Annotated in this window: 81 protein-coding genes, 2 tRNA genes and 2 pseudogenes; 35 read left to right on the top strand and 50 right to left on the bottom strand. The window is 59.2% G+C overall.

Annotated elements, in window-relative coordinates; translation table 11 throughout:
- Positions 1-127: 127 nt before the first annotated feature.
- On the top strand, positions 128-1,609 hold the full coding sequence (locus DSM100238_RS05645) for an ATP-binding protein (RefSeq protein WP_152355719.1): 1,482 nt from the start codon (positions 128-130) through the stop codon (positions 1,607-1,609).
- 114 nt (positions 1,610-1,723) lie between these two features.
- Here the strand turns inward: DSM100238_RS05645 and DSM100238_RS05650 are convergent, their stop codons facing one another.
- From DSM100238_RS05650 to DSM100238_RS05660, 3 genes are all read right to left on the bottom strand, one after another.
- Entirely contained in the window at positions 1,724-4,189 is a 2,466-nt protein-coding gene (locus DSM100238_RS05650) for a DEAD/DEAH box helicase (protein WP_152355720.1), read from the bottom strand.
- A gap of 101 nt (positions 4,190-4,290) precedes the next feature.
- Complete coding sequence (locus DSM100238_RS05655) at positions 4,291-5,808, bottom strand: ATP-binding protein (protein WP_240812371.1); 1,518 nt, start codon at positions 5,806-5,808, stop codon at positions 4,291-4,293.
- Positions 5,809-5,919: 111 nt separating this feature from the next.
- On the bottom strand, positions 5,920-8,364 hold the full coding sequence (locus DSM100238_RS05660; RefSeq protein ID WP_152355721.1) for a TerB N-terminal domain-containing protein: 2,445 nt from the start codon (positions 8,362-8,364) through the stop codon (positions 5,920-5,922).
- 79 nt (positions 8,365-8,443) lie between these two features.
- Here DSM100238_RS05660 and DSM100238_RS05665 point away from each other — a divergent pair, with 79 nt between their 5' ends.
- On the top strand, positions 8,444-9,253 hold the full coding sequence (locus tag DSM100238_RS05665; RefSeq protein WP_152355722.1) for a carbon-nitrogen hydrolase family protein: 810 nt from the start codon (positions 8,444-8,446) through the stop codon (positions 9,251-9,253).
- 73 nt (positions 9,254-9,326) lie between these two features.
- On the opposite strand, the gene DSM100238_RS05670 is transcribed toward DSM100238_RS05665, so the two are convergent.
- The 5 genes from DSM100238_RS05670 to DSM100238_RS05690 form a co-directional block, all read right to left on the bottom strand.
- Complete coding sequence (locus DSM100238_RS05670; RefSeq protein WP_152355723.1) at positions 9,327-9,737, bottom strand: arsenate reductase ArsC; 411 nt, start codon at positions 9,735-9,737, stop codon at positions 9,327-9,329.
- A gap of 98 nt (positions 9,738-9,835) precedes the next feature.
- Positions 9,836-10,435 (bottom strand): GNAT family N-acetyltransferase, encoded by a 600-nt coding sequence (locus DSM100238_RS05675; RefSeq protein ID WP_205730694.1) that lies wholly within the window; start codon positions 10,433-10,435, stop codon positions 9,836-9,838.
- 23 nt (positions 10,436-10,458) lie between these two features.
- Complete coding sequence (locus tag DSM100238_RS05680) at positions 10,459-11,742, bottom strand: ABC transporter permease (protein ID WP_152355724.1); 1,284 nt, start codon at positions 11,740-11,742, stop codon at positions 10,459-10,461.
- Complete coding sequence (locus DSM100238_RS05685) at positions 11,729-12,979, bottom strand: ABC transporter permease (RefSeq protein ID WP_152355725.1); 1,251 nt, start codon at positions 12,977-12,979, stop codon at positions 11,729-11,731. Before DSM100238_RS05685 ends, DSM100238_RS05680 begins: the two co-directional genes overlap by 14 nt.
- A gap of 10 nt (positions 12,980-12,989) precedes the next feature.
- Complete coding sequence (locus tag DSM100238_RS05690; RefSeq protein WP_152355726.1) at positions 12,990-13,940, bottom strand: ABC transporter ATP-binding protein; 951 nt, start codon at positions 13,938-13,940, stop codon at positions 12,990-12,992.
- Positions 13,941-14,128: 188 nt separating this feature from the next.
- Between DSM100238_RS05690 and DSM100238_RS05695 the strand changes: the two are divergent.
- A pseudogene (locus DSM100238_RS05695) lies at positions 14,129-14,677 on the top strand (DNA-3-methyladenine glycosylase); the annotation flags it as partial.
- Positions 14,678-14,851: 174 nt separating this feature from the next.
- Positions 14,852-15,295, top strand: a complete 444-nt coding sequence (locus tag DSM100238_RS05700) for a DUF488 domain-containing protein (protein ID WP_167511070.1) — start codon at positions 14,852-14,854, stop codon at positions 15,293-15,295.
- A 361-nt stretch (positions 15,296-15,656) separates the two neighbouring features.
- Here the strand turns inward: DSM100238_RS05700 and DSM100238_RS05705 are convergent, their stop codons facing one another.
- The 3 genes from DSM100238_RS05705 to DSM100238_RS05715 are packed head-to-tail and all read right to left on the bottom strand — an operon-like array spanning position 15,657 to position 18,631.
- Positions 15,657-15,968: a hypothetical protein gene (locus DSM100238_RS05705; RefSeq protein WP_152355727.1), complete on the bottom strand. Its 312-nt coding sequence runs from the start codon at positions 15,966-15,968 to the stop codon at positions 15,657-15,659.
- A 12-nt stretch (positions 15,969-15,980) separates the two neighbouring features.
- Positions 15,981-18,248: a ferrous iron transport protein B gene (gene feoB, locus DSM100238_RS05710; protein ID WP_240812372.1), complete on the bottom strand. Its 2,268-nt coding sequence runs from the start codon at positions 18,246-18,248 to the stop codon at positions 15,981-15,983.
- A complete protein-coding gene (locus DSM100238_RS05715; RefSeq protein WP_240812373.1) occupies positions 18,245-18,631 on the bottom strand; it encodes a FeoA family protein in 387 nt (128 codons plus the stop codon). The genes feoB and DSM100238_RS05715 overlap by 4 nt, the downstream gene beginning before the upstream one ends.
- Before the next feature lie 384 nt (positions 18,632-19,015).
- Between DSM100238_RS05715 and DSM100238_RS05720 the strand changes: the two genes are divergently transcribed.
- Complete coding sequence (locus DSM100238_RS05720; RefSeq protein ID WP_152355728.1) at positions 19,016-20,476, top strand: MFS transporter; 1,461 nt, start codon at positions 19,016-19,018, stop codon at positions 20,474-20,476.
- 353 nt (positions 20,477-20,829) lie between these two features.
- On the opposite strand, the gene DSM100238_RS05725 is transcribed toward DSM100238_RS05720, so the two are convergent.
- The 3 genes from DSM100238_RS05725 to DSM100238_RS05740 form a co-directional block, all read right to left on the bottom strand.
- Entirely contained in the window at positions 20,830-22,650 is a 1,821-nt protein-coding gene (locus DSM100238_RS05725; RefSeq protein ID WP_240812374.1) for an ATP-binding cassette domain-containing protein, read from the bottom strand.
- Positions 22,651-23,010: 360 nt separating this feature from the next.
- Entirely contained in the window at positions 23,011-23,484 is a 474-nt protein-coding gene (locus tag DSM100238_RS05735; RefSeq protein WP_152355729.1) for a type II toxin-antitoxin system death-on-curing family toxin, read from the bottom strand.
- A 32-nt stretch (positions 23,485-23,516) separates the two neighbouring features.
- On the bottom strand, positions 23,517-24,029 hold the full coding sequence (locus DSM100238_RS05740; protein WP_152355730.1) for a Panacea domain-containing protein: 513 nt from the start codon (positions 24,027-24,029) through the stop codon (positions 23,517-23,519).
- 535 nt (positions 24,030-24,564) lie between these two features.
- Here DSM100238_RS05740 and DSM100238_RS05745 point away from each other — a divergent pair.
- Together DSM100238_RS05745 and DSM100238_RS05750 are read left to right on the top strand one after the other, a co-directional pair.
- Positions 24,565-26,274, top strand: coding sequence for a DUF262 domain-containing protein (locus DSM100238_RS05745; protein WP_152355731.1), 1,710 nt, complete (start codon positions 24,565-24,567; stop codon positions 26,272-26,274).
- 168 nt (positions 26,275-26,442) lie between these two features.
- Positions 26,443-26,688 (top strand): hypothetical protein, encoded by a 246-nt coding sequence (locus tag DSM100238_RS05750; RefSeq protein WP_152355732.1) that lies wholly within the window; start codon positions 26,443-26,445, stop codon positions 26,686-26,688.
- A gap of 139 nt (positions 26,689-26,827) precedes the next feature.
- Here the strand turns inward: DSM100238_RS05750 and DSM100238_RS05755 are convergent, their stop codons facing one another.
- The 4 genes from DSM100238_RS05755 to DSM100238_RS05770 all read right to left on the bottom strand — a co-directional run bounded on the left by DSM100238_RS05755 (position 26,828) and on the right by DSM100238_RS05770 (position 36,385).
- Positions 26,828-30,265 carry a DEAD/DEAH box helicase family protein gene (locus tag DSM100238_RS05755; RefSeq protein ID WP_152355733.1) on the bottom strand — a complete coding sequence of 1,146 codons (3,438 nt, stop codon included), beginning with the start codon at positions 30,263-30,265 and terminating at the stop codon, positions 26,828-26,830.
- A 2-nt stretch (positions 30,266-30,267) separates the two neighbouring features.
- Complete coding sequence (locus DSM100238_RS05760) at positions 30,268-32,238, bottom strand: Eco57I restriction-modification methylase domain-containing protein (RefSeq protein WP_205730695.1); 1,971 nt, start codon at positions 32,236-32,238, stop codon at positions 30,268-30,270.
- Between the two features lie 870 nt (positions 32,239-33,108).
- Positions 33,109-34,803 (bottom strand): UvrD-helicase domain-containing protein, encoded by a 1,695-nt coding sequence (locus tag DSM100238_RS05765; protein ID WP_152355734.1) that lies wholly within the window; start codon positions 34,801-34,803, stop codon positions 33,109-33,111.
- On the bottom strand, positions 34,790-36,385 hold the full coding sequence (locus DSM100238_RS05770; RefSeq protein WP_152355735.1) for an ATP-dependent nuclease: 1,596 nt from the start codon (positions 36,383-36,385) through the stop codon (positions 34,790-34,792). The genes DSM100238_RS05765 and DSM100238_RS05770 overlap by 14 nt, the downstream gene beginning before the upstream one ends.
- 177 nt (positions 36,386-36,562) lie before the next feature.
- Here DSM100238_RS05770 and DSM100238_RS09700 point away from each other — a divergent pair, with 177 nt between their 5' ends.
- The 3 genes from DSM100238_RS09700 to DSM100238_RS05785 all read left to right on the top strand — a co-directional run bounded on the left by DSM100238_RS09700 (position 36,563) and on the right by DSM100238_RS05785 (position 39,101).
- Complete coding sequence (locus tag DSM100238_RS09700) at positions 36,563-36,667, top strand: helix-turn-helix domain-containing protein (RefSeq protein ID WP_412160368.1); 105 nt, start codon at positions 36,563-36,565, stop codon at positions 36,665-36,667.
- Between the two features lie 98 nt (positions 36,668-36,765).
- Positions 36,766-38,169 carry a methyltransferase gene (locus DSM100238_RS05780; RefSeq protein WP_152355737.1) on the top strand — a complete coding sequence of 468 codons (1,404 nt, stop codon included), beginning with the start codon at positions 36,766-36,768 and terminating at the stop codon, positions 38,167-38,169.
- On the top strand, positions 38,151-39,101 hold the full coding sequence (locus tag DSM100238_RS05785) for a BsuBI/PstI family type II restriction endonuclease (RefSeq protein ID WP_152355738.1): 951 nt from the start codon (positions 38,151-38,153) through the stop codon (positions 39,099-39,101). The genes DSM100238_RS05780 and DSM100238_RS05785 overlap by 19 nt, the downstream gene beginning before the upstream one ends.
- A 629-nt stretch (positions 39,102-39,730) precedes the next feature.
- On the opposite strand, the gene DSM100238_RS05790 is transcribed toward DSM100238_RS05785, so the two are convergent.
- The 3 genes from DSM100238_RS05790 to guaA all read right to left on the bottom strand — a co-directional run bounded on the left by DSM100238_RS05790 (position 39,731) and on the right by guaA (position 44,125).
- Positions 39,731-40,633: a tetratricopeptide repeat protein gene (locus DSM100238_RS05790; protein ID WP_152355739.1), complete on the bottom strand. Its 903-nt coding sequence runs from the start codon at positions 40,631-40,633 to the stop codon at positions 39,731-39,733.
- Between the two features lie 318 nt (positions 40,634-40,951).
- Positions 40,952-42,238, bottom strand: coding sequence for an amidase family protein (locus DSM100238_RS05795; RefSeq protein WP_240812375.1), 1,287 nt, complete (start codon positions 42,236-42,238; stop codon positions 40,952-40,954).
- 324 nt (positions 42,239-42,562) lie between these two features.
- Complete coding sequence (gene guaA, locus DSM100238_RS05800; RefSeq protein WP_152355740.1) at positions 42,563-44,125, bottom strand: glutamine-hydrolyzing GMP synthase; 1,563 nt, start codon at positions 44,123-44,125, stop codon at positions 42,563-42,565.
- A gap of 568 nt (positions 44,126-44,693) precedes the next feature.
- Between guaA and DSM100238_RS05805 the strand changes: the two genes are divergently transcribed.
- From DSM100238_RS05805 to DSM100238_RS05815, 3 genes are all read left to right on the top strand, one after another.
- Positions 44,694-47,171: a phosphoketolase gene (locus DSM100238_RS05805; RefSeq protein ID WP_152355741.1), complete on the top strand. Its 2,478-nt coding sequence runs from the start codon at positions 44,694-44,696 to the stop codon at positions 47,169-47,171.
- Between the two features lie 236 nt (positions 47,172-47,407).
- Positions 47,408-49,093, top strand: coding sequence for a phosphate acetyltransferase (gene pta, locus DSM100238_RS05810; RefSeq protein ID WP_152355742.1), 1,686 nt, complete (start codon positions 47,408-47,410; stop codon positions 49,091-49,093).
- 328 nt (positions 49,094-49,421) lie between these two features.
- Complete coding sequence (locus DSM100238_RS05815) at positions 49,422-50,651, top strand: acetate/propionate family kinase (protein ID WP_152355743.1); 1,230 nt, start codon at positions 49,422-49,424, stop codon at positions 50,649-50,651.
- A 374-nt stretch (positions 50,652-51,025) separates the two neighbouring features.
- Here DSM100238_RS05815 and aroA read toward each other — a convergent pair whose 3' ends face one another.
- Entirely contained in the window at positions 51,026-52,423 is a 1,398-nt protein-coding gene (aroA, locus tag DSM100238_RS05820) for a 3-phosphoshikimate 1-carboxyvinyltransferase (RefSeq protein WP_152355744.1), read from the bottom strand.
- Between the two features lie 138 nt (positions 52,424-52,561).
- On the opposite strand from aroA, the gene DSM100238_RS05825 reads away from it, so the two are divergent.
- Both DSM100238_RS05825 and DSM100238_RS05830 read left to right on the top strand, forming a co-directional pair.
- Positions 52,562-52,635 (top strand) — tRNA-Pro (locus tag DSM100238_RS05825).
- Between the two features lie 423 nt (positions 52,636-53,058).
- Positions 53,059-54,444: an ABC transporter permease gene (locus tag DSM100238_RS05830; protein WP_152355745.1), complete on the top strand. Its 1,386-nt coding sequence runs from the start codon at positions 53,059-53,061 to the stop codon at positions 54,442-54,444.
- A gap of 263 nt (positions 54,445-54,707) precedes the next feature.
- On the opposite strand, the gene glgX is transcribed toward DSM100238_RS05830, so the two are convergent.
- The 5 genes from glgX to DSM100238_RS05855 form a co-directional block, all read right to left on the bottom strand.
- Positions 54,708-56,828 (bottom strand): glycogen debranching protein GlgX, encoded by a 2,121-nt coding sequence (gene glgX, locus DSM100238_RS05835; protein ID WP_167511071.1) that lies wholly within the window; start codon positions 56,826-56,828, stop codon positions 54,708-54,710.
- Positions 56,829-56,951: 123 nt separating this feature from the next.
- Positions 56,952-57,521: an NUDIX hydrolase gene (locus DSM100238_RS05840; protein ID WP_167511072.1), complete on the bottom strand. Its 570-nt coding sequence runs from the start codon at positions 57,519-57,521 to the stop codon at positions 56,952-56,954.
- A 307-nt stretch (positions 57,522-57,828) separates the two neighbouring features.
- Positions 57,829-58,716 carry a Nif3-like dinuclear metal center hexameric protein gene (locus DSM100238_RS05845; RefSeq protein WP_152355748.1) on the bottom strand — a complete coding sequence of 296 codons (888 nt, stop codon included), beginning with the start codon at positions 58,714-58,716 and terminating at the stop codon, positions 57,829-57,831.
- Between the two features lie 69 nt (positions 58,717-58,785).
- Positions 58,786-61,833, bottom strand: a complete 3,048-nt coding sequence (polA, locus tag DSM100238_RS05850; RefSeq protein ID WP_152355749.1) for a DNA polymerase I — start codon at positions 61,831-61,833, stop codon at positions 58,786-58,788.
- Positions 61,823-62,623, bottom strand: coding sequence for an ANTAR domain-containing response regulator (locus DSM100238_RS05855; RefSeq protein ID WP_152355750.1), 801 nt, complete (start codon positions 62,621-62,623; stop codon positions 61,823-61,825). The genes polA and DSM100238_RS05855 overlap by 11 nt, the downstream gene beginning before the upstream one ends.
- A gap of 323 nt (positions 62,624-62,946) precedes the next feature.
- Here DSM100238_RS05855 and DSM100238_RS05860 point away from each other — a divergent pair.
- Positions 62,947-63,020: transfer RNA gene (locus DSM100238_RS05860), tRNA-Leu, on the top strand.
- A gap of 63 nt (positions 63,021-63,083) precedes the next feature.
- On the opposite strand, the gene DSM100238_RS05865 is transcribed toward DSM100238_RS05860, so the two are convergent.
- Positions 63,084-64,262 carry an IS1249 family transposase gene (locus DSM100238_RS05865; protein WP_152355751.1) on the bottom strand — a complete coding sequence of 393 codons (1,179 nt, stop codon included), beginning with the start codon at positions 64,260-64,262 and terminating at the stop codon, positions 63,084-63,086.
- Positions 64,263-65,007: 745 nt separating this feature from the next.
- Between DSM100238_RS05865 and DSM100238_RS05870 the strand changes: the two genes are divergently transcribed.
- From DSM100238_RS05870 to DSM100238_RS05890, 5 genes are all read left to right on the top strand, one after another.
- Entirely contained in the window at positions 65,008-66,162 is a 1,155-nt protein-coding gene (locus DSM100238_RS05870; protein ID WP_152355752.1) for an ABC transporter substrate-binding protein, read from the top strand.
- A 119-nt stretch (positions 66,163-66,281) separates the two neighbouring features.
- Entirely contained in the window at positions 66,282-67,226 is a 945-nt protein-coding gene (locus DSM100238_RS05875) for an ABC transporter permease (RefSeq protein WP_205730696.1), read from the top strand.
- Between the two features lie 56 nt (positions 67,227-67,282).
- The gene (locus DSM100238_RS05880; protein WP_152355792.1) at positions 67,283-68,116 is read left to right on the top strand and encodes an ABC transporter permease; all 834 of its coding nucleotides are present in this window, start codon (positions 67,283-67,285) and stop codon (positions 68,114-68,116) included.
- 25 nt (positions 68,117-68,141) lie between these two features.
- A complete protein-coding gene (locus DSM100238_RS05885; RefSeq protein WP_240812380.1) occupies positions 68,142-69,314 on the top strand; it encodes an ABC transporter ATP-binding protein in 1,173 nt (390 codons plus the stop codon).
- A gap of 316 nt (positions 69,315-69,630) precedes the next feature.
- Positions 69,631-70,296 (top strand): NUDIX domain-containing protein, encoded by a 666-nt coding sequence (locus DSM100238_RS05890; RefSeq protein ID WP_152355754.1) that lies wholly within the window; start codon positions 69,631-69,633, stop codon positions 70,294-70,296.
- Positions 70,297-70,446: 150 nt separating this feature from the next.
- Here DSM100238_RS05890 and pyk read toward each other — a convergent pair whose 3' ends face one another.
- The 6 genes from pyk to DSM100238_RS05920 form a co-directional block, all read right to left on the bottom strand.
- Positions 70,447-71,889 (bottom strand): pyruvate kinase, encoded by a 1,443-nt coding sequence (gene pyk, locus DSM100238_RS05895; RefSeq protein ID WP_152355755.1) that lies wholly within the window; start codon positions 71,887-71,889, stop codon positions 70,447-70,449.
- Between the two features lie 226 nt (positions 71,890-72,115).
- A complete protein-coding gene (locus DSM100238_RS05900; RefSeq protein ID WP_152355756.1) occupies positions 72,116-73,129 on the bottom strand; it encodes a TerC family protein in 1,014 nt (337 codons plus the stop codon).
- Positions 73,130-73,327: 198 nt separating this feature from the next.
- Entirely contained in the window at positions 73,328-75,439 is a 2,112-nt protein-coding gene (gene uvrB / locus DSM100238_RS05905) for an excinuclease ABC subunit UvrB (protein ID WP_152355757.1), read from the bottom strand.
- A gap of 129 nt (positions 75,440-75,568) precedes the next feature.
- On the bottom strand, positions 75,569-76,195 hold the full coding sequence (gene coaE / locus DSM100238_RS05910) for a dephospho-CoA kinase (protein ID WP_152355758.1): 627 nt from the start codon (positions 76,193-76,195) through the stop codon (positions 75,569-75,571).
- Between the two features lie 125 nt (positions 76,196-76,320).
- Complete coding sequence (rpsA, locus tag DSM100238_RS05915; RefSeq protein WP_152355759.1) at positions 76,321-77,799, bottom strand: 30S ribosomal protein S1; 1,479 nt, start codon at positions 77,797-77,799, stop codon at positions 76,321-76,323.
- A gap of 172 nt (positions 77,800-77,971) precedes the next feature.
- Positions 77,972-78,853 (bottom strand): bifunctional methylenetetrahydrofolate dehydrogenase/methenyltetrahydrofolate cyclohydrolase, encoded by an 882-nt coding sequence (locus tag DSM100238_RS05920; RefSeq protein WP_152355760.1) that lies wholly within the window; start codon positions 78,851-78,853, stop codon positions 77,972-77,974.
- Between the two features lie 195 nt (positions 78,854-79,048).
- Here DSM100238_RS05920 and DSM100238_RS05925 point away from each other — a divergent pair, with 195 nt between their 5' ends.
- The 3 genes and pseudogenes from DSM100238_RS05925 to DSM100238_RS05935 all read left to right on the top strand — a co-directional run bounded on the left by DSM100238_RS05925 (position 79,049) and on the right by DSM100238_RS05935 (position 82,087).
- On the top strand, positions 79,049-80,116 hold the full coding sequence (locus tag DSM100238_RS05925; protein WP_240812376.1) for a metal ABC transporter solute-binding protein, Zn/Mn family: 1,068 nt from the start codon (positions 79,049-79,051) through the stop codon (positions 80,114-80,116).
- A gap of 166 nt (positions 80,117-80,282) precedes the next feature.
- Positions 80,283-80,882: pseudogene (locus DSM100238_RS09760) on the top strand (ATP-binding cassette domain-containing protein); the annotation flags it as partial.
- A 362-nt stretch (positions 80,883-81,244) separates the two neighbouring features.
- On the top strand, positions 81,245-82,087 hold the full coding sequence (locus DSM100238_RS05935) for a metal ABC transporter permease (protein WP_152355762.1): 843 nt from the start codon (positions 81,245-81,247) through the stop codon (positions 82,085-82,087).
- A gap of 153 nt (positions 82,088-82,240) precedes the next feature.
- Here the strand turns inward: DSM100238_RS05935 and ispF are convergent, their stop codons facing one another.
- Positions 82,241-82,741, bottom strand: coding sequence for a 2-C-methyl-D-erythritol 2,4-cyclodiphosphate synthase (gene ispF / locus DSM100238_RS05940; protein ID WP_152355794.1), 501 nt, complete (start codon positions 82,739-82,741; stop codon positions 82,241-82,243).
- 38 nt (positions 82,742-82,779) lie between these two features.
- Positions 82,780-83,382 carry a CarD family transcriptional regulator gene (locus tag DSM100238_RS05945; protein WP_152355763.1) on the bottom strand — a complete coding sequence of 201 codons (603 nt, stop codon included), beginning with the start codon at positions 83,380-83,382 and terminating at the stop codon, positions 82,780-82,782.
- Between the two features lie 190 nt (positions 83,383-83,572).
- Between DSM100238_RS05945 and glgB the strand changes: the two genes are divergently transcribed.
- The 5 genes from glgB (at position 83,573) to DSM100238_RS05970 (ending at position 89,812) form a co-directional block, all read left to right on the top strand.
- Positions 83,573-85,840 (top strand): 1,4-alpha-glucan branching protein GlgB, encoded by a 2,268-nt coding sequence (gene glgB / locus DSM100238_RS05950; protein ID WP_167511067.1) that lies wholly within the window; start codon positions 83,573-83,575, stop codon positions 85,838-85,840.
- A 13-nt stretch (positions 85,841-85,853) separates the two neighbouring features.
- The gene (locus DSM100238_RS05955) at positions 85,854-86,609 is read left to right on the top strand and encodes a response regulator transcription factor (RefSeq protein ID WP_152355765.1); all 756 of its coding nucleotides are present in this window, start codon (positions 85,854-85,856) and stop codon (positions 86,607-86,609) included.
- Positions 86,609-87,739, top strand: coding sequence for a sensor histidine kinase (locus DSM100238_RS05960; RefSeq protein WP_240812377.1), 1,131 nt, complete (start codon positions 86,609-86,611; stop codon positions 87,737-87,739). Before DSM100238_RS05955 ends, DSM100238_RS05960 begins: the two co-directional genes overlap by 1 nt.
- Before the next feature lie 95 nt (positions 87,740-87,834).
- Entirely contained in the window at positions 87,835-88,485 is a 651-nt protein-coding gene (locus tag DSM100238_RS05965; protein WP_240812378.1) for a LexA family protein, read from the top strand.
- A complete protein-coding gene (locus DSM100238_RS05970) occupies positions 88,478-89,812 on the top strand; it encodes a Y-family DNA polymerase (protein ID WP_152355766.1) in 1,335 nt (444 codons plus the stop codon). The genes DSM100238_RS05965 and DSM100238_RS05970 overlap by 8 nt, the downstream gene beginning before the upstream one ends.
- Positions 89,813-89,901: 89 nt before the next feature.
- Here DSM100238_RS05970 and DSM100238_RS05975 read toward each other — a convergent pair whose 3' ends face one another.
- Positions 89,902-90,225, bottom strand: a complete 324-nt coding sequence (locus DSM100238_RS05975; protein WP_152355767.1) for a ComF family protein — start codon at positions 90,223-90,225, stop codon at positions 89,902-89,904.
- A 656-nt stretch (positions 90,226-90,881) separates the two neighbouring features.
- Positions 90,882-91,694: an HAD-IIB family hydrolase gene (locus DSM100238_RS05980; RefSeq protein WP_152355768.1), complete on the bottom strand. Its 813-nt coding sequence runs from the start codon at positions 91,692-91,694 to the stop codon at positions 90,882-90,884.
- A gap of 68 nt (positions 91,695-91,762) precedes the next feature.
- On the opposite strand from DSM100238_RS05980, the gene DSM100238_RS05985 reads away from it, so the two are divergent.
- Positions 91,763-92,194 (top strand): metallopeptidase family protein, encoded by a 432-nt coding sequence (locus DSM100238_RS05985; RefSeq protein ID WP_152355769.1) that lies wholly within the window; start codon positions 91,763-91,765, stop codon positions 92,192-92,194.
- A gap of 100 nt (positions 92,195-92,294) precedes the next feature.
- Here the strand turns inward: DSM100238_RS05985 and DSM100238_RS05990 are convergent, their stop codons facing one another.
- The 3 genes from DSM100238_RS05990 to DSM100238_RS06000 are packed head-to-tail and all read right to left on the bottom strand — an operon-like array spanning position 92,295 to position 97,343.
- Complete coding sequence (locus DSM100238_RS05990) at positions 92,295-93,854, bottom strand: DUF5719 family protein (RefSeq protein WP_152355770.1); 1,560 nt, start codon at positions 93,852-93,854, stop codon at positions 92,295-92,297.
- Positions 93,851-96,997 (bottom strand): glycosyltransferase family 2 protein, encoded by a 3,147-nt coding sequence (locus tag DSM100238_RS05995; protein ID WP_152355771.1) that lies wholly within the window; start codon positions 96,995-96,997, stop codon positions 93,851-93,853. The genes DSM100238_RS05990 and DSM100238_RS05995 overlap by 4 nt, the downstream gene beginning before the upstream one ends.
- Before the next feature lie 31 nt (positions 96,998-97,028).
- Positions 97,029-97,343 carry a WhiB family transcriptional regulator gene (locus DSM100238_RS06000; RefSeq protein WP_152355772.1) on the bottom strand — a complete coding sequence of 105 codons (315 nt, stop codon included), beginning with the start codon at positions 97,341-97,343 and terminating at the stop codon, positions 97,029-97,031.
- Between the two features lie 295 nt (positions 97,344-97,638).
- Between DSM100238_RS06000 and DSM100238_RS06005 the strand changes: the two genes are divergently transcribed.
- The 4 genes from DSM100238_RS06005 (at position 97,639) to DSM100238_RS06020 (ending at position 102,870) form a co-directional block, all read left to right on the top strand.
- Positions 97,639-99,048, top strand: a complete 1,410-nt coding sequence (locus tag DSM100238_RS06005; protein WP_152355773.1) for an LCP family protein — start codon at positions 97,639-97,641, stop codon at positions 99,046-99,048.
- 64 nt (positions 99,049-99,112) lie between these two features.
- On the top strand, positions 99,113-100,411 hold the full coding sequence (locus DSM100238_RS06010) for an LCP family protein (RefSeq protein WP_167511068.1): 1,299 nt from the start codon (positions 99,113-99,115) through the stop codon (positions 100,409-100,411).
- Positions 100,412-100,761: 350 nt separating this feature from the next.
- Positions 100,762-102,525: an FtsK/SpoIIIE domain-containing protein gene (locus DSM100238_RS06015; RefSeq protein ID WP_167511069.1), complete on the top strand. Its 1,764-nt coding sequence runs from the start codon at positions 100,762-100,764 to the stop codon at positions 102,523-102,525.
- 66 nt (positions 102,526-102,591) lie between these two features.
- Positions 102,592-102,870 (top strand): WhiB family transcriptional regulator, encoded by a 279-nt coding sequence (locus DSM100238_RS06020; RefSeq protein ID WP_015450379.1) that lies wholly within the window; start codon positions 102,592-102,594, stop codon positions 102,868-102,870.
- A gap of 413 nt (positions 102,871-103,283) precedes the next feature.
- On the opposite strand, the gene DSM100238_RS06025 is transcribed toward DSM100238_RS06020, so the two are convergent.
- Positions 103,284-104,777: a sensor histidine kinase gene (locus tag DSM100238_RS06025; protein ID WP_152355775.1), complete on the bottom strand. Its 1,494-nt coding sequence runs from the start codon at positions 104,775-104,777 to the stop codon at positions 103,284-103,286.
- A gap of 103 nt (positions 104,778-104,880) precedes the next feature.
- Between DSM100238_RS06025 and trhA the strand changes: the two genes are divergently transcribed.
- Entirely contained in the window at positions 104,881-105,777 is an 897-nt protein-coding gene (gene trhA / locus DSM100238_RS06030) for a PAQR family membrane homeostasis protein TrhA (protein ID WP_152355776.1), read from the top strand.
- A gap of 237 nt (positions 105,778-106,014) precedes the next feature.
- Here the strand turns inward: trhA and DSM100238_RS06035 are convergent, their stop codons facing one another.
- The 8 genes from DSM100238_RS06035 to DSM100238_RS06070 all read right to left on the bottom strand — a co-directional run bounded on the left by DSM100238_RS06035 (position 106,015) and on the right by DSM100238_RS06070 (position 111,139).
- A complete protein-coding gene (locus tag DSM100238_RS06035) occupies positions 106,015-106,500 on the bottom strand; it encodes a GreA/GreB family elongation factor (protein ID WP_152355777.1) in 486 nt (161 codons plus the stop codon).
- A gap of 107 nt (positions 106,501-106,607) precedes the next feature.
- On the bottom strand, positions 106,608-107,015 hold the full coding sequence (locus tag DSM100238_RS06040; protein WP_152355778.1) for an FKBP-type peptidyl-prolyl cis-trans isomerase: 408 nt from the start codon (positions 107,013-107,015) through the stop codon (positions 106,608-106,610).
- Between the two features lie 151 nt (positions 107,016-107,166).
- Entirely contained in the window at positions 107,167-108,627 is a 1,461-nt protein-coding gene (locus tag DSM100238_RS06045; protein WP_152355798.1) for an L-serine ammonia-lyase, read from the bottom strand.
- Positions 108,628-108,767: 140 nt separating this feature from the next.
- Positions 108,768-109,334 (bottom strand): hypothetical protein, encoded by a 567-nt coding sequence (locus DSM100238_RS06050; protein ID WP_152355779.1) that lies wholly within the window; start codon positions 109,332-109,334, stop codon positions 108,768-108,770.
- Between the two features lie 56 nt (positions 109,335-109,390).
- On the bottom strand, positions 109,391-109,726 hold the full coding sequence (locus tag DSM100238_RS06055; protein WP_152355780.1) for a hypothetical protein: 336 nt from the start codon (positions 109,724-109,726) through the stop codon (positions 109,391-109,393).
- 69 nt (positions 109,727-109,795) lie between these two features.
- Complete coding sequence (locus DSM100238_RS06060; RefSeq protein WP_240812379.1) at positions 109,796-110,200, bottom strand: RDD family protein; 405 nt, start codon at positions 110,198-110,200, stop codon at positions 109,796-109,798.
- Positions 110,201-110,288: 88 nt separating this feature from the next.
- Positions 110,289-110,483, bottom strand: a complete 195-nt coding sequence (locus tag DSM100238_RS06065; RefSeq protein ID WP_152355781.1) for a single stranded DNA-binding domain-containing protein — start codon at positions 110,481-110,483, stop codon at positions 110,289-110,291.
- Positions 110,484-110,509: 26 nt separating this feature from the next.
- Positions 110,510-111,139 carry a hypothetical protein gene (locus tag DSM100238_RS06070; protein WP_152355782.1) on the bottom strand — a complete coding sequence of 210 codons (630 nt, stop codon included), beginning with the start codon at positions 111,137-111,139 and terminating at the stop codon, positions 110,510-110,512.
- Positions 111,140-111,313 lie beyond the last annotated feature (174 nt).

Genomic DNA, 111,313 nt, shown 5'->3' on the forward strand with positions numbered 1-111,313 from the left:
GATGCGTCCGTTGTGTTTGACTTTGAATGTGCTTGCCATGCTTTTATTGTAGCATCCATGTTTAGCATCCATTTAATTTTGTGTTTGGTTGCTTATCCCTTGTAATCATTACCTTTATTAAGAACTTATGGACCGTTACACGAGCACGATGACCGAGCTCATCGGTCTGATGCGCATCATCGGCAATGACACCCAGCAGTGCGAGGTCAAGGAATGCAAGCGCAAAATGTCCTCGACCATCACCGAAACGCTGTCCGCGTTCTCGAACGGTTCCGGCGGCTGGATTATTCTCGGCTTGTCGGAGAAGAACGGGTTCACACCGGTCGAGGGGTTCAACGCGCGCGCCATGCAGGAGGCGCTCAGCCAGGCGTGTGAGCGGCTCACCCCGGTGGTGCGTCCGGTAATCGTCACCTGCCCGTTCGAGGGAACCAACTTGGTGTTCGCGCGGGTAGATGAGATGCAGCCGCGACTCAAACCGTGTTTCATCACCGCGCTCGGCCCGCATGACGGGTCGTTCATCCGTACAGGTGACGGGGACCGGCATATGACCGCCTATGAGGTCGACCGGCTTATCGAGGAGCACAACCAGCCCACGTATGATCTCGATCTTGTTCCGCGAGCGACTATCGATGACCTCGATCCGGCCTTGGTCCAAGCGGTGACCGGCAATGCGAGCGAACGGCACCCGCATGTGTTCGCCGGCCGCAGTGACGAACAGGTGCTGTGCGATCTGCAGGCGTTACGCCACGACGACAGTGACGACTCCAAGGTCGGCGGCGTGCTGCGCCCCACACTCGCCGGTTTGCTCGCGCTCGGCAGGTACCCGCAGAAATACTATCCGCGGCTCGGCGTGTCCGTCGCGGTGTTCCCCGGCACGAACGCCGATGACGTGTTCCGCGGGAATGAATCACTAATTGCGACCCAGCATGTGGTCGGATCCATCCCGGTGATGATCGAGGACACCACGGAATCGCTGATGCGTTGGATCGGCGGGCGTAAGCCCGAATACCCGCCAGCGGCGCTGCGCGAGGCGATCGCGAACGCGCTCATCCACCGCGACTACTCCCCTGACGCGCAAGGCACGCCCGTCCGCGTGAGCGTGTTCACCGACCGTATTACCATCACGAATCCCGGCGGATTGTATGGCACCGTCACGCAGGAGGTGCTGTCCAAACACCCGCAGGATGACGGGCCGACGATGACATCGACCCGCAACCAGTTCCTGTTCACGCTGCTTGAACTCACCCCTTCGCCGCACGGCGGCACGGTCGTCACCTCTGGGGGTGACGGGTTCCGGCAGATCCTCTCCCAGTTGCGCGAATCCGGCATTGAACCGGCGGAAGCGCGCAACGAGCATGGCATGTTCACCATGACGTTCACGAAACGCAAACTTCATGCCGTCAATTCGCCGTCCGAGGTTTCCCAAGCGATTCTTGGCCTGTTGGAACGTCATTCGGCGATGAGCGCGAAGGAAATCATCCGCGAACTGCATTTGACGCCGCTCGCCGTGGCGTCCGGCCTGCGTGAGCTTGTCCGCGCCGGAGAGATCGCGCAGGCGCACCCGGCAGCCGAGGACGGAACGAAACGCTACCGGCTGCGCGGGCGGTGACGCGGCAGGCGATACCCGCGCAGTACCGCGATGGTGACGGCTTGGGCGTCCGCGGTCGTCATCGCGTATTTCAGCGCGATCGCAACCGTGCGCAAGATTGCAGGCACCGAAATGTCAGGGTTTGCTGACGAATCGTTCCCATTCGCGCACGCGAGCGCACATGCCGTCGATATCAAGTACGCCGCATGCGAATCCCTTACGCACCAGTTGGGGTGGCAGGAATTGGTCGTACTTGTTGAAATCCGGCACTTCGTCCGGGTACATCAGTGTCAAGGGGTCGTCGAGGTCGTGTACGGCTTCGGCAACGGTGCGGTAGAACGTGGCGGCGTCCGCTTCCATGCGGAAGGTCATATAGTACGGTGAGCACGCTTCCATGCCTTTGAGCCCAAGCACCGGCGCGCACCGAAGCAGCAACAGCCGTTTGAGCGCCAGGAACGCATACGTGCCCAACCACGGGAACAGCGCCCACATATTGCCGCCCAAATGGCGCAGCGGCCGGTCGGCAAGGCCCATCACCGCCGCGTCGACCCTTGTCTGCCGCAACCGGGCCACGGCGTTATGCATGAGATAGGGGTAGATGGTCTCTGGCGGTTCGATAAGGACCTGACGCATCCGCTCGAGGATCACCGTGTTGATGTCTCCGGGGACGTCTCCGAAATATGCGGGGACTTTGCCTTTGACCATGGTGCAGTAGACGATGTGGCGTTTGCGATCGACCTCGTCGACTACCCATACGTGCCCGGCGATGGCGATTTTCTCACCCGCCGGGGGTGGTGCGACGAGTGTGCCGATTTCTTGTGATTCGCTGCGTACGCTGTACTCTTCGTTCTCTTGGAACACCGCGTAGAACTTGAAGTTGCTGGTGATCCGCTCCCCTGCTACGCCGACGATCAGGCCGCCGCGCTCGGTGGTTTCGATATGGTCGATATCGAGCAGATGCCGCAAGAGGATTCGGTAGTCGTCCTCCGTGACGTGGCGGAATACGGCGAGCGACAGCACCTGCGACGCCAGTTGCGCCGGTGTCATCTCCCCACCCGAGGCGAGTGTGCTCATGGTCTGGTGGTACAGGAGGCTGTACGGAAGCCCGTCAAGCCGGGGAGGCTCCACCCATCGGCGTTCCACATACAGCTGGATCAACGCGATACCCTGAATGAGCTTCCATGGGATGATATCCGGCGCCATGTCCCTGGATTGTGGCGGGTCTTCCCGCATGACGAACCACATTTCCTGCGGTTGGTCGCGTCTGCCGGTGCGTCCCATGCGTTGGAGGAACGAGGATACGGTGAAGGGCGCATCGATCTGGAACGCGCGTTCGAGCCGTCCGATATCGATGCCCAGTTCGAGGGTCGCCGTTGTGACGGTGGTCATGCAGCTGTTCTCGTCCTTCATGTCTTCTTCGGCGCTCTGCCTGATGGGCGCGGAGAGGTTGCCGTGATGGATGAGGAATCGATCCGCCTCATGCTTGACTTCGCAATACTGGCGCAGGGTGGTGGTCACGGCTTCGGCTTCTTCGCGGGAATTGCAGAATACGAGGCATTTGCGGCCGCGTGTATGGTCGAAGATGTATCCGATGCCCGGATCGGCCATTTCAGGTGCCGAATCGGTGGCAGGCTCCGGTACCGCCGCCGTGGGGTTGGAGTCGGTGGCGGTGTGCCGTTGGGCGCCGTCGAGAGCGGCTCCGGGAGTCTGCGGCCAGGCGCTGTTGTCCGCCTCGGCATCCAATGCAGCGGGCACGCCAGCTTCGGCGGCTATACCAGTACCGTGTGTGCCATTCGGCAGTGCCGGATTCCGCTCGATCAGCGGTAGGCCATTACCGTCGACCGCATGCGGATTCGCGGCGTATGCCGGCGTGCGCAGCCCCTTGTCTGAGGCTTGCGGTCCGGCGTTGAAGAAATGTTCCATCGACAGTCGCCAGGTCTGTCCCGCCGACTCGATCCGTGGGACGACCGTCCTTTTCCCGGTGCCGGCACTGAGGAATTCCGCTGCCTGCTGCGGGTCGCCGATCGTCGCCGACAAGCCGATGCGCCGGGGATTGACACCCGCCATACGCGAGAGCCGTTCGATCAGGCACAGGGTTTGTCCGCCACGGTCGCCGCGCATCAACGCGTGCAGCTCATCGATAACGATGAATCGCAGGTCGCCGAACAGCGCGGAGATGGCGGCATGACGGTGCAGCAGCATGGCTTCGAGTGATTCCGGCGTGATCTGCAATATTCCGGAAGGGTGCTTCATGAGCTTGCGTTTGTGGGTTTGCGAGACGTCCCCATGCCAGTGCCATACCGGGATGCCGCCTTCTGCGCACACGTCGTTGAGGCGGTCGAATTGGTCGTTGATCAGCGCTTTGAGCGGCGCGATGTACAGGGCGCCGACCGATGCCGGCGGGTCTTCCGCCATCAGAGTGAGGATCGGGAAGAATGCGGCTTCGGTTTTGCCAGAGGCGGTGGACGCACTCAGCAGCACGTTCTGGTCGGTGCCGAAAATCGCCTCGCCCGCCGCGACTTGGACGCCGCGTAAGGACTGCCAGCCGTGTTCATAGATGGCGTCCTGGATGAATGGAGCATACCGATTGAAGACATCCATGCGCGTCCGTCCTTTCCTGATGGTCGTATCGCCGACAACCTACTGTTTATCTGTACTACACAACAGCTATACACCCGTCGGCACCGAGGTGGGTTCGACATTCAAATCGTGAACTGAGCGTACTGTCCGCCCGCCTGAGGATTCATCCCGTCGGACGGATCGCCCTGTGCATAGGAGAATTCGTCGGAGGCCAGCAAATCGGCGGGTTTCTTGCCCGGATGCTGGTAGAGGATGTCGAGCAGCTCGATGAAATCACGGATGACCTCGCGCGGCGTGATATGGGAATCCGCGCCGACCCGCTGGTATTCGATGCGGATGAACGAAGCCAGATCCTCGTCGCTCAAGGTCTGCTCATAGCCGTACAGCCGTGCATGGATATCGGCCAGCTTACCCGCCAGCACAAGCATCTCCTCCGGTCCGAGCGGATCAAGATGGATCACCGGGGCCAGCAGATCGCGCGTCCCCTCGGATGAGAACCGACCGTCCGCCAGACGGCTGCGCAACGCCTCATAGCTGTAAATGCCACGGTGCCGGTCCTCGACACACTGCGGGGTGCCGCACATGATGATGCCGATATGATGCGCCTTGCCTTGCATCGTATCGTTGTACATCGTGAGCATCTTCTCATAGTTGTTCTGCCGGGTGATCGCGTTGGGGATCTTGTAGATGTTCACCAGTTCGTCCAGCATCACGATCAGTCCGCGATAGCCCGCTTTGACCAGGAATCCGGCGAACAGCTTGAGATAGTCATACCAGTTGTCATCGGCGATGATGACGCCGACGCCCAGTTCCCCGCGTGCTTCGGTCTTGGTGGCGTATTCGCCGCGGAACCATTTGAGCACGCGCCCCGCGGTCTCGTCGTCGCCTTGTCGTCTGGCATGGTAGTACATGGTGAGCAGTCGGGCGAAATCGAAGCCATGGACCATGTCCTGCATCGAAGCGATAACCTCGCTGATGGTCTGATCGACGCGAACCGCATACTCAGGGTCGTCCGGCGAGGGCATGACGCCTGTGCTTTCGGCGAGCGCCCGTGCGGTGTCTGTTTGCACTTGGCTGATCCACCGGTCGAGGATGAGCGGGAGCGCCCCGCCTTCTGGCCGTGTTTTGGTGGACATGTTGCGCATGAGTTCGCGGTAGGTGGCCAGTCCTTGCCCTTTGGTGCCTTGGAGTCTGCGTTCGGGTGACAGGTCGGCGTCGACGACGACGAAGCCGCGGTCCATGACGTGGGTGCGGACGGCTTGCAGGAGGAAGCTTTTGCCGCTGCCGTAGCGTCCTTCGATGAAGCGGAAGGCGGCGCCCCCGTCTTCGATGATGTCGACGTCGTGGAGGATCGCTTCGATTTCGCGGCGGCGTCCTACGGTGATGTAGGGCAGGCCGATGCGGGGTACGACACCGCCTTTGAGGGAGTTGATGATGACGCCGGCGATGCGTTTGGGCACTTGTCGGCGTGGCGGCACGCTTGCCGGTTGTGTGGTCGGTGTGCCTTGGGACGTCGTGTCTGGGGTCGTCGTGGTTGTTGGGTGCGCCGGGGTGGATGGGGTGTGGACGTCACCGATGCCGGAGGTTGCATCTTGGGCGGTGTCGCCTGTGCTGGTTGGTGTGGTGCGGTCCATGTCCATATGTCGTCTGTCCTTCTCGTCGTATCCGTGGTGCCGGGGTGCCTGCCCCTGCCGTTGCTGTGTTGTTGCTCTGCGTGCAGGCGTGTTGTGCCGGGCTAGCGTGTCAGCATGTCAACGTGTCAGCCATTGTCGCAGGTCGTCTTCGTAGTCTTCGATGATAACGGGTCGGTCGCCGTCGAATTCGATGACGGTGTCGCCGATTTCGTCCATCATGCGTTCGTTGATCCGGTCTACCAGCATACTCACGCTTTCGTGGCGGCGGTGTAGCTCGTCCTCGTATGGTTCGTGGTTGAGCAGTGAGCGAACAAGGAAGTGTTCCGGGTCTGTTGTCGTGCCGTCGTGTGGGGTTGTCGGCGCGGGCGTGGGTGCGGAAGCCGGCGCGGCTGTCGGGGCTGGCGCGGGGGTGTCGGCGGGGATCGCTGCGGGCGCCGGTGTTGGTGTTGATTGCGGTGTGGGGGCCGTATCCGGTTCGGTTGGCGGTTCTTGAGCCTGTTCCGCCTGCCGGAGGACGGCAGGTTCAACCGCAGGCTCGATGATGCGTTCCGGCGCTGATTCGGCCGGGGTGTCGTGGTCGTCGACGATCAGGGCGTCTCTGGTGATGTCGGCGTCGTGGCGGATGCGGGCGAGCTCGTGCATGTCGATGGTGATGTGCGGGCGGCTGGCGATGAGGCGCGCGCGTTCGATCTCGTCGATGGCCTGGTCGATGACGGGGATGAGCGCATGGGCGAGCCCGCCTGATGGCGGTGCTTTCATGTCATGCCCGAAGTGGTGGTGCCGGCGTAATTGCCGGTCGCATACCCGCATGATATCGCCGAATACGCGGCCGGCAAGGTCGGTGGCGTATGTGGTCAGGTGCCAATGGCCATCGGTGGTCCACTGATAGGAGCGGATCGGGTCGATGCTGACGGTTTGCGGTTCGTTGACGACGCGTTTCATCATCCCGTAGTCGGCTTGCGGCCGGTACCGTTGGGTGTCGAGGTAGACGGCGTCCGGGAACAGTCGGACGGCATCGATTGTTGTGGGTTGTCCGAAGCAGACGTCCGCGAGGCTGGTATGCCGTTGTTCGCGCAGATACCGGTCGACGGCTTGGCAGATGCGCCTAAGGGAGTATTGCACGATGTCACGGTGATGCCTGGTGAACGCCGACGTGTCCAGATGATAGGCGGAGATGCTTATCGCCGCGTCGAGGTACTCTTCATCGGTCGTTTCCGCCGGATTGGTGAGGATCGTGATCATACGGTCGCGGATGGTTTCAGTAAACAGGTCGCCGGTGATATGCGTGGTGAGGTCGCGGTCGATGATGTATCCGCGGATCCATTGGGCCAGGGATGCGGCGAAGCGCGTGTCCTGCCAGGCGTAGTCCTTGGCGATACGGGTGAGCTCTTGGAAGCCCTGTTCGGGATCGGGGATGATGCCGCAGATGATTTCATAGACGCGGACTTTGGCGAAGGCGACGCAGGTGTCGTACCAGGCGTCGTCGGGCGTCTCGGCGGCGGTCGCACTCTGGACGGCTGGAGCGTGGTCTTGGCTGTCGGTGTGCTCGAGGAAGCGGGTGCGCCAGGCGAAGTAGCCGCGCAGCTGGGCGTTGTCCATATCGCGGTATGTGGGGTGTTGCCAGCGGAAGATTCCATGCCATGCGCTGGTGTCACGGTAGTCGGCGACGCTCGCGCCTTGCAGGTAGAAGTCGAGCGCGCGCCCGAAGGCGACGTTGCGGAAGGTGTAGTGGGCGCGGATGCTGCGCATATGCCGCAAACGTGCAGGCAGCTGGGGGCGTGCCGGCCTTGGTCGGCTGTCGTGCGACGCGTGTGGGATCCGCTGGCCGATGGCGTTCGCCGGCATATCGATCAGCGGCAGCATGCCGTCATTGCCGTGGCGCGTGTCTGCGAATGACTGTCTGAGCGTGCGTTCCCCATCTCGCGGGGCGTCCGGCGAGAGGTCCGGCAAGGCTTCCGGCAACATGACCGGATCGGCGGCGGGCTGCGCATCATGAGCAGAGCGGAAGCCGCGCCGAGCAGCCGGTGCAACGGTATGGCGAGCGTCGTCATCCTCGACATGACCGTACACCCCGCGTACAGCCGGCCGGCGGTGTGACGTACCGGCCCTCGCGGGAATGGCCACATCCGTGTACACACGGGATTCGGCTGAGGGTTGTGTCCCGCCCGGCGCCGCAGCCGTGCCGCGCGCATCCGAGGTGTCAGCGGCAGCGGGGTCGGGCGCAGACATGCCGGCGCGCTCAGACGAAACGTTCAAATACTCGACAATCGTGGAAACATCAACGCTGCCGTCAAGCTTGACGGACACCCACGAGTCGTGGTCGGTATGCATGCTCGCCGCGACACCCGGCGTGAGGGACGGGTGCGCGGCCTGTTGCGGCGTGCAGCGGACAAGCAGATCACGCCCATCAATGAGGATGGCGATGATCCTACCGGTGGTCCGATGCCGGAAGGTCAGGCCGTTTCTGCCCCGTCTGCCGGGCTCAAGCACTGCGGACAGGTTCTGTACGGCGTAACGCGTCACCGCGTCCGCCATGTCGTTGAACCCATCCCTCATATCCATATCATCGAGTCTAGCGCGAGCAGACCGGCGATTGAAATGCGCCTTGCCTGAGGATTGCCGGCACAGCTATCATGCTGCCATGAGAATCGCGCTTGCACAGATGAGTATGGGTACCGCCATCGCCGGCAATGTGGACACCAGTGTCGCCCTGATCGCCCAGGCGGCGGACCGTCATGCCGATATGATCGTGTTCCCTGAAATCCAATACTCGCCGTTCTTCCCGCAATACCCGGCGTCGGACACTCCCCTGGACGCCGCCGGATACGCGATGCACATCGACGACCCTGCGATCCAGGCGATACGCGAGGCGTGCAAGGCGAATCGGATCATGGCGTGCCCGAACGTCTATCTCGAACACGATGACGGCAGACGCTATGACACCACCTTGGTCATTGACGCCCAAGGCAGGGTGCTCGGCATGCAGGGCATGGTGCATATCGCGCAAGCGGAGCGCTTCTACGAGCGGGATTATTACACGCCTGACGATGCGATCCGCGTGATCGGGACGCCGTTCGGCGACATCGGAGTGTGCGTATGCTTCGATCGGCATTACCCCGAGACCATTCGCACGCTCGCCTTGCGGGGCGCCGATCTGGTGATCATCCCGACGGCGAACACCAGCGCCGAACCCGAGGAGATGTTCCTCCAGGAAGTGCGCGTGCAAGCGTTCCAGAACAGTGTGAATATCGCGATGTGCAACCGTGTGGGCGTTGAGGATGCGATGCGGTTCGACGGTCGCAGCGTAGTCGTCGGGCCTGACGGTCAGGTGATCGCGATGGCTGGCGAAGAGCCTGAACTGCTGGTCGCCGACCTTGATCTGGCCGCCGCCAAGGCGATGCGGGACGCCAAGCCGTATACGAGGCTGCGCCGACCGGAATTGTACGTTTGACCGTCCGTTTGATTGTTTTCTGCAACGCCAGGCAGGCCTGGACGCGTATGGGACGACCCGGTTCACCCGGGTGTCACACCTGATGGTTGAGGAGCCTGCTGCGCAGATCGCGGATATCGCGTTCGATGTCGCGGATGGTGGCGGTGAATGCCGCATCGTCTTTGCCGGTGGGATCCTCCAGCCCCCAGTCCTCCCGCAGTCGGGCGGGTATCACCGGGCAGGCGACGCCGCAGCCCATGGTGACAACCACGTCGATGTGGGGCAGCTGGTCGAGTGTTTTGGGGTGCTGCCCGTTCGCCGGCATGTCGATGCCGTACAGGCTGCGCATCAGCCGGACGGCGTCCGGATTGATGGCGGATTTGATGGTGGTGCCGGCTGAATATGACGTGAACGCGTCCGAAGCCAACGCCCGTCCGAGCGCTTCGGCGATTTGGCTGCGGCAGGAGTTGTGTGTGCATATGAACGCGACGGTGGGCAATGTCATCGGTACCTCGGCTTTCCACAGGTGATTCCCGTGATTGTTTCGATTTTGATTGGGGGCGTCATCGGGCGCGTGCTGCGCGTATCGCCGGTGCGTCCGGGTCAGAAGGTCAGACGCATCTCATGCCACGGCACTCCCCCATGCGTCGAGGCGGACATGCCTTCGTCGCGGAAACCGAAGGACGCGTAGAAGTGCACCAGCCGATCCTTGCAGGTCAGGACCACGCCACGGCGATGTTCCGCGCGCGCCGTGTCGATCGCATGGCGCAATACGCGTCCCGCGTACCCGTGCCGCCGGTAGTCCGGGTGGGTGTCCACGCCGAAAATCATCTGCCATGCGCCGTGCGGGTCATGCATCTCGGCATGGTCGTACATGTCGTCAAGCAGATGCGGCTGGTCGGTGACCATGCCGTTGACGAAACTCAGCAACAGGCCGGCATCGGTACTGCCGGCGCCATCGATACGGTCGCCGGCATCGGCACGCTCCCCATGCTCGTCATGGTCGCCGGTATCGGGGTTGCGAGGGGCTTCCAACAGCCAGAAATGGTCGGGGAACACCGCCAGCCGGCTGCTGATCGACGTGCGACTGGCCGCTTCCGCCGGCGGGAAGCACGCGCGTTCGAGGCTATCGATGGCATCGAGATCTTGTGCTGTGGCTGTGCGGATCGGCAGCAGGGCAAGCTGTGGTGTCGGTGTGGTCATGATGCCATGGTACCGCGCGTCAATCATGTGCGTCGTGAGACGAACCGTGAGACGAACCGTGAGACGACCAGCCCCGCGGCGATGAACGCGATTGCGTACAGTGCCATCAGACCGGTCGAACCCGCCCATCGGCCCATGTCGGGCACGCCGGTCATCGCCGCGCCTTGCCCGCCGAACGCGTCATAGACGCCGCCGACATACCACCAGCCGGGCAGCAGTCGTGCAAACGTGCGCAATGATGCCGGCATCAACCATTGCGGCAGCCATGCGCCGGACAGGAACGCGGAAGCGAGCGCGACCGTGTTGACGATGCCGTTCATCGCGGCGGACGACATGCGGAACTGCCCGATGAAGAATCCCAGTGACGCCACCATCAGGGAGAACACGAACGTGCCGCACAGCGTCAACAGCAGCGGACGAGTCCCGATGCCCGTAATCCCGCCTTGGCAAGTGGACGCGCAGATGAGGGTGACGGCGGTGCAACACAGCCATATCAGGATGGATGCGACGCAGCAGACGAGCAGCACCTGCATCCATACGCTTCTGCCTGGTATCGCGGATACGCCGACCCTGCGCATGGTCGCCGGCTGGTTGAACGCGTTGATGATGACGATCACGATGAACGCGATGCTGAGCATCAGCGGGTAGAGCATGATGGCGAATGTCGATGCGCATACGCGTGCGCTCGCCGGAAGCGTCGGCGTGGTGCCGGAAGCCTGTTCGACCCGGATGGATTCGTGCGAGGCGATGCCATTGTCCGCTGAGGCGTTGACGACCTTGGCGGCGGCTTGAGACAGGTTTGCGGTGTCGTCGGCGAGCATGACGGAACGCAGTGAACCGAGGAACCCGTTGATGTTGAGCGTCAGCATCTGGACGCTTGCCGAATCCGTGGATTCCGAGCCGCTCGCACCGGCAAGACCGAGCGAAGGCAAGGTGCCGCCGTCACGCGCGGCACGGGTGAAGGAATCCGCATACCCTTGGGGAACGATGACGATCAGGTTGACATACTGTGTGGCGATAGCGTCTTGGATCGCCTGGGTGTCGTCCGTCACCTCGACGATGTCGGCGGTTGCGGACAGGTAGCTTCGCAACGCGGCGCCTGTGGCATGCGCGCCGGCGCTGTCCCGGTCGATGATCGCCAAAGTTGCGGTAGGCGGATCATACGTGTTCGTCTGATCGTCGCTGCCTGCATTTTCGCCGACCCCGATGCCGAGCAGCGCCGCCATCACCACGGTTGTCAGCAGATAGACCAGCAGTTGGAATATGTTCGCACGCAGGACAAGCCAAGCGACCTTACAGGTGTTCATATTGCATCTTCCTGAGTTCGAATGCCGCAAGCGCGAGCGCGAGGGCTGCCGTCAAAGCGAGCACGCCGACGGTGCGCGCGAACGGTGCGAGACTGTCATAAGCGAGCAGGTCGTAGAACAGGTTGCACATTTGTTTGGCGGGGTTGAGGTATTGCAGCGCCGGCACGGCCCGCTGGATGCTGTCGGCGAATGACATATTGCCGTACAACCCGGTGAAAATCGACAGCGTCAGGGAGATGGCGACGCTCAGGCCGCTTTTCGTGCCGAGTGACAGTGTGGGGATTGCGCCTAGGGCGAGTCCAAGACAGGTGGCGGTGCCGGATCCGAGCGCGATGGCGAGCACCGCCAGCCCTTCACGCCCGGGGATGGATGCGTGCAGGACGATCCGCATGTACGCGTAGACGACGAGCATGCACAGGAAGGTCACCAGCCATGAGGCCAGCAGGACTGCGAAGATCCGCGCCCGACGCGACAGCGGGGAGACGCTGACCCGAGCGCCCAGGTGTGACAGGTTGGCTTGCAGCGTGGTGAGCATGCTGCACGCGGTGGACATCGCCATCAGCATGCTCATCGCAAGAATCGCGAAATGGTATCGGGCCATGGTATCGGCGTGCCTGATGCCGGGCACCGGTTTGGTCAACGTGTCCATATTCACGTCCGCCTGTCGGGCGATCCATGCCGTATCCGCCAATTTCCCGGGATCCTTCGCCGCCGCCTGTCGGACGGCATCGGCGATGATCGATGAGCGCTCATTGTACTGCTCGACCATGGTGCCGAGCGTGATCAACGACCATGCCCGCCCGTCGGAACCGCCTGATTTCACTTGTGCGATATCCGCGGCCGCGGCTTGCGAGAGGGTGAGGGTCAGCTGGCCTGAATCGTGCGCCGATACGTAGGCGAGCGCCTTGCCGGAATGCATCAGCGCCTGTGCTTCGGCTTCATCGTCGGTATCCACCCGGGTGAACAGGGCGGTGCCGCCGTTCGTCGCCGCCGTAGCGAACTTGCCGTCGGATGATGCGAACATGCTGATGAACAGGTCGGCGCCTCGGTTAGCGGTCCATGTTTCATCGGCGACGACCGCCACAGGCGCCGGTTCAAGGGTGACTTCGCCGGAGGCGATGCCGCCGAAGACGCCTTGGATGAGCGTGGACAGCATGATGGGGAACGCGATCATCCAGAACAGGACGGCCGGTGTGCGCAGTGAGCTTTTCAGCTTGATGACGAAGGTATGCCACATGACGGTCCCCCTAGTCGCGCAATGCCGTGCCGGTCAGGTCGAGGAACACGTCGTTGAGGGTCGGCGGCTGTGATGTGACACGCCCCGGATGGATGCCGTCGCGTTTCAGCACGTCGAGTACATCGACCAGATTGTGTTCCCCGTGCGTGCAGCGGATGTCCAGCGTGTCATCGGTGACGTCCGCCTGAAGCACGAACGGCAGACTGCGGATGCCGTCAGGCACGCGTCCGGCCAAGCCTGCCGCTTCAATGGTGATGCGCTCGCCGGTGCCGATGTTCGCTTTCAGTTCGTCCGCTGTGCCGAGCGCCAGGTGCTTGCCGTGATCCATGATCAGGATGCGGTCGCAAATGAGTTCGACTTCTTCCATGTAGTGGCTGGTGTACACGATGGTGGCGCCGTTGCGGTTGAGCCGCTTGATGCCTTCGAGGATCGCATTGCGGCTTTGCGGATCGACTGCGACGGTCGGCTCGTCGAAGAAGATGAGTTCCGGCTGATGGGCGATGCCGCAGGCGATATTGAGCCGCCGAAGCAAACCGCCGGAGAGCTTTTTGGGTCGGTATCGCCGGAATTGGGAAAGCCCGACGAATGCGATCGCCTCATCGACCAGCTGGCAGCGTTGCTTGCGGTCGTTCACGTACAGCGAGCAGAAGTAGTCGATGTTCTCCTCCACATTGAGCTCTTCGAACACGGCGACTTCCTGCGGTACGATGCCGATCCGGCGGCGCAACGCGTACGCCGATGGGGTCATCCTCCCTCCCAGCACGCGGATGTCCCCCTCGTCGAAGGTCAGCAATCCCAGGATGCAGCTGATCGCCGTGGTCTTGCCCGACCCGTTCGGTCCGAGCAGTCCGAAAATCTCGCCGCGACGGACGTCAAGATCGAAGCCGTCGAGTGCAAGCATGTCGCCGTACCGTTTGACCAGGTGTCTGACGCTGACAGCGGTCCCGTTTATGTTGTCCATGATTTCATTGTGTCATATGCTGCAACGAGCGTGGCATGGGCGAGAACGATTTACGAACATGTCAACTTCCGTCCATATCCGGGGTGACGATGGTGGCAGTCGACGCGCCCGCGCCGGACGGGAGGAAACACATGGCACAGTACAACGACAAAAACGGCGGCCGGGACAACACAGGGCACGGCGTCCCCATGGATCTGCTCATCCACGGCGCCGACGAGGCGGCGGCGGGGCTGCTCGGCTGCCTGCTGGTTCGCGACTGGCCGGACGGCACCCATAGCGTGGTACGCATCGTGGAAACGGAAGCCTACGACCAGAACGACCCGGCGAGCCACACGTATCATGGCCGCAGTGAACGCAATCGGGCGATGTTCGGCCCAGCGGGCCATGCGTACGTGTATTTCACCTACGGTATGCACTACTGCGTCAACGTGACCGCAGGCGCGGACGGCTTCGGATGCGGGGTGCTGATCCGGGCGGGCGAACCTGTCGAAGGAATCGACCGTATGCGCGCATTGCGCGGCGGGCGCACCGGGGTCGAACTGACCAACGGGCCGGCGAAACTCTGCCAGGCGCTCGCCATTGACAAATCCCTGTACGGCCATGATTTGAACACTACGCCGCTGCGCCTGGTGCGCGCATCGCTGCGCGAGGGGGAACGGATCGCGTGCACGCCGCGTATCGGCATCAGCAAGGCGGCGGACCGGCCCCGGCGGCTGATTATCATGGGCAATCCGTTCGTGTCGAAAAGCCCGTTGAATGCGAAAGCCGTACCGTTGGACGCAGCCGAAGGGGCGCACGGCGTGCCAACGGTTGCAGGCGACAGCGCAGCTAACCCGGCTTCGCAGCAATCGGCAGTACCGCAATCCACCGCACCGCGACACACTCACGCCGTCCGCATGTCGGAACCCAATATGGACGTCAACGCCGACCTCTGCCCCGTCACCGGCAAGGGCACCGGCAACGGCACCGATGTGAGGATCCGCCGCGTGTATGAGGATGCGTCCGCGGATGACGGTTTGCGCGTCCTGGTCGACCGGCTGTGGCCGCGCGGCAAATCCAAGCAGAACGCGCATATCGACATGTGGCTCAAGGACATCGCCCCGTCGAAAGCGCTGAGAAGCTGGTTCGGGCATATCCCTGAACGGTTCGACGAGTTCGCGTCACGCTACCGCCGTGAGCTTGACACCAATACGGAAGCGGTCAACCGCCTGCGCGAGCTGATCGCCGGCCATCCCCGTGTCACCCTGCTGTATGGCGCCAAGGACAGCGAACACAACAATGCCGTCGTCCTGCGTAAGTATCTGCTCGACGCGCAGGTATCACAACAGGAAGAGAACACAAAGAAGTCAGCGTAACCGCTGACGGCGCCGGCCAACGACACCACAAGCATCACCCCAACCACCGACGCTCCCCCACAAACTAGCTACGCTAACCACCCCGCCAGCGTAACCAGTTTGGGGCGAATACACAAACTGGTTACGCCGGGCAGGCTGATTGCGCAACCAGTCTGTATAGTTCCACAAACCAGCTACGCTCAGCATCCCGTTACCGTAACCAGTTTGGGGTGAATACACAAACTGGCTACGCTAACTGCCTCGTAAGCGTAGCCAGTTTGCACCCGCCCATAACTGGTTACGCTCAGCGCCACGTTAGCGTAGACAGTTTGTGGAGAGGGGTGGGTGCCGCATCGGTTTTGTGGGGTCGCTGCGGGTTTCGCTATGCCTTGGCGCGTCTTTTTCTGCGCAGTTGGACCGGTTTCAGCGGACACCCTGCGCAGAGCGGGGAATCCGGATCCGGCACGCATCCGCCCGTAGCGCAACCATGCGAGCCGCGCCACGTGACCAGATCGATCACCCCCTCGCGTTCCAGGCTTTCGGCGATCTGAACGATGAAATCCACCGGCATGCCAAGTGCGCGAGCGCACGCCGCGATATCAAGCCCCTGCCGAATCATCACCGCAACCCTGCCGCGGACGCCGGTAGGCATGCGGCGAACGGTGTGTTTGGCGTTTTCCGCGGCAGTGTCCATACCAGCACTCATTCACATCACCAGCTTGAGCAGCTGGAACGCCACAACCGCAAGGATATAGGCGACCACGAGCCCCAACGCGACACTGCCGGCGGCCACACGCCGGCCGAACTGGCGTTTGAGTTCCGCGACCGTCGCCAGACACGGGGTGTAGGCGAGCACGAACAGCAGGAACGCAATCGCCGCGGCACGCCCATGGCCGTGTGAGGAACGGTCGAAGGATTCACGCAGCTTCTGTCCCAAAGCCCCCTGCCCCTGCTGCTGCTCGGACTGGTCGTCCGTACCGGAGATACTGTACGACTGGGACATCGACCCGACCACCACTTCCTTTGCGACGAACCCGGTGATCAAAGCCGCTGACGCATGCCAATCGCCGAATCCGGCGGGCATGAACACGGGCGCCACCGCGTCGGCGACCACGCCATACGCCGAATCATGCACGTTCTCGACATCGCCGAAACTTCCCGCACCCGCCGTCGCCGGAATCGACGCGAGAAGCCACAGCACGATGATGACGCTGATGATGATCGAGCTCGCCCCGCGCAGGAATCCCCACAGCCGGATCAGCACGGAACGCACCAACGCCACGACTTTCGGCCATTGATACGCCGGCAGCGCCATCGCGAAGGGTTCAGGTTCCAGGTCGCGGAACACCGTATGCCGCAACAGCACACCGATCGCGAGAATCAGCACGATCGAGACGACATACATCCCGAACACCACCACGCCCGCCGTGGACCGGAAGAACGCGTACGCCAACACCAGGTATACGGACAGGCGTGCCGAACAGGAGGCGAACGGGATCAGCATGCCGACCATGACACGCTGGCGGGAATCCGTCAATGTGCGGGTCGCGGCGAGCCCGGGCAGATTGCAGCCGAATCCGACGACGATCGGGAGGAACGCGCGCCCATCCAGCCCCAGAGCGCGCATCACCCGGTCCATCACGAAGGCGGCTCGGGCAAGATACCCGCAATCTTCAAGCAGCGAAAGCATGAGGAACATGATGCCCATCGGAGGGATGAAGGTAGCGACCGTGATCACACCGTCCAGCAGGCCGTCCACCATCAACCCGTGGACCCAACCGCCGGTCGCCGCCGGCTCGAACAACGCGAAGACGGCATCAATGCCGTCGGTCAGCCAACCGCGCACCGTCACGTCGAACCAGTCCTGCATGGGGCCGGCGAGTGTGGTCGTCGCCTGGAATACGAGATACATGACCGCAAGGAACACCGGCACGCCAAGCCACGGGTTGAGCAGCACGCGGTCGATGCGGTCGGAACCGGTGTCATGCCCGGCGCCGGACAAGCCGATTCGGTCGATGATGCCGGCCGCCCAGTCAAATCGCCGGTCAGCCCCGTCACGCACCATCTGGTCAAGCTCGGCATCGCTGCCGACATGGGCGTGACGCAACCCGTGCGGCAGCGGAGTGCCGCCGAATGAGGATGCGATGGTAGCAATCAGCAGGTCCGTTCCCTCGCCGGTACGCGGGTCAATCGGCACCACGGGAACACCGTCAAGCGCCCGGGACAATGCCTCGGGGTCGATGGCATCGCCCTGGCGACGCGCCAAATCGTTCATCGACAAGGCGACGACCACGGGACGGCCGAGCTCCACAATCCCGGCGAGGAAATACAGGGATCGGACCAGATTCGTGGCATCCAGCACGGCGACCAGCGCATCCGGGACCGGCATGCCGTCGAGTCCGGCAGCCGCTTGTGCAGCGACCTGCTCATCCGGCGATTGGGGCATCAACGAGTATGTGCCGGGCGTGTCGATGATATCCCAGATGCCGGCTGACGTTTCGGGAACGCCCGGTCTGCCGGTCGTATCGAGCCTGCCGCGTTCGACGAGGACGGTGGTGCCCGGAGCGTTCATCACCCGTGCGCTCGCCCCCAGCAATACGTTGAACAATGTGGATTTGCCGACGTTGGGGTTGCCGACGAACACCACTCGACGGCTGGTTTGACCGACCGGTTCCTTCCCGTGCGTCGTGCCGGTATGGCAGTCCGCGTCCTGTGAGGATTGTGAGGGCATCTTGCCGAAGCGGAGGGTGTCGAAGATACGTTCCAGCCTGCCGCGGTGCGACGGAGTGTCAGAGGCGCATGCGCAATGCTGATTCGTGGTGTGCATGGCGCCTTTGCCAGCCGCCACTGCACTGCCGGCCATGGCGTGGTTGCCGTCTTCGCTTCCCATAGCGTCAACGGCGTGCGCGGCGCCCTCGCAACATGATGGCGTGGCGCCCGTTTTGGCTTGTTTGGTGTCGTGATCCGTGGTCATCGGTTGTCTCCATGCGTTTCGTGAGCGGCTTGAGCGGCTGGTATCGGCGTGACGAGAATCGAGCGCGCGGTCGCCCCGTCAATGGCGATTCTTCCGGTGCCGACGGCGAGCACGCGTCCGCCGAAATTCGAGCGTTGGGTGACCTGCGTCACCGCCCCGACGCGAATGCCCAGCTCGAGCATACGCAGCCGGTGTCGCGCGTCCATGCGGATTTCCGTGATTGTCATATCCTGCCGGACCGGGCAGGTTTCCGCCGTCAACGCTTCGGGTTCCCGTTCCGGGCCATGCGGCGTATGATGCGCCGTCTGCTCTGCAGGACCGGTCTCGTGGCGATCATGCGCCGGATTCGCCACGTCGTTCGTTCGTTCCTCTTGTTCCATCATGCTCTGACAATAGCCGAGCCCCTTGCCGAAGGACGGATTCGCGGGATTTCCCCGTTTCCATCCTTGAAATCTTCGATTCCGCTTCCCTTTCATCACGACAATTCTCGACCCTTCCATCTCGTAATCCCCATCTTGGATGCTTCGTCGCAGGACTTTCCGTCCCGCACATCGCAGGTTTGACGTGAACGACCGGAAAGTCCGCGCCAATGGCTATCATATGATGGTCTTCCTGAGCTGGATGGGTCCGCCCATGGGATCGGCAGTGGAGACTCATACCATGTATTCCGCGCATTGCGCAGACAACCGTCACGCGAACAGCAAGCAGATGTGTCGTGTCGTCCGGATGCGTGAAACCACGAAACAGGAACGATTCTAAGGAGCATCATGCCTCAGAGCGTGCAACACACACCAGACCCGACCGCACAGCGGCACGACATTCCCCTGCCCGACCCGAAACCGGTCCCCTGGTGCACGCGCATCTCCATCGCCGCGATCGGCATGCTCTCATTCGTGGGCATTCTCACCGAAACTTCGATGAACGTGACCTTCCCCACCCTGATCGCCAGCATGCACGTGACGTTGGCGACCGTCCAGTGGTTGACCACCGGCTACCTGCTGCTCGTCACCATTGTCATGAGCAGCACCGCGTATGTGCTCAAACGCTTCAACCCGCGCACCCTGTTCTTCTTCGCGTTGGCTATGAGCGCGCTCGGCGCGCTGACATGCCTTGTGGCGCCCAGTTTCATCCCGTTGCTGATCGGAAGGATGCTGCAGGCGGTCGCCACCGGCATCGCCACCCCGCTGATGTTCCAGACGATTTTCACGCATATCCCGGTGTACAAGCTCGGCGTGTACACCGGTTTCGCCGCGGTCATCATCTCCCTGGCGCCCGCTTTGGGGCCGACCTACGGTGGTGTGCTGACCAGTGTGTGGTCGTGGCGCGCGATTTTCGTGGGCGTGCTGCCGCTGCTCGCGCTGATCGGCATTGCCGGTGCGTACAGCGTAAGCGGTACGGCGCCGGGAACCGCAGGCCGCCGCTTTGACATGCTGGGACTGGCGATTTTGTCCTGCGTGTTCCTTGGATTGCTGTTGACCTTCAACCAGGCTGGCGTGCACGGCTGGGTGTCATGGCAGTTCGGCGTGGGTCTGCTGGTCTGCTTCGCCCTGGTTGCGCTGATGGTGTGGCACGCTCGGCATGGGGCGCGGGCACTGTTCGATTATTCGATTCTGGGCGATCGGCTGATCCGCCTGCGGTTGTTCTCGTATTTCGGTATGCAGTTCATCAATATCGGCATGTCGTTCATTCTGCCGCTTTATGTGCAGGATGTGCTCGGCGGGTCGGCGATGGCGGCGGGCATCATGCTGCTTCCGGGCGCTTTGATCGGCGCGGTCGCGTCTCCTATCGCCGGACAGGCGTATGACCGTTCCGGCTTGCGCAAACCGATTACGGTCAGTGTCACGATGATGGTGCTCGCTTTGGCGTTGCTCGCCGGGTTCGCCGGGTCGCTCACCGTTGTGCTGATGGGCGTGTTCTATGCCTTGTTGCGGATCGGTTTCAATATTGGTTTCGGCATCACCATGTCCGATGCGAGCACGTTTGTCGCCCCGCGGCAGAAGTCCGATCAGAATTCCATGTTCTCGATGATGCAGCAGTTCGCCGGATCGTTCGGCACTGCCGTGATGAGCGCGGTAATCGCCGCGCAGACGTTGCGCATGCCGATCAGTGAGGCGACGGTCAGCGGCAGTCGCATCGATTTCTTCATCCTGCTGGTGCTGGCGTTGGCGATCGGGGCGTGTGTCGCCGCATCATTCCGGGTGCAACGGCGCGCGCAGGCTCGCGGCTGACGCGTGCGCGGTTGATGCCCGCGGTTGTGGTGCCCGCCTGCGGTTGATGTCCGCCCGCGTATCTGGGTGAGATTTGGAGTGAAATCTGGCTGAAGGCCGGAGATTCTCCTTCTTCTGCCGGCCGGTATTGCGTCACCGTGCGACCGGCACGTTACATTGCGGACTGATTTACCCGCACATGCCCTGCCACTGGCAGGCATCTTGCTGTGGTGCGACCCGCACGTCACACCACACGCCGATTACCCTGCGACTGCATCCCCGCCCATGAATTCCCGCCGGTGTGTGAGCCAATCCTCACACACCTGACTCGGCAAGCGCACCCATCTGCAATACACCGACCGGCTGTCAGGCACCTATGCGCGTACCGCCCACAATTGCGTGACCGCTTCCCGCAGGAACGGCATATCATGGCTGACCACAATCACAGCCCCGCGATACGCGGCAAGCGCGCGGGCAAGTGCTTGCCGTGAGTGCAGATCGAGATGGTTGGTCGGCTCATCCATGACGATGAGATGCGGCATGTTGCGAATGCCTAGGCACAACAGCAGTTTGCGCAGTTCGCCGGGTGATGGTTCGCTGGAGGCGGCGAGCATACGGTCTGGGTCGGCGTTGAGTTGCGCCATGGCGGAGAGTACGTCGCCGCGTTCGGCGGGGTTGAGCTGCGCGAGTTGGCTGAGCGCCGCCTGCGCATCGTCGCTGGTGGTGTTCTGCCTGATGACGAGCCGCGGCACGTCGGATGGTTGCGCGTCGAGCCGTGCGAGCAGCGCGTTGAGGATGGTGGTTTTGCCGGCGCCATTCTGCCCGATGATGCCGATATGGTCGTTCGCTCCGACGCTGAGTGTCGGGATGCGTACACCGTCGGGGGTGTGCCAAGCGTGAGCGGTGATGGGGATATCCGGCGCCGGTTCAATGACTTCTGCCGCCTGCGCTGCAGTTGCAGGTTCCGTCATTCCCACGTGCCTTGCTGATTTCACCGTACCGTGATTGCCGGTAGTACCGTCGGCCGCCCCGCCGGCAACCATGCCGCTGGATTCCGCTCGCGTCTGCACGGTCGAGGATCCGAACGGGATCACGCCCGCTTCGAGCCGAACGAGTTCCACCGCGTGACTGGGTTCGATTTGCGCGAATGCGGTCAGGTCCCCGTCGTAGCGTTTGGCGGCGACGGCGATGGAATCCGCCGCGAGCTGCGCGGCGTGGACGCGCGCGTCCAATCGCGCCTGCGCCGAGCCTGCCGACCCGTCGACGCTGGTCATCTTCGCCAGCTTGGCGGCGTTGCGGGCGTCATGATCTTTGCGGTCGATGGTGCGGTTCGCCCGCCATGATGTCGCGGCGAGTGCCGCATCATGCCGGCGTGACGCGCTTTCGCGTTGCAATCGCGCGGCTTCTTTGTTGGCCTGATTGAGGGCGTGGCGCTCCCCTGCCTGTTGGGCGGTCGCGTCGGCGAGCGCAGCCGTGTAGTTGCCGGGACGCATGGTGACAACGGTGATGTTGCTGTGCTCGACGTGACGGCGTTCGAAGCAGGCGCATCGCATGGCTACCTGGTCGATGAGTTCGATGTCATGGCTGACGACGATGCCGACGCGTCCCCGGCGGGGTGCGGGCAGCGTGGCGGTTCCCTTACCGTTGCCCTTTTCGTGATGTTGCCCGTTCGCGGCGGGCACGGCGGTGGTTGCCAGGGCATGGCGTTGCCCGGTGAAATCGAGCATGGCTTGGGCGATGGCGTTCCGGGTCGGCGCGTCAACGTGGTTGGTCGGTTCGTCGAGAATCAGGACGTCGGGGTGTGCTGCGAGCGCGCACGCGATCTGCAATCGTTTGCGTTCCCCGCCTGAGAGCGTGTCGTACCGGTATGGCCAGTCGTCCGCGATGCCGAGCGTGTCACGGATTGCTATGGTTCCCGGACTCCAGTCGCCAGCAAAATCATCCAAATTGGCAGGTACGACGGCGACATCCTGCGGGCAGAAGGCGATAACCGCGTCGGACGGGCTGACTTGCCCGCGTTCCGGTGTGAGTGCGCCGCGTGCGATGTGCATGAGCGTGGATTTGCCGATGCCGTTGTCGCCGAGTACGGCGGTCCAACCAGGCGCGAATGTGACGGTGATGTCATTGAGTATAGGCTCCGGCGATCCAGAATACGTGTAGGTGATATGTGACAGATTCAATGCGGCGATAGACATGCTGTGGTCGATACTGACAGAGACGCTGGACGGGGCATCGGCGCTGGCGTGCGACTCCGCAGTCGCAACGCGGCGAGATAGCGATCGGGATGACCGTACCATGGTCGCTATCGGCCCGCCGTGCGATCACGCAGTCGCACCACAGCCAGATAACCGACGCCATGACCTCACTACGGAAGCTATCTGCCCGCTGTGCGACACCAGAATCACACCGCAAGCCAGATACCTGCAGTGAAAGTCCCCGCGAGTGGCTTTACCAAGTCACCGTGCGACACCAGAGTCGTATATCAACATAACACGCAAGCGTACAGGGAATTAACTGGCGGAACCTCCTGATTCTTGATGATGGCTCCAACCGCATCACTCTCTCTTGAATTCCTCCGTTGAAGCCATTTTCTGCGAATGCGTACGCAGGAAGTCACTGAAATCCTTCTCTCCTGTTTCTCCGGTGACCAGCTGTTGTATGTATATATACACCTCATTCTCTCGTGCCTCAACAGCATCTTGCGTTGTTATCTCAATATGTTCAGACTTCAATATTGAGAAGCACGAGATCATCGTCGTTCGCTTATTGCCATCTGCAAAAATGTGCCCCTTGGCCATGTGGTAGGCAAAATGAGCCATTTGCTCAAAAATATCGCTGAACCGATCAGCGGGTGTAGTCCCAAAATGGTCACCGAAAGATGAGAGAATAACCGACTCTATTCTGCCTTCAATCTGGGTACGCACGACATCGGGAATCCGCGCTCCTAAGCTGAATCCGCGCTCTTTTACTACTTCCCGGTGGATATCCATGAGTGATGAGACCAACATGGAAATTTCCTCATCACTCATGGAAATCGGAGCATACCCCCGAGAACTGGTAGTCACGTGTTCTCCAACAATCGTAACGTGTTCTTATATTTTTTGGTGACATGCTTAATTGCCCCAACCAGAGTGAACTCAGGATCAAAGCCCTTGATATCCGCAGAATGCAGAATCAAATCATCGTCAATCCGAACATCCATATCTTTCCGATATACCTTTGACCATGCACCTCCCGGCTGATGCGACAGACGAACGAGATCATATCCCGAAAGCCAACCGTAATCACGCCACAATGCCTCAAGAACGGACTGCTCACGATCCGTAAGACTTGGCGGTTCGCCCGGATATTGTCGAACAGGCTGCCTGCCGAACCTCTTGTATTCGTGGTACACGTTTGGGCATACCGGCCCGTACTCCCAAGCTTCGATAGCGTCACTGAACAGCGCCAACCCGTCGCGCTTCAACGATTCGACTTGGGCATAGAAACACAGCTTGTTCAGTACCAGATTGGACAGCTCAGCGTCATTGCCATGATGCGAAATTAGCCATGCGGCGACATCTTTCGACTGCATGTTCACCACCCTCTTCACTATCGAATCCTAGAATATTGTTCATCAAATCATAGCATGGCATAAGTATGAAAACCTGTATCCTCGCTAAGCGATAACCCAATGTTCATGCGCGGGCAAAGACAATGGCTTTGTCTTCGCGGATAGGATGCAGTCCATGCGACACCAGAGGTGCACTGCAAACAGATAGCCATCGGGGCGGCCACACCGAGCACCACTATCAAGTCGTCGTGCGACACCGTAGTCACATCGAAGCAAGATAGCTTCAGAAATACCTGCATAGCAGATGTAACCGAACCACCGTGCAACATCGCAGTCGCACCACAGCGAAATATCCGCCACGCGACTCTCATTTATCGGGCTATCTCGCCGCCGTGTGACAACATCGTCGCACTCCAGCGAGTTTCTTCCCCAGGCAATCCACGAACTCCCGGCAACCCATAAACCACACCCCACCAGTCACCAACCACACCCCACACCAATCACCCCACCCCGAAATGCCATAGAGGAAAGGCATCACCGAAGAAGGAGACCAACCATGCGGGCGACACAAGCAAGATTCCTTGATCTGCTCGGGGCGGACAGAACCCAGTTCATCATCCCTGTGTATCAGCGCGAGTATTCCTGGCAGCGCCCGCAACTGGAGGACTTATGGAACGACGTGACGCTGGCGGGTGAGGATGGCATGACCCATTTCATCGGCTCGTTCCTGTATATCCCCGAAGAGGACAGCACTGCGACGAGCATCCACCGCAAGCTCCTCATCGACGGCCAGCAGCGCATGACCACGCTGTCCTTGCTCCTCGCCGCACTGCTCGATTATTTGGATGAGGATGATTCCCACGCGCAATTCCTCACGGACCTCTCCCCCAAATCCTTGCGAAAAAGCTACCTGTTCAACGATGACTACCGCGGTGAATCACGGTACAAGCTTGTTCTGTCAATGGACGACAAGGCGACCATGCATTCCTTGGTCGACGGCAGCCCCCTGCCGGAGCACCCGATCCGTCTTCTTGTGGACGCCAAATCATTCTTCTCTAAAAGAATCCGCGAAGGACAAACCTCCCCCGAGACATTGTGGAACGGCCTAAACAAGCTGGTGATCATCGACACGGAGCTCAATCCCAATGAAGACAACGCCCAACTCATCTTCGAGTCGATGAATTCCAAAGGCAAGCCCCTCACCCCAATCGACCTCGTGCGCAACTTCATTCTCCTGTCACTGCCAGCCGGCCGGCAGAAGGAGCTCTACGACCAGTATTGGAGCCATATCGAACACCTGTTCGGACAGGATGCCGAGTACGAATTCAACGCATTTCTCTGGTATTGGCTGTATTTGAAGATCCCCGAGCGCAACCCTAAGCAGGATAACGCCTACCACGATTTCAAGTACTACGTCCAAAACCATGACCTCGACCGGGAGCCGGAAACCATACTGTCCGAACTGCTCGCGTACGCGACACGATATGCACGCCTGTTCCTTGGGCAGGAGCCCGACCCCAGTCTCAAACGCAGGTTCGACCGGATCAACACTCTGGATGTCAGACCCGCACGTCCGCTGCTGATGTGCCTGTACACGCTGATGGACGAGCACAAACTCACCAAAGACGAGTTCGGCAGGATGTGCGACATGGTTGAATCCTTCCTGTTCCGCCGCATGACGGTAGGCAACTCCACGCAAGGGCTGAACAAAATGTTCGCCGGCATGTACCGCAGACTCGATGACGCCGATAATCCTCAAGAGTGTCTGACTGCACTGTTGCTCGCACCCGAGAAGGATTCCACCGGTTACTTCCCCGATGACGGCGAGTTCGCCGAGGCGCTCACAACACGCGACATTTACAACGGACTCAAGAAAGGCAAGCAGTATCTACTGGAACGCACGGAGGACTCGTACCATCCGAAGGAGCCTGTCAATACCGGCATGTACCAGATCGAGCATGTCATGCCGCAGACCATCGATGATTCCGCCCCATGGCAGACCATGCTCGGCTCGGACTGGCAAACCACTCACGACACGTTGTGCCACACACTCGGCAATCTCACACTCACCGGTTACAACCAGGAATATTCGAACAAGTCGTTCCCGGAAAAGCAGAGCCTCCAGCCTGGAGGGTACAAGTACAGTCCGCTTAGCTTGAACCGGTATATCGTCGATTGCGGCGTATGGAACACGGAAACCATCCGCCGACGTGCCGAGATGCTCGCCGATAGAGCTTGCACGATATGGCCGCGCCCCACGTTGTAAGAGAACATCATCGACCAATACCGACCAAGACCGAGAACGACATCCCGTTCCGGCAGCTGGACAATCGAAACCTCACAACCGGAACTCGCACCCGGCGGCAAATGCCGCGAGCTCTTCGAGCTGCTCCAGCAAGCGATACGAGAAGCGCAGCCCAACTGGACGCTCGGCGTGAAAAAGAACTACGTGGGCTATTACACCGATAGCGGGAAGGCACTGCACATTGTCATCAAGGCACTTCCCAGCTCCACTAGCCTCGGCATTGGCCTCAACGCAACTATGGACGACCTTGACGATCCGAACGGCTACGCGCAGGACAAGCGACCGCACGGATTCGAGGCGGGATGCCTGACACGGGTGGATCTGCGAAGCGCAGAAGATATTCCTCAGGTGATGAGGTTGATTAATCAGTGCTGATTGAAGGTTGTGCTACGACAGCAAGCAACCTGCCGTAGCACAACCGACTTCGCCCAGTTTCATCCCCTCATTCTCGACGCCTGAGGATTAGCAGGAAAACATCCCTCCTCCTCTACTCCCCAGACGCCAGCAAACACCATCACTGCCCGAACTTCTCGTCCACGAGCTCCTGCAGCGTCCCGTTCTTCGAGGCTTCCGCGGCATCCGCCTGCACAAAATGCGTGGTGGATGCCTTGAGCTGGTCATTGAACCCGAGGATGTAATTGGTTGCAATCAAATAGATGATGCGCGTCGGCGCCATGCCATACACCTGATGTTCGAAGATGTGTCTGATGCGTTCGCCGCCGTCCGGGAACAGCTGCTTCATGCGCTCGCTGCGGTACAAACGCTTTACGATCTCGGCGATGTACATGCCCGATTTCATATACAAGTCGGCGAATGTGGCGTCGGGGTTGTCGAAGCAGCCGGGATTTTCTTGCTCCAGCTCGTCGACCATCTTTTCAACCACCCACCGCGGCGTGAAGATCTGGTTAGTCTTCTGTGGCGGAATGTAGTCGAAGATGTCTTCGGTCTGGGAATCATCGAAGTAGTTGGCGAGCTGTTCCTTCTTGTTGAGGAACTCCTGGATGGCGTCGTTGAACACGGTTTCATCGAAAACGTGCCCGTCGTAGTGCTTCTTCTCTCCGGTAACTTCATCCCGGTAATCGCCACCATCACGCAGCAAACGGAATTCCTCTTCAGTAATGCCGGTCACTTCATGGAATACGTCGTCTTCGGTATAGTCATCGAAATTGCTCAGCCTGAGATCACGGTCACCGTACGCCATGACAAAGCTCGGGATGGTCCGAGTGAAGCCGCGCAGATGAGCGCGCATGATGTCTTCATCATTTTTCTTCTCATGTTCAGCCTTTATCGTCTGTGCTTGCCTACTGACGTTCTTGATTTCTTTGTCTGTAATCTCGTTGATCTGGCTGACTATGTCTTTCATCATAGTTTCAGCATCTTTGGCGAGTTTGACCGCATTATCCTTCAACATCTGCATGCGCTCGTCCGGGTCTTCGGATTGCTCGAGATTCTCCGTGTACGCCTGCCTGAGCTCCTCCTGCTTCTGGTTGAAAGCATCGCGTTGTTGCTCAACCACTGCATCGAAGGCATGGTTGACATTTTCGGCGAGTTTCTTGCTGTCGCGTGCGTTGAGGTTATGCTTCTGCACAATCGGGGCGATAACCTTCTCACGGAACTGCTCTTTGGCTTGTTTCGCCAAGAGGTTGGTATCCGTGGTCATATCCACGTGTGACAGATAACCGGTGTCGGGATCCTGGCTCTGCTCAATCGTAGGGATGGGCGGGATATCCACAGTGTCGATGACCATGATTTTCTCATCGCTGAATAGGTCTTTGACGTCTTTGTTGACATCGGCATCGTCGATGACCGGGTTCCCGTCCTTGTCCAAGGTGAAGTCCGCCGGCCGAACCTCCATGTCCTTCTTGGAATGCTTCTCTTCCTTGGCTGGTTCGAGCTTGTTGAGAATATCCGTGATTTCTTTGGGGGCTCCGAAAATGCCGGCGATGTTCTGGAACAGGAAGTTGCATAGGAAGCGACGTTTGACGACTTCCTGGCTCTTGATTTTGCGCGGAATGGACATGACCTTTTCCGCGTCGAGCTGGACCATACGACCTTCGTCGTCTTCACCAATCACCGGGAAGAAGTTCAGCAGCCGTTTCACTTGCTCAGCCCTGGAACCGGATGAGGCGGCATGGGCGCCTGTGGTCGAGTGCGAGAGGTTCTCCGCGAACTCTTCGAAGATGGTCAGGGTACGCACAGGGTCGAAGTCGAAGACGTAGGCGGTCTCCTTGCGCATTGGCTGTGGCTTGCCGTCCACCTCAGCAGTGATGGTGCACGGGTTCTGTGCCCTGAACGCCGCTTGCATGTATGATGAAGCGCTGTTCAAGTTGCACAGCATGAGTACGCCACTCCACTCGGGAACGGTCACGCCCACGGTCAGCTGTCCAACACTCAGCGTGATGGTGCGGGGATTGTTCTCAATGGCATTTTTCACCCGCTCGAGTGCGGTCGCTTCCACCTTGTCGGCATCGTCGGGGTTGACGAGCGACTCACCGTTCTCCGTGAGCGGCTGCTTGCCGTCACCGGCGGCAACCACAACCTTGTACCCTTCGAAAGCGGGCTCCTGTTCGATGAGCTTGGCAAGCGCTTTGCAGCTTGCCACGCGGTTGAGGATCCACAGCGTATGCGAGAGTTGGGCACGGAGTTCCGGAGTGGAGAACGGGTATTTCTCCAGCGTCGTCAGGTTGTGGAGAAAATCCTTGACGGCATCCTCGTGCACGAAGGTGCCGTCGCGTTTGGTTGCGAAGAACTCGTTGAGGTCGAACGTGAACTCCTCGTTCTCCCCGTCGTCGTCCACGTCGGCGCCTTCACGAATCTTGCTGGTGATCATGTCGGACATGCGATAGGTGTACATCTCCATGCGAGGCAGCACCTCGTATGGATTCGAGTTCTCACCGTCGGCGCAAGCCTGCTTCGCTTCCTGCTCGTCAACGTACGTCCAGTTGAAGATCTGGTCGTCCGAGAACCGGCCTTGGGCGAGTGCCTTGAATGGTGTGCCGGACAAGTACAGCGTGTGTTTGCGGTTGATTCTGTCGAATGCCTTTTCGGTCAGGGAGGTATCAACGCCTTCCTGCGATTCGTCGACTATCAGCAGGTCGAAGTCCAGTTCGCTGATCCACCGGAGCTTGTCCACCCCGTCATACGCGCCGAAATACTTCGAGGTTTTCAACCCTTGCAGGGACTCGAACGCGATCATGCCTTTGTAATCGGGGTCAGAGACGGAGGTGATGCTGTGGGAATTGAGAAATTCCTGGTATTCCTTGCGCGTCATGATGCCTTCATTGGCATGCGCGCTAAGCTTGGCGTGCTGGTCCAGTACTCCCTTATTGTCTGTGACGAACAGGTAGGGGTATTGCCAGCCGATGAATTTCTGGAAGTCGTTCAGCCATGAGTCGGAGATGCTGGGACGGTTGGTGACGATGAGCACGTTCTTGAATCCCATGCGATGCACCAGATCGTAGGCGGTCAATGTTTTGCCGAAACGCGGCTTGGCGTTCCAGAGGAACTCTTTGCCGCCATTGGCGAAATAGCGTTGGGTCATCTCCACTGCCGCAGCCTGCTCGTCCCGCAGCGTGTAGGTGGTGCCCGAGTTGATGTCATAGTCGCGGTGAGCGAACCGGATGAACTCGCCATGTGCGGGATCGGGCTCGATGTGGAACCACTCTGTACCCGGCGTACGCTCCACATGCTTCTGGTTCATCAAATAGCGATGGAAATCATGATCGGTGAACGTCTCAAAAGAACCATCCAAGTACATGGCCGGTTCGGACCAGCGAAGGGTAGTCGGCACATTGATTGTATGGCTCTGCTGGTTGATACGATCAGCAACAGACTGCGTGGCCGTATATCCGATCTTCGTCCAGCCATCGTGCTCGGGAACCGTAGGCGTCTGGTAGGCGTAGATCATCGGACGGATACGCTTGAAAGGGTTGATGTTCGGCGTGTTACCCATGATTACTTCATCTCCTTCACGTTCTTCTCGATGAAGTCGATTTCCTCACCGGTCAGGTTGTACTTCTTGTACAGCTGCTTGTCGATGTACGCGACGGATTGGGTCCAGTCGATGTCGGAAGCAGCGGTGAAGTCTTGGAGAGGGACGTACTTCCATTTTGCAGGGGTTATATCCTGAGTAGTTTTCAGAACGCCAAGTAAAGCGCGAACAAATCTCGTCTTGACATATGACAGGCAGTTCACGGCTTCTGCTTCATCAGCAAAATTCCCCATGCTCATAAATGTCTCTGTGGAGCCAGTGCCAGGTTGAGCAAGGATAATATCCGCCAGAGTTTCCCCGAAATCTCCAGTACCGCTAGCTTTTGGCATCAAAAGTTTCCACGCATCAAGGTTTTCCACGTGGTTGACATACTCGCGGCGGATGTATTTGATCACGCGCGTGTTCGCGGCACGTCCAACAATCTGAATATATTCTTTTCCATCATCCGGGATGGAGTCATGGAATACTTCCGGTAACAGTTCAAGGATGTTCGTAGACATGTCATACCGATGTCCAGCACTAAGTCGCTTGGCAACATCGGGGTAGTCGCTATGCAGCTTTTCGGTCAATCGGTAAGCAGTTCGAGATACCGCAATGGTGTTCAATCCCACAAAACTTGGAGAAGCCTGAATCTTGTCTACAGCGGTTTTCAATTCAGGATATGGAATAAATTGTTTGATTCTCCCAAACTTGGCTCTGGCATTATGAATAGTTACGGCTATTCCCCCCTTAATCTCGGTATTTGAGAACACCTTTTTGCTGTCAGCTTCATACCACAGTACTTTGAGATGCTCGTCGTTGAGCATCTTCTCGTTCCATGCCTTCGGCGTGCTACCCGCATTGAAGAGAAAACGCGCGGGGTGAATCATCTCTACGACGTTGCCCAACTTGTAAGAGGCGTCTAGGAACCGGTCGTAAATCGGCTTCGCATAGGTTTTGTTATCACCTTCCACCTCTTCCTGATACGGCGGATTGCCGATGATGTAATCGAATTTCATGGTTGCCTTCCCTCTCTCCGAAACCAATACCTGGCTTCGATTCGAACTCCAGTCGTACACACGGCATCTTGAGATACGTTTGGTCGCAGGGATCTCTTGTGAATCTTCGAGTCCAGCAGACTCAAAAAGGTCCATAGGGGCATCACTAGTTGTGTCAAACGGGATACGGTACCTCAGTCCGTCCATCTGCCACACGTTCCACACAATGATGTTCGCAATCTTCCGCAGCTCCCGATCGGTCGCCTCTCTATGCCACCTGTGGTCAAGGTATTCTTCGAATGTTGCGAGCAGATTGAGTCGCGCAATCAGCAGATTGTCACCTTGGAATTCATAGCCAAACGTACTACGGAATGCAACAATCACCCAGTGCATCCACTCGTCTTCATCCGCAGCGTTCTCGTCAACCACACGCAATTTGCGGTCAAGAATGCCGATACGCTTCTCCACCGGGACAGGCTCCCCCGTCGCCGCATCGTACCTATTGACAAGGAAAGGTGCCTCTCCACACGTGATTTCCAGACGTGTCGAACGCACATAGTCTTGCCAGGTCTTGCCCTCTGGGAAGGCGACCCGCTGAGTACGATGACCGGATTTATCAGTGAAAACATGTTGTGCGCCGAACCAGTCATCATCCAACGCATCAATCATCATGGCGCACACCCACATCGGCGTGAACACCTCGGCATGCGTTTTGGTTCGCTCAGATTGCTGATCCTGATGCTTCTGCGCCCTACTGCGAATAAGACCGGCATGCACACCAGTAATCAGTCCCGAAGTAATTTCGCTGTCATGCGCATATGCCGTGCCGCGTTCCGCGTACATATCGGTGCCCCACAGGATGTTCCTCTTCGACGTCTTGTCCTGCAACAACAGCCCAAGCACACGTCGTTTGTCGGCGCGCATCAAATCAGACTGAATGTCGCAAGACACGTTCATCCCCTCCTCGCAGGCTCCGGCTTCGCATCAACACACCAGATTACTCCGGGAGGGGTATTGGGCAAAATGCGTTGTTTGAACAACATGGTCGGTGCCATTCATTTTTGTGCGAATACCATTAGACAATCCGAATTTAACCACCCACTTATTATCACCGGAGAGATGGATCGTTACTTTTTCAGGTCACTCATACCATAAAATCCACACATTTATAACTTCATATTTCCATTTTTATACAACTATTATTAGCAACAATGCATTGCTGCATTCCCCACGGAATCATATACGCGTAGAATAATCATGAGAAAAGATAAAGCAAACAGTGACAGAGACTGACTCCAATGGGTTGCTCCTTTCACATCATGAGAGAAACAAGAACCAGAACGGGTATTCACCAACACTAGAGACAACATTGGTCAGATGATACAGATAGGCCGACGCAAAGCGCTATCATCTTGTTCCGTCAAGAGAGACCACCGTGTCCCCCGATGGCAACGACCATCATCACCTAGGGGAAGGCCAAGTTGAAATACTCTGAGCGCGACAGACGAGCAAGAGCAGAATCAAGGTATTCAACCAGGACTCTGACACAATGAAGGTATACCTTACTCGAACACAATGATGCCGGCAACGCAATAAAAAAGAAAACACAACATCAGGGAGCAGGAGGGCTCACGCTTCCAGCATCGTTGGAAATGATGAACACAGCTCACTCGACGTACCATGGTTCCAGCTTTACCGTCCTCATGAAACAGCCGATATAAATAATCGCATCGCTACAAGCGTGATTGTTTCCTCGCTATATAGATATGACTAAAACGAAAGTGTTCGTTTACAATCATTAATGAATCACTATCATTTATTTTCTCGTTACATATGAGCAATGGCGGACCAGTCCGCGGCAGAACACCATTTTACGATGTCGGCATGTCCGTTAATAAAGTTCGAATTCTTCTGAAGATAATATAAGAATTCCGAGTGTTTCTTTCCACTTTGCTTGCCGACTGTCGAAGCTGATGTAACCACAAAACCGATTCTAGCACGAGAAATCATCACCGAGAGAATACGGGCTTCCTCGTTTTTATCCTCTGCTTTATAATAAGGCATTGTCCCTTGTTCAAATCCTACGATGAACACCCAATCAAACTGTTGGCCCTTTCCCGCGTGCCCTGTGAGGCAATGTATCCCGCTGTCGGTCGCCAAAGCACCGCGAGTCTTTCTGACTTTGATGTTGCTCTTAATTTCAGAGATTTTGAGAGAACCATTTTGATATTGCGAATACTGGTCATTCAACCACGAAGCTGCGTCCGCAAACTCCTCAGTTGGAATCTCAAGCGCAGCGAATTGTTGCTGAATATACCGATGAATGTCCTGCGTATCATTGAATGATTTTGCTTCTATTCCATTACAGATGTCTCGCAATACTTTTGCCGCTCGTGGACTGAATGCCCCATTCCCCCAATCGGCATAATCAATTCCTTTTGACGCAAGCAATCGTTTTATGGCTCCAGACCGGAAAGCCGTTCTGGAAATAATCCCAACTCGTTGATTTGGACAATGGCGTAATATGTGCTGTGCCATACCGACCACCCAACTTGCCTCATGGTTGTCATCTTTAAAAGATGCGAAGCCCGATAACCCACCATTACCCCAATGAGAAGGGAACGCGGCGGATAAATGCTTGCCACCCGTTAGACAAGAGAGCGAGTTGACCGCATCAAGCACTGCCGGCGCGGACCGATACGATGTGCTCAAAGTGATCAGTTTGCTGCAACTCTTGGAGATCTCCTGGGATATGTAATTTGGATCCGCGCCCGCAAACGAGAAGATACTCTGAGCAATATCTCCAGCATACGTAACACTATTTCCACATAACGCTTTGACAAGCTGCAATTGTTGAGAGGTCAAATCCTGAAACTCATCTACGAGTGCAGCGAAAAAGTGATTCCGATAAACCTGCGAAACCCGTTGATCGCGAAGTATCCACAAAGCGGTTCTGAGTTGATCATCGTATGTAATAATCTTTCGTTTAAGACGTGTGTTCTCAATGCTTACCGCGAACTGTCCGATTTGTCCACTCCTTGACTTTAGTTCTTCCATGACCTCATAGTCAGATAAGTGACTCAGTTTTGCGTTTCGAAGGGCAGCACTCACCTGCGCCCTTATCTCCCTGTAACGTGTTTGCTTCTCGAGAGTTTTCGACACCCAATCGTAATCTGCAATCTCCCAAGTGTCATCGAGACCTATGACGTTTCCGTGTGCTTGGATAATTCGCGCTGCCAAGCCATGAAAATTGCATACAGTAACATGTCGTCTCAATTCTTGCGCGCTAATGTATTTTGCCAATCGCTCACGAATATTATCTCGTGCTTGATTTGTAAATGAGATGATAAGAAGTTTCCTACCATTTCCGGAGAAATCAAATCGTTCAAGTAAGCCTTTAGCTCGATATGCAAGTGCCTCAGTCTTACCGCATCCCGCCGGAGCGATGATTGCCATATTGAATGGCCGATAATCATAAATCTCTTGTTGTTCTGGAGTGACATCCGGGCTAGAAAGCATCATGAAGCACCTCCACCACGCTGGACACTTTTTTCGCAGAGGCATTATCCATAATACTGCATGCAACCATAGCACAGGAGATTTTATTTCTTTTCCCTCTGCAGAATTTCGCTAGTTCGATATTGTCAATGTTTACAACGCCATTTTTAGTATCTGAACGTCTGGGCGTACTTGAAGAAAATAATCCCTTCCCCTCTAACGCTTCGCAGAGTGTGTCAACACCGATGGCGTTCACATACTCATCTTCGAGATCAGCTCTCGATACAAAGATATGATTCGAAGCAAAACTGTCGATAGCTATATTTAGTTTTTCAGCAGTTTTTTCTTCAGCATCCTGATCAATAAGAATACTGACATGTTTGCCAAACCCGCCTGCACCAAAGATATTCCACACAAATGGCATCTCGGTGCAACTGCCCGCCTCGAGAATCTCAACACCGTCTCTCTTTAAGTTCAAACCAAGTAAATCAGCCACTCGCTCAACGATCATTCTGTCCGATTGCCCTTCAACAGCAATAATATGCTTCGCTGTCAGCAACTCAATTCTGCTACTTATCCACCAACGTGCAAGGGTTTTCTGGTCATCTTGTCCACTGAGGAACCCATTTCGTGGCTGACACGGAGATGCAGGCCCCCGCATCACTGCAATGTTATCCGGGTTGAACTCACTTGCAATGACCCCAGAATGCGTAGCGATTACTAGCTGACGTCCCGAAGATTGCAATACATTAATCAAATTTCGCTGAGCTGACGGATGCAGATGCGTCTCCGGCTCATCGATAGCAATTATCCCATTCGAGTTCACCAACCCGAATATTGCAAATGAAATCAATGACTTTGTACCATCTGACTGCTCAGTAACTTCTCGCATAACGCCAGATGTATCCTTCAACTCAAGTCTTACATCACTTAGTAGGTTTCCATCGATTGCTGCCCCTGGGATGAATCGAAGACTATCATTCGTTACTCCACCCTCTAACGTTGAATCGAGTTTCGCTGCCAAGGAGCTCAAAGCGTCGGTAAAGGCTTTTGAATCATTTATGACACTGCTCAACGCATCAATAGCCTCTTCCATCTTCGTATAATCGCCTGATGTATCGATCTTTTGCAAATAATCATCCACAATATTTCTTCTACCATGAATGAGTGAACTCGTAGAAAAGTCAGAAGAAATCACATTCCATCTGATAATTTTAGACTGCGCTGAACTTAACGCCGTACCACTAATCCCATATGGACAGAAACGTCTGATATCAAGCTCATCGTCGTTAAGACTCGCTTCCAACCTCACTGTTATGGACTTGTCTTCGACATCTACCTCATCCGGGAAAAAGGAAAGCTCGTCACTGCTGAGATCCGTAAGCTTTGCTTCTACTACAAGAGGAAGTTCTGCATCTCGAAAGTCAGATTCATTGATGCTGTAATACAACTGTTGCTTACTTTTCCCTAGGAGCATGTCGAGACATCTTATCAACGAACTCTTTCCACTTCCGTTAGGGCCTACAAGTATCAAATTATTCCGAACGTCCAACGTGCAGTCAGGCAGTCTGCTGTTGTTCTTGATCGTTATCGAAGATATCTTCACAGTCCGTCCTTCTCCTGATCCGAGAATCCCTAGTGCTTAGTGTCCACATATCCTCAGCCTTGCGCAGCCAGAAGAACATTATACGGTAGAATTCTCTAGAAGATGGCAACGTATAGTAACGCGCAACTATTCCGCTCGTACAATATCACCAAATTGATTGCACGTATGGATTGCACGATGAATCCGAACAAGATGACGCTTCTCACCGCTCGTAAACTCTGCGATGCGCTCGGTTGCTCACCATGGGACCTTCTGGAACAAGACGAGGCATCCTACGCTTGATATTGAATTCAATGCATCCAAGCGACTCAGCGCTGCTACGCCGTACTCTCTCCTAACCTGATCCCACCCCGCCCCCACCTGGCGGTAATGTTGACGGTATGAGAACATCAGCAGCCGAAATCCGCGACCATGCAGCGGCAACACTGTCACCCGAGACGCAGCAGCGCCTTGAGCAGTTTCTGACGCCCGCTCCGGTCGCCGATCAGGCTGCCAGCTTGTTCACTCCAACACGCAAGCCGGTCCGCATCCTAGATTTGGGCTCCGGGACGGGCATTCTTGCCGCGGCGGTCGCGGAGCGGTCGGCAGACGGCAGCAGTGTGGTCGCCGTCGAACAGGACGCGAATCTCGCCGCCGATTCTGAACGCACCCTGTCTCAGGTGTGCCATAACACGAAGGTCATTAACGCATCGGTATTCGAAACCCTGCTCGACCCGGTGTTCGATCGTGTCATTCTCAATCCCCCGTACAAGAAAATCAGCCCGATCCGCATTCCCACAAGCGCGGGCGATGTCAAGGTGACCAACCAGTACACCGCGTTCATGGTGTACGCAATCCAAGCCATGGCCGACGGCGGTGAATGCGTCGCCATCATCCCGCGCTCCTGGATGAACGGCGAGTATTTCAAGGATTTCCGCAAGTGGCTGCTCGACGAATGCAGCATCGACGCCATCGCCGTGTACGGTTCGCGGCAGGATCATTTCAAGGATATGGACATCCTTCAGGAAATCATGCTGCTGAAACTGACGAAGCAGGCGCAACGGCCCGACGTTCTCGTATACGCGTCCGCCTCGCCATCGCTCCCGTTGGACCGGCAGCAGGCGGAACGCGTCCCATTCAACCAGCTGATTCTTGGTCACGACCGAATCATCAGAGTGCAACGGCAGAATCCGCGGCTGGCTGGTTTCGACACGTTGAGCGAACAAGGATTATGGGTGTCTACAGGCAAACTCGTCTGGTTCCGCAACCGTGACATCCTCTCCACCCAAGACACGCCGGGATCACACCCGTTGTACTGGTCGGACAACCAAGCGGGACTACTGACACCCCACCCGGTTGAATGCAAACGTGAGCAGTGGGTCACCGCGCAAGCCGACGCTCGGAACGTGCTGCTGCCCACGGGCAGCTACTGCCTGGTCAACAGGTTCTCGTCCAAAGAGCAAGCCCGGCGAATCCACGCAAGCTATTTGCAGTCCAACACCGGATTCGTCGCCGACAACAAGCTCAACTACATTCATCAGGGCACATCGCGGCGAACCATCCCCCTGCCTGACGACATCGCACGGGGACTGACCTTATGGCTATCCACCAGCATCGTCGACGAATGGTATCGTCAAATATCAGGCAGCACCCAAGTCAATGCGACCGATCTAAGGCAACTCCCCTGCCCAAGCAGGAGCCAACTGGCGCAACTTGCCGGGAAACTGCCAATCGAGGACGACCTCGACCAAGAACGCATCGACCATGCGGCGGAAGGATTGTTTTCATGGACGACGGCAAGCTGACCGGTGAAGCTCTGCACACCCTCGAAGACCTCCAAGTCGGCCGCGACCAGCTCAACGAGCGCAGTGCCATGACGCTCTTGGCACTGCTTCAGCTGAGACCCGGCGATTCCTGGAGCCAAGCGAACAACCCGATGCTCGGCACGCGGGCAATCATGGATTGGATCCGCGACTACTATGGTGTCGACTACAAGCCGAACACGCGCGAAACCATTCGGCGGTTCACCCTCCACCAGTTCATAATCGCTGGGTTCGTCGAAGAGAACTTTGACAAACCCGACCGCCCCATCAACTCGCCGAAATGGAACTACAGAATCACGCCGGAAGCCCTGAGCATGTTCCGCCGTCACGACGACAAGAGCTATCAACGCCTCTTACGCCTGTTCCTATCAGCCCACCCGTCATACCTGTCTCTCACCGAAGAACGTAAGCACATGCCTAAAACACCGGTACTGCTGCCCTCCGGCACGGTACTTGACCTGTCTCCCAGCGGGCAATCGCTTCTTATCAAAGCGATTATCGAGGAAATGCTCCCCCGATTCGCCCCCGGATGCCAGATCGCGTACATCGACGACACCGACCACAAGCATGGGGCGATCAATCCCACATTGCTCGACAAGCTCGGCATCAGCATGCGCGCCCGAGAGAAAGCGCCGGACGTCATCGCATGGGATGGTCGACGCGGCTGGTTGTTCCTCATGGAAGCGGCAAGCACACACGGGCCGGTGGATGTAACCCGGAAAACCGAACTTCACAGTCTGTTCGCGGATCAGTGGGACAAAGTCGTGCTCGTCTCTTGCTTCCCCGACCGGAGAACCATGCAGAAGTACCTCGCACAGCTCGCATGGGAAACCGAAGCGTGGTGTGCCGACACCCCAGACCACATGATGCACTTCAACGGCTCCAGGTTCATGGGGCCGTATGGGGAAGGGTAAGTGATGTCAAACAAAACGCATGATAAGGAAGTCAGTCCTGTCTCCTAGGCTAGTGACGTCCTTTCTAGCTTCACAAGCATTCAGGCATACTCCCCCTGAACTATTCCAAGCGGCACAAGAGAAGTGAAACGTGTCTCCCATGACCCGTCTATGCCCGGTTACACCGACATGGATGGTCTCAAGCATGCGCTAGAGAACTGATGTGCCTGACGCCGGTTCCCGGCATGACACGGAACAGCATACCCAGCAGCGTTGCTTGTGGTGCTACTCACGAACTGCCCGGGCGTGTTCGGACGGTGGGCGTTTGAGTCGATTCTGCCCATCAGTCAGTCACATCGCCATCGCGATGGAAGGAGAAAGGTGGAACTTTAGCCCGATTCTGTCAATCAGCCGATATGCTCCCGGGAGAACTCGCGGATTTTGTGATCTGGCGATAATCTCCCAACGAGAATGTTGGAATTACGCGGTTTGGGAAAAGTCGAGGTTGGGAGATTATGCGCTGAAAGCCCCATCCGAGATAATCCCCCACCAAAACGTGGGACTTTACCCGCAAAGCGACCGATTCGCACTCATCTCCCACAACAGCGCCGACATACACCGACCAGTGCCAGCCTAACCCCACTACGAGCCTACATCGACGCCGCCGTCGGATCGGAGTCCAACTCCGCCCGCAGTTTGGCGATCTCCTTCTGCACACTGTCCAAGTGTTGTGCAGTACTGTAATACGGTGTGTCACGCCGCCCATGCGCCAAGTCACGATAGTGGATGATCTCCAGCTTCTCGTAATACTCAAGCGCCTTGAGCGGGCTACGCTTGACTCCCCTGCCATCGCGATAGGCGAGCGCGAGCCGGCGGTACAAGGACTCCTCATTCTCAGCGAACCACTCCTGATTGTCATCATCAGTGACCTGGTCAAGAATCTCGAGATACGCCTGTACGGCCACGGTTTCGTTGCGCGGCACACCAAACCCATTGAAGAACATGTCGGCCATCTTGTAGCGCGCTTCAGGATTCGTGGGGTCGGCGAGATATGCCACGCTGTAGCAGGTGCAGGCTTTGCCGTCATCACGCATGGTCCCGTGGGCGTACTGGTAGCAGTACCCCAGATTCAACGTCGCCCGGATACCGCCACGTTCCGCAGCCGCCTTGTAATATTCGAACGCCTTGGTGTAATCCTGCTCGCCGAGCACACCATCGTAATAATACGAACCAAGCAAGGTCATGGCATCAGTGACGCTCAGCGACAAGTCAGGCAGGTCATCGCCGGAATCAGGTGTAGTACGGATCACTTCTTCCAACGTGGAACGCACGAAACTCGCCGCCCGTTCGCCGATCATGCTTCCGGCATCCTGCATAATGCGGTGTGCGGTCGGCACGAACAGGTTCTGGACGACCGCCCACACAGGCACCCCACCCTGCTCGTTGATCTGCTGCTCGATATTCTGCAGCGTCTCCACGGTCACCGGCCCCATCTCGTCGTGGCTCAGTGACTCTTCGAAGGACATGTTCTCATCGTCATCGAAATCGTCCATGGTCTTCCCTTTCTTCCGACTGCATCATGACGCATTACACTGCTTCATGCTGCATATCTCGCGGCCCTCCGCCGCCAGCTGCCGCGTCTCTTGCGGCATCTGAAATCCTTCTCCTACTCTACGCGAAACGGCGTGACGATTCCAACTTCCATATGATTGCAAGGCGATACGCCTGAATTGGCGGCCACCGCGGCAAACTGCGATTGCCCGCGGTGGCCGTGCAAGCGGATGCCAATCGCAATCGCTATACAGACGGACGACGCTCTCCGTCCCCTATTCCAGTCGCCGACCCGCTGCCGCGATTGGTATCGCGCAAGCTCACGCCGAAAGCCGCCGGTAAAGCTCCTTGCCGAATGCCACCAACGCCTTATCGCTCCCGGCAGGACCAATCAGACACACGCCGCACGGCAGCCCTTGCGCGGTTGCGATGGGCATGTTCAAGGCGGGAAGGCCGCCGATGCCGGCAAGGGACGTCAGTCGCATGGTCTGTTTGCGTGTGCGGGACGCAGTGTCGGGGTCATCTTGTTCCGTGAGGGTCGGGGCGACAGTGGCGGCGGTCGGCATGAGCAGCACCCTGTCGCCCACCAGTGATCTGATCATCGCGCGGGATTGTTCCAACCGTTCCAATCCTTGGCGATATGCGGTCTCGTCGATCAGCGCATCGTTGCGGAAACGCTGGGCGATATCCGGGGCGATTGCGTCGAAATGCCCGCTGACCCAGCCGCCGTTGGCTTGCCACGCCTCATAGCCGCGTACCACGGAGAAGATGTCAAGAAACCCGTCAAACATGTCGGCGTCCAATGCGAGTTCATCCCACGTGTCTGGGCGGGCGCGTCCGCTCACAAGCGTCGCGTTGCGCATCAGATCGCAAGAACGCCCGAACGCTTCAGCGACATCCGCGTCCACCATCTGGCTGGGCAACACGCAGACCGCCACTTCGCCGGACAATGTCGCCGTGTCCCGGTCAGGCAGCATCGCGTGCGTCACGGCGTCCATGGTCTGTGCGTCTCGGGTCATCCAGCCGACCGTGTCGAATGATCCGGACAGCGGATGCACGCCATCACGACTGATTCTGCCGTGCGTGGTGCGTAACCCCCACAATCCTTGATATGCGGATGGAATGCGGATTGATCCCGCCGTATCCGTCCCCAAACCGATGGCCGCCTGTGTTGAGCCGACCGCGCTTGCCGGGCCGGAAGACGATCCTCCCGGTACGCGTCCCGGCGCTCTCGGGTTCGGCGGCGTACCGTAATGCGCGTTGGCACCGGCAAGGGAGTATGCGAATTCGTCCGTCTGTGCGATGCCGATCACGTCTGCTCCTGCGTCAAGCAGACGTTGGACCGCGGGAGCGGAATGCTCTTGGACAGGTGATTCAGCCAAATAGGCGGGATTGCCCGCCCCGACGCGTTGCCCGGCGACCGCGTACAAATCCTTCACTGCGACGCCCATGCCAGACAGCGGACCGGAGCGGGTAGCGGCAATGAGCGGTGTGCCGACAACGCGCCAGATGGTCGGATCAATGGCCCGCACCCCGGTTGCCATGCCTGCGGCGGCGCCATCGACTGCGTGCCGATGCGATGCCCCATGTGATGTCCGGTATGTCATGTCGTTCCTCCCGTCAATCATGCAGTTTGATGATTCGGGTCACTGAACGCGCCCGATCAGCGTCGTTCCCATCGTAAGTCCGCTTGGTCAAGGGCGTGTGACGACGCCAGGCGGCCGGGAATCCACGAAAAGCATGCGATGAACGTAGGCGGGCACAAGCGCACGGCTGCTTTCAGTTACGACAGATACGACAAGATATGACAAGAGGCTCGCAGCCGTCATTGCAACGACTGCGAGCCTCTCATCGGATAACCGAATTGTCCCGGCGATCTCCGGAGACTCCTATGGATTCTCGGCGATGCGCAAATTCGGCGTGCTCCGGCATCACTCCCATTCGATGGTTGCCGGCGGCTTGCTGGTCACGTCAAGCACCACGCGGTTGATGCCACGGCATTCGTTGGTGATGCGCGTGGAGATGGTGGCGAGCACGTCATACGGGACGCGAGACCAGTCGGCGGTCATAGCGTCCTCGGAGCTGACCGGACGCAGCACAATCGGCGAGCCATAGGTACGCTCGTCACCCTGGACGCCCACGGAATGAACATCAGCCAGAAGCACGACCGGGCACTGCCAGATATCGCGATCAAGACCGGCCTTCGACAGTTCCTCACGGGCGATGGCGTCAGCTTCACGCAGCAAATCGAGCCGTTCGCGGGTGATTTCGCCGATGATGCGGATACCAAGCCCCGGACCGGGGAACGGCTGACGCCAAACGATATCGTCCGGCAGACCAAGCTTGGTGCCGATCGCACGCACCTCATCTTTGAACAAGGTGCGCAGCGGTTCGATGAGCTTGAACTTTATGTCCTTGGGCAGACCGCCGACATTGTGGTGGCTCTTGATATTGGCCGCGCCATCACCGCCGCCGGACTCGACGACATCCGGATACAGGGTGCCCTGCACGAGATACTTCACCTCAGCGCCGTTCTTGCCGGCTTCCTCGATGACCTGACGCTGCGCCTTTTCGAACGTGCGGATGAACTTCTCACCGATGATCTTGCGCTTGCGTTCCGGTTCGGACACGCCCTTGAGCGCGGTGAGGAAATCCTCGGAAGCATCAACGGCAATAAGCTTGATGCCGGTCGCCTTGACGAAATCATGCTTGACTTGCTCAGCTTCGCCCTTGCGCAGCAGACCATGGTCCACGAACACGCAGGTCAGCTGATCCCCGATCGCCTTGTGCACGAGCGCCGCCGCCACGGCTGAATCCACGCCGCCGGACAGACCGCAGATGACCTGGGCGTCGCCGACCTCTTCGCGGATCTTCTTGACCTGATCCTCAATGATGTTCGATGCATCCCAATCGCTGTCAAGACCGGCGCACTTGTGCAGGAAGGTCTCGATAAGCTCCTGGCCACGCGGAGTGTGCTTGACTTCAGGATGCCATTGTACGCCGTACAGTTTGCGGGAGTCATCCTCCATCGCGGCGACTGGAGCGCCCTCGGTGTGGGCGAGCACCTTGAACCCTTCAGGCGCTTTCTCCACAGCCACGCCATGGCTCATCCACGTGGTCTGTTCGGCTGGGGAACCGGCGAGAATGCCTTCAGCGTCATCAATGCTGGTCTCGGTCTTGCCGTACTCGCCGAGCGCCGCCTTATCAACCGTGCCGCCAAGCTCATATGCCATAACCTGGAAGCCGTAGCAGATGCCGAGCACCGGAACACCGGCTTCGAACACCTTCTTGTCGATGCCCGGAGCTCCTGGCTCGAATACGGACGCCGGGCCGCCAGAAAGGATGATGGCCTTAGGATCCTTGGCAAGCATCTCATCGGCGGACATGGAATGGGGCACAAGCTCGGAATACACATTGGCTTCGCGCACACGACGCGCGATGAGCTGGGCGTACTGGGCGCCGAAATCGACGACGAGCACTGGACCTTTCGCCATAGGTGACTCTCCCTATCTGTATTTTCGACTGATCACAACAACATATATATTGTTGCGTGGCAAGGCGACAACGACGTGGGCGGCGCGGCTGTACACATGATCACTCGCGGCATCGCGTCGGGTTGTCACTCATCATGCGTCATTCGGCAATGTACATGCCAGCCATGCGACAATCCACTTACACGGCAACGCCCGGTTACTGTCTACAACGAACCCATCGCAACAAGCGAACACGAAAAGAACACGCCGAACGTCAACACGCCGCCATGTTTTCTAGTGAAATGAACGTGCTGAATGTTCGACGTTGGCTACATTCCTTGATATTCCGCGGGTTTTGAGATGATGTCATCTATCGTTCACCTTCACATACTCACCACCTCAATCTCACAATACATAAAATAATGGCAACAGTTCCGAACACACATGCAAAAAAACGTGCAAAAGTCGTGTGCTCCACGTACCATGAAACGCGACAGGGAGAGAAGTCCGCAGACTGCAAGGCCTGAGGTCTTCTTGCCCGAATGTAAACAACCAATCGCACGAACAGTGCAGGAGTACAGGAGTACACATGACGAATCCTGTTATTGGCACCCCTTGGAAGAAGCTCGACGCTCCGGTTTCCGAGGAAGCCCTCGAAGGTGTTGACAAGTACTGGCGCACCGCCAACTACCTGTCCATCGGCCAGATCTATCTTCGCAGCAACCCTCTGATGAAGGAGCCGTTCACCCGCGAAGACGTGAAGCATCGTCTCGTCGGTCACTGGGGCACCACCCCGGGCCTGAACTTCCTCATCGGCCACATCAACCGTCTTATCGCTGATCACCAGCAGAACACCGTGATCATCATGGGCCCGGGCCACGGCGGCCCGGCCGGCACCGCTCAGTCCTACCTGGACGGCACCTACACCGAGTACTACCCGAACATCACCAAGGACGAGGCTGGCCTGCAGAAGTTCTTCCGCCAGTTCTCTTACCCGGGCGGCATCCCGTCCCACTTCGCTCCGGAGACCCCAGGCTCCATCCACGAAGGTGGCGAGCTGGGTTACGCTCTGTCCCACGCCTACGGCGCTGTGATGAACAACCCGAGCCTGTTCGTGCCGGCCATCGTCGGCGACGGCGAAGCTGAAACCGGCCCGCTTGCTACCGGCTGGCAGTCCAACAAGCTCATCAACCCGCGCACCGACGGTATCGTGCTGCCGATCCTGCACCTCAACGGCTACAAGATCGCCAACCCGACCATCCTGTCCCGCATCTCCGATGAAGAGCTGCACGAGTTCTTCCACGGCATGGGCTATGAGCCGTACGAGTTCGTCGCCGGCTTCGACGACGAGGACCACATGTCCATCCACCGTCGCTTCGCCGACCTGTTCGAGTCCGTCTTCGACGAGATCTGCGACATCAAGGCCGCGGCTCAGACCGACGACATGACCCGTCCGTTCTACCCGATGATCATCTTCCGCACGCCGAAGGGCTGGACCTGCCCGAAGTTCATCGACGGCAAGAAGACCGAAGGCTCTTGGCGCGCTCACCAGGTGCCGCTGGCTTCCGCTCGCGATACCGAAGAGCACTTCCAGGTGCTCAAGAACTGGCTCGAGTCCTACAAGCCGGAAGAGCTGTTCGACGACAAGGGCGCTGTGCGTCCGGAAGTCACCGCCTTCATGCCGAAGGGCGAGCTGCGCATCGGCCAGAACCCGAACGCCAACGGCGGCCGTATCCGCGAAGAGCTGAACCTGCCGAAGCTCGAGGACTACGAGGTCAAGGAAGTCTCCGAGTACGGTCACGGCTGGGGCCAGCTCGAGGCCACCCGTCGTCTCGGTGTCTACTGCCGCGACATCATCAAGAACAACCCGGATTCGTTCCGTATCTTCGGACCGGACGAGACCGCTTCCAACCGTCTTGCTGCCGCTTACGAAGTGACCAACAAGCAGTGGGATGCCGGCTACCTGTCCGCTCAGGTTGATGAGCACATGGCTGTCACCGGCCAGGTCACCGAGCAGCTTTCCGAGCACCAGATGGAAGGCTTCCTCGAGGGCTACCTGCTCACCGGCCGTCACGGCATCTGGAGCTCCTACGAGTCCTTCGTGCACGTGATCGACTCCATGCTGAACCAGCACGCCAAGTGGCTGGAGGCAACGGTTCGCGAGATTCCGTGGCGTAAGCCGATCTCCTCCATGAACCTGCTGGTCTCCTCTCATGTGTGGCGTCAGGATCACAACGGCTTCTCGCATCAGGATCCGGGTGTGACCTCCGTGCTGCTGAACAAGTGCTTCAACAACGACCACGTGATTGGCATCTACTTCCCGGTTGATTCCAACATGCTGCTGGCCGTCGCTGAGAAGTGCTTCAAGTCCACCAACATGATCAACGCGATCATCGCCGGCAAGCAGCCGGCCGCCACCTGGCTGTCCCTCGACGAGGCTCGTGCAGAGCTCGAGAAGGGTGCTGCCGAGTGGAAGTGGGCTTCCAACGTCAAGTCCAACGACGAGGCCGACATCGTCCTCGCTTCCGTCGGCGACGTTCCGACCCAGGAGATCATGGCTGCTGCCGACAAGCTCAACAAGCTCGGCATCAAGTTCAAGGTCGTCAACGTGGTGGATCTGATCAAGCTCCAGTCTGCCAAGGAGAACAACGAGGCGCTCACCGACGAGGAGTTCGCTGACCTGTTCACCACCGACAAGCCGGTCCTGTTCGCTTACCACTCCTATGCCCGCGACGTGCGCGGCCTGATCTACGATCGCCCGAACCACGACAACTTCAACGTTCACGGCTACGAAGAGCAGGGCTCCACCACCACGCCGTACGACATGGTGCGCGTCAACAACATCGACCGTTACGAGCTGACTGCTGAGGCTCTGCGCATGGTTGATGCTGACAAGTACGCTGCTGAGATCGACAAGCTGGAGGCCTTCCGCGACGAAGCCTTCCAGTTCGCGGTCGACAAGGGCTACGATCATCCGGATTACACCGACTGGGTGTGGCCGGGCGTTGATACCGCCAAGCAGGGCGCCGTCACCGCTACCGCCGCAACCGCTGGCGACAACGAGTGATTGACGCGTCGCAAGACGCACAGGCATACGCCTTAAGCTCAGGAGGGGCATCGGGAACCATCCCGGTGCCCCTCCTGCCGTTGTATAACCATCATCCTTCGACGACGACCATCAACATCACTCAATACCGGCGACACAACGGCGTTCCACGACACATGGCGACCGTACAATAGAACGGAATAGTTGACGTCCAAGCCTTGCGCACGGAAGCGCAATGGCCTGATGCAAGGAGCAACATGTCGGAACGAGTGATTTATATCGCAAGTCCAGAAGGCGGCAACGGCCGCAACGTCGTGGCGTACGGAGTGCTTGACGCGCTCACCGCCGTGACACGTACAGGGGTGTTCCGCCCGATAGCATGCCGTAAAAGTCCAATCACGCAGGCCCTCGTCGAAGCGTCGAACGCCGGCCAAGGTCTTGAGGATGTCCGCGGGGTATGCCCCAAGTACGCACGCGAACATCCGCAATGCGTCCGTCCCGACATCGTTTCCGCCTATTACGACACTGTGAAAGCCAGCGACGCCGAAGCCATGGTCATCGTCGGTACAGACGCCTCGCACGTATTCAACCCGCACAGCTTCGAACTGGATGTCGACATCGCCGCAGATCTCAAATCCCCAGTGTTCCTGGCCGTCTGCACCATGCAGCGCAATGGCGAGGAAGTGCTCGCGACCGTCGAATCCTGTCGTCAGGCGATCGAGCACGGCGGTTCGGCTGTCGTCGGAATCTTCGTAACCGGATGCACACCGGAGAAAGCCGCCGACGCGCGTCAGGCTCTGGCTGGAATCGATATCCCGGTATGGACGATTCCTGCGGTCGATTTTCCGGACCCGGAGCATGAGGATGCCGCCGAACGAGCGCTCAAGACCTTCCGTGATAACGCGCCAGCCGACCAAGTCCGCGCCGCGATCGATACTCCCTTCTCCCCCGCCACCACCCCGTACGCGTTCCAAAACAAGCTTCTGCATGGCGCCAAAGAGTCAGGAGCGACCATCGTCCTGCCGGAAGGCGGCGAAGGCCGTATTCTCGAAGCCGCGGATTATCTGCTGGAACGTGACGTCGTTGATCTGCTGATTCTCGGAGAACGAGATGACATCCTCAAGCATGGTGAAGAACTCGGACTCAAGCATCTGTCCAAGGCCCGATTCCAAAGCATGGATGACGAAAGCGTCCTCAATCCGATGGTCGACAAGCTGTGCGAACTGCGCGCCAAAAAGGGCATGACCCCCGATAAGGCACGCGAACAGCTCAAGGATCCCAGCTATTTCGGCACCATGCTCGTCGTACTCGGCAAAGCCGACGGATTGGTCTCCGGATCTGTCAATTCCACGGCCAACACGGTACGGCCGGCGTTGCAAGTCATCAAGAACAAGCCAGGCAATTCCCTCGTATCAGGCGCGTTCCTCATGTGCTTCAAAACGCATGTCGCCGTGTTCGCAGATGTGGCGATCACCCCGAATCCTGATGCCCGTCAACTCGCTGAAATCGCCATCGAATCGGCTCGCACGGCGACAAGCCTTGGCATCGAGCCGAAGGTGGGCATGCTCTCGTATTCGACGCTCGGTTCAGGCAAAGGGCCTGATGTCGATCTGGTAGAGGAGGCTACCGCGCTGGTGCACGAACAGGAACCTGATCTTCCTGTGGTCGGCCCCATCCAGTTCGATGCCGCATGGGAACCTGAGGTCGCCGCGACCAAGGCTCCAGGCAATCCGGTCGCCGGGCATGTCAACGTATTCGTCTTCCCGGACTTAAGCGCAGGCAACATCGGATACAAGGCCGTTCAACGCGCGTCGGGCGCCCGGGCAATCGGTCCGGTGCTGCAAGGTCTCAACCGTCCGGTCAACGATCTGTCACGCGGCGCAACAGTCCAGGACATCATCAACACCATCGCGCTGACGGCATTGCAGACGAACGAAGATTGACGCTGAACGAAGCCAAACGACGTCAAGAAACCGAACAACGCCGAACAACGCTGATTTGGCCGGCGCGTTGAAGTGTTGCACTGTCGCACTGACCTGACAGCCTAGCCTGGCGGTAATCGCAACCTGATGCCGCTTGATTTCACCTGGCGTTCGAACGCGCACGTGATTGTGTATCGGGGCGTACGCCATGAATCCGCCGTGGATTCGGCAAGAATCCACCTCGGACAGCATGACGTACGCCCCGATTTGTAGCCGCTCACGAGTAAAGTCAACCATGGTAGCCGTGCAGAACCGCACGGATCGTACACAACAATGGAGGATGCCCACTATGGCGAAAACCGTCCTTGTCATCAATTCGGGTTCCAGCTCGATCAAGTACCAGCTGGTCGACCTCGAGACCGGCGAAGGCCTCGCTTCCGGCCTCGTCGAGAAGATCGGCGAGCCGACCGACGGCCATTACAAGCATGAGTACAACGGTGAGAAGCATGAGCTCGAAGAGCCCATCCATGACCATGAGCAGGGTCTCAAGCGCGTGCTCGGCTTCTTCGAGCAGTACGGCCCGAAGCTTTCCGAGGCTGGCATCGTTGCTGTCGGCCACCGCGTGGTCCAGGGCGGCTACATCTTCCCGAAGCCGGCGCTGGTCACCGACAAGACCATCAACCAGGTCAAGGATCTCGCCGTGCTCGCCCCGCTGCACAACGGTCCGGAAGCCAAGGGCGCAGAAGTCATGCGCCAGCTGCTTCCTGACGTGCCGCAGGTCTTCGTGTTCGATTCCTCCTTCTTCTTCCAGCTGCCGGCCGAAGCCAGCACCTACGCTCTGAACAAGGACATCGCCGAGCAGTACCACATCCGTCGTTACGGCGCCCACGGCACCTCCCACGAGTATGTCGGCTCCGTCGTTCCTGAGGTAATCGGCAAGCCCGCCGAAGGCCTCAAGCAGATCGTCCTGCACATCGGCAACGGCGCTTCCGCTTCCGCACAGATTTCCGGCAAGCCGATTGACACCTCCATGGGCCTGACCCCGCTCGAAGGTCTTATGATGGGCGGCCGCACCGGCGATATCGATCCGGCTGCGGTCTTCCACCTGATTCGCAACGCTCACATGAGCGTTGACGAGCTGGACACCCTGTTCAACAAGCGTTCCGGCCTGACCGGCATGTGCGGCCACGCCGATATGCGTGAAGTCCACAAGCTCGTCGCCGCCGGCGATAAGGACGCTAAGCTCGCCCTTGACGTGTACGTGCACCGCATCATCAAGTACATCGGCGATTTCACCGCTCAGATGGGTGGCGTCGACGTGATCACCTTCACCGCCGGTGTCGGTGAGAACGATGAGATCGTGCGCAAGATGGTGTGCGATCGCCTCGCGCCGTTCGGCATCAAGCTCGACGAGGAGAAGAACAACACGCGCTCCAAGCAGCCGCGTGTCATCTCCACGCCGGACAGCTCCGTGGTCATCGCCGTCGTGCCGACCAACGAGGAGCTCGCCATCGCCCGCAAGTCCGCGACCATCGCCGCGGAAGGCAAGGATTCCTACGGCAACGAGTTCACCCGCTGAAGGTTCACCCGCTGAAGTAGGTTGTTGGCCTGACTGAAACGAGGGGCGGTGAGAATGTCGACACATCCTCACCGCCCCTCGCGCATATCCATCCGTAGTCGCTCTACGCCTCCGCAGCACCACACTGTCCCGCCCTGTCTCTGTTTCTGCCGACACTCAGCGTACCGTAAGCGTGGGTATTAGGTTGAAGACCTGTTTCTGCCGACGCTGAGAGTGCGACAAGCGTCGGTATTGAGCGACACTCTGCTTCTTACCGACGCTGAAATTACCGCAAGCATCGGCAGAAACAGAAGGTGCGACCACCGATGCGGCATGACTGCACATCCTGGGCGCCGCGTGCCCAGGATGTGCAGCTCCCAGCCACCACGATGCAATCAGCGTTGCGCCAGCATATCAGCCCACATGCCGGGGAAATCCGGAATCGTCTTGCGTGTGGTCGCGATGTTGCGGATTCCAATGCCCGGAATGGCAAGCCCAATCATGGCGGCGAATGTCGCCATACGATGATCAGCGTAGGTTTCCATAACCGCCGCATGCAAAGAGGTACGCGGCACTGCCCCGATGACCAACCCATCCGGCAATTCCTCGGCCTGGCCGCCGATCCGCCTGATCTCCGTAACCAAGGCGGCCAGACGATTTGTCTCATGGCCACGCAAATGCGCAATGCCATGGAATGCGGAAGGCGTACCGGCAAGCGCGGCAAGCGCGGCGATACTGGGCGCAATCTCCCCCGCAGCAGACAAATCAACATCCCCAAGCCCGGTGATGTCACCGTTTCCGGTCAATGCCAGCGTCCCCGACCGATGGGCATACCCGCGTGGATCGGCATCAGCCAGCCGTGAAGCCTCATCGAACGCCATGCCGTCAAGCGTGACGGTTGCGCCCATCTGCTGCAAAATCCCCGGAAGCAGTCCGCCGGGCTGGGTGGTCGCATACGGCCAGTTGGGAATCGAAACAGTTCCGGAGGCAATCATCGCCGCTCCTAAGAAGGGCGCGGCATTTGACAGGTCAGGTTCGACGGTGACACCGGCCGGCAGTGTGAGCGACGCCGGTTCCACCAGCCAATGCCCCGGCTGAGGCATACTGATATGCCCGCCCGCTGCCTCAACGTCGTGCATGGTCATGCGGATATGCGGCATGCTGGGCAGATGCTCCCCCGTGTGGGTGAGATCAAGCCCCCCGGCGAGCCGTGAACCGATGAGCAGCAAACCGGAGATGAACTGTGATGATGACGACGAGTCAATGGCGACACGCTGATGCTGTTCCCCAGTGCGCTGGTGTTGCGGCGGGGTGATGGTGAACGGCAGGTGCCCGGGCTCCCCTTCGTAATCAATCGTCGCGCCCAACTGGCCAAGCCCGTCAAGAATCGGTCCCATCGGCCGCTGATAGGCCTGCCGATCCCCGTCGAAGCGGACCGGCCCGTCGGCGAACAGGACAAGACCCGGCACGAACCGCATCACCGTACCGGCAAGCCCGCAATACACCGTGTCCGAACCGTGGAAACGCCCATCCGTCGGTGGTGTGACAGTGACCGTCGTCTCATCGTCGGATTCCACATCGCAGCGCACTCCGAGTGTGCGCAACGCGTCCATCATCAGCTCGGTATCGCGCGAGCGCAGCAACCCGCGCAGCGTGACCGGGGTTGTACCAAGTGCGGCGAGGATGAGGAAACGATTGGACAGAGATTTGCTGCCTGGAACCGTCACGGTGGCATGAATGGGTCGGGACGCCGCCGGCGCGGACCAAGGGTCAGGATATGCGTGTTCGGTCATGGACACCATAGTATCCGAGATGATGCATACGGCTGTGCGCCATTGCACAATGTGGGAGGGACACATGTGGGAGGAACACAGCCGTGTCGCGTTCGTCTCGGCTTTTGGTATAATGATTGATTGTGCCGTTTAGCACAACGGGCTGTAGCGCAGTTTGGTAGCGCGCCTGCTTTGGGAGCAGGATGTCGCAGGTTCGAATCCTGTCAGCCCGACCTTGAAAGCCGCAGAATCACAACGATTCCGCGGCTTCTTTTTTCTTCTGGCCCCGGGCATGCCACAGACGTGTGTCAATCGCGCACAACAATGCACCACCTGCCAACACAAGTGCGGGCATGAAGCTGTGCCTGTCCTCCCCCACAAACTGTCTATGCTGACAACGTTCCCAGCGTCACCAGTTTGAGTGGGTTCACCAACTGTATACGCTAACGCTGCTCCTGGCGTAACCAGTTTGGGTAAACCCACAAACTATCTACGTTAACACCGCTCCTGGCGTAACCAGTTTGGGCAAACCCACAAGCCAGCGACGCTAACGATCCCCTCAGCGTAACCAGTTTGGGTGGCATCACAAACAGCGATGCTGCCCCTCTATCTGTGGCGATACAATGGCAGCGGCAAGACACAGAGAGGAGAACGACGTGGGACGTAACCAACGGGCTGAATCGTCGGGACTGATTTCCTGTGTCGTGTGCGCGGTCATCGGATACTTCGCCATGACCATGTTCCGCGCCTACGCGCCCGCAATCTGGCAGCTGACCCAGCGCACATTCACCGCATGCTCGGGTATCGCCGCGGCATGCGCCATCGTATCGTTCATCATCGGGTACACGCATTTCTCCCGTTCGCTTCGTGAGAAACATCATTGGTATCTCGTCGTCCGCCGGCTTTTTGAAGTGCTCGCATTATCCGTCGTGTATGGATCCACGATTTTCCTCGCGACTTTCATGCTTCTCGACATGATCAATTCGCTGATGGGCAAAACCATGACCGGGTACCTGCCGGCGATCTGCGCGGCGATCTCAGGAATCGTCGGATATCTGACATTCGTGCAGGCGGAACTCATGAACGCGAAAACCCTGGCATCACTGCTGCCGTTCTTCATCATCTCCGGCGTAAGCACCGCAGGCTCAACCAGCGACGACCCATACTGGGCGAATAACAATTTCTCCCAGCTGGGCGACCGCACCACGTTCGCGGCACGCATGTTCAATTCCACACTGATGCTCGGCGGCATTTGCATTGTCATCATCAGCTATTTCGCCATCTCCGAACTAGTGGCGAACTATCGCCAACGCCTGCGCTGGCATGGCGATGAAACCAAACTCGGCGCAGGCCCCATCCCCCATTTCGTCGCACGCACCGCCCTGCTGAGCATCCTGCTGACCTTGGCTGGCATTGAATTCTTCGGCATCGGCATGTTCCGCTATACTCCGCATCCCATCCTGCATAACGTGTTCGCACGCAGCCTGCCCGGCGTGATGGGCATACTGCTGCTTGCTCTGCCTTGGCTCGCACCGCAGTTGTCGAAAGCCGTGTATGTGATTTCCGATCTCGCCATCGTGGTGTGCGCCTACACCGGCATCATCTGGCTGGAAGGCGAGAACACACTGACGAATGTCGAGGCATTCGCCGGATTGCTGTTCCTTGGATGGTTCGTGGTGTTCACCAGACAAATCGCCGCCATCGAAACCGACCGCATCCAAGACCAGCTGTTGCATGCTCAGTTTGATGTCGCGGCAAGCGACAACGACGCCGATGCGATGCGGACGGTACCGATCCCGGTCAACGTACCGGTCACGAGGCAATCGCGCAATGACGTGGATGCGGCCGAACCCGGTATGCCTGTCGTAGCATCTGCCGACAGAACAGCCGACGGCACGACAAGCAACACATCAGACGCTGAACATCAGGCCCGTTCACGCCGACCGCATTGGCTGCTTTGGCCACATTCGAAGCGTCACGCGACCATTGAGACGAAGCCTGTTGATTCATCGCTGGAATCCCGGCTTGCTTCCGACCAGTGATCGGGTCGGCGATAGGCAGTACCGACCAGCCGGCCCGTACAAACCGGTGACACGAGCAGCCGGCCCAGCGCAAACAGCTTGTAACGCTACACAAACTAGTGACGCCAGGAAGGCGATTTACGTAGACAGTTGGTATCCCCGTACAAACCGGTGACGCTGACAGCCGACCCAGCGTCACCGGTTTGTGTGGGCGAGTCAATCACTGCCAATCGACGAAAAATCATCGGGAATCCCTGAACAACCACGCGTTCAGAGAAGTTTCTTCAGAACAATTCCTCCTTCTCGGCATCGTCCACACTCATCAGCAGCAGGAAGCTGCGCGACTGCGCGGTGATATCAAAACCGGCCTCATAGCTGAGCTCTGGCCCCTTCGGATTATACGTATCAACGACCAGCTGCCACTTCTGCCCGTATTTCTCATCCGGAAGCGTGAACATAATCGGCTCATAGTGGGCATTGAAAATGAGAATGAAGTCATTGTCAACCATTTGGTTGCCGTACCAGTCACTCTCAGGAATATCCTTGCCGTTGAGGTACACCATCATCGACGAGGCATGCGTGTTCTGCCAATCATCCATATCCATGATCCGCCCAAGATGGTCGAACCATTCAACCTGCGGCACCGCATTCGCATCATCGCCCGGCGTGCGCCCCGTGAAGAACCGCCGACGGTGCAGCACCGGATGGTCAAGCCGCAGATGAATCATCTTGCTGACAAAACGCAACAGATCCCTCTGCGAATCATTGAGATTCCAATTGGTCCACGAAATCTCATTATCCTGACAATACGCGTTGTTGTTGCCCTGCTGAGTGCGCGCGACCTCGTCACCGCCGCAGATCATCGGAATGCCTTGGCTGACCAAGAGGGTTGCGAACATGTTGCGCATCTGCCGTTCACGCAGTTCGTTGACGTCACGGATGCTCGTCGGGCCTTCGACACCGCAGTTCCAGGAACGGTTGTTGCTTTCGCCGTCGCGATTGCCTTCACCGTTCGCTTCATTGTGCTTGTTGTTGTAGCTGACCAGATCGTTCATGGTGAAGCCGTCATGGGCGGTGATGAAATTCACCGAAGCGACCGGCCTGCGCCCGTTCTGCTCGTACAGATCCGAGCTGCCCATCAGGCGGCTTGCGAATTCAGGCAAGGTCGACGGCTGCGAACGCCAGAAATCACGGACACAATCGCGATACCGGCCGTTCCATTCGGACCAGCTGGACGGGAAGCCTCCGACCTGATAGCCGCCAGAGCCCAAATCCCACGGTTCGGCGATGAGTTTGACACGCGAAATGACCGGATCCTGTTCGACGATGTCGAAGAACGCCGAAAGCTTGTCAACCTCCTGGAACTGACGCGCGAGTGTCGCCGCCAAATCGAAACGGAACCCGTCCACATGCATTTCCGTGACCCAGTACCGCAGGCTGTCGGTAATCAGTCGCAGCGCGTACGGCGAGCGCATAAGCAGCGAGTTGCCGGTGCCCGTAGTGTCGAAGTAGTGGCGTTCGTCGCCGTCGACAAGTCGGTAGTAGGCTTTGTTGTCGATTCCGCGGAAGCTCAAGGTCGGCCCGTAGTTATTGCCTTCGGCCGTATGGTTGTATACGACGTCGAGGATGACTTCCATTCCCGCGTGGTGGTATGCCTTGACCATCGATTTGAATTCGTTGACTTGTTCGCCGCGCTCGCCTGAGCTGGAGTAAGAGTTCTGGGGGGCGAAGAACCCGATGGTGTTGTACCCCCAGTAGTTGCTCAGCCCTTTTTCTTGCAGGAACGAATCGTTGACGAACTGGTGGATCGGCATAAGCTCGATGGCGGTGACGCCCAGCTTCTTGAGATATTCGATGACGCCGGGGTATGCCAATCCTGCGTATGTGCCGCGAATGTCCGGAGGCACCATCGTGTTGAGGTTGGTCATGCCACGCACATGTGCCTCGTAAATCACCGAATCGTGGTATGGGATGAACGGGTGCTGGTCATTGCCCCAATCGAAGTAGGGGTTGATGACTGCGGCTTTCATCGTGTGCGCAGCTGAATCAAGCGTATTCATGCTATGCGTGTCATCGGGGTTGCGGAACCAATATGAGTACAGGCTTTCATCGCCGTCGATATTGCCTTCGATGGCCTTCGCATAGGGGTCGAGCAGCAGTTTGTTCGGGTTGCACCGCAGCCCGTGCTCGGGGTCGTACGGTCCGTAGACGCGATACCCGTAGCGTTGTCCGGGCTGGATGCCGGGAAGATAGTTGTGCCACACGTACGAGTTCTTCTCTGTCATCTCGACGCGTGTCTCATGGTCGTTCTCATCGAACAGGCACAGTTCGACTTTGTCTGCCACCTGTGAGAACAAGGCAAAATTCACGCCCGCGCCATCATAGCTTGCTCCGAGCGGAAACATGGAACCAGGTCTGATTTGCATGATTCCAGTATCTCACGTTTTGCCGCTTCATGCTCGAAGCCAAGCCCGCCGTGTGTTTATTCGCGGTTCGTCAGCCTTTCCCGTCTTGTGGCGGACGGACGATCATGCGGCTGTTCTGGTGCGACGCAGCATCTCATGCTGGATGGCGATGATGGCGTTGGATTCGGTCACCGGCGTGTCCAGGAGCTGCCGCCATGAGACCCACGCCGATTCGACATGCTCGTCCGCGTCGAAATGCCGGTCTTCACAATGCCAACGGTCAAGATGGATGACCATGATGTGCGCCAGCTCATCGGTCATGCCCTCGGAAGAGTAGAACGCTCCTACATGGTCGAAACGCGCGGATTGCGTGTCATCGGGAACGATGCCTGTTTCCTCGGACAGCTCACGCAAGGCGGCTTGTTCGGGGTCCTCCCCCGCATCCATAAGACCCGCGGGCAGTCCGTACGCGAAACGATGGGAACCGATGCGGTATTCGCGTTCGATCAGATAACGGTCGCCGGGCACATCATGGACCAGCATGACCACGCACGGAGCGTGTCGGATCAGTTGGCGGCGGATCCGTGCACGAGTGCCGTCAGTGGTCGGCAGATCGAGCACGATATCGTCGATGGCGAAAATCGGGCCTTCGAACACCGTCGTACGGCTGACTTCATGGACGGAACCGTTCATGTCGATGCCGTCCGACGAGCGGTCCAGCTGATGCAGCGTATCCTGAGGGTCTTGCACATCCTGCGGTTCCTGCGGTTCCTGTGGGCCTGTGATGTGCTGCGGCTGTGCTTGCCGCTGGTCAGGCCGCTGCACCCGCCGCGCTTCTTCGCTGTGTTCGAAACGCTTTTCCATATTGGTTTCCTCCTTGTGCCCGCCAAGCGGGCGGACTGCTCATGCCTGACAAGGGCGGATTGTGCGCCGGCGCATCGCGATGACAATCTCACACAGCCGGCGCTGACCGCGTTGAATGACGCGAAGGCTCACGCGATCAACGGATCACGAGATCCCACGGGTCGGTACGCATATTGATCCACTTCACTTCGGGCCGCTGGCCGGTACGCGCCGCAATCGCCGCGGGGACATCCTCCAACGCGTATCTGAACCACAGGGATTCAATCGCGGAATGCGGGGTGTTGATCAACGCCGGGCGCAGATGCCCGTCACCGTTGCCCGCATGCAGGCCGTGCTGTCTCAGTGATGCCTCCCAGCGCGCCTGCTCCAGCGCATCTGTCGCCGGATGGTGGCGCAAATCACTGGTGACATACACATCCGCCCCGCTGGCACGCACCGCGTCGAACATTGAATCGCCCGATCCAGGCAGGACAGCCACCGTGGACACCGGTGCGTCAAGCTCGCCGGCGACCTGGATACCATATTCGGTTTCAGGCAGCTTACGCGCCACAACCTGAGCAAAGTCACGCAACGGCATCGGCTCGGCAAGACGGCCCACACGCCCGATACCGACGGCATGCGGCGACTGCGGGTCATCAATCGGTTCAAGCGGCTGCAGATCGTGCAATCCGAACGCGTCGGCAGCCGCCTGTCCCACTCCGCGGAAGGCGGCATCCGCATTCGTATGCCCCACCCATAACGCGCAACCATGCCGGTACAATGCGCTGACGATCGCCCCATGGACTCCTGCGCCGGAGGTCTCATGCACCGCACGGAAGAACAACGGGTGATGGGTGACCAGCAGGTCGGCATGCCATCCGATCGCCTGTTCGATCACTGCATGCGTCGGATCCGCGGCGAAGGCGATCCGCGTGACCGGAGCGTCCAAATCACCGACGATCAGTCCCGGTGCGTCCCAAGATTCCGCGTATCGCAGCGGATACAAGGTTTCCAACGCATCCACGGCTTCCTGCAACTTCGGCATATGGTTCCTCGCTTCCCACTGTCGCCGGCAACAGCATGGCTGATGACTGTTGCCGGCGACAGTTCAGACTCAATGGGCGGCAAGCTGCCAGTCGGCACCGATACCGACCGACACGTCGAGCGGTACCGCCAACGTCACGGCATGCTCCATGGCATCGCTGACCAGCGCGGAGACCTGTTCCTCCTCGCCCGGCGCGATTTCCACAACAAGTTCGTCGTGGATCTGCAGAATGATCCTGCTGGCCACACCGGCGTTCCTGAGGGCTTGATCGGCGCGAATCATCGCGATTTTCATGATGTCAGCGGCAGAACCCTGGATGGGCGCGTTGAGCGCGGCACGTTCGGCGGCACTTCTTGTGCGCGCGTTGGAACTGGACAATCCCGGGAAATACCGGCGTCTGCCGAACAGTGTCTCGGTGTACCCCACCTTCCGCGCGTTGCCTACCAACGACTCAAGATAGTCATGCACCTTGCCGAACGTGGAGAAATACTTCTCTTTGAGCACGTCAGCCTCTGCCGGGCTGATATGCAGCTGTTGGGCGAGACCGTACGTACTCAAACCGTATGCCAAGCCGTAGCTCATCGCCTTGACATGGCTGCGCTGGTCCGGGGTGATGTCGTCGACCGGCACCTGATACACCAAGCTCGCCACGTATTTGTGGAAATCGGCGCCGGAACGGAACGCTTCGATCAGCGCCTCATCTCCGGACAGATCAGCCATGATACGCAGCTCGACCTGGGAATAATCGCAACTGAGCAGCGACGAAAAGCCCGGTCCCGGAACGAACGCGGAACGGATCTCCCGGCCCATCGCATTGCGATTCGGAATGTTCTGCAGATTCGGATCGACCGAGCTCAGGCGCCCTGTGGCGGCCACCGTCTGTTCAAACGTGGTGTGGATACGACTGTCACGAGCATTGGTCGCGTCGATGAGTGTCTGCACGATCTGCTTGAGCTTATTGGTCTCCCGGTGCCGCAGCAGGGCTCCCAGGAAATCATTCGCCTGCTCGTTGCCGTTCGCCGATTGCGCGTACAAGGCGGTCAGCGTCGCCGCATCCGTCTTGTACTGGCCGGATTTTGTCTTGCGCAGCGGTCTGAGCCCGAACTTGTCGAACAGCACACTGCCCAGCTGCTTGGGGCTTTGCAAGTTCACTTCGCTCCCGGCGGCGCGCCATGCGATCTCCTGGGCTTGCGCGGCATCGGCTGCGAACTGGTCGCGCATGCTCACCAGACGCGTCTGGTCGACACACGCCCCCGCGTCTTCCATCCGGTGCAGCACTTCGGAGACGGGCAACTCGAGGGAGCGCAACAGTCCATATTGTTCACGCTCGTCCAACGTCGCGGACAGCCGTACCGCGAGTTCTTTGATAGTCGCCAGTTTCGCGGCAACCGTCGCGTCATCATGCGACGGGGTGTCCAGCGCCTGATCGGAACCGTCCAAATCAAGCTCGCCTTGTGCCGGACGTTCCGGCTGGTCGATATGGATGTCTGCGAACCGGATCGCCGCCTGCTCAAGGGAATCTGGATGAAAGTCAGGAAGCACCAGATAGCACGCGAGCTTGGTGTCGAATGCCGGCCGACGCAAACGGATACCGATGCTCTCCAACAGATGCAGATGCTCTTTGTACCCATGGACGATCATCGTACCATGGTTGGCGTCAATGAACGCCTGAATCGCTTGCGCGACATCGGGGTCGAGGGGCGGGGTGAACGCCAAGGCCTCATCGTCCGCCAGCAAAGCGAGACCTGTGCAATGCGCCGCGCCGGGTTTGCTATCCCCGTCCGCGTAGAGCACCCAGCCATGGGCGACAGTTGGTACGCTCACAGCATGATGGTCGATCGCTATGCTCGACGTGGCAGTTGTTTCCGGCTGCGTTTGACGATCCGCTGATTCAGATGCGCGGGGCGTCTCAGACAAGACAGAGGTCTCAGGGGAATCAGGCGCGTCGACGACGGCCGGTTCCAGTGCGGATGCAGGTTGGGCTGACCGATCCGCAACAGGCAACGATTGCTCGCTGCCGGCAGCGGCAGCAGTGCCATGGTTCTTCTGGTACTGCCGCGCCCAGTGCTGAACTTGGCGCGCCGAACAATCCCTGGTCACGCTGACCGATTCACCGGGACGCTCATCCGTGTCACCGGAAGCAGTCTGAGAAGCTTCGGGCAACGCAGAGGATGGTGTCTTGCCGCCGCTGAACGCCTTGACGACCAGATTGCGTGTGCGGACGCCGAATTCAAGCTTCGAGAACAAGGTCGCCAGCTGTTCGCGATTCATCGGGCCGAAATCAAAGTCGTCCATGCCGACGCCAAGATCCAGATCACGCACCAGCGCATTGACTTTGCGGTTGAGCTTGACCTGATCGAGATTGTCGCGCAGCGCCTGGCCCTTTTTCCCGCCGATCTCGTCGGCATGCTCGATGATGCCTTGGAGCGAGCCGTATTGGCCGATCCACTTGGCGGCATAGCCGTCGCCGACGCCTGGCACGCCCGGGATATTATCAGCCGTTTCGCCGCGCAGTGCGGCAAGATCGGGGTACTGCTGCGGGGTGACGTGGTATTTCTCCTCCACCGCCTGCGGAGTCATGTGCTTGAGGTCTTTGAAATGATGGCCTGGGTACAGGACGGTGATCGAGTCGTCCACCAGTTGGAACGCATCTCGGTCGCCGGAGAGCACCAGAGTCCGGTACCGCTCATGTTCACCCATGGTCGCCAGAGTGCCGATAATGTCGTCGCCTTCAAAGCCCGGCTTTTCGATGTACGTGACACCGAGCGCCGCAAGCATCTCCTGGATGAGCGGCAGCTGGCTGAGCAGATCTTCCGGCGCAGCTTCACGCGTGCCCTTGTATTGGGGCAGCAAATCATTGCGGAATGTGCCGCCTTTGACGTCGAACGCGACCGCGAGTTTATCTGGGTGCTCGGTCTCGATGACCTGCGCGAGCATCTTGGCAAAGCCCCAGACCGCGTTCGTCGCTTGGCCGCTTGACGTTGAGAAGTTCTCGACGGGAAGCGCGAAATATGCGCGGAATGCAAGTGAGTGTCCGTCCACGACAAGCAAGGTGCCGCGGAAATCCTTCTCCGCGGCACCTTGTTGCGTATGCTGAGCTTGGGAATTATCGCTCATCAGCGGCTTCCGGCTTCGAATCGCCATACTTGGCGATGATGGCCATGGCGAGACGCTTCTTCGGGATGCGCTGATCCATGGATGTCTTTTGGATCCAGCGGAACGCCCCTTGCTCGGAGAAATCGGCCTTGTCCATGAGCAGACCCTTGGCGCGGTCGACGAGCTTGCGCTCTTCCAAGGATTCTTGCGCCTTCTTCAGCTTTTCTTCTGTGTCGCGCAACTGTTCACGGGTTTCGTTGAGCTCGTTTTCGCTGCGTTCCACGTTGTCGAGCAAATCGTTGATTTCCTGGAACCGCCCCATAGCGACTTCCAACGCCGGCAGCAGCTTGGATTCCTCATACGGCTTGGTCACATACGCCATAGCGCCGGCGCCAGTGGCCTGCTTCACCAGATCAGGCTGCGAGAACGCGGTGAGCATGACAACAGGGGCGATATTCTCGTCGCAGATGACACCCGCGGCGGTGATGCCGTCCATACGAGGCATCTTGACGTCCATGCAGACGACATCCGGACGATACTTGCGTGTCAGCTCGACTGCTTCTTCACCATTCGCCGCCTCACCGACAACCTCATACCCGTTGTCTTCGAGAATGGCGACCAAATCCATACGGTTGACGGACTCGTCCTCCGCGACCACCACCGTGCGCTTGCGATGCTCGTCCCCACGTGCATCAGCTTCCTGCTCGTCCTGCGGTGCAACAGGCTCGCCGGCGGCGACTGCCTTGAGCTCGTCCTCCGTCAACACCGGGGTGTCCGGTTGTGCCTGTCCCGTCTCGTTATTCGCAGTCATCCCTGCCTCTTTCCTAGATAATCAGGCGATCACGCCAAGACGCACCGCCCCGATGCCGAGACCGATACGTGCTGCGTCCCAGCGCCGACAACGGATGCCGCGCTGGAGCGACGGCATGCCATCGTCTCGCACAATCTGCCATCCTTGCTGTTAGCGATGATACCAGCAGACAAGGTCAAGGCAAGACTCTACATAGAGTTCGAGTCGCCGATCAGCGGCATGCCGCATGCTCGACACTCGAATAATCATCTCATTGCTGAACGCGGTGGCGTTGGTCGCAGATATGTGATACACTGTTATTTTGTTGCTTCAATACGGAGCACGCCCCTGTATCCCAATTGGTAGAGGAAGCAGCCTCAAAATCTGCACAGTGTGGGTTCGAGTCCCACCGGGGGCACCCATCAACCCGCCATCATCGGGCGTATAGGAAAAAACGTGGTGCTTTAGACTTCGTTTTTGGCTATCCGACGTGTCCTTTGCGGATGTGGAATCCAGTCTCGACGGCGGGGTCGTCCCTGTTGTATGACTGGATGCCGTTGTCGTAATCGCTCCCGGTTTCGGGTTCGTCCTGCACGGCCGGCGCATCCGTTCCGTGTTCCCCTCCGGTGCCCGGTATGAGCGTGTGCGGGTCGGGAGATCCGCTTTTCATGTAGCAGACCCATTCGGCGGCCCTTCTCATGTGTTCCTCGGTCAGGCCGTGATGGCGTGCAAGCGTGCGTTTGATCAGCGAGTTGACGCCGCCCTCGAGCCTGTTGGTGTTGCGCTCCACGGGCCCTTTCCCGAGAAGCGCCGGGTCGCAGAACGCGAACAGCCGCCCCTCGCGGAACAGTCGTTCCAGCCGCCTATAGCAGCGGCGGACATCGCCGTGGGTCCACCACCATTCCTGCCGGGTCGCCTTCGGGTTGGACGGGTCGTCCCGCGCGTGGGTGCGTTCCTCCAGGAACCCCTTCCACTTGCGGTGCCAGTCGTTCAATGCGCTGCCCCACGCCGCCGCCTGGCCGGCGTCCCGCACCTTCGTCAGCGCGTCGGAGAGCCGCCTGGGTTCCTTCCCCGCCTGCAGCCGGGGCCGTGATGTCAAGTCGGCACGCGTGTTGCGTTGCACGTGCACCAGGCAGCGTTGGATGCGGGTTCCCGGCCAGGCCCGGGCGCACGCCTTCTCGACGCCCCGCAGCCCGTCGCTGATCAACACGTCCGGCGCGGGGATGCGCGAGAACAGGTCCAGGTACGCGGCCGTGGACTCGTGCGAGCACCAGCTCCACGCGATGGTCTCGCCGGTCACCCCGTCGATGGCGATCAGCAGGCACCAGCCATGTGACATGTAGGTGCCGTCCGTCATCACCGTCCGGTGCCGGGACGGTGTCGCGCGCATCCGCGGGACGATATCCCAACACCATGAGGTGTGATTCCGGAAGGTTCTGCCGCCGGACGTATCCATGTCGCTCTGGAATCTCCCGTCCAGCAGCCAGGCGAGGAACTCGTCCAGTTGCGCAACGCGTCTGAGGTCGTCGCGCCGGACGGTGGTCCCCATGCGGCAGACCCCGCATTTCCATCGCTGGCTGCCGGCCGCGGTGCGTCCGTTCTTCTTCATCGGCGTGCCGCAGACAGGGCACCTGCGTGCTTTTCTTGATTTCGTCCTCATGCGATATATGCAACGACGACGGGCGGCACGACATCCCCGATAGGCGGGGATTAATAAGCGAATGATTAATCACCCCGCGACACACTTACTCCCGCAAAGGCTTGGCCGCATCATTAGCACCACGTTTTTTCCTATACGCCCATCATCGGCGGGTTTCTTCGTTTTTGGCGGTCTCCTCATTTTTCATGCCGGGACCGCCATCCCATACCAACTGTCTACGCAAATCACCCGCCCAGCGTCACCAGTTTGTATAACCCCACAACCCGCGCATGCAAAGCCAGAAGCCAGCGTCACCAGTTTGTGAGATTGTGACCCGACAATGAGGGTGACCAACACGTGAGTCGCTGCTTGTCCCTGCAACCTTCTACACCGACGCTCACACACCACTCAACGTCGGCAAACCCCCTGCCGATACTCACCGGCCGCTCAGTGTCGGCAGAAACAGAAGCCCAACCCTCCACCGACGCTCACAGGTGTCCCAGCGTCAGTACCACCTTCTGCCGACACTCACAGGACACCCAGCGTCGGCAGGAGCAGGGAACCATACTTAATGACGTACCCGGTCAAGCCGCGACATACCGGCACACAACAGGCGATTCATCTCCAATTCAATTCCATGACACCATCACCCCACCGAAATTCATGTCGACGTCAATCCCACTTCAATTCGCACGCATATAGTGCCTTCTGTCCATATAGACAAACAACAACAAACGAAAAACAAACTCAGGAAAGACTGGTACATATGATTTCCCTGCGTAAGGCAATCGCCATCCCCATGGCTGCGGTACTCGCCCTGTCCATGGCGGCATGCGGATCCTCTTCTTCCTCCGCCTCGTCATCAGGCAAGGCCGTGACGGTGAACGAGAAGTCCGCCAAGGCGACTTCACTCAAGGATTTCGGCACGATGGACGATCTGGTCGCCGCCGCCGAACAGGAGGGCGCGCTCAACGTCATCGCCCTGCCGCACGACTGGTCAGATTACGGCGAGGTCATCGCTGCATTCAAGAAGAAGTATCCGAAGATCAAGATCACCGAGCTCAACCCGAACGCATCCTCCAAAGAGGAGATTGACGCGGGCAAGACCAACAAGGGTACTGATGCCGCACCCGACGTCTACGATCTGGGTCTGGCCGTCGCATCGACCAACACCGATCAATTCGCCGCCTACAAAGTGCAGGCGTGGGACGATATCCCCGATTCCGTCAAGGATGCCGACGGCAAGTATGTCGCCGATTACACCGGCATCATGTCCATCGGTTGGAATGCCGACAAGTACGGCGATATCACCAAGTTGGACGATCTGCTTGACTCCAAGTTCGCCGGAACCGTCGCGCTCAACGGCAAGCCTGCAGAAGCGGGCGCCGCATTCAACGGGTTCCTGATGGCCAACCAGTTGTCCGGCGGCACGATCAAGAACCTGCAGCCCGGCCTTGACTTCTTCAAAAAGCTCAAGGAAGCCGGCAACCTCACCACAGTCGACGTCACCGACGGCACCATCGATTCCGGCCAGACCGGTGTGGTCTTCGACTGGACTTACAACCAGGCCTCCTACCAGAGCAGCCTGAAGAAGAAGGGCGTCACCTGGAAGTACAAGACCTTCAAGGATGCCCAAGTGGTCAGCTACTACAACCAGGCCATCAACGTGGACGCTCCGCACCCAGCCGCAGCCCGCCTGTGGGAAGAGTTCCTGTACACTGCCGACGCGCAGAACCTGTGGCTCAAGGGCGGCGCCAACCCTGTCCTGCTTGATGCGATGGAGAAGGCCGGCACGGTCGACAAGAACGCGCTAAAGTCCGCCACCACCATCGAGGGCGACCCGGTCACCTACACCAATTCCGATTCCACCCGTATCACCACCTGGCTCCAGAACAACTGGGATTCAGCCATCGGTAACTGATTCATTCGAGGCGTCGCACCACCGACCGGCAGACGCAGCGGGCAGGAGCATTCCCACGCTGCAGTATGCCGCAACCGTGATGCGGCGCCTCGACTTCTATGAGAAAGCGCATGTCCTCAATGACTGCAGCAATCCAACGGCAACACCCCGCTGACTTAGTCACCAACCATAGCCTGACACCGGCGGGGCCTTCCGCATCTTCACATCTGTCCATCGCAGCCCGGCACCGCAAGCAGCCCGGCACCTACGCGGTATCGATTCCGTTCTTCGCATATACCGCATGCTTCCTGCTCGCACCGACCGTCATCGTTATCGTCGGCGCGTTCCGCACATCACGCGGCGGATTCACGCTCGCCAACTTCAGCAAACTGTTCGAAGCGAATACCCTCTCCGCATTCGCCACATCACTGCTGGTCTCCGCGCTGTCCGCGCTCATCGGAGCCGTGGTCGGCGCCGCGGCGGCATACGCCTTGACCATCGGCGCCAAACCGAACGGGACACTGCGCCGCATCGTGTCCGCGGTATCCTCGGTGCTCGCACAATTCGGCGGGGTTATGCTCGCGTTCGCCTTCATCGCGACCATCGGCATCAACGGCGTATGCACCATGCTGATCCGTCAGCTGACCGGTCAGACCGTCAATCCGAACTGGCTGAGCACGTTGCCTGGACTCATCACCATCTACTGCTATTTCCAGATTCCCCTCATGATTATCATCTTCCTGCCTGCAGTCGATTCGATTCGACCGCAATGGCGTGAGGCGACAGAGAATCTCGGCGGCACCACATGGCAGTATTGGACCCGCGTCGCCGGTCCGATTCTCGCTCCGCGCTTCATTTCCGCGCTTCTGCTGTTGTTTGCCAACGCGTTCTCCGCGTACGCCACGGCCGCAGCCTTGTTCTCCCAGCGTTCCATTCTCGTCCCGCTGATGATTCAAGGCGCGATGCGCAACGAGATGGATCCGAATCAGCAAGGATTCGCTCAGGTGCTCGCCTTTGCGATGATCATCGTTGTGGCTTTGGTGATGGTCCTCAGCCACGCCGTAGAAAAGAGGGCCGGACGTTGACAGTGAACACCATCAATACCGACGGCAGTGCAACAGCGTTGTCCGCGCAAGCCGATATGCCGCCGCAGTTGCGAGCCGCACGCATACACAAGCAGCGCATCATCAAAACCGTGATTCTCGCCGTGACCTTGCTCTTCCTCGGCGTTCCGCTGCTGTGCATGCTGATTTTCACACTGCGGCATCCACTATCCGGGCGCTGGAGTCTCGACCCGTGGAAGGCGATCTTCACCGGTGACGGAAGCTCACTGGGAGCGGACTTGTCCACGCTCTGGTCCGGATTGGGTACATCACTCGCCCTGTGCGTGGTAACCGTTATCATCATGCTGATACTGCTCGTGCCGGTGATGGTCATCGCGCATATTCGTTCACGCCGCTTGGAACGGGTGATTGAATGGGTGGCAACACTGCCCTTGACCATCCCCGCCATCGTGCTCGTCGTTGGCCTGGGACCCATCTACCGCTGGCTGTCCGCCGATGTCTTGAACACGAATCCAATCTGGCTGTGCTTCGCTTACGCGATCCTCGTGATGCCGTATGCGTTCCGCGCGATCGCGGTCGGACTCAACTCGATTGACGTGCCCACGCTCTGCGAAGCGGCACGCTCTCTGGGCGCTTCATGGCCGCGTGTGTTCTTCCGCGTGCTCATGCCCAACCTTTGGCAGTCCATCCTGTCGGCATCATTCATCTCCATTTCCGTGGTACTCGGCGAATACACAGTGGCCTCGCTGCTGGGACGCATGAATCTGCAAGTCGCCCTGTACCAGCTGGGACAGTCCAATTCCCAGATTTCCACTGCGATGTCACTGCTCGCGCTGCTCTTCGGCGTGCTGCTACTCGTCTCGCTTGACCTCATCTCCGGCGCCATGCGCCGTTCCAAGGAGGAACACTGATATGTCCTTGATCCAAGGCAATACCATGGCATCCCATTCGGATGCAACAACCGACGCCAACGCCGCTTCAGGAAGCGTCACGCAAGCCGCCCAAGCCGTGCTCGCGCAATCCACCCAACGCGGCGGCGGCGTGCAGATGCTCGGCATCGATAAAATCTACCCCGGTTCGAATTCAAAGGCGCTCAACGATTTCAACCTGGAAGTCAAACCAGGCGAAATGGTCGTCCTGCTGGGAGGTTCCGGATGCGGAAAATCAACCGCACTGCGATCGCTTGCCGGTCTTGAGGACATTCAGCGCGGTCGGATCCTCGTCGGCGGGCAGGATATGACGGCCGTGCCGGCGAACAAGCGTGGTATGGCGATGGTATTCCAAGCGTATTCACTGTTCCCCCACATGAGCGCTCTGGAAAACGTGGAATTCGGCCTCGAAATCCGCGGCGTGGCTAGCGCCGAACGGCGCAAGCTTGCCATGGAGAAACTCGATCTGGTCGGGCTTGCCGATCAAGCGGGCAAATACACGCAGCAGATGTCCGGAGGCCAGCAGCAGCGTGTCGCGCTCGCCCGAGCCCTCGCCATCAATCCTAAGGTGCTCCTGCTCGACGAACCGCTTTCGGCATTGGATGCGAAAGTGCGTGTGCAGCTGCGCGACGAAATCAGGCGCATCCAGCTCGAAGCCGGTACGACGACCGTATTCGTCACGCACGATCAGGAGGAAGCTTTGGCGATCGCCGATCGCATCGGCGTGATGAATCACGGACGGATCGAGCAGATCGCCGATCCGGTAAGCCTGTACCGTGAGCCGGCGACCGAATACGTTGCCACCTTCATCGGCTTGACCAACCGGCTTCCCGGCCATGCAAACGGCGCGGAGGCCGAGGTCTTCGGTCAGCGTATCCCCCTGCTCGAAGGTTCCCGCACCGGCGATGTCACCGTGCTTGTGCGCCCGGAGAATATCTCGCTGATTCCTGCCGGTGCCGACGCAGACGCGCCGAAGGCTGCGCGAGACGGTTTGACCGGTCCTGAGGCACGGGTCAACGTCATCCACTTCCTGGGCGCTCTGGTCCGCGTGGATGCCGTACTGACTGCCACCGGCACGCCATTGACGATTCAGCTGCCCGCCAGCGAACTGCCCGCTTCGCTCAAGAGCGGCTCCATGGTGCAGGTCGCACCGCGACCGGTACCTGCACTCGCCGTATAAATCGCCCAATAATCAGGCCAATAATCACCAAACACTTCAGTGAGAGAGCCCAGCAGCGCTAACCGACGGCTTCGCCCGGTTCGCGCTGCTGGGCTTCGTCGTATCCGGTGTCTGCCTGACGAGCCGAACCATTGCGTTTTCGACGCACAACGCAGTCCGGCGCCTGGTTCACCTGCATCCGCCGGACAGTCCAGCAGGTAGTTCACTACAAGCCGAATCCCGCTCCGAAAGCGGATGTATCCGGCGACAGCGCACCTCAACAGCGTAGAATACGATATATGCACCCACCGCTTCATGCGGGTATCAAGGAGGAACAATGAGCGAGACAACCTTCCGCAAGTTCGATCCATGGCGTCCTGCCCCGGTCAAAGAAGAATCGCGTCGGCAAGTCATGCAAAGCCACTATTTCAATGTGGACCAGGTATCATTTGATTCCTCGAAAGTCGGGCATTTCGAACGGTTCATCGTCGAAGAAAACAACGGCGACACCGTCGGCATCATCGCATTGACGGATGACGGGCTGATTCCGCTCGTCGAACAGTATCGCCTGCCTACGCACCGCTGGACTTTGGAAATCCCTGCCGGGCACGCCGCCAATTCAAACGAGCGTCCCCATGATGTCGCCGTACGCAAATTGCGCGAAGAGGCCGGGTATGAAGCCAAGGAATTCGTGCAGATCGTACGGTTCATCAACACCCCCAGCTTCTCTACGCAGCATACGGCGGTGTTCTTCGCTTCAGGCCTGACGGCGGTGGAACGTGGAGAGCTCGGGCCGGAAACCCCGCGTCCGGATGTCCGCCTCATCACCCCCGAGGAGGCTTCGGATATGATCCTCAACGGCACGATTGTCGATGCGAAGACAATCATCGCCATCATGCGGCTGCGCGAACATCTTGAAGCCGAACACGCAGAACATGCAGGTGCCCATCCGCGTCTGATTCAGCGTATCGCCAAGGCGCGCGCGGAGCGTAAAGCCAAGTAACCGCAATACACATGAACGCAGTTGGCCTCCCACACACATGTGGGAGGCCAACTGCGTTTGCAATCTTATGAACAAGCGTCATTCAACCGACGATGCGGAAGAATGACAGATTGCGGGAGTTGAGTGGACCCCAACCCCCGCAAAGCAATGTCAGTCGCAAGCGCCGACCGTGTGCACGTAGATGGAATCCGTGCTGCCCGGGCGATGCTCACCCTGGGCGGAGCTCAGCACCACGATACGATCGCCATCAGCGACCTTGCCAGCAGCGCGCAGCACCTTGTCGGTGAACACCATCAAATCGCTGCGGTTCTTGTCGTGATAATCCTCGTCCAGCAGGAAGGCTTCGGTACCCCAGCTCAGAGCCAGCCAGTGGTAGGTGTGCTCGTTGGTGGTCAGGCCGTAAATCGGAGCGGCCGGACGTTCGCGGGACACGCGATGCACGGTGTTGCCGGTCTGGGTGTAGGCGACGATGGCCTTCGCGTTGACCTTCTCAGCGAGGTCAACAGCAGCGGAGGAAACCGCACCGCTGTTGGACATGTCGAGGTTCTTCAGCGCCGGGATACGGTCGAAACCGTGCTCGGTGGCGTAACCGGAGATACGGGCCATGGTCTTGACCGTATCGGTCGGATACTCGCCGACAGCGGTTTCGTTGGAGGTCATGGTCGCATCGGCGCCGTCAAGCACCGCGTTGGCGCAATCGGAAGCCTCAGCGCGGGACGGAACCGGGGAATGCACCATGGAGCCGAGCACTTCGGTTGCCACGATGACCGGCTTCGCATACTGGCGAGCCAGCTCGATGCAGCGCTTGGTGACCAGCGGGACCTCTTCGAACGGCATCTCGACGGCCATATCGCCACGGGCGACCATGATGCCGTCGAAGGTCTTCACGATCTCTTCGAGGTTCTCGACAGCCTGCGGCTTCTCGATCTTCGCGACGATCGGGATGCGACGGCCTTCCTCGTCCATGATTTCGTGAGCGCGGTCGATATCGGTCGCGAAACGCACGAAGGACATGGCGATGATATCGGCGCCGGTGCGGATGGCCCAACGCAGATCGGCCTCATCCTTCTCGGTGAGGGCCGGCAGCGACACGGCGACGCCCGGAAGGTTGATGCCCTTGTGGCTGGACACCGGTCCGGCGACAACAACCTTGGTGTACACGTTGTTGCCTTCGACCTTGGTGACCTCGAGACGGACCTTGCCGTCATCGATCAGAATCGGATCGCCAGGATGGCAATCGCCGGGCAGACCCTTGAAGGTGGTGGAGGTGATGTGCTCGTCGCCTTCGATGTCATCGGTGGTGATGATGAACTCCTGGCCTTCGGTCAGCTGCACCTTGTCTTCGCCTTCGGCGTTCTTCTTGAACCAACCGCAACGAATCTTCGGACCCTGCAGGTCGACGAGCGCCGCGACGTTGCGACCAGTCGCCTTGGAAGCCGCACGCACGTTGTTGTAGACCTTGAGGTGATCCTCAGGAGTGCCGTGGGAGCGGTTGAGACGCGCGACGTCCATACCGGCTTCGACGAGCTTGGTGATGCCTTCGAGGGACTCGGTGGCTGGACCGATCGTATCGACGATCTTTGCTTTACGCATGAATACCTGCCTCTGTTTCAACTTGCTTTTCTATTGAACAGGTGAGAATCCTGTTTCCGATGGATAGTCTACTCGGTTCCCTCACCATCCGCCAACCATTCAGGCAACAGTGTTGTGAACGCTCACAACGGCTTCATTTCGCGTTCATCACCGGTATGCCCGTATGTCACCGCGATGCAATCTGAACCGTCGGCAGACGTTGGCAGACGCTGACAAACGGCAACCGTCAATCCGACGTGACATCGGAGACCTGGTGTGCCTGTTCCCGGCGCTCTTCCTGCTTCATCTTGAGCACACTGGCCAACGCCGAACCGCCCAAGGCGAGCACGATCACCAGAAGCGACAGCCATGTCGGCACTTCAGGAACCCACGATACCGGATGGCCGGCATTGATAAACGGCAGCGAATTGCCGGACAGCGCTTCCATGATGAGCTTGATGCCGATGAACCCGAGGACGACGGACAAGCCAACAGGAAGGTAGACGAGCTTGTCGAGAAGCTTGCCGAGCAGGAAATACAACTGCTGCAAGCCCAACAGGGCGAACACATTCGATGTGAACACGATGAACGGGTCTTTGGTCAGGCCGAAAATCGCAGGAATCGAATCAAAGGCGAACATGACATCGGTTGTGCCGATGGTCAGGAACACGATGAGCATCGGCGTCCAGAACCGTTGACCGTTGACCACGGTATGCAATTTCTCGCCGTCGTATTCGTCCGTGATCTTCATGACCTTGCGCAAGGCACGGATGATGCCGTTTTCGTGGTATTCCTCATCTTCGTCGTGCCCGGTGACCAATTTCAAGGCGGTGACGATGAGGAAGGCGCCGAACAGGAAGAACACCCAGGTGAACCGCTGGATGATCGCCGCTCCGACGAGAATGAAGATGCCACGCAGCACCAACGCGACCGTGATGCCCACGCTCAGGACGTATTTCTGCAATTCCTTGGGAACCGCGAAATTCGACATGATGATGACGAACACGAACAGATTGTCGATGCTGAGCGAGTATTCGGTCATCCACCCGGAGTAGAACTCGACCGCAGGTTTCGCCCCGGCGACCGCCCAGATGATGCCGCCGAAGATCAGTGCCGCGACGACGAAGAAGGCGATATGCTGCACGCACTCCTTGGTTGACGGCACATGGGGTTTGCGCCCGATGATGAACAAGTCGACGACGACGAATACAGCGAGAACCGCGAAGGTCGCGATCATGAATGCTACCGGTGTTTCTGCCATGCTCACCAGCATAGAAAGAGCGGCTGACGCACTGGCACACAACGACGCCCACACCGGACATTGCGACGCGCCATCGGCCAGCCCACTCTCTTTTCTCTCTCCTCCCCCGCATGCGCTGCGTGTCCGCCGCTGGTATGTACTGGTATAGGCAGCTTGCACGACCTGACTTGGCAGCCGGTATGCTTGAACGGTGGTCCGCTACTGCTGCGCCTGAGTCATATGCCGCAACTCCTTCTTCAAATCACGAATCTCATCGCGAAGACGTGCTGCGAGCTCGAACTGGAGCTGTTCGGCGGCAGTATGCATCTGCTCGCTCATCTGACGGATAAGATCAGCCAGATCCTGCGCCGGCAGCCCCGCTTTGAGGATCTCTTCATGACGTTTATCGATTTCCTCCTGGTCGGCATGAGGTACGCCGAGGTGTGAATTGCCGGCCTTGCCTGCGTTCCGATACCCGCCCTCGAGCAGGCTTTGCGTGTCGACATCCTCCTTGGCGATCATATCGTTGACATCGCTGATCTTCTTGATCAGCGGCTTGGGGTCGATATGATGCTCCTTGTTGTAGGCAATCTGCTTGGCGCGGCGTCGTTCGGTCTCAGTGATCGCCTTGTTCATGGCGTCGGTGACTTCGTCGGCGTACATGATGACCGTGCCGGATACATTACGCGCGGCGCGTCCGATGGTCTGGATGAGCGAACGATAGGAGCGCAGGAACCCTTCCTTATCGGCATCCAGTATCGCCACCAGCGAAACCTCAGGCAAATCGAGACCTTCTCGCAGCAGATTGATACCGACGATCACATCGATTTTGCCTTCGCGCAGCTCGCGGAGCAGTTCGACGCGCCTGAGCGTGTCGACGTCTGAATGCAGATACTCGACTTTGATGCCCTTGTCCAGCAGATAGTCGGTCAGATCCTCGGCCATCTTCTTGGTGAGCGTGGTGACCAGCGCGCGTTCGTTCTTCGCGACGCGATCTTTGATCTCCGCGAGCAGGTCGTCGATCTGCCCCTCGACCGGCCGGACCTCGATGTTCGGGTCGAGCAGGCCTGTCGGACGGATGATTTGTTCGACCACGCCGTCGGACAGCCCAAGTTCATAATCACCCGGGGTCGCCGACAGATACACGGTCTGCCCGACGCGCTGGAGGAACTCGTCCCATTTGAGCGGACGATTGTCCATAGCTGAAGGCAGACGGAACCCATGCTCGACCAGCGTGCGTTTACGGCTCGCGTCGCCTTCGTACATGGCACCGATCTGGGGAACCGTGACATGGGATTCGTCAATGACCAGCAGGAAATCGTCGGGGAAGAAATCGAGCAAGGTGTGCGGCGGCGTACCCGGATCTCGGCCGTCGAAATGCCTCGAATAGTTCTCGACTCCGGCGCAGGTGCCCACTTGGGTAAGCATCTCCAGATCGTAGGTCGTGCGCATGATCAGGCGTTGCGCTTCGAGTTCTTTGCCCTGTTTGCGTAGTTCGGCGACACGTTGGTCAAGTTCCTCTTTGATGGTGCGCAACGCACGCTCCATGCGTTCAGGCCCCGCGACATAATGCGAAGCCGGGAAGATATGCACCTGGCTGACATGGTCGATCACGTCCCCGGTAATGGGGTGAAGCGTCGAAATGCGGTCGATCTCATCGCCGAAGAACTCGATGCGGATAGCCAGCTCCTCATAGACCGGAATGATTTCCACCGTATCGCCACGCACACGGAACGTACCGCGGGTGAACGCGATATCGTTCCGCTTGTACTGCATATCGACGAATTTACGCAGCAACGTATCGCGATCGATCTGCTGCCCCTCTTTGAGAAACAGCATCCTGCCGGCGTATTCTTCAGGCGTGCCCAAACCGTAAATGCAAGACACGGTGGCGACCACCACACAATCACGGCGAGTGAGCAGATTCGCAGTCGCTGCATGGCGCAGACGCTCTACGTCGTCGTTGATATTCGAATCTTTTTCTATATAGGTGTCCGTTTGCGGGATATAGGCTTCAGGCTGGTAATAGTCGTAGTAGGACACGAAATAACTTACGGCGTTGTCCGGCATGAGTTCGCGGAATTCGGCGCACAGCTGCGCAGCCAGCGTCTTGTTCGGCTCAAGGATCAGCGTCGGGCGTTGCAACCGTTCGATCAGCCACGCGACCGTCGCGGTTTTGCCGGTGCCGGTCGCACCCATGAGCACGACGTCGTTCTCACCGTTGGTGATCCGCTCGGCGAGTTCATTGATGGCTTGAGGCTGATCCCCGGAAGGCTTGTAGGGGGCCTTGACGACAAATGGTTTGTTCGTGCGTTCAATGGAAATACTCATGGTTGCCCTCCCCGTACGTTCCGCATGACCCGTGCATATATCGATGGGACCAGCTTACCAAGCGATTCGTACAAATGTTCGATACCATGATCTGCCCGTATACCGCCTGCATATGCTTGCCGACGCTCGTCATGCTTTCGCTTCGCCGAGCCATGCAGCGTACAGCGTATCGACACGCGCCAACATGGCCGGAAGATCGACCGTGGCATCCACGACGACATCAGCAATCGCCATCCGCGCCGATTGCGGGCTTTGACTGGCTATGCGGGCTTGCGCCTGCGCCTGACTCATCCCACGCGTGCGGACCATGCGTCCGATGCGCACGTCTTGGGGCGCTTCGACAGTCACGATATGGTCGAAACGGAATGGCAGGTCCTGGATGACCTCCGCCAGCAGCGGAATGTCATGGACGATCACGGCGTTGCCGTCCTTGCGTGAAGCCTCGGCATCCAGCTGTTGCGCCAGCTGGTAGATCAGCGGATGCTCGATGGCGTCGAGACGTTGCCTGGCACGCGGATCCGCATGTGCGCCGAACACTTGGTCCGCCAGCCATGCGCGGTCGAGTGTGCCGTCGTCCCTGACGGCTCGATCGCCGAAAACCTCCACGATACGGGGCAGTGCCGCTCCCCCGGGTTCGACGATCTTCCTGGCAAGAATATCGTAATCGACGACAGCCGCCCCCAGCTCGCCGAGCCTGCGTGAGACGGTGCTCTTACCGGCCGCGATGCCGCCAGTCAGTCCGATTCGTATCACCATGCTGTCCATCGTAGCCGCACGGCAAGCCGACACGGGCATACAGTAATGGCCCCGGTCACCGAAGTGCCGAGGCCATTGCTTGGTCTGTTCAGTCAGTGTTGTCAGTCAGTGATGACTGGCATCGCTCACTTCTCGCCCTTGAGCAGCTGTTCGCGCAGCGCGGCCAGCTGGTCGGAACCGGCGAGAGTGCCTTCAGACGCATTGTTCGAGGAGTAGTTGGAGGTCTCCTGGACCTTCTCCTCACGAGGAGCCTGACCGTCCTCGGCTGCGGAAGCCGCGGCGTTTTCGAGCTCCTTGGCGACGAACGCCTTGTGCTCTTCCCACAGGTCGTGAGCAGCGGCGTACTGGGATTCCCATTCCTCGCGCTGCTTCTCGTATCCGGCGATCCACTCGTTGGTGTTCGGGTCGAAGCCTTCCGGATACTTGTAGTTGCCGTCCTCGTCGTACTCTGCAGGCATGCCGTAGAGTGCCGGATCGAAGTCCTCGGAGCTCGGGTCGACAGCGTCATTCGCCTGCTTGAGCGACAGGGAGATACGGCGACGATCGAGATCGACGTCGATGACCTTGACGAACACGGTCTCGCCCTGCTTGACCACGGTCTCCGGGTTCTCGACGTGGCGGTTGGCCAGCTCGGAGATATGCACCAGGCCTTCGATGCCGTCTTCGACGGACACGAACACGCCGAACTGCACGATCTTGGTGACCTTGCCCTTGACGATCTGGCCGGGAACATGGGTGCGAGCGAAGCGCTGCCACGGATCTTCCTGGGTGGCCTTGAGGGACAGCGAGATACGCTCGCGGTCCATATCGACGTCGAGCACCTCGACGGTGACCTTCTGGCCGACCTTGACGACCTCAGACGGGTGATCGATGTGCTTCCAAGACAGCTCGGAAACGTGAATCAGGCCGTCAACACCGCCCAGATCGACGAATGCGCCGAAGTTGACGATGGAGGACACCACGCCTTCACGGATCTGGCCCTTCTTGAGCTGGGACAGGAAGGTCTCACGGACTTCGGACTGGGTCTCCTCGAGATACTGGCGACGGGACAGCACCACGTTGTTGCGGTTCTTGTCGAGTTCCAGAATCTTGGCCTTGATCTTCTGGCCGATGTACGGAGACAGGTCGCGCACACGACGCAGCTCGACGAGCGAGGCAGGCAGGAAGCCACGCAGGCCGATGTCGACGATGAGGCCGCCCTTGACAGCTTCGATGACGGTGCCTTCGACAACGCCATCGGCTTCCTTGATCTTCTCGATGTCGCCCCAGGCGCGCTCATACTGTGCACGCTTCTTGGACAGGATAAGACGGCCTTCCTTGTCTTCCTTGGTCACGACAAGGGCCTCGATGGTGTCGCCGACTTCGACGACATCGTCGGGATCGACGTCCTTCTTGATGGAAAGTTCGCGGGAGGGGATGACACCCTCGGTCTTGTAGCCGATGTCGAGCAGGACCTCGTCACGGTCGACCTTGACGACCGTGCCCTCGACCAGATCACCATCATCGAAGTTCTTGATGGTGGAATCGACTGCCTTGATGAAGTCTTCTTCGGTGCCGATGTCGTTGATCGCGACCTTGGTGACTTCCGTATTGTTTTCTGCCATTAAAATAGTGGTTTCTGTTAATGAATAGATGGATAAAATCGTTCTTCAATTATGCGGTAAGCCTTTTGAGACATACCTTGACTGAGTTTAGCGTGTGCTATGCACAAATGCCGTCGGTGAAATGCGGCGTGTCGCGCCCCGCCATCTCGCCCGCAAAGCGCGACGGCATACGTCAACGGGCAGCGTTTCGCTCGGCGATCTCCACGACGTTCGCCAGCAGCATGGCACGTGTCATCGGCCCCACCCCGCCAGGATTGGGTGTATAGGCTCCAGCCTTGTCATAGCACGCTTTGTCCACGTCGCCTTTGATGCGATACCTGCCCGCCTGCTCGTCCCAGACACGGGAGACGCCGACATCGACCAGTACCGCCCCTGGCTTGACATCGTCTGGCTTGACAAAGCCCGCCGAACCCATCGCCGCGATGATCACGTCGGCACGTCGCATATGCTCGTGCACATCCTTGGTACCGGTATGGCACAAGGTGACGGTCGCATTGACGCTCCGCCTGCTCAGCAACAGCCCGATCGTGCGGCCGATGGTGATGCCTCGCCCCAGTACGCACACTTCCTTGCCGTCAAGATCGATGCCGTAATGGTCCAGCAACGTCAACACACCGCGAGGCGTGCATGGCAGCGGCGTGGCGATATCGCCGGACGTATGCAGCACCAGCTCCCCCAGATTGTAAGGGTGCATGCCATCGACATCTTTGCCGGGATCAATCCTTGCAATCATCGATAATTCATCGACATCGGCCGGCAACGGCAGCTGGACGATGAAGCCCGTGCACGCCGGGTCGGCATTGAGTTCGTCAATTGCCTGCGCTATCTGCGATTGCGTCGCCCCTGCCGGCAAATCACGCCGAATCGAGGTGATGCCGACCTCGGCGCAGTCCGCATGCTTTCCGGCAACGTATTTGACGGAGCCCGGGTCATTGCCTACCAGAAGCGTTCCAAGACCGGGCTGGATCCCTTGCTCCTTGAGCGCCGCGACCCTTGCGCCCAGATCCGCTTTGATCTGGGCAGCCACGCTTTTGCCGTCCAATACGATGGGCATGCTGTGCCTCCTGACGCCGCCCCGACTGGATGGACATGCCGGTGCCGCCCCGGAGCGGACAAGGGCGGCACAACGTATATTTTCTGTATCGTAAGCTATCGTGGGGAAAGAACATGCACGCATTCCGGCATGCGGAGCACTCAGCAGACCGAGGGCTCCGCGAACAGGGCAGACAGACAGAGAAAAGGTGGCAGCATGAGTACACGGGGGTTTGGCAGGCGATGGACAACATGGTTCGCGGCACTGGCGGCGATCATGGTGCTCCTTCCACTCGTCGGGTGCAGCCCTGTACCACGCCCGTCGTCTTCCGCTACCCCTTCGGCGACATCATCGAAGGGGCCGATCGCCGTTGTGGCATCCGTCAACCAGTGGGGCACCCTGGCACAGGAAATCGGCGGGGACGACGTGAACGTCACGACCATCCTGAATTCCACCAATGTTGATGCGCATGATTTCGAGCCGAAAACCTCGGACATCGCCGAGATCCAGAAAGCCCAAATCGTGGTGACCAATGGCGCCGGCTATGATTCATGGGCTACGAAGAGCATCGCCAAAGGCACGGTCAGCGTTTCCGCCGCTTCCACCGTCGGCGCCATCGCAGGCGACAATCCACATCTGTGGTTTTCCAAGGACGCGCGCAAAGCGATGGCGGCCGAATTGACCGACGCGTTCTGCAAAATCCTGCCGTCCAAGAAGAAATCCTTTGAACAGCGGCTCAAGACCTGGCAGAAAGAGGAATCCGAACTCGAAGCCGCCATGTCGGCGTTCGCCAAGAAGCATAAGAACACCACCTATGCCGCGACGGAGGCTGTGGCGTATTATCTGATGTCCGATATGCAATTCAAGGACGTCACCCCGCAAGGTTATCTGCAATCGGTTACGTCAGGTGGAGAGGCGGCCCCCGCTGATTTGCAGGATTTTCAAGATCTTCTGCAATCAGGCAAAGCTGCACTGCTGGTAGACAATCCCCAGGAATCCAGCGACTCAGCCGCTTTGCTGAAAAAGACCGCGACCGAGAACAAGGTGCCGGTCATCGAAATCACCGAGCAAATGCCAGCCGATCAACACACCCTGACTGGTTGGATCTCTTCGCTCGTCGACACGCTGTCGGAAGAAGTCACCGCTTCGCAATCCGATTCCAAGGGCGGCACGTCCAAGGATGGCGCATCGACCGACGCGAGCTCGCCGAGCGCTTCTTCAACCCCTTCTTCCACAGCCGAATCCGGCTCCCCTGACAGCACAAGCCCCTCATCGGCGCAGTAGCGGCGGCGAAGGCAGTCGAGACAACAGGCAGTTGTTTCACCGCTAAATGAGAATGATTGTCAGCATCATTTGTCATACTGAAACCAGCATCGCATCCGCCTCGCCCCATAAGGGACATGAGGTCGGGTGCACCTGAATTCCACAGATAACCCACGGGGAGGTACGCATGGCACAGTCAGCGCCTCAAGCCGGCGAGCACGGTGACCACAGCGGCACCGGCACACCAAGCGCACAACAGCCGGCCGCAATCGTCTTCAGCGACGCGGCGGTCAGTCGCGGCGACCACGTAATCTGGAGCCACGGAACCTTTTCCATACCACGCGGATCAGTCACCGCCATCGTGGGAACCAATGGCGCCGGCAAAACAACCATGATGAAAACCGAACTCGGACTTCTGCCGCTGGCGCATGGCAGCGTGGACGTGCTGGGCGAGCCGGCAGGCAAATCCAACAAACGCATCGGGTACGTGCCGCAAAGCTATACCTCCGATATTGATTCCAATCTCACCGCTGAACAATCGGTGTTGCTCGGGCTGACCGGCACGCGATTCGGCTTCCACATCACCACCAAAGCACAGCGCAGCCGCGCCCGTGAGGCGATGGACTTCGTCGGCGTGGCAGACAAAGCGTCCTACCGCCTATCACAGTTGTCCGGCGGACTTCGCCAGCGCGTCGCAATCGCTCAGGCGTTGGTGAGCGACCCGGAACTGCTCATGCTTGACGAGCCGCTGGCCAACCTCGATCTCGCCAGCCAACGCGCGACCGTGCATGTGCTGGCACGGCTCAATCATGAGCTCGGCATGACCATCCAAGTCGTCGCCCATGATTTGAACATGCTGCTGCCGATCCTCACCGGAGCGGTGTATCTGCTCGACGGGCACCCCCATTACGCCGCGATGAACGACGTACTCGACGCGAATCTGCTCACCCATCTGTACGGAACGACCGTTCAGGTCGTGACCACGCCGCAAGGCGATATGTTCGTCACCCCGTCAGCGGATGAACCTGCTGACATCGAGCAGGATACGCATGCGCCTGTCGAAGTGGCGCAATTCCATCATCACGGGCATCAGCACCATCAGCAAGATGCGCCCGCTGCCGCGCAACCGGCGGAAAGGTCATGATCCACATGAGCGACATCGATTTCTCCTTCGACCCCCAATGGGCGCAAACCCTCAGCATGCCATTCATGCACAACGCGTTCATCGCCGGACTATGCATTGCGGTGGCTGCCGGCGCCATGGGATACTTCACCATCGCCCGGCATTCCACATTCGCCGCCCACGCCTTGGCGCACATCGGACTGCCTGGCGCAACCGGCGCCGTGCTCCTCGGACTGCCGGTATCCTTCGGCCTTGGCGTCTTCGCCCTTGCCGGCGCGCTGGTTATCGGAGCACTCGGGAAACGAGCATCGCAACGCGAAATCGCCACCGGCACGGTGCTCGCTTTCGCCACGGGTCTCGGCCTGTTCTTCGCACGACTGTCAAGTTCGGCATCCCAGCAAATGCAATCCATCCTGTTCGGTTCGATCCTGACGATCACCGACGATCAGGTCATCGGTTTCGCATTGTTCGACATTCTGCTGGTCATCGTGCTCGCGGTCGTGTACCGCCCGCTGCTGTTCAGCTCGCTGGATGAGCAGGTGGCCCAAGCCAAAGGCGTGCCGATCGGATTGATGAATGTGCTGTTCATGGCGATTATGGCGGGCGTGATCACCATTGCGGTACCCGCGGTGGGAACTCTGCTGATCTTCGCGCTTGTCGTCACCCCCGCCGCGACCGCGAATATCGTCGCCTCCTCCCCCTTGAAAGCCATGTGCACGGCGAGCGTATTGTGCTTGGTGTCCATCTGGGGCGGGTTGGTGCTGTCAGCGATGTTCCCGGCTCCCCCGAGCTTCATCATCGTGACGCTGTCCACCCTGTTCTGGGGTGTTGCGCGAGCCATCAGCGCACTGCGCGCCACGAACGCGTGACGAAGACGGCATTCGGAGACACTCGAGACGGCAGATCCGTGGTGCGGTTTGCCCGGCAAGCTGCACCACGGACTCCTACCCGTTGTTATATTGCAATCGTGGGTTTCGCGGAAGCGAATGGCAACGCATGTGGCAAGGCTCGCAGCCGTCTCATCACGACAGCGAAGCCGCACCGTCGCATTCCACGACCATCGCGGTCGCCATGGCGGCGAGCCCTTCCCCCGCTCCGGTGAACCCCATGCCATCGGTGGTGGTTGCGGTGATGGATACCGGGCAACCGGCGGCGTGTGACATCATCTGCTCCGCCTGGCGCCGTTTCGCGCTCATTTTCGGCCTATTGCCGATGACTACCACGCTTGCGTTCAACGCCATGAACCCATGCTTGCGCAGGGTGTCGCGCGTCGTTTGGAGCATATCGAATCCATGTGCCCCTGCCCCGGCGCTGTCGGCACCGACGCCGAACAGCATGCCGATATCACCCAAGCCGGCGGCGGACAGCAACGCATCAATCAAGGCGTGCGCGGCGACGTCCCCGTCAGAATCCCCCTCGATTCCGATGCCTTCCCATTCGAGGCACGCCAGCCACAATGGCCGGGAATCCTGTGCGAAACGGTGGGCGTCAAACCCTATTCCCACACGCGGGACATTCGGCATCTGCCCGGCTGGAGCCTCATGCGTCGCCGACACCAAAGTCACTTCTTCTTGCTCTTGGACTTCTTCTTTTCCGCCTCAAGACGAGCCAAGGTCTGCGATGCGGGCTCTTCAGGCGCCTGGGTGTGATGCTTCTCGTCGCCCGGCAACGGATCGGCGTAGCCGAGATTGACGTCGAGCAGCCGCTGCGCCTCCTCCTCGGAGATGTCTTCAGACAAGGAAATCTCAGACGTGAGAATACTCCGCGCACGCGTGAGCATACGCTTTTCGCCGGCGGACAGACCATGCTCGTCGACATTGCGCTGGGACAAGTCGCGCACGACCTCGGCGATCTGGTTCACGTCACCCGTCGAGATCTTCTCGACATTCAGCTTGTACCGACGCGACCAGTTCATTTCCTTCTCGACAATCGGCGTACGCAGAATGCCAAACACCTTGGATACCGCGTCGGCGTCGACGATGTCGCGAACCCCGACCTTTTCAGCGTTTTCCACAGGGACATTGATGACCAGACCGTCAGAGGACAGGACAGACAACTGCAGGTACTGCCGTGTGACGCCCTTCACCGTACGCTCGGTAATTGCATCGACCCGTGCCGCACCATGACGCGGATACACGACCATATCGCCGACTTTGTAACCCATGAACCCTCCGTGAACGACGTGTCAAAGACCGTAACCTTACATATTATGCCAGCAAGCCAGGACGTGACCATTGCCGTCCCGCCGTTGTATCGACCCTGACAACACGCCCATGCATCACAACGGGCACAAATGTGAGAAGAAACACACGACACGACGGGATTTTTGCGAAGATTGCGGGTAGGCTCGTAGTATGACCACTACGAACACGAGAATCAATGGAGATGTCATCATGTTTACTGTAGATCAAGGAACACTGGACGCCGTCAGCAACGCGAGCTACTACAATCCCCATGAGGTGCTTGGCGGCCATTTCGCGCAGGACGACGAGCGCACCGTAACCGTGCGGGTCTTGCGCCCGCTGGCAAGCAGCGTTGACATCATCACCGAACAGGACGGCAAGCGTGTCCGCCACGCCGCCGAGCATGAGCACAACGGCGTCTTCCGCGCCACAGTCCCCGCCATCGAGACGCGGGACGGCTGGGGCGTACCGGATTATCGCGTGGCAACCACCTATGAGAACGGCGAGACAGTCGTAGAGGACGACCCGTACCGTTACCTGCCGACTGTCGGCGATCTCGATATGTACCTGTTCGGCGAAGGCCGGCACGAGCGGCTGTGGGAGGCGCTCGGCGCACGCGTCATGCATTACGACGACCCGATGGGTTCCAACGACGGCACCCCCGGCGAGCAGTTGGTCGGCACCGCGTTCAGCGTCTGGGCGCCGAACGCCCACGCCGTGCGTGTCGTCGGAAACTTCAACGGCTGGGACGGTCGCAAGCACGCCATGCGCGAACTGGGATCCTCCGGTATCTGGGAGCTGTTCATCCCCGGCGTGCAGGCAGGCGAGATCTATAAGTATCAGATTCTCAACGCGAACAACGAATGGGTAATGAAAGCCGATCCGATGGAGCGCTCTCATGAGGTTCCGCCAGCAACGGGATCGATCGTGGTCGAGTCGCATTTCGATTGGGACGACACGGCATGGATGGACCACCGCAAGCGCACCAATCCGCACGACGGTCCTGTCAGCATTTATGAAGTCCACGCGGGCAGCTGGAAGAAAGGCATCACGAACTACCGCGAGCTCGCCGACCAGCTGGTCGATTATGTGGCGAAGGAAGGCTTCACCCACGTTGAATTCATGCCGCTTGCGGAACACCCGTTCGCCGGTTCGTGGGGCTACCAGGTGACCGGATACTACGCCATCGACTCCCGTCTCGGCGGTCCTGATGATTTCAAGTACTTGGTCGAGAAATTCCATGAGGCCGGCATCGGCGTCATTATGGACTGGGTTCCGGCGCACTTCCCGAAGGATGCCTTCGCCCTCGGCCGCTTCGACGGCACGCCGTTGTACGAAGACCCGGACCCGACACGCGGCGAGCACCCGGACTGGGGCACGTACATCTTCAACTTCGGCCGCAATGAGGTGCGCAACTTCCTCGTCGCCAACGCCTGCTTCTGGCTGGACGAATACCATATCGACGCGCTGCGTGTCGACGCGGTCTCCTCGATGCTGTACCTCGACTACAGCCGCAAGCCTGGCCAGTGGCATCCGAATATCTACGGCGGCCGCGAAAATCTCGAAGCCATCGACTTCCTCAAGGAAGCCAACGCCACCGCGTACAAGAACAACCCGGGCATCATGATGATCGCCGAGGAATCCACCGCGTATCAGGGCATCACCGCTCCAACGGATCAGGGCGGCATCGGTTTCGGTCTCAAGTGGAATATGGGTTGGATGCACGATACGCTGCAATATCTGCACGAGCAGCCCATCAACCGCAAGTGGCACCACAACGAGATCACATTCTCGATGGTCTACGCCTATTCCGAGCATTACGTCCTGCCGATCAGCCATGACGAGGTCGTATACGGCAAGGGTTCGCTCTTCGGCAAGATGCCCGGCGACGATTGGCAGCGGTATGCCGGCGTGCGTGCACTGTTCGCGTACCAGTGGGCCCATCCCGGCAAGAAGCTGTCGTTCATGGGCAACGAAATTGCCCAGTACGGCGAATGGGACCACAACGGATCGGTTGATTGGGATGCGCTCAACTGGAAGGAACACCGCCAGGTGCAGCATCTGGTCGCTGACTTGAACGCCCTGTACAAGGCGCATCCGGCGTTGTGGAGCCAGGATTTCGATCCCGCTGGCTTCCAGTGGCTGACCAGCGATGACGCCGATCACAATACGCTGAGCTTCGTGAGGATCGGCACCAAGGGCGAGCAGCTGGTCGTCGTCGTCAACTTCTCCGGCGAAGCTTGGGAAGATTACCAGGTGCCGCTGACGCGTGGCGGTCGCTGGCGTGAAATCCTGACCACCGATGACGAGCAGTACGGCGGTTCGGGCATCCACAACGGCGAATTTGAAGCCGATGCAGGGGCCTATCATTCTCGCGATTGGTCGGCGAAACTCACCATTCCGGCGTTGGGAGCTGTATTCTTGGAACCAGAGAACTGAAAGGCGGTCCCCAATGCTCAACACTTCAGCACGCCAGAACCCCAAGAAATCGCGCACAATTCTGGTCGTCGAAGATGAACCCGATCTCGCCACTGCCATAGCGCAGCGCATTACCGCGAACGGATGGACGGCACGCGTCGCCGGTGACGGCGCGTCCGCCGTCCGCGCGGCAAAGCAGCTCAAGCCCGATCTGGTCATCATGGATGTCATGCTGCCCGTCATGGATGGCATCGAAGCGACGAAACGCATCGTCGCCGAACGTCCAGTCCCGGTGTTGATGCTCACTGCGCGTGACGCCGAATCAGACAAAGTCATGGGTCTTGGCGCAGGCGCCGACGATTACATGACCAAGCCGTTCTCGCCGCGTGAACTTATCGCGCGGTGCGAAGCCCTGTTGCGCCGTGTGGAGCGCGCCACCATCATCGCCAAGAACTTGGAAAACGAGAAGATTCTCGATTTCGGTTCGCTGGTCATCGATCCAAGGCAGCGCATCGTCACACTCAACGGCGAACAAGTGCATCTCACCCCCACCGAATTCGATTTGCTCGCCACCCTCGCGCGCAAGCCGAAAACCGTGTTCAAGCGCGAGAAACTGCTCGAAGAGGTTTGGGATTGGCCCGATGCCTCCGGAACCCGCACTGTGGATTCCCATGTCAAAGCGTTGCGCCATAAGCTCGGTTCGGAAATGATCCGCACGGCACACGGCGTCGGGTATGCCTTCGAACCGCCGGAGTCTGACAACGACGGCACCGGAAGCGAGGCGCATTGATGGCTCAGCAGTCAGGTTCGCCCCGGTCCGGCCAATCCGCGAAGAAACGGCCGCGGGCGAACCGGCTGTTAGGCAGTGAACGGCCAATCGGCTTCTTCTCATCGCTGAAATTCGAATTGTCCGTTCTGATTGTCATTTCAACCGCCATCGCTTTCGTCATGGCATGGTTCCTGCTCAAAGTCGGTCTGTCCGGCTGGGTGGCCATGCCGATTACGCTTGCCGTGGCCTTAGGCATCACCTACTTCTTCTCGCGTGGGTTGACCACGCCGCTACGCCAGATGCGTGACGCCGCGGAAGCCATGGCAGAAGGCGATTACACCGTCCGTGTCCAGACCGGAACAGACAGCAATGATGAAATCGGCATGCTGGCCAGATCCTTCAATGAGATGGCCGAGGAACTCCAACACGCCGACCAGATGCGCAACGACCTGATCGCCAACGTCAGCCATGAGCTGCGCACGCCGGTTTCGGCGTTGCAGGCGATGCTGGAAAACCTCGCCGACGGCGTGGTCGAACCGACCCCGGCGAATATGGAAAGCATTCTGAACCAGACCCACCGGTTGAGCGATTTGATCGCGTTCCTGCTGGATTTGTCCCGCATGGAGGCAGGTGCCGCGAGTTTGCAGATCGAGCGGTTCAATTTCGCCGATTTCATCGATGAGACCATTGAGCCCTTGGAAATCGCTGATTCCGGCCATGCCCACACCATTGACATGCATGTGCCCGATGATTTGACCATGGAAGGCGACCAAGACCGGCTGCGCCAATTGTTCACGAATGTCATCGGCAATGCGCTCAAGCACTCCCCCGATGACACTGCGGTGCTGATTGAAACCCATGAGAACAAGACCAACGACACCATCGTGACGAATGTGGTCAATTTCGGCTCCCAGATTCCTGTCGAAGCCAGAAGCGATATCTTCCGGCGCTTTGTCAAGGGCAAAACAGGCCCTGGCACCGAGTCGGGCGGTACCGGGCTCGGACTGTCCATCGCGAGGTGGGCCGCCCAGTTGCACGGCGGCACGGTACGTGTCGTGGACGATCCGCGCGGCGCGGACTTTGAAATCACGTTGCCGAAGCACCATATTCAGGCGGATGCCGTCAAGCCCCCGCATCGCGAAGAGGCATAAGGCTGAGCCCGAATACATTCCGGCGGGTGTCACGGTTCATTCCGTGGCACCCGCCATTGTTTGTCAGTACCGCACGACATACTGGAATCGAACATATGTTCGAACGGAGGTATGTGATGGTCGTCAGCATCAAAACGCGCCAGCTCGGCATCACCGGCGCCGATACCGGCAATATCCGGCTGTCTGGTGTCATTTCCGCAATCCATCCGGCTTCGGAATCCCCCATCCCGGTGCCGCAGGCGCTCGAGTCGGTACATGCCGGTTTTCCCTCGGTCGCGCAGGATTATTTCGACGGCGACTTCAGCTTTGACGAACACATCATCGCCCATCCGGACACCACGTTCATCGTGACTGTGGCCGGTGATTCGATGCAGAATGCGGGAATCTGGGACGGCGATCTGCTGGTGGTCGACCGGGCCCTCGACCCGCAGGACGGCGATGTGGTCGTCGCCGTCCTTGATGATGAACTGACCGTGAAGCGACTGGTCATGCACGGCCGAACACCGGTGCTGCACCCGGAAAACCCCGCATACCCGGATTTCATTCCCTCCCCCGACCAAGACCTGCTGATTTGGGGAGTAGTGACCGGGAATTACCACTGGCAGCGCAAGCCGGGGCAATGCCGTATGGAACAGCCGGTTCCGTCGGTTGCATATCCGGGAGCGAAACCAACCATGCGCAACGTCGCCGCTCCCTTGCATCCAGACGCCTACCAGCACCGAGGGTGGGGGTCGCACCATGCCTGAACAGCCCCATACGCCAAAACACCCGATCGTACTCGCCGACGCCAATAATTTCTATGCTTCCTGCGAGGCCGTATTCCACCCGGAAGTCGCCGGGAAACCGCTTGTGGTCTTGTCGAACAACGACGGGTGCGTGGTGTCCCGATCAGCCGAAGCCAAGGCGCTCGGCATCGCCAACGGCACGCCATGGTTCACCATCCGCCAAGAGGCGGCATACGACCAGGTCATCGCCCGAAGCTCCAACTACGAACTGTACGGAAGCCTGTCCCATCGTATGATGTCCATCATGTCAAGGTTCCTGCCCGGACAGGAGATATACTCCATCGACGAATGTTTTCTGCATTCGCCATGGGACACCGAGCGGACACGCCTGATCGCCGCCGACATGCGGCGAACCGTACTGCAAGGGGTGGGTATACCGGTGAGCATCGGCATAGCCCCCACCAAAACCTTGGCGAAAATCACGAACCACTGGGCCAAACGTCATCCCTCGTCCCACGGCATTACCACATGGAGCGACTTGTCACGCAACGATCACGGCACCGCAGTGCTCGCTTCCACGGAAATCGACGACATCTGGGGCATCGGCAGAAGACTGGCGAAACGCCTGCGCGGTCTTGGCATACGGCAGGCCGCACAGCTGCGAGACCAAGATCCCGCCGCCATGCGCCGGCTGTTCTCGGTGCAACTCGAGCGGACGATTCTAGAACTGCGAGGCGTGCCGTGTATCGCCGAAGACAATGACGCGACCGGCGGCAAACGAGACTCACAAATACTATGCTCCCGTATGTTCGGCACCCCGATCCGCGGGGAGGAAGGACTCAGGCAAGCGGCATCCGTATACGCCCAATACGCGTGCAGAAGACTCCAGCGGCAGCATAGCCTGTGCACACGGGTCTCAGTGTTCTGCGCCAGCAGTCCGTTCAACGCACACGACCAATACTCGTCCGCCTGCGGCAGCATCCTCTTGCAAGATCCGAGCGACGACCCGGTCATCATATCCGCGGCCGCCAGGCAGGCGCTCCATGGCAGAATCACCCCTTCGGTACGGTATGTGCGGGCCGGTGTCATGCTCACCGGGCTTGTCGATGCCGATGCTTATGACACGCTGCCCACTCTGGGCGCGCGGACAGACCCCGGTCTGAGCGAAGCATTCGAACAGGTCGCCAGACGATTCGGCCCGGCCCACGTGGGCATCGGCTATGCGGGAATCCGGGGAGACGGCAGAAACAACGGCGACACCGGCGCCTCATGGACCATGCGGCGCGAGATGTTGTCGGCACGATGCACAACTCGCTGGGACGAAATGCCGGTCGTGCGCGCCGACTGACGGACACCCCTGCGGACATTGGCCTGCTGTCAGGCTTGACAAGCCAACGAATACCCGTGCGCGTAATCCGGACCAACGCTTCGGCATGTTCAGCCCGCGCGAGGCGGCGTATCAGCCAAGGCGACCGCGGCCGAAACACAGACCCCGGCACAGGCGAGGACATCCGCGCATCCACGCAATGTGGATCCCGTCGTAATAATGTCATCCAACAGCAGCACTGTTGCGTCTCCAGCCCCATGCCAAGATCCACGCAACCGGAACCGCTCGCCCATGCGGTCAGCCCGCTGCTGCGCGCTGGACAGCCCGACCGACCGTCCACCATGTCGTGCGACCGACAGCACGTCGGCGACAACAGCGTCATACCCGTATTCCTCACGCAACAGGCGGCACACCATACGCGTCAGGATACGCATATGACACCTGCCACGAGCCCGGACTGACCGGCCGGACGAAGGCACCGGAACAAGCATCAGCCGATGGCCGTCTTCGACACCCCCGCAACCGTTCAGCCGGCCCAGCATCATATCGGTTGCGGCAGCGAGATACCGGGCAAACACCGCATCACACTCCCGATCGTCATGATCTTTCCAGGCAAGCACCGCCGACCTCGCGCGACCCGAATATCGCGCGCATGCGAGGGTACCGCCGGGAAGGCCGGGAAGCGGCCGAGACGGATAAGCCGCGAACAACGCACGGCAATCGGAGCACAGCACCGTATCCGGTTCGCCGCACCCAGCGCATCCACGCGGCAACACCGTCATCGCAAACGGGGATGACAACCATACGGAAAACAAGTCACGCAAGCGCATACATCCGACGGTATCGACACGCCCCATCGCTGCGCCAGCGCACACCATCGATGTGGTCAGAAGTCATGAATCGGGACAGTCAAGCGCTTCAGCCAGCGGCCAACAGCCCCAAGCCGTCACCGCCAGAGCAGCCTTGTCTGCCGAACAGCGCGAATGCACAACCATGCACAGGCGTAACGGCGCACGCAGCACAAGCCGCGCACCCCATCCGCAATGCGTCTAGCCCACGCGGCGGTCACACCACGCAACGCAGACAATGCTCATGCAACCACTGGCAGGCGGCGAATGAGTTCATCGCACACCACCAGGGTCTCCTCCGGACCGGTGACGCGAATGGCCATCGTCCCGGCGTTCACGGCCGGGTAATCATTACCGTCCGGGTCCATACGGTCACCGAGATACACCATCTGCGGCACGTCGATATGCAGCGCGGCGGCCAATTGCCGAACGGCATACGCCTTGTCCACGCCACGCAAGGAGATATCCACACTCGTTGAGCCACCGGAGCGGACCGCCAAATCAGGAACGTCAGCGCTTACGGCTTCGGCGAGACGGTTCTTCTTCTCATTGGTCGGATCCCAGGCCTCCTTCGCCTCCAACGGAGCAAGCTGGCCAAGCGCCGAGAACGTGATCTGGCTGCCTCGATCCTCGATGCGCTCCCCCCACACCCGATCTTCCCAAATGCCTTGCTCCTTGGCGTGTCGTTCCAGCGAACTGATGGCCGCCTGCCGCTCGGCGTCACTGAGATTATGCTCATACACGCATTCCCATCGGGTGCCATCCCACCGGTAATAGCGGGTGCCGCTGGTCGGCATGAGATGCATATTGGCTTTGCACGCGCGATCGTCAAGCATATCGAGAATCTGGCTTTGGACCAAAGAAAACCTGCCGCCGGTGATAATCGCCACCGGCAGACGGTGGGTCAACGCGGTCAGGCAATCAGCGATGTGCGGGGAAATCGGTTTTTTCGACCTCGCGAGCGTACCATCAAGGTCGAAGGCAATCGCTTTCGCCTCAGATGCCACGGCGTCAAGATCAAGCTGCCGCCATGAATGAATCGCTGTGGCGTTCATTGTTCCTCCTTGCCGAAATACACCATGCCATCCTAGCGCAATCCTTGCCTCGACATACAGTTGACGGCATGCTGCGAGCACCTTGGCAATTACACGTATACCGCAACCGGCACGGCCGCGGAAGCCGCACCCCGATGTTCGGGGTGAGAATGCCCCGATACCGGACGAAAAGCGGCATGTTCGACGATATGGTCGCCTCCCAGCTGCGCAGACTCCACGGAGCATGGCCAGAGCTGGTGCAACCAGTGCAGTTCGCCGTCGAAGACGTCCCGCCGTCCGACCCGGCGCCATGGCAGGCAGATCCGGACTTGTCTTCCCAATGCTTCCCCGCCGGGCGCGGCACGCCCGCTCGTATCGTCCTGTACCGGATGCCGATCCAAATGCATGCACGCACCCGCATGGATCTGCAATTCGCCATCCGCGATGAACTGGTCAGCCGTCTTGCCGAGCTGTATGGCCGCAGACCAGAGGAAATCGACCCCGACTGGGGCCTTGATTAGCCGCGGACGACCAGACGCGAACGATAAGGGCGCATGGCAGCGGCAGATCACGGCGATCAGGCGAACGTCCTATGCATCAGACGACATACGCCGTGAACGGTCAATGCACAATGCGTTGATCGTTCACAGTCAGCACCTCGCGACTCTGAGGCTCCAACGATGACGCCGGCAGATATGCGGCCTGCGCCACTTTGCCTGAAGACAGCGACGCTTGGGACAGCCTCGCGCCCCACACAATGTTCTTGCCCGCGCGGCAGGTGAACAGCTGAGTGTTATCGCCGATATCCGCAGGATCGACCGACACGCCTGTCGTAGCCCCCACGGATATGCGTTTGCTTCCTGTTGCGTTGCCGGACGCATCATAGCCGTGCAGTGTCACGGTTTGGTCGGTGTCGGAGAGATTGACCAATTGCAGGGTCGCCGACACCGAGGACGGAATGACCAATCCTGATGCACGCTGCCCCGATTCACCGGGGATGAACGCAAAATCAGCCTGACCGGAAGCACTCTGGCTGACTGTCGCCTGGACACTGATCTGGGATGTGGCATCGGCGAACAAGCCGGTCGCGTCGTCCGGGGCATTGCCGAGATCGACTGCGGTGACCCTGTTGCCGGGCACCGTGACCGTCTTCGCCTCCACACGGCCTTCACCGGTGACCCAAGACAATGTCACCGTGGTATTGCGTTCCGCGTAGACAAGCGCAGTCACGGCATCCCCCTTGACCACGCCGGGCAAGGCTTGGGTCAGCGCAGGGTCGCCCAGAGGAAGAACGACATCGGATCCCAACGGTTTCAACCCCTGCATACGAGTCACGTTCACCACGGACGCAATCGGCGTTTCCGTGCTCGACACGGTGACATAGACACCCTGTTGCCCTGGTGCGGCGGCGGAAATGTCAAGCGTCGCCTGCCCGCCCGCAGCGACCGTCAGCGTACTGGATGTGGACAGCGACAGCTTCCCCGCATGTTTCGTACCGTACACGGTCACATCAAGCGAAGTCGACTTCTGCGAAGGATTGGACACCACCAGCTGCTCGGTGACACCGGTTTGCGTCGCCGGAAGCAGGAATGCGTCGGTGAGTGCAGTCGGCACGCAGGAAGCGGCGGACATGCCCCTGAGATCTCCCGAAGTCGCCCATGAGGCCATCGAACCGATCACACCGGTCCCGGATTTCGCCTCCAACAATTTGGCGTCGATGTACTGGGCGTTCTTCGTGACATCCCCGGCAAGCGTTTTGACATTCGCCGAATCCAGCAGATTGTCGTCAGAAAGCTCGCTGGATTGCGCATCCTCGCCGGACAATGGGTAATTGTAGACATCAGCTCCATACACGGAACCGAAGGCAGCGTACAATGCCGCGGATGTGATATTCCCTGCAGTCGCCTGATACTCGCTGTCTCCGAAATTCTCGTCATCCGCAAGCGTCATCTGTTGCGGACACAGCAAGCCGTATTGCGTCTGGCTGACATGTTGCACGGTCGTCGCCGATGACACCGAAGACCGGTCAATCAGCCACCGGGCAGGCTCCAACACAGTCAACGCCGCGAACACCGCAACAATGAGGATCATGGTCAACACGGCCACAAGGACACGGCGGACCGTCGATGCGGTGTGACGGCCGGCGCCGCCGCGTTTCCGGTTGGATAGCTCCTGGCTCATGCTTCATCCTCCTCGTCATCGCTCATCATACCGGCACCCGGACGAGGCAGGGCGACCAGACAGTACGCCGCGATGACCACACCCATGCTCCACAGCCACACATAACGCCAACCACGCGTTTGCAGCCTGTGTTGCGCGGATGTATCAACGTGCTGGGTCGCGGTTTCGGTTGCACCTGCGACACGGTAATACGTGCCGCTGTCTGCGCTGACGACGGTCTGCACGCCATCGCACGCAGTGATATTCGCAATCAGATTCCCTGTTGCCGTTCTCGCAGCGTTGTTCGACGTATTGGACACCACGTAGATTCCGCCGAATCCGAGTTGGCCAATCGCCGCGATCGCATCGTCGTCCGAACCGGAAAGCAACGCGGCGCTTGCCTGGGCGATGGTCTGATATGCGGCGTCGTGTTCCCCCGACACAAACTGAGCACGCAACGCAGGCGACGCATCGATCAAATCGCCTTTGCTGGTGCGCAGCACCGAATAATCGACCGAATTATCGGTTTGCGCCTTCAATGCGAGCACCCGGGAGTCACTGTTTTTCGCTAGATAGTCGGTAGCCACCATAGGCAGGCCGGCGGTGCTTCCACCGATATGCTGGCTGGGAGACGCGAATGCGGCAAAACCACACCACGCCGTGGCGAATGCCACCATCACGATGACCAGTACAGCGCGCCCGGCGCGAGTCACCGTCGTTGTACGGCGGGATTGTTCCGGACGTGCATGGACAGCACCCTCTTCCGCTCCAAGAGACGATTTCAATGGGCGGAACCGCCGCACAGCGCCTCCGGCGACCAAACATACGCAAGACAGCAACGACACCATCACCAATGCCATGCCCGGAAGCACGGAACCAGCGACTTCGCCGGAAGCGTCAACTGCGATGGTCACTCGGGAAGACGCCAAGCACAGCACCGCTCCACAGACGGCGACCACCCACATCATGCGCGAGACCCTCAGCGCGAACGGCAGGAACAGCGAGAGGACCGCCAGCGCAACCACGGCGGCAAGCGCAACCACTGAAGCAACATGCCATGCCGTTTGTGAGTCGAGCGAACTCCAGTCGCCGCTACCGCTGACGCCGAATGTCCGACGGACCACATCGGCAAGACTCAACGCGGTCGGCGAGCCGTTGACGCTGCGCAGAGGAATCGCGATATCGCCGAACAACTGTCGCCACATACCTTGCATGCCGTTACGGATGACGTTGGACAGGGTCGGCGCGACAGCGAATCCTGCAGGGAACGGTATCAGCAGCAGCATGGCGCGATGCTTGGGCACCATCATGAGAAACACGATGAACGCGACAACCAAAGCAAGCAGGGTCTGTGGTTCGGACAACACAACGATGACAAAGCACAATGCCGCGCACGCCGCCGACTGGATCGACGCCTTCGGTTTCATCGGATCTTCGGTATGGTACATGCCCACAGCACGGAATACGAACGCGAAAGCCGCAGGCAGGAACACCATCATGGTGAGCATCGCGAGATTCCCGGACTGATACAATCCCATCGCCGCAGCAAAGGAGACCCACATCAGCCCGCCGGCGATTCTCACCGAGTCGGAACGGGTGAACACTCCCGCCAACGCCCAGAACGACAGCGCTGCGAGCGGTGCGGAAGCGAAGTACATAACACTGATCGCCGTGGCGACATGACCGAGTGTGAACACGGATGCGATCGTGAGCACCAACAACCATGGCGTCGGAGGGGCTGCGCGCCCCACACCGCCGCCGAACACCCATTGGGTGGTGGCGGATTCAACCAATTGCCGCCAACTCGCGCCGGTCGGCAGCCATTGGTCTGAATACAATGTGCCACCCGTTGCCAACGATCGCACCAAAGGCCATTGCCAGCCAATCAAGAGGCATAGCACAACGAGCGACATCAGTATCGCACCGGTCCACCGCCGAATGAGCCGTGTGCGCAGATGCGCTTTGGCCAACGGGCTGAGCAGGATGACATGGCGTTGGCTGTCCAACGCGCGACGGCGGTCACGCCACCGTGCAATCTGCTGCCGATCCGCCACCAGTTGTTCGAGACGGGATTGGGACACCTTGCTTTGCCGGGCGACAAGACGACGAGCCTTGATCGCACGCGGGAACGACACCAGTGCGGACCATGGCATCACCAGCTCGCACAGGGCGTCATACGGTTTTTTCGCGAACAGTTTTCCCACAGCACGGGCCAGCGAGGCGGGCAGGCTGCATAGCCACCAGACCAGCCACAACAGCATGCGGGTATCCGTATACGCGTATCGTTGTTCGGCGCGCATCCGCGTCATCGACGTATGTTGTGGTTCCTCCTCGTCGATGGGCATGCCGCCACGGGTGCGAATACCTTCGAATCTTGCGCGCCGATGGGCGATACGCGCGCGGGGAACGACGACGACACGACCGCCGCTGAGACATATGCGACGGCAGAAATCCGCAGACTGCGCGAAGGTGCCGAACCACGATGAAATACCGTGGAGCATGCGCAAAGTATCGACAGGAACCAGTGCCCCGGCGAGCGATACGGCGAACACATCCTGCCTGCCGTCATACTGCTCCTGGTCCGGCTCCCCATCGACGACCAAGGAATACAAACGGTGGTGGCCAGCATACTTGCCGACGTCGTGAAGGTTCTCCCCCGACCAGTCAAGCTGTTTCGCGCCCAGGATCGAAGCGGTCGGAGCATTATGCCATGTTTCGATCAACGATTCGAGACAAGCGGTATCCGCCGGGCGGGAATCGTCGTGCAACATCCACAGGCCGCGAATCCTCGAGTCGAGCCGCGCCGCCTCCGTGGCTTGGGAAACCGCTTGCGCGAAAGATTTTGCACCGTCGACCGCGACGATGCGCACCGACACCTGTTTGGTCTGCGGCAAACGCATGGCAGGCCCTGCGGGCATGGGGATGACTTCGAATGAGGTCTGGAGCGGTCGTGCCAGAGCGCCTGTGCAATCGGCGATGACCACGACCGACGGCAACACGCTTTGTGCCAGCACGGCCGACAGCGTGGACGCGAAGAACCTCCGGTCTTCCTCGACGGTGATCACCGCCGCCACGGAGTCGTCGACGTCTTGGCTGTGCGTATATGTGCGCGCCGCCAACACATCTCCCACCAATTGTTCGATGCCGCTGCCTGTCAAATCCATAGTTCCCAGTGTACGCAAGGGGGCGAAAGCCTCACGCCCGGCGACGCTCCTTCTTGTAGCGCCGGCGCTCCCGTTCACTCATGCCGCCCCAAATGCCGAATCGTTCATCATGATCGACAGCCCAATCGAGGCATTGTTCACGTACTTCGCACAATTCGCATACCTGCTTGGCGTCGCGCGTCGAACCGCCTTTTTCCGGGAAGAACACCTCGGGATCGGTCTGTGAGCATAACGCCTTGGTGCGCCATGACTGCCCGTCCTGCTCGTCAAAAATCCCCCAAGCGCCATGCTGCGAGCACGAACCGACGGCACCGTTACCGTCGTAGTTCCGTGATTCACTCCGCATATCTCCTCCTTGGTATTTGGCAGTATCACTGAGTTCCAGCATATACGCCGAACCGCCGATATAACAACCCCCTGATGCATACGCAGTCTGCACGGGGGCATCGTATCAGAGTGCTGATGCGGAGAATGGCAAGCGGAGCCGCTTCACAATACTGACTGAAAACAAAATGTGAGTGTCGGGGGGATACTGTGAATACGACACGTTTCATCGTCATATTGGTCTACAATGGCTTGGTCTAGGAGAGCACAACATCCGAGTTCGGCCAAGGCTGACGATTCACAGGAAGGTTCCAAGCGTGACATCCCATCGCAGCAACCATAAGCTTCCCAACCTCAATGGGTGGAATCAGTCGAAGCCCCGTCACAGCCTCGGCTACCGCACTCGGCATCAGGCGCGTTCCGTGGTCGTGTGCGTGGTTGCCGCCGCCTTGGTTTTCGTCGGCAGCGCCGCCGCCATGACATGGTATGACATCAACCATGTCATCGACACGAACTCCATCAACATCATCCCGCAAAAATCAGGCTCAACACAGGAAGCTGTCGTTGACCCCAACGCCGGTCAGACCATCAATATCCTGCTGCTCGGGCAAGATACACGCAGCGGTGAGGAAAACAAAGCGCTCGGCGGCCCCGGTGATGCGGAGAACCATCAGTCCGACACCGCAATGGTCTTGCAGATCAGCGCCGACCGTTCGTATATCAACCTGGTATCCATTCCCCGCGATTCCATTGTGAACGCCCCCAGCTGCCAGACCAGTAAAGGCACCATCGCCGCACGGTATGAAGTGATGTTCAATTCGATTTTCGCCAACGCCTACGCCAAAGGCGGCGATTTGGCTTCCGCCGGCAGCTGCACCATGGCGGCGGTCAATTCGTTGACCGGGCTGGATATCGAGAACTTCGTCATCGTGGACTTTGCCGGCATGCGCGACATGGTCGATGCACTCGGCGGCGTTGATTTGTGCATTCCCGTCGCCACGAAGGACGCAACCACGGGTATCAATCTGCAACCCGGCATGCAGCACCTCGACGGTACGACAGCGACCGAATACGCTCGTATGCGTCACGGGACAGGCACCGACGGTTCGGACATCATGCGCACGACGCGCCAGCAGTACCTGGTCAAGGAAATCATCAAAGAAGCGCTGTCGAAGAACCTGCTCACGCAAAGTGCACAGCTGTATCAGCTGGCGAAAACCGCGCTCAAATCGCTCAATATCAGTTCCGGGCTTGCACACGCCTCCACATTGGTGGGATTGGCGATGAGCCTGAAAGACCTCGACCCAACTCATCTGTATATGCAGACGATCCCAGTGACTTCTTGGACGAAAGACAAGAACCGCGTTGTCTGGGCTTCGAACGCGGACGACGTATGGGAGAAGCTGCGCAAGGAAGTGCCACTGACACAGACTGAGACCACCGCTTCAGATTCCCCGTCAGACAACTCGTCCGCCTCCCCCAGCGACTCGGATGACACCAGCGCATCCGAGTCGCCATCGGCGTCGGCATCAGCATCGGCGACTGAGACCGTCGATCCGACGACCGGTCTGATCACCCGCGCCGACGGCACGCTCATTGACCCGAACACCGGCGGTATCGTCAACAAGAAGAACGGCACCATAACCGATCCGACAACAGGACAGTATCTGGGCATCGCCGATCGCTATCTCAGCGCCACCGTATGTGCGGTTAATGCGCAGGAATGACGAAAATCCGTGACAGTGTGCCGGCGCTGAGTAAAAGTAGCACCGTATTCGCACAGGAGGTCGTATGTCACAAGGATCATCGCAGTGGGAGGCTGGCGGCAGCCAACCGCCGAGCTTCTTGCCTGCGGGGACCCCGAAGCATCGAGTCCGCACGCCATCCGCTCCCGCGCAACCGGCGACAGGCCAGGTCGTGCCCCCGAGTTTCTCTCCTTCTGATGGACGGTCTGCAGGCACGCGTGCCGCATCCTCCGCACGGAGGGCAGGCGCGACGCCATCGGGAAGACAATCAGCACGCGTGACAGGCGGATCTTCGCGCAACGCCACCAACAATGAGGCTGTAATACCCGCCAGCGGCGGTCATCATCGCCAGCCAGGCGCCGGACTGCCCAACGGCCCAGCCCGCCCCCGTCATCACATTGGTGCAGGGCGCGTGCTGTCGCGACTGGTCGCAGTGCTCCTGATTGCGGCCATCGTCGCCGCCATCGCGGCATACAGCTGGGTCAACAGCAACCTCAGCAAGTCCGCATGGCTGAGCGATATGGCCAACGGGCAGGCTACCTCATGGCTGATTCTCGGATCCGATGAGCGAGACGGCTCCATCAATGAATCCTCCGGCGATGTACCCGGTACTCGCACCGACACGGTCCTCGTATTGACCAAGCCGAAAAGCGGTCCAAGCTCGCTGATTTCGATTCCGCGTGATTCGCTGGTGAAAGTCAACGATACATCCATGAAACTCAACGCCGTATATGAGCTGTACGGCAAGCGGCAACTGGTCAGCACCATCGAGAATATCACCGGTCAGAAAATCAACCATGTCGCCATGGTGAAATTCGGCGGCGTACAGAACGTGGTCAATGCTCTCGGCGGCGTGGAACTGTGCTACGACAGCACCGTCAACGACGCCAACTCCGGCCTCGTGTGGCAGGCGGGATGCCATGTCGCCGACGGCGGCACGGCGCTGGCGTTCTCTCGTATGCGCTACTCAGATCCGCAAGGTGATTTCGGTCGCGCCGCCCGGCAACGCCAAGTCATCGCTGCGATCATGAAGAAAGCGACGTCCAGAAGCGCTTTGACGAATTTCTCCACCACATCGAAGGTCGCAAAAACCGCCTTGGCGTCCGTAAACGTCGACGATAACACCACACCGACCACCTTGCTGGCCATGGTCATGGCATTCCGCAGCGCCTCAAGTTCCAAAGGCATTTCCGGCAGTGTGTACTGGACCGACCAAAATTATTACGTGACCGGCGTCGGATCATGTGTGCTGCTTGACGACGACAAAAACCTGCAACTGTTCAGCGAATTGGCGGCCGGCACCCATGCTTCGGGAAGCGTCGGCACGCTAGCCGAAGCCTCCTGACGAGGTACTAGGGGTTGTTGTTGTAGCGATGACCCCGTCGTGCTGCTCCCGATGTGTCGCGCGATGTTGTCGTAGCGTTTGCAGGGGCGACCCTGTGGCTTCCCCGACGAGCTCTTCTTCTGTCCACATTCATCTTCTTGCCTAGCCGACACGCCGATTGCCCAGTCATACTGTCGTGTATGACTTTGGGGTTACAAGTATCAGAGCACTCCTTGCGGCGACGACAACAGCGGCGACGCCACCACGCGCCTCAACACCGCCGCCGCACGATCCTCGTCGCGTGCACCGCGCTGGCACCCGCCGCCGCGCAATGCATGATGGCCGTCATCATGGGGCTCGAAGGACGTTGGATGTTCGTTCCGATAGCCCTTCCTGGATTGATAGGATGTCTGGCGTCCGCGGCACTCGCCCTAGGCAGCGATGCAGAACCACGCCGCGGTGTCAACACGCCAGCGAATGCATCCGATACCGCCACCGAGACGCACGGATCATCTGCGGCAGCAGCCCAAGCCTTAGGACGCGGCGCGCCTCCCCCGTCCGAACTTGACGCCCCAGCACCATTGGAAACGCTGCTGGGATTGGACCATGACCCGATGCCATGGCGTACCATCGTGCGCGCATGGTTGGATTCACCGCACCTTGACGTCCCCATCGGCGCGGGTACCGCCAAGGTGTTTACGCTGGACATCGCCAAACAAGGGCCGCACGCCCTCGTCGCCGGCACTACCGGCTCCGGCAAATCCGTGGCCTTGCTGGTCTGGTGCCTCGCGCTCGCAGCAAGAAATCCGCCGACGCGGGTGAACTTCATTTTCATGGATTTCAAAGGCGGAGCCACATTCCAAGGACTTGCGGATCTGCCGCACTGCGTGGGCAACGTATGCGATTTGGACCTGTCGCATGCGACACGTGCGTTACTCGCACTGGAACGTGAACTGCGGCGGCGTGAGCAGCTTATCGCCGCTCAGGGATGTTCCAATCTGGCAGAGCTCGACGATCCACCTCCTGCCTTGGTCATCGTCATCGACGAATTCCACGCGATCCGTTCCCTGCTGCCTGATTATCTCGAGCGGCTGACCCGGGTGACCTCACTCGGCCGGTCATTAGGCATGCATCTGATCGCATGCACGCAAAATCCGCTCGGCCAGGTCAGTGCCGAAATGAAAGCCAATATCCGACTGCATCTGTGCCTGCGCGTCAACGATGTCATGCAATCGCAAGAACTCCTTGATTCTCCGGTCGCGCAATCCATCAGCCCGTCGTGTCCGGGAGGCGCGTATATGTATGACGGCGAGGTCTTGCAATCATGGCGGTGCGCCACGCCGACAGATGCCAAACGCCTCATTCGTCACATCACCACAGCGGGATTGTTCATGTCGCGAACCCCCACGGCCGCGCTGTTCACGCCACCCCTGCCTGCGACACTTGAACGCATGCCGAGCAATCTTACCGCCGATAACGGCGATGCTTCGATCGAGACCGCCGACCATACAGCCCGTGTGGTGATCGGCATCGAGGATGACGGGGTCGTCTGGCATCCGGCATCCATCGATCTGTCAGCAGGGAACATCGCGATCATCGGCCGTCCGCGATGCGGCAAAAGCGAGCTTCTGGATATGCTCTGCACGCAGTCATTGTCGATTGGCATCAACGTCACCCGTTGGACGATGCACGCCGACGGCACACGGTTCGAACAGCGGTTCACAGCGCAGACGTCGCCGAACATGGCAATCAGTGAGCTCGTCGTTGCCGATGATGCCGATGGATTGGCAGACCCGCTGTCACGCGACCCGTATGCCGAACGCTTCCGGCAGGCTCTGCTATCGTCTGACGCCACCGTCGTCTTTGCCGCAGCTTCCCTGCGTCACATCAGCGTTCCACAGGACGCGCCCATACGCGTGGTCTTCCCCACAGGGGATCGTATGCATGATCTCGCGCTGGGCATTCCCGCGACCGTTCTCGCATCGATGCAGCAGCATGATTTCACCACTGCGGGACGCGCAGTGGTACTTGACGGGCCGAAAGCGAGGCCAGTACAATGTTTACGTTACCGCGTAGAATGTTTGCGTTACCAATCTCCACACGACGATGACATTTCTCTTGGCCAAACCTCTTGAAAAGTCCTCGATTTCGTGATTATCTGGTAGTGGACTTGATTAGGACATGAAGGAAGGCAACAAGCAATGAGCAGTGCTTATGACTGGCGGGCAAAGGCCGCGTGCCGCGACAAGGATCCGGAGCTGTTCTTCCCCGTCGGCAACACCGGCGCGGCCTATCAGCAGATTGAAGAGGCGAAAGCCGTCTGCCGCACCTGCAAAGTCATCGACGCGTGCCTCAAATGCGCGCTGGATACCAATCAGGATTACGGCGTGTGGGGCGGTCTGAGCGAAGATGAGCGTCGTGCGCTGAAGCGCCGCGCCATGCGTGCGCGTCGCTCGCAGAATATGCAGATGCAAATCTGATTTCGCGGGGCAACGCGTCTCGTTCGCAGTGAGGGCCGGTCATCGATACGGATGACCGGCCCTCACTGTTTCAGCCCCGCTTGTTAGATGACGCGTCACACATCTCGGCAGTAACATCAGCGAGGAAGGCCTACTGGTTGTCCTAACCTGCGTTGGACGACACGCCAAGGCAGGTCAACGGAGCTTACCCAAACAGCTGACGGCACAGGGGCGTATGAAGCGTCGGGTGAATGCACGCTGCACATGCAAGGCGTTGAGCCGGAGCGAGCTGGAATCAGGCAGGTGCCCCACGTACCTCGACGGTATACCGAGTGTCCCCGGGAGATTGGCCGATGCAGCTCGCCGCGCGGCAATCCCCCGGTCAGCAATCCCCCGGTCAGCGCTCCGACATCAATGCCTGAAGCGCCGCAGCGTTAATTCTGCTCGGCTTGAGCCGCCCGGAGGTTGATGCTCAGCATGACCTTGGTGCCACCATGCTCGCCTGGTTCCCAATGGACGCTGCCAGCGAAATCGTTCGTGACGAATGTGTTGATGATCTGCGTTCCGAGACCCGATCCGGAGGATTTCGCCATGCCATGCTCTTCCTCGGCTTCCAGACCGGAACCATCATCTTCCACGGCGACATCGAGATGGGTGCCTGTCCGGCTCGCACGAATCAGGATATGCCCCTGTTGGCGTCCCTCGAACCCGTGTTCGACCGCGTTCGTGACCAGCTCGGTCAGCACCAGTGACAACGGGGTCGCATCCTGGGCGGGCATCATGCCGAACGAGCCGTCGAAATCGATGTCGATATGCTGGTCGCTCATGGTGGCCAGATCGACGCTCATCTTGAGCAGCTTCGAAATCACCTTGTCGAAATCGACCACTTCATCAGCCGTCTGGCTGAGCCCTTCATGAACCATGGCGATGGTCTGCACACGACGCTGTGCTTCGGCGAGTTCCTTCTTGACCTCCTCGGACTGCGTTTTGCGCGCCTGCAGCCTGAGCAACGCGGAAATCGCCTGAAGATTGTTCTTCACCCGATGATGGATTTCGGAGATGGTCGCATCCTTGGTTTGCAGTTCGACATCGCGACGACGCAGCTCGGTGACATCCCGGCACAGCACGATGCCGCCCGTCCGCCCGTTGGCGTCGTACAGGGGCAACGACCGCATGGACACCGCGGAACGATTGGCTTCGAGTTCGGAATCTATCGCCGCTTTGCCGCTGAGAACCAACGGCAGGCTTTCGGGGAACGTGTCATTCGTGTGCAACAGCTGCGTGCCGACCTCGCTCAGATACTGCCCTTGCATCGTGGTGAGCGAACCCAGACGGCGGAAACAGCTCACGGCGTTCGGTGAGGCGTATCGCACGATGCCGTCTACGGTGAGGATGATGAATCCGTCGGCGACACGCGCATTGTGCCGCTGGTTCATGACAGGGTCATGATAAGGGAACTGTCCGCGCGGGATCATCTCGTAGAGTTGTTTGCCGGCGTTGATGCTTTCGGATTCATATCTGCCGTTGGATTCGCGCGTCGCCATATTGGTCTCGCGCACCACCAGCCCCAAGGTCTTGCCCTCGTGACGGACGGGAGCGTACACATTGCATACGGTCGATTTGCCGATGCTGCGCATCACGGTCGAGCGGAAGATCGAGGTCGCATGCATGGCGGCGTCGAGCTCGCCGTCAAGTTCACGGTCGACTTCCTTGCCGACGACATCCTCGCTGCGCAAGGTCATCACCGTGGATGGACGGCATTGGTCGGCGACGATGTAACGGCCGTCCGGCATCGGTAGAATCAGGAGCAGGTCGGCGAAACTCAGGTCGGCGATAACCTGCCAATCTGTGACGAGCTGGTGGAGCCATTCGCGATCGGCGTCCGTGAAGTCGGGGCGCATCGCGAGGATTTGCGTGAATTCTGCCATGCTCCCATCATACGCACCATGGTCGTCCCCGTGGCGTCAGGTTGACAAATACCTCACTTACGGTAACGTAGGTTACGTTAGCGTAACCGAGGATGTGAGGCATATGACCGGACAAGAGGAAGCCGCCATCGAGACGAATCAGTCGCAGCAGCGGGATGCGGTCGCGCAGGCCAGGCAACGCGAAATGCGTGCGAAAGCGAGAGCGATCCGCGTGAAAGCGCAGGCGAAAGCAGACCGGATCCGCAGCAAAGCAGACGCAAAAGCCGAACACAAGCTCGCCAAGGCCGAGGCGAAAGCCGCCAAGCTGGAAGGCGTCAGTGTTCCACAAATCGCAAAGAAAGTCCGGCTGGACGTCCACGGTCGCCCCAAACCACTGATGCGCGGCTGGTTGCATGCCATCGCCGCCCCGCTGTCCTTGGCCGCCGGCATCGTGCTGATCTGTCTGGCACACGGCGCCGGGCTGAAATGGGCGTGCGCCGTCTTCATGACCTGCTCGCTGGTGCTGTTCACGAACTCGGCGGTCTACCATCTGGGCGACTGGTCCCCCAACGTGACCAACGTGCTCAGGCGCATCGACCACGTCAACATCTTCCTGCTCATCGCCGGCACGTACACCCCGGTATCCTTCGCTTTGCAACCGCGTATGCGTGACATCATCATCGCCAGCATGTGGGTGTGCACGGCAATTGTCATGATCATCCATGTGATCTGGATCAATGCGCCACGCTGGCTGTATGTGCTCGTATACATCATCTTCGGCGTGTCCGGTGTGACATACATGGGCCTGTTCTGGATCTCCCCGGCAGCAGGGCCGGCAGTCGTGGTGCTTATCGCCTCCGGCGGCCTGTGCTACATTCTCGGCGCGATTGTGTACGCTCTGCGCAAACCGGACCCATGGCCGAAGGTTTTCGGATTCCATGAAATCTTCCATCTCGGCACCATCGCCGGGTACGCCTGCCATATGGTCGCGATTTACATGGTGATTTGCAATCTCAGGTGACGCGGCCGGCTGGCTCATACTCCCCGCGCGCATGAGAGCCCTACGGCGTTCAGGTGCATGCCCGACGCTTACTTACCCGGTACGCACCTGATATGCGTCTGACAGAACGTGCGATTGAGCCGCATCCAGTCCACGTAGATATGGTTGTGGCCCGGCATACGCAGTCATATGCCGGGCCACAACCATATTCCGCATTCATCGGGACGGGACGTCCACCAGGACGACACACCCGAAATATCAAGCCTTCAGCGGCTCCGCATTCTTGATGGTCACGGAAATCTGGCGGCCGGTCGGTGTCGAGTACGACACCGTGTCACCGGTCTTGGCGCCCATGATCGCGGCACCGATCGGCGATTCCGGGCTGATGACGTCATAATCGGTGGCGACGGCGATATCACGGGAGCCGAGCACGTACGTCAATTCCTTGCCGGCGAGTTCAAGGGTCACCACTGAGCCATTGCCGACCGTACCCGCCTTCGGCGCCTGGAGGATCTTCGCATTGCGCAGTTTGACTGTCAGCTCGTTGATACGACCCTCGTTCTTGCCCTGCTCCTCGCGGGCAGCCTGATACCCGCCGTTCTCAGACAAATCGCCTTCCGCGCGTGCCGCGGCGATACGCTCGGTGATTTCGTCGCGATACTGGCCCTCGCGGTATTCGAGCTCCTGCTTCATCTTGTCGTATGCTTCCTGCGTGAGCAGGATCGTTTTCTCTTCCTCGGCCATTGTTACCTCCTGACCTTGATGAATCGCACCGCCCGCGAGTATCGCTCAGCAGGGCGGCCATGTCACAAAAAAGCGCCGGCGGCCACCGGCGCCTGAAAGGATGCGCGTCAGCGCGTCGAGATGATGTCGATGACGAATACGAGGGTGTCCTCTCCCCCGATACCCGCCTGCGGAACACCTTGGGCGCCGTAACCGTAGGACGGCGGAATCGACACCACGAGTCGCGAACCGACATTATGGCCGGGAACCGTCATATCCCATCCGCGAATGACCTGACCGACACCGATGCCGAAGCTTGCCGGCTGATGGCGCTCAAAGCTGGAATCGAAGGGGGTGTCCTTGCCCCAGACGACACCATGATAATTGACCGTCACCGTGTCGCCACGGCGGACCATCGGGCCGTCACCTTCCACGATTTCAATGGATTTCAACCCAACCGGCGGCTTGTCCGTCGGGAAAGCGATTGCCGGCGTAGCGCCGAACTCAGCGTTGACCTCGGGCATATTGCTGACCATACTTGCCTCCTTGATGCCTTGTCTGTGCATTCTGCCCAGACCCCGCGTAACACGGGCCCATCGGCACAATGCCATTGAACACAATGTCACTTAGATTAGCACGCTTCGCGCCGCTTCGCAGGATACGGGTCGTCTGTGCGCGGTTCGTTCCTCAACATTCGACGACATTCACCGCGAGACCGCCTTTGGCTGTCTCCTTGTACTTTGACATCATGTCCTCACCGGTCTGCTTCATGGTGCGGATCGCCTGGTCGAGCGTCACGATATGCGATCCGTTGCCGAGCATGGCGATCCGCACGGCGTTGATCGCCGTGTTCGCAGCCACGGCATTTCGCTCGATGCAAGGGATCTGTACCAAGCCGCGAACCGGGTCACACGTCAAGCCGAGATTATGCTCAATGCCGATTTCCGCGGCGTTCTCGACCTGCTGGACGGTCCCGCCAATCACTTCACACAGCCCCGCGGCGGCCATCGAACATGCAGAACCGATTTCACCTTGGCACCCGACCTCGGCACCGGAAATCGACGCATTGCGCTTGAACAGATAGCCGATCGCACCGGCGGTGAGCAGGAACCGGACCACACCATCCTCGTCGGCCCCATCAACGAAATGCCAGTAGTATTCCAGCACTGCGGGGATGATGCCGGCGGATCCGTTGGTCGGCGCGGTGACCACCCTGCCGCCGCCGGCGTTCTCCTCGCTGACCGCGAGCGCGAACAAGTTCACCCATGCCGCATCCGAGGATTCCAAGACCACGTCGATACGGTGATGGCTGCGACGCAACACGTCCCCGGTGGACATCAGCAGACGGTACATGCCGGCGGCGCGCCGTGGCACGTCAAGGCCGCCGGGCAGGACCGGCTCGTCGCTGCAGCAGCCCGCCTGCACGCATTCCTCCATCGCCTTCCATACGGCGAGCAGCTTCGCCCGCACATCGGCAGCTGGGCGTATGGCGGTTTCATTCGCCCAGATAATGTCGGAAATCTGCTTGTGCTCCCGTTGACACAAGGTCACCAGCTCGCCGCAGGTGTCGAAATGGTAGGGGGCTTTGTCGGGGAATCTGGTGGTCTCCTGCTCGTCAGCATCGGCGAACGCCGTGTTCTCAGGCGGACGCTCGTGAATGCCGATCAATGCGTCTTCGGGACTGCCTTGCGCGATGAACCCGCCACCGATCGAATACCAGACCTGTTCATCAAGCAAGTTACCTTCACGGTCAAAAGCTTGGAAACGCATGCCGTTGGGGTGCGCGGCGAGACGCTGCCATTTCTCGAACACGATATCACTGTCCGGGTCGAACGCGATGCGACGGCCGCCCGGCAAGTCAAGACACCGGCTGTGAGCGCATGCTTCGCGGTCGTGGAGCAGATGCACGGTATCGACGGAATCAGGCATATTGCCTTCAAGCCCGGCGATGACCGCGCGGTCGGTGCCGTGGCCTGCACCGGTCAACGACAGCGAGCCGTACAGGACGGTTCTCACGCGGGCGACCTGATGAAGGATGCCCGAGCCGCGCAACGAACGGGAGAAGCGGCAGGCGGCCTTCATCGGGCCGACTGTGTGCGACGAGCTCGGTCCCACGCCGATGGAGAACATGTCAAGCACGCTGAACACAACAGCCACCTCCGCTTTCGCCGGTCGAACGATCCGCGTCGACGCTTTGCCGCACGGTACGCCGAGAGGTCATGCCATCAGCCGGCAGGCCGATCTGTCGGCGTATTGTCGGTCAATCGACAATCCATTCAATCATCAATTCAATAGAGTAGCGCGGCCATGTGTACGGCAAAGAACACGCCGAATGCCGCGAACAGCAAGGTGCAGGCGAACAGACCCCACACCCATGTACGCAATGCGGCGAGGCGTTCTCCGAAGGCGGAAGCGCAGAAGAACGACGCCAAGCCGACGGCCGCGCAATTGAATGCGATGGAACCCAGTTGCGCCCCGGCCAACGCGGCATGCCCAAGCGGGACGATAACCGAATTGAGCACGGCGGCGAAGACGACATAGCCCCACACGCCGAACAACACCACACCGAACAACGCCGCGATTACGGGACGCCACGCCTGCGGCGCTTTCTTCGAGACTTTGCCCGCCGCCCACAACGCCGCGAATCCGACCGTATAGGCGAACACGACCGACAGCAGGCCGGCGATGGCAGACCAAGGCACCAGTGCCAACGAATGGTAAGACATGTCGACATACAACGGTGCGCAGAGCATTTCGCCCAAACACAGTACCAGTGCAACGATCACCGCCTGTGCGAAGATGATCGGGACATGACGATTGCCGTTGCGGGCGGGATTGTTCGCTTGCTTGACCATGGTGTTCCTTTGCTGCATACACATTGACCGTACGTGTTTTGAACGGCTATCCGCCACTATAAGCGGCGCAGGCGGCAAACTCGAATGTGGCTGCATCCGTGACTCGTTTCGCGGCCGATGCGGGTCACGTGACGGATGCCGGCAGATGCTGGCAGCGAGCGCAATACCCACGCCGGTTCCTTGATAGACGTGCGACGCTCATGTCTCGCGAGACGCCGACAGCTGTTCTGGAATTGCGCCATGAGGGACGATCTGCCGCCGCGCGCGACACTATGGTCTTCATTGCGGGGTGCGGCAATCATGGTCTTCGTGATGTTGACCTTGGTGTCGTAATTGCCGTACTGGAGATTTCCGTAACGCCCGGCGTACACTCTTATATTGATGTTGAACATTCATCATAGGCTCCATTGTCTGGATGTAATGTTCATGTTGAACGCATCCGTGCGTGGTTCCCAGTATGCCTATATCTTGGCAATGACCATAGTCTTGGCGATTTTATCGGCGAAGGTCTGTCCACGGCCATCCCACAACGGCCAGAAAAATCCGATGCCGAGAGACACGATATCAGCAAGATGCGCGAGTTCCCTCAAACCCATCCTGCTACCCGATATCGGCATTCCTGAGTCTTGGTCGACGACTTGAAGCCGCATGACTCGGTGAGCCCAGGACTGCCCGTCGCGCGTGGACAAGGCGGAGACGATGCCGCAGAACAATAAACAGAGACAGACAATCCAAGTCCCTGCGGTTCCCTCCGGCGAAGACCTACCAAACAGCAACGTCCCGATAAACTGCGACATCAACGATGTTGGCAGCACAATGCGAAGAACATACGCTGCGGCCCTGCGCAGCCATAAAGCAAACATCATCGTCTCCTTCAAGGCAACTCGATGTTTTCATCGTACCCATGTTCCATGATTCTTATTCGATATCGGGGTGTGGGGCGCGTAGGGCCGGTCAGAATTCGGGTTGTTCGGGTTGCCTGGTGAACATGTCGTCGTTCTTCCACGGGTCGCCGGTCGTGTCGTTCACGGCGGCGGTCTGGGCGATGCGGAACCTGGCGCCGCTGCGCCCGGTGGCGGTGTGTCTGATTTCGTGGCCGGCGACGAGGTTGCCGACCACGGTCATCGTAATCTCGTTGATGGTTGCCATGGATCTGCTCCATGGGTCTGGTAATGTTACTGCTGCCTGTAGTACAGGATCTGGTATCCGATCATGCTTTCGCAATGCTCTGACGGCGTGATGGTCACGGTCCTTTCGCTTGCCGTGCCATCAGTGTCGATGATCAGGTTGGACTGATTCACCTCATCGGGCGAGCATTGCAGGAGCCCGTGTTTCGAGGCGCCGCCGACGGTGAAGTCGACATCCGCGCTGCCCTCGCCGATGCAGTAGGCTGTCAGCTGGTACTTGCCCGCCGGGATTTGCACGTCCTCGACGCTGCGCAAGATCGCCGGCTCGTGCGTTCCGTCCACGCCGATGCGGTAACTGGGCGTGGCACGTGTTTGCACCGGCACCTGTGTATTCCCCTGGTCTTCCTTCTGCTGGTCGAGGGCGGTGGCCGTGTCGTCGAGGTAGTGGTCGATCGCCCGGGCATAGGATGCAGGGAACTTCGGTGTCGCCGCCGTGTTCGGTGACCGTTTCGTGGCCGCGGTCGTAGTCACTGAGGGGCGCGGCGTGGCGGTATCCCGCGTCGTGAGCGCGACCGTCAGGGCGACCGCCGCGGCGACAACCGCGACCGCCGCAAGGATGATCCAAACGGTCTTGGCGTGTCTGTGATCGTTTACCCCCGTTGCGATTTTGATGTCCATGACAATCTCCTTCGATTGTACTGAATGGAACCTTGCGATATCGATAGCCCGTTTTCTAGTTTGGAGTGCAACACTGCCTCGTGTTGTGGGTTGTGGTTGATTGTACGGGGTACCCGGGGACGGGTGCGCCCTGGGCGGCGAGTCGTTCCATCTGCTCGTCCCACGCCTCCGCCG

The sequence above is a fragment of the Bifidobacterium apri genome (assembly GCF_009299485.1).
GTDB classification, from domain to species: Bacteria; Actinomycetota; Actinomycetes; order Actinomycetales; family Bifidobacteriaceae; genus Bifidobacterium; species Bifidobacterium apri.

Coding starts and splice junctions, on each gene's coding strand:
- DSM100238_RS05645 (WP_152355719.1), top strand. CDS start 128: ATGGACCGTTACACGAGCACGATGACCGAGCTCATCGGTCTGATGCGC.
- DSM100238_RS05650 (WP_152355720.1), bottom strand. CDS start 4,189: ATGGATGTCTTCAATCGGTATGCTCCATTCATCCAGGACGCCATCTAT.
- DSM100238_RS05655 (WP_240812371.1), bottom strand. CDS start 5,808: ATGGACATGGACCGCACCACACCAACCAGCACAGGCGACACCGCCCAA.
- DSM100238_RS05660 (WP_152355721.1), bottom strand. CDS start 8,364: ATGGATATGAGGGATGGGTTCAACGACATGGCGGACGCGGTGACGCGT.
- DSM100238_RS05665 (WP_152355722.1), top strand. CDS start 8,444: ATGAGAATCGCGCTTGCACAGATGAGTATGGGTACCGCCATCGCCGGC.
- DSM100238_RS05670 (WP_152355723.1), bottom strand. CDS start 9,737: ATGACATTGCCCACCGTCGCGTTCATATGCACACACAACTCCTGCCGC.
- DSM100238_RS05675 (WP_205730694.1), bottom strand. CDS start 10,435: ATGACCACACCGACACCACAGCTTGCCCTGCTGCCGATCCGCACAGCC.
- DSM100238_RS05680 (WP_152355724.1), bottom strand. CDS start 11,742: ATGAACACCTGTAAGGTCGCTTGGCTTGTCCTGCGTGCGAACATATTC.
- DSM100238_RS05685 (WP_152355725.1), bottom strand. CDS start 12,979: ATGTGGCATACCTTCGTCATCAAGCTGAAAAGCTCACTGCGCACACCG.
- DSM100238_RS05690 (WP_152355726.1), bottom strand. CDS start 13,940: ATGGACAACATAAACGGGACCGCTGTCAGCGTCAGACACCTGGTCAAA.
- DSM100238_RS05700 (WP_167511070.1), top strand. CDS start 14,852: ATGGACGTCAACGCCGACCTCTGCCCCGTCACCGGCAAGGGCACCGGC.
- DSM100238_RS05705 (WP_152355727.1), bottom strand. CDS start 15,968: ATGGACACTGCCGCGGAAAACGCCAAACACACCGTTCGCCGCATGCCT.
- feoB (WP_240812372.1), bottom strand. CDS start 18,248: ATGACCACGGATCACGACACCAAACAAGCCAAAACGGGCGCCACGCCA.
- DSM100238_RS05715 (WP_240812373.1), bottom strand. CDS start 18,631: ATGATGGAACAAGAGGAACGAACGAACGACGTGGCGAATCCGGCGCAT.
- DSM100238_RS05720 (WP_152355728.1), top strand. CDS start 19,016: ATGCCTCAGAGCGTGCAACACACACCAGACCCGACCGCACAGCGGCAC.
- DSM100238_RS05725 (WP_240812374.1), bottom strand. CDS start 22,650: ATGTCTATCGCCGCATTGAATCTGTCACATATCACCTACACGTATTCT.
- DSM100238_RS05735 (WP_152355729.1), bottom strand. CDS start 23,484: ATGAGTGATGAGGAAATTTCCATGTTGGTCTCATCACTCATGGATATC.
- DSM100238_RS05740 (WP_152355730.1), bottom strand. CDS start 24,029: ATGCAGTCGAAAGATGTCGCCGCATGGCTAATTTCGCATCATGGCAAT.
- DSM100238_RS05745 (WP_152355731.1), top strand. CDS start 24,565: ATGCGGGCGACACAAGCAAGATTCCTTGATCTGCTCGGGGCGGACAGA.
- DSM100238_RS05755 (WP_152355733.1), bottom strand. CDS start 30,265: ATGGGTAACACGCCGAACATCAACCCTTTCAAGCGTATCCGTCCGATG.
- DSM100238_RS05760 (WP_205730695.1), bottom strand. CDS start 32,238: ATGAACGTGTCTTGCGACATTCAGTCTGATTTGATGCGCGCCGACAAA.
- DSM100238_RS05765 (WP_152355734.1), bottom strand. CDS start 34,803: ATGATGCTTTCTAGCCCGGATGTCACTCCAGAACAACAAGAGATTTAT.
- DSM100238_RS09700 (WP_412160368.1), top strand. CDS start 36,563: ATGAATCCGAACAAGATGACGCTTCTCACCGCTCGTAAACTCTGCGAT.
- DSM100238_RS05780 (WP_152355737.1), top strand. CDS start 36,766: ATGAGAACATCAGCAGCCGAAATCCGCGACCATGCAGCGGCAACACTG.
- DSM100238_RS05785 (WP_152355738.1), top strand. CDS start 38,151: ATGGACGACGGCAAGCTGACCGGTGAAGCTCTGCACACCCTCGAAGAC.
- DSM100238_RS05790 (WP_152355739.1), bottom strand. CDS start 40,633: ATGGACGATTTCGATGACGATGAGAACATGTCCTTCGAAGAGTCACTG.
- DSM100238_RS05795 (WP_240812375.1), bottom strand. CDS start 42,238: ATGACATACCGGACATCACATGGGGCATCGCATCGGCACGCAGTCGAT.
- guaA (WP_152355740.1), bottom strand. CDS start 44,125: ATGGCGAAAGGTCCAGTGCTCGTCGTCGATTTCGGCGCCCAGTACGCC.
- DSM100238_RS05805 (WP_152355741.1), top strand. CDS start 44,694: ATGACGAATCCTGTTATTGGCACCCCTTGGAAGAAGCTCGACGCTCCG.
- pta (WP_152355742.1), top strand. CDS start 47,408: ATGTCGGAACGAGTGATTTATATCGCAAGTCCAGAAGGCGGCAACGGC.
- DSM100238_RS05815 (WP_152355743.1), top strand. CDS start 49,422: ATGGCGAAAACCGTCCTTGTCATCAATTCGGGTTCCAGCTCGATCAAG.
- aroA (WP_152355744.1), bottom strand. CDS start 52,423: ATGACCGAACACGCATATCCTGACCCTTGGTCCGCGCCGGCGGCGTCC.
- glgX (WP_167511071.1), bottom strand. CDS start 56,828: ATGTTTCCGCTCGGAGCAAGCTATGATGGCGCGGGCGTGAATTTTGCC.
- DSM100238_RS05840 (WP_167511072.1), bottom strand. CDS start 57,521: ATGAACGGTTCCGTCCATGAAGTCAGCCGTACGACGGTGTTCGAAGGC.
- DSM100238_RS05845 (WP_152355748.1), bottom strand. CDS start 58,716: ATGCCGAAGTTGCAGGAAGCCGTGGATGCGTTGGAAACCTTGTATCCG.
- polA (WP_152355749.1), bottom strand. CDS start 61,833: ATGAGCGATAATTCCCAAGCTCAGCATACGCAACAAGGTGCCGCGGAG.
- DSM100238_RS05855 (WP_152355750.1), bottom strand. CDS start 62,623: ATGACTGCGAATAACGAGACGGGACAGGCACAACCGGACACCCCGGTG.
- DSM100238_RS05865 (WP_152355751.1), bottom strand. CDS start 64,262: ATGAGGACGAAATCAAGAAAAGCACGCAGGTGCCCTGTCTGCGGCACG.
- DSM100238_RS05870 (WP_152355752.1), top strand. CDS start 65,008: ATGATTTCCCTGCGTAAGGCAATCGCCATCCCCATGGCTGCGGTACTC.
- DSM100238_RS05875 (WP_205730696.1), top strand. CDS start 66,282: ATGACTGCAGCAATCCAACGGCAACACCCCGCTGACTTAGTCACCAAC.
- DSM100238_RS05880 (WP_152355792.1), top strand. CDS start 67,283: ATGCCGCCGCAGTTGCGAGCCGCACGCATACACAAGCAGCGCATCATC.
- DSM100238_RS05885 (WP_240812380.1), top strand. CDS start 68,142: ATGGCATCCCATTCGGATGCAACAACCGACGCCAACGCCGCTTCAGGA.
- DSM100238_RS05890 (WP_152355754.1), top strand. CDS start 69,631: ATGAGCGAGACAACCTTCCGCAAGTTCGATCCATGGCGTCCTGCCCCG.
- pyk (WP_152355755.1), bottom strand. CDS start 71,889: ATGCGTAAAGCAAAGATCGTCGATACGATCGGTCCAGCCACCGAGTCC.
- DSM100238_RS05900 (WP_152355756.1), bottom strand. CDS start 73,129: ATGGCAGAAACACCGGTAGCATTCATGATCGCGACCTTCGCGGTTCTC.
- uvrB (WP_152355757.1), bottom strand. CDS start 75,439: ATGAGTATTTCCATTGAACGCACGAACAAACCATTTGTCGTCAAGGCC.
- coaE (WP_152355758.1), bottom strand. CDS start 76,195: ATGGTGATACGAATCGGACTGACTGGCGGCATCGCGGCCGGTAAGAGC.
- rpsA (WP_152355759.1), bottom strand. CDS start 77,799: ATGGCAGAAAACAATACGGAAGTCACCAAGGTCGCGATCAACGACATC.
- DSM100238_RS05920 (WP_152355760.1), bottom strand. CDS start 78,853: ATGCCCATCGTATTGGACGGCAAAAGCGTGGCTGCCCAGATCAAAGCG.
- DSM100238_RS05925 (WP_240812376.1), top strand. CDS start 79,049: ATGAGTACACGGGGGTTTGGCAGGCGATGGACAACATGGTTCGCGGCA.
- DSM100238_RS05935 (WP_152355762.1), top strand. CDS start 81,245: ATGAGCGACATCGATTTCTCCTTCGACCCCCAATGGGCGCAAACCCTC.
- ispF (WP_152355794.1), bottom strand. CDS start 82,741: ATGCCGAATGTCCCGCGTGTGGGAATAGGGTTTGACGCCCACCGTTTC.
- DSM100238_RS05945 (WP_152355763.1), bottom strand. CDS start 83,382: ATGGGTTACAAAGTCGGCGATATGGTCGTGTATCCGCGTCATGGTGCG.
- glgB (WP_167511067.1), top strand. CDS start 83,573: ATGACCACTACGAACACGAGAATCAATGGAGATGTCATCATGTTTACT.
- DSM100238_RS05955 (WP_152355765.1), top strand. CDS start 85,854: ATGCTCAACACTTCAGCACGCCAGAACCCCAAGAAATCGCGCACAATT.
- DSM100238_RS05960 (WP_240812377.1), top strand. CDS start 86,609: ATGGCTCAGCAGTCAGGTTCGCCCCGGTCCGGCCAATCCGCGAAGAAA.
- DSM100238_RS05965 (WP_240812378.1), top strand. CDS start 87,835: ATGTTCGAACGGAGGTATGTGATGGTCGTCAGCATCAAAACGCGCCAG.
- DSM100238_RS05970 (WP_152355766.1), top strand. CDS start 88,478: ATGCCTGAACAGCCCCATACGCCAAAACACCCGATCGTACTCGCCGAC.
- DSM100238_RS05975 (WP_152355767.1), bottom strand. CDS start 90,225: ATGCGTATCCTGACGCGTATGGTGTGCCGCCTGTTGCGTGAGGAATAC.
- DSM100238_RS05980 (WP_152355768.1), bottom strand. CDS start 91,694: ATGAACGCCACAGCGATTCATTCATGGCGGCAGCTTGATCTTGACGCC.
- DSM100238_RS05985 (WP_152355769.1), top strand. CDS start 91,763: ATGCTGCGAGCACCTTGGCAATTACACGTATACCGCAACCGGCACGGC.
- DSM100238_RS05990 (WP_152355770.1), bottom strand. CDS start 93,854: ATGAGCCAGGAGCTATCCAACCGGAAACGCGGCGGCGCCGGCCGTCAC.
- DSM100238_RS05995 (WP_152355771.1), bottom strand. CDS start 96,997: ATGGATTTGACAGGCAGCGGCATCGAACAATTGGTGGGAGATGTGTTG.
- DSM100238_RS06000 (WP_152355772.1), bottom strand. CDS start 97,343: ATGCGGAGTGAATCACGGAACTACGACGGTAACGGTGCCGTCGGTTCG.
- DSM100238_RS06010 (WP_167511068.1), top strand. CDS start 99,113: ATGTCACAAGGATCATCGCAGTGGGAGGCTGGCGGCAGCCAACCGCCG.
- DSM100238_RS06015 (WP_167511069.1), top strand. CDS start 100,762: ATGTTCGTTCCGATAGCCCTTCCTGGATTGATAGGATGTCTGGCGTCC.
- DSM100238_RS06020 (WP_015450379.1), top strand. CDS start 102,592: ATGAGCAGTGCTTATGACTGGCGGGCAAAGGCCGCGTGCCGCGACAAG.
- DSM100238_RS06025 (WP_152355775.1), bottom strand. CDS start 104,777: ATGGCAGAATTCACGCAAATCCTCGCGATGCGCCCCGACTTCACGGAC.
- trhA (WP_152355776.1), top strand. CDS start 104,881: ATGACCGGACAAGAGGAAGCCGCCATCGAGACGAATCAGTCGCAGCAG.
- DSM100238_RS06035 (WP_152355777.1), bottom strand. CDS start 106,500: ATGGCCGAGGAAGAGAAAACGATCCTGCTCACGCAGGAAGCATACGAC.
- DSM100238_RS06040 (WP_152355778.1), bottom strand. CDS start 107,015: ATGGTCAGCAATATGCCCGAGGTCAACGCTGAGTTCGGCGCTACGCCG.
- DSM100238_RS06050 (WP_152355779.1), bottom strand. CDS start 109,334: ATGGTCAAGCAAGCGAACAATCCCGCCCGCAACGGCAATCGTCATGTC.
- DSM100238_RS06055 (WP_152355780.1), bottom strand. CDS start 109,726: ATGTTCAACATCAATATAAGAGTGTACGCCGGGCGTTACGGAAATCTC.
- DSM100238_RS06060 (WP_240812379.1), bottom strand. CDS start 110,200: ATGATGTTTGCTTTATGGCTGCGCAGGGCCGCAGCGTATGTTCTTCGC.
- DSM100238_RS06065 (WP_152355781.1), bottom strand. CDS start 110,483: ATGGCAACCATCAACGAGATTACGATGACCGTGGTCGGCAACCTCGTC.
- DSM100238_RS06070 (WP_152355782.1), bottom strand. CDS start 111,139: ATGGACATCAAAATCGCAACGGGGGTAAACGATCACAGACACGCCAAG.